The 115,343-nt window shown below is 59.5% G+C and carries 98 protein-coding genes and 1 pseudogene (2 of these 99 cut by a window edge); 79 read left to right on the plus strand and 20 right to left on the minus strand.

Annotated features, from left to right (window positions below):
- On the minus strand, nt 1-285 hold the 5' end (the start) of the coding sequence (locus BR41_RS05740) for an OPT/YSL family transporter (protein WP_035054016.1). The gene continues 1,287 nt to the left of window position 1, outside the view; only the first 285 of its 1,572 coding nucleotides appear in the window; its start codon is at nt 283-285; its stop codon lies off the left edge, out of view.
- 45 nt (nt 286-330) lie between these two features.
- Nucleotides 331-1,083: an IclR family transcriptional regulator gene (locus BR41_RS05745; RefSeq protein WP_035054018.1), complete on the minus strand. Its 753-nt coding sequence runs from the start codon at nt 1,081-1,083 to the stop codon at nt 331-333.
- A gap of 229 nt (nt 1,084-1,312) precedes the next feature.
- Between BR41_RS05745 and BR41_RS05750 the strand changes: the two genes are divergently transcribed.
- On the plus strand, nt 1,313-2,860 hold the full coding sequence (locus BR41_RS05750) for a methyl-accepting chemotaxis protein (RefSeq protein WP_051710270.1): 1,548 nt from the start codon (nt 1,313-1,315) through the stop codon (nt 2,858-2,860).
- 78 nt (nt 2,861-2,938) lie between these two features.
- On the opposite strand, the gene BR41_RS22720 is transcribed toward BR41_RS05750, so the two are convergent.
- The gene (locus BR41_RS22720; RefSeq protein WP_051710275.1) at nt 2,939-3,496 is read right to left on the minus strand and encodes a Spy/CpxP family protein refolding chaperone; all 558 of its coding nucleotides are present in this window, start codon (nt 3,494-3,496) and stop codon (nt 2,939-2,941) included.
- Between the two features lie 186 nt (nt 3,497-3,682).
- Between BR41_RS22720 and BR41_RS05760 the strand changes: the two genes are divergently transcribed.
- The 3 genes from BR41_RS05760 (at nt 3,683) to BR41_RS05770 (ending at nt 6,507) form a co-directional block, all read left to right on the plus strand.
- The gene (locus tag BR41_RS05760) at nt 3,683-4,369 is read left to right on the plus strand and encodes a response regulator transcription factor (protein WP_035054020.1); all 687 of its coding nucleotides are present in this window, start codon (nt 3,683-3,685) and stop codon (nt 4,367-4,369) included.
- Nucleotides 4,370-4,377: 8 nt separating this feature from the next.
- Nucleotides 4,378-5,727 carry an ATP-binding protein gene (locus BR41_RS05765; protein ID WP_156970572.1) on the plus strand — a complete coding sequence of 450 codons (1,350 nt, stop codon included), beginning with the start codon at nt 4,378-4,380 and terminating at the stop codon, nt 5,725-5,727.
- A 141-nt stretch (nt 5,728-5,868) separates the two neighbouring features.
- Nucleotides 5,869-6,507, plus strand: a complete 639-nt coding sequence (locus BR41_RS05770) for an energy transducer TonB (RefSeq protein ID WP_051710285.1) — start codon at nt 5,869-5,871, stop codon at nt 6,505-6,507.
- Between the two features lie 26 nt (nt 6,508-6,533).
- Here BR41_RS05770 and BR41_RS22725 read toward each other — a convergent pair whose 3' ends face one another.
- The gene (locus BR41_RS22725) at nt 6,534-7,208 is read right to left on the minus strand and encodes a glycerophosphodiester phosphodiesterase (RefSeq protein WP_051710288.1); all 675 of its coding nucleotides are present in this window, start codon (nt 7,206-7,208) and stop codon (nt 6,534-6,536) included.
- Between the two features lie 51 nt (nt 7,209-7,259).
- Here BR41_RS22725 and BR41_RS05780 point away from each other — a divergent pair, with 51 nt between their 5' ends.
- The gene (locus BR41_RS05780) at nt 7,260-9,494 is read left to right on the plus strand and encodes a patatin-like phospholipase family protein (RefSeq protein ID WP_169741254.1); all 2,235 of its coding nucleotides are present in this window, start codon (nt 7,260-7,262) and stop codon (nt 9,492-9,494) included.
- An 80-nt stretch (nt 9,495-9,574) separates the two neighbouring features.
- Here BR41_RS05780 and BR41_RS05785 read toward each other — a convergent pair whose 3' ends face one another.
- Entirely contained in the window at nt 9,575-11,539 is a 1,965-nt protein-coding gene (locus BR41_RS05785) for a sensor histidine kinase (RefSeq protein WP_035054027.1), read from the minus strand.
- A gap of 63 nt (nt 11,540-11,602) precedes the next feature.
- The gene (locus BR41_RS05790; protein WP_035054029.1) at nt 11,603-12,289 is read right to left on the minus strand and encodes a response regulator transcription factor; all 687 of its coding nucleotides are present in this window, start codon (nt 12,287-12,289) and stop codon (nt 11,603-11,605) included.
- A gap of 189 nt (nt 12,290-12,478) precedes the next feature.
- On the opposite strand from BR41_RS05790, the gene BR41_RS05795 reads away from it, so the two are divergent.
- The 8 genes from BR41_RS05795 (at nt 12,479) to fusA (ending at nt 22,891) form a co-directional block, all read left to right on the plus strand.
- Nucleotides 12,479-12,751, plus strand: coding sequence for a hypothetical protein (locus BR41_RS05795; protein WP_035054032.1), 273 nt, complete (start codon nt 12,479-12,481; stop codon nt 12,749-12,751).
- Between the two features lie 150 nt (nt 12,752-12,901).
- Complete coding sequence (locus tag BR41_RS05800; protein ID WP_035054034.1) at nt 12,902-14,626, plus strand: RICIN domain-containing protein; 1,725 nt, start codon at nt 12,902-12,904, stop codon at nt 14,624-14,626.
- A 194-nt stretch (nt 14,627-14,820) separates the two neighbouring features.
- Nucleotides 14,821-15,111 carry a PsiF family protein gene (locus BR41_RS05805; RefSeq protein WP_035054036.1) on the plus strand — a complete coding sequence of 97 codons (291 nt, stop codon included), beginning with the start codon at nt 14,821-14,823 and terminating at the stop codon, nt 15,109-15,111.
- A 253-nt stretch (nt 15,112-15,364) separates the two neighbouring features.
- Nucleotides 15,365-17,944 (plus strand): ATP-binding protein, encoded by a 2,580-nt coding sequence (locus tag BR41_RS05810; RefSeq protein WP_051710292.1) that lies wholly within the window; start codon nt 15,365-15,367, stop codon nt 17,942-17,944.
- Nucleotides 17,941-18,390 (plus strand): response regulator, encoded by a 450-nt coding sequence (locus tag BR41_RS05815; protein WP_035054038.1) that lies wholly within the window; start codon nt 17,941-17,943, stop codon nt 18,388-18,390. Before BR41_RS05810 ends, BR41_RS05815 begins: the two co-directional genes overlap by 4 nt.
- A gap of 169 nt (nt 18,391-18,559) precedes the next feature.
- Nucleotides 18,560-19,648, plus strand: a complete 1,089-nt coding sequence (gene apbC, locus BR41_RS05820; RefSeq protein ID WP_035054040.1) for an iron-sulfur cluster carrier protein ApbC — start codon at nt 18,560-18,562, stop codon at nt 19,646-19,648.
- Nucleotides 19,649-19,718: 70 nt separating this feature from the next.
- Nucleotides 19,719-20,078, plus strand: a complete 360-nt coding sequence (locus tag BR41_RS05825; RefSeq protein WP_051710297.1) for an antibiotic biosynthesis monooxygenase family protein — start codon at nt 19,719-19,721, stop codon at nt 20,076-20,078.
- 785 nt (nt 20,079-20,863) lie between these two features.
- A complete protein-coding gene (gene fusA, locus BR41_RS05830; protein ID WP_035054042.1) occupies nt 20,864-22,891 on the plus strand; it encodes an elongation factor G in 2,028 nt (675 codons plus the stop codon).
- 81 nt (nt 22,892-22,972) lie between these two features.
- On the opposite strand, the gene BR41_RS05835 is transcribed toward fusA, so the two are convergent.
- Nucleotides 22,973-24,190, minus strand: coding sequence for a monovalent cation:proton antiporter-2 (CPA2) family protein (locus tag BR41_RS05835; RefSeq protein ID WP_035054325.1), 1,218 nt, complete (start codon nt 24,188-24,190; stop codon nt 22,973-22,975).
- 274 nt (nt 24,191-24,464) lie between these two features.
- Nucleotides 24,465-25,778 carry a glycosyltransferase family 4 protein gene (locus tag BR41_RS05840; protein ID WP_035054046.1) on the minus strand — a complete coding sequence of 438 codons (1,314 nt, stop codon included), beginning with the start codon at nt 25,776-25,778 and terminating at the stop codon, nt 24,465-24,467.
- A gap of 140 nt (nt 25,779-25,918) precedes the next feature.
- On the opposite strand from BR41_RS05840, the gene smc reads away from it, so the two are divergent.
- The 35 genes from smc to uvrC all read left to right on the plus strand — a co-directional run bounded on the left by smc (nt 25,919) and on the right by uvrC (nt 70,481).
- Nucleotides 25,919-29,416: a chromosome segregation protein SMC gene (gene smc, locus BR41_RS05845; RefSeq protein ID WP_035054049.1), complete on the plus strand. Its 3,498-nt coding sequence runs from the start codon at nt 25,919-25,921 to the stop codon at nt 29,414-29,416.
- A gap of 48 nt (nt 29,417-29,464) precedes the next feature.
- A complete protein-coding gene (locus tag BR41_RS05850) occupies nt 29,465-30,685 on the plus strand; it encodes a cell division protein ZipA C-terminal FtsZ-binding domain-containing protein (protein WP_035054051.1) in 1,221 nt (406 codons plus the stop codon).
- Between the two features lie 162 nt (nt 30,686-30,847).
- A complete protein-coding gene (gene ligA / locus BR41_RS05855) occupies nt 30,848-33,241 on the plus strand; it encodes an NAD-dependent DNA ligase LigA (RefSeq protein ID WP_035054326.1) in 2,394 nt (797 codons plus the stop codon).
- Nucleotides 33,242-33,922: 681 nt separating this feature from the next.
- Nucleotides 33,923-34,864 carry a glycosyltransferase gene (locus BR41_RS05860; protein WP_084186861.1) on the plus strand — a complete coding sequence of 314 codons (942 nt, stop codon included), beginning with the start codon at nt 33,923-33,925 and terminating at the stop codon, nt 34,862-34,864.
- A complete protein-coding gene (locus tag BR41_RS25385; RefSeq protein ID WP_035054053.1) occupies nt 34,864-35,517 on the plus strand; it encodes an acyltransferase in 654 nt (217 codons plus the stop codon). Before BR41_RS05860 ends, BR41_RS25385 begins: the two co-directional genes overlap by 1 nt.
- A 185-nt stretch (nt 35,518-35,702) precedes the next feature.
- Nucleotides 35,703-37,082, plus strand: a complete 1,380-nt coding sequence (locus tag BR41_RS05870; protein WP_051710302.1) for an MATE family efflux transporter — start codon at nt 35,703-35,705, stop codon at nt 37,080-37,082.
- A gap of 644 nt (nt 37,083-37,726) precedes the next feature.
- Entirely contained in the window at nt 37,727-38,656 is a 930-nt protein-coding gene (locus tag BR41_RS05875) for a glycosyltransferase (protein WP_084186862.1), read from the plus strand.
- The gene (locus BR41_RS05880; protein WP_035054055.1) at nt 38,656-39,309 is read left to right on the plus strand and encodes an acyltransferase; all 654 of its coding nucleotides are present in this window, start codon (nt 38,656-38,658) and stop codon (nt 39,307-39,309) included. Before BR41_RS05875 ends, BR41_RS05880 begins: the two co-directional genes overlap by 1 nt.
- A gap of 243 nt (nt 39,310-39,552) precedes the next feature.
- On the plus strand, nt 39,553-40,932 hold the full coding sequence (locus BR41_RS05885; RefSeq protein ID WP_035054331.1) for an MATE family efflux transporter: 1,380 nt from the start codon (nt 39,553-39,555) through the stop codon (nt 40,930-40,932).
- A gap of 278 nt (nt 40,933-41,210) precedes the next feature.
- A complete protein-coding gene (gene galU / locus BR41_RS05890) occupies nt 41,211-42,083 on the plus strand; it encodes a UTP--glucose-1-phosphate uridylyltransferase GalU (RefSeq protein ID WP_035054333.1) in 873 nt (290 codons plus the stop codon).
- A 125-nt stretch (nt 42,084-42,208) separates the two neighbouring features.
- Nucleotides 42,209-42,952 (plus strand): S-methyl-5'-thioinosine phosphorylase, encoded by a 744-nt coding sequence (locus BR41_RS05895; RefSeq protein WP_035054057.1) that lies wholly within the window; start codon nt 42,209-42,211, stop codon nt 42,950-42,952.
- A gap of 28 nt (nt 42,953-42,980) precedes the next feature.
- Complete coding sequence (pseB, locus tag BR41_RS05900) at nt 42,981-43,976, plus strand: UDP-N-acetylglucosamine 4,6-dehydratase (inverting) (RefSeq protein WP_035054059.1); 996 nt, start codon at nt 42,981-42,983, stop codon at nt 43,974-43,976.
- A complete protein-coding gene (gene pseC / locus BR41_RS05905) occupies nt 43,976-45,154 on the plus strand; it encodes a UDP-4-amino-4,6-dideoxy-N-acetyl-beta-L-altrosamine transaminase (RefSeq protein ID WP_051710308.1) in 1,179 nt (392 codons plus the stop codon). The genes pseB and pseC overlap by 1 nt, the downstream gene beginning before the upstream one ends.
- A gap of 6 nt (nt 45,155-45,160) precedes the next feature.
- Nucleotides 45,161-46,228 (plus strand): N-acetylneuraminate synthase family protein, encoded by a 1,068-nt coding sequence (locus BR41_RS05910; RefSeq protein ID WP_035054061.1) that lies wholly within the window; start codon nt 45,161-45,163, stop codon nt 46,226-46,228.
- 27 nt (nt 46,229-46,255) lie between these two features.
- The gene (locus tag BR41_RS05915) at nt 46,256-46,948 is read left to right on the plus strand and encodes an acylneuraminate cytidylyltransferase family protein (protein ID WP_035054064.1); all 693 of its coding nucleotides are present in this window, start codon (nt 46,256-46,258) and stop codon (nt 46,946-46,948) included.
- Nucleotides 46,945-48,057 carry a UDP-2,4-diacetamido-2,4,6-trideoxy-beta-L-altropyranose hydrolase gene (gene pseG / locus BR41_RS05920; RefSeq protein ID WP_051710310.1) on the plus strand — a complete coding sequence of 371 codons (1,113 nt, stop codon included), beginning with the start codon at nt 46,945-46,947 and terminating at the stop codon, nt 48,055-48,057. The genes BR41_RS05915 and pseG overlap by 4 nt, the downstream gene beginning before the upstream one ends.
- Nucleotides 48,054-49,115 (plus strand): N-acetylneuraminate synthase family protein, encoded by a 1,062-nt coding sequence (locus BR41_RS05925; protein WP_051710312.1) that lies wholly within the window; start codon nt 48,054-48,056, stop codon nt 49,113-49,115. The genes pseG and BR41_RS05925 overlap by 4 nt, the downstream gene beginning before the upstream one ends.
- Nucleotides 49,112-49,591: an acyltransferase gene (locus tag BR41_RS05930; RefSeq protein WP_051710313.1), complete on the plus strand. Its 480-nt coding sequence runs from the start codon at nt 49,112-49,114 to the stop codon at nt 49,589-49,591. The genes BR41_RS05925 and BR41_RS05930 overlap by 4 nt, the downstream gene beginning before the upstream one ends.
- Entirely contained in the window at nt 49,588-50,607 is a 1,020-nt protein-coding gene (locus tag BR41_RS05935) for a DegT/DnrJ/EryC1/StrS family aminotransferase (RefSeq protein WP_035054066.1), read from the plus strand. Before BR41_RS05930 ends, BR41_RS05935 begins: the two co-directional genes overlap by 4 nt.
- Nucleotides 50,604-51,317: a WbqC family protein gene (locus tag BR41_RS05940; RefSeq protein ID WP_035054069.1), complete on the plus strand. Its 714-nt coding sequence runs from the start codon at nt 50,604-50,606 to the stop codon at nt 51,315-51,317. The genes BR41_RS05935 and BR41_RS05940 overlap by 4 nt, the downstream gene beginning before the upstream one ends.
- A gap of 38 nt (nt 51,318-51,355) precedes the next feature.
- Nucleotides 51,356-52,039, plus strand: coding sequence for a TylF/MycF/NovP-related O-methyltransferase (locus BR41_RS05945; RefSeq protein WP_035054071.1), 684 nt, complete (start codon nt 51,356-51,358; stop codon nt 52,037-52,039).
- 26 nt (nt 52,040-52,065) lie between these two features.
- Nucleotides 52,066-52,743 carry a class I SAM-dependent methyltransferase gene (locus BR41_RS23485; protein ID WP_169741255.1) on the plus strand — a complete coding sequence of 226 codons (678 nt, stop codon included), beginning with the start codon at nt 52,066-52,068 and terminating at the stop codon, nt 52,741-52,743.
- Entirely contained in the window at nt 52,740-53,423 is a 684-nt protein-coding gene (locus BR41_RS05955) for a PIG-L deacetylase family protein (RefSeq protein ID WP_035054073.1), read from the plus strand. The genes BR41_RS23485 and BR41_RS05955 overlap by 4 nt, the downstream gene beginning before the upstream one ends.
- Nucleotides 53,424-53,437: 14 nt before the next feature.
- Nucleotides 53,438-54,706: a class I SAM-dependent methyltransferase gene (locus BR41_RS22730; protein WP_051710315.1), complete on the plus strand. Its 1,269-nt coding sequence runs from the start codon at nt 53,438-53,440 to the stop codon at nt 54,704-54,706.
- Nucleotides 54,703-60,228 carry a glycosyltransferase gene (locus BR41_RS22735; protein WP_051710316.1) on the plus strand — a complete coding sequence of 1,842 codons (5,526 nt, stop codon included), beginning with the start codon at nt 54,703-54,705 and terminating at the stop codon, nt 60,226-60,228. Before BR41_RS22730 ends, BR41_RS22735 begins: the two co-directional genes overlap by 4 nt.
- A 198-nt stretch (nt 60,229-60,426) precedes the next feature.
- On the plus strand, nt 60,427-62,046 hold the full coding sequence (locus tag BR41_RS05970) for a flagellin N-terminal helical domain-containing protein (RefSeq protein ID WP_035054075.1): 1,620 nt from the start codon (nt 60,427-60,429) through the stop codon (nt 62,044-62,046).
- Nucleotides 62,047-62,147: 101 nt separating this feature from the next.
- Nucleotides 62,148-62,537, plus strand: coding sequence for a flagellar protein FlaG (locus tag BR41_RS23490; protein ID WP_084186867.1), 390 nt, complete (start codon nt 62,148-62,150; stop codon nt 62,535-62,537).
- 65 nt (nt 62,538-62,602) lie between these two features.
- Nucleotides 62,603-64,681, plus strand: coding sequence for a flagellar filament capping protein FliD (gene fliD, locus BR41_RS05980; protein ID WP_035054077.1), 2,079 nt, complete (start codon nt 62,603-62,605; stop codon nt 64,679-64,681).
- A 26-nt stretch (nt 64,682-64,707) separates the two neighbouring features.
- Complete coding sequence (gene fliS / locus BR41_RS05985) at nt 64,708-65,175, plus strand: flagellar export chaperone FliS (RefSeq protein WP_035054079.1); 468 nt, start codon at nt 64,708-64,710, stop codon at nt 65,173-65,175.
- Nucleotides 65,176-65,188: 13 nt separating this feature from the next.
- Nucleotides 65,189-65,482, plus strand: a complete 294-nt coding sequence (locus BR41_RS05990) for a hypothetical protein (RefSeq protein ID WP_156970573.1) — start codon at nt 65,189-65,191, stop codon at nt 65,480-65,482.
- 40 nt (nt 65,483-65,522) lie between these two features.
- Entirely contained in the window at nt 65,523-65,942 is a 420-nt protein-coding gene (locus BR41_RS05995; RefSeq protein ID WP_035054082.1) for a DUF2802 domain-containing protein, read from the plus strand.
- Nucleotides 65,943-67,073, plus strand: coding sequence for a flagellar hook-length control protein FliK (gene fliK / locus BR41_RS06000; RefSeq protein ID WP_035054084.1), 1,131 nt, complete (start codon nt 65,943-65,945; stop codon nt 67,071-67,073).
- Nucleotides 67,042-67,377, plus strand: a complete 336-nt coding sequence (locus BR41_RS06005; RefSeq protein WP_035054086.1) for an EscU/YscU/HrcU family type III secretion system export apparatus switch protein — start codon at nt 67,042-67,044, stop codon at nt 67,375-67,377. The genes fliK and BR41_RS06005 overlap by 32 nt, the downstream gene beginning before the upstream one ends.
- Before the next feature lie 54 nt (nt 67,378-67,431).
- On the plus strand, nt 67,432-68,559 hold the full coding sequence (locus BR41_RS06010; protein WP_035054089.1) for an MFS transporter: 1,128 nt from the start codon (nt 67,432-67,434) through the stop codon (nt 68,557-68,559).
- Between the two features lie 65 nt (nt 68,560-68,624).
- Complete coding sequence (uvrC, locus tag BR41_RS06015) at nt 68,625-70,481, plus strand: excinuclease ABC subunit UvrC (RefSeq protein WP_084186868.1); 1,857 nt, start codon at nt 68,625-68,627, stop codon at nt 70,479-70,481.
- A gap of 50 nt (nt 70,482-70,531) precedes the next feature.
- On the opposite strand, the gene BR41_RS06020 is transcribed toward uvrC, so the two are convergent.
- Nucleotides 70,532-71,167 carry an NAD(P)-dependent oxidoreductase gene (locus BR41_RS06020; RefSeq protein WP_035054091.1) on the minus strand — a complete coding sequence of 212 codons (636 nt, stop codon included), beginning with the start codon at nt 71,165-71,167 and terminating at the stop codon, nt 70,532-70,534.
- 81 nt (nt 71,168-71,248) lie between these two features.
- Nucleotides 71,249-71,683 (minus strand): Rrf2 family transcriptional regulator, encoded by a 435-nt coding sequence (locus BR41_RS06025; protein ID WP_035054093.1) that lies wholly within the window; start codon nt 71,681-71,683, stop codon nt 71,249-71,251.
- Nucleotides 71,684-71,974: 291 nt separating this feature from the next.
- Here BR41_RS06025 and BR41_RS06030 point away from each other — a divergent pair.
- From BR41_RS06030 to BR41_RS06040, 3 genes and pseudogenes are all read left to right on the plus strand, one after another.
- Nucleotides 71,975-72,622: pseudogene (locus tag BR41_RS06030) on the plus strand (DUF1223 domain-containing protein); the annotation flags it as partial.
- A gap of 72 nt (nt 72,623-72,694) precedes the next feature.
- On the plus strand, nt 72,695-73,264 hold the full coding sequence (gene pgsA / locus BR41_RS06035; RefSeq protein WP_035054095.1) for a CDP-diacylglycerol--glycerol-3-phosphate 3-phosphatidyltransferase: 570 nt from the start codon (nt 72,695-72,697) through the stop codon (nt 73,262-73,264).
- Between the two features lie 274 nt (nt 73,265-73,538).
- A complete protein-coding gene (locus BR41_RS06040; protein ID WP_035054097.1) occupies nt 73,539-74,702 on the plus strand; it encodes an MFS transporter in 1,164 nt (387 codons plus the stop codon).
- Here the strand turns inward: BR41_RS06040 and BR41_RS06045 are convergent.
- A complete protein-coding gene (locus BR41_RS06045) occupies nt 74,690-75,544 on the minus strand; it encodes an HD-GYP domain-containing protein (protein ID WP_051710322.1) in 855 nt (284 codons plus the stop codon). The genes BR41_RS06040 and BR41_RS06045 overlap by 13 nt on opposite strands.
- Nucleotides 75,545-75,733: 189 nt before the next feature.
- Between BR41_RS06045 and aroF the strand changes: the two genes are divergently transcribed.
- The 11 genes from aroF to rfaE1 all read left to right on the plus strand — a co-directional run bounded on the left by aroF (nt 75,734) and on the right by rfaE1 (nt 85,984).
- Complete coding sequence (gene aroF / locus BR41_RS06050) at nt 75,734-76,750, plus strand: 3-deoxy-7-phosphoheptulonate synthase (protein ID WP_035054099.1); 1,017 nt, start codon at nt 75,734-75,736, stop codon at nt 76,748-76,750.
- Nucleotides 76,751-76,807: 57 nt separating this feature from the next.
- On the plus strand, nt 76,808-77,464 hold the full coding sequence (locus tag BR41_RS06055) for an META and DUF4377 domain-containing protein (protein ID WP_051710323.1): 657 nt from the start codon (nt 76,808-76,810) through the stop codon (nt 77,462-77,464).
- Nucleotides 77,461-78,345, plus strand: a complete 885-nt coding sequence (locus tag BR41_RS06060) for a prephenate dehydrogenase (RefSeq protein ID WP_245615812.1) — start codon at nt 77,461-77,463, stop codon at nt 78,343-78,345. The genes BR41_RS06055 and BR41_RS06060 overlap by 4 nt, the downstream gene beginning before the upstream one ends.
- Before the next feature lie 96 nt (nt 78,346-78,441).
- Nucleotides 78,442-79,131: a (d)CMP kinase gene (gene cmk / locus BR41_RS06065; RefSeq protein WP_051710325.1), complete on the plus strand. Its 690-nt coding sequence runs from the start codon at nt 78,442-78,444 to the stop codon at nt 79,129-79,131.
- Between the two features lie 199 nt (nt 79,132-79,330).
- On the plus strand, nt 79,331-81,004 hold the full coding sequence (rpsA, locus tag BR41_RS06070) for a 30S ribosomal protein S1 (protein ID WP_211251685.1): 1,674 nt from the start codon (nt 79,331-79,333) through the stop codon (nt 81,002-81,004).
- A 17-nt stretch (nt 81,005-81,021) separates the two neighbouring features.
- Nucleotides 81,022-81,306, plus strand: coding sequence for an integration host factor subunit beta (locus BR41_RS06075; protein ID WP_035054101.1), 285 nt, complete (start codon nt 81,022-81,024; stop codon nt 81,304-81,306).
- Between the two features lie 165 nt (nt 81,307-81,471).
- Nucleotides 81,472-81,774 carry a LapA family protein gene (locus BR41_RS06080; RefSeq protein ID WP_035054103.1) on the plus strand — a complete coding sequence of 101 codons (303 nt, stop codon included), beginning with the start codon at nt 81,472-81,474 and terminating at the stop codon, nt 81,772-81,774.
- 50 nt (nt 81,775-81,824) lie between these two features.
- Complete coding sequence (gene lapB / locus BR41_RS06085; protein ID WP_035054105.1) at nt 81,825-83,012, plus strand: lipopolysaccharide assembly protein LapB; 1,188 nt, start codon at nt 81,825-81,827, stop codon at nt 83,010-83,012.
- A complete protein-coding gene (gene pyrF / locus BR41_RS06090; RefSeq protein ID WP_035054107.1) occupies nt 83,013-83,708 on the plus strand; it encodes an orotidine-5'-phosphate decarboxylase in 696 nt (231 codons plus the stop codon). It abuts the gene before it with no gap.
- Nucleotides 83,705-85,021 (plus strand): UDP-glucose dehydrogenase family protein, encoded by a 1,317-nt coding sequence (locus BR41_RS06095; protein WP_035054109.1) that lies wholly within the window; start codon nt 83,705-83,707, stop codon nt 85,019-85,021. The genes pyrF and BR41_RS06095 overlap by 4 nt, the downstream gene beginning before the upstream one ends.
- Nucleotides 85,022-85,042: 21 nt before the next feature.
- A complete protein-coding gene (rfaE1, locus tag BR41_RS06100) occupies nt 85,043-85,984 on the plus strand; it encodes a D-glycero-beta-D-manno-heptose-7-phosphate kinase (RefSeq protein ID WP_051710327.1) in 942 nt (313 codons plus the stop codon).
- Nucleotides 85,985-86,062: 78 nt separating this feature from the next.
- Here the strand turns inward: rfaE1 and BR41_RS06105 are convergent, their stop codons facing one another.
- The 6 genes from BR41_RS06105 to fdxA all read right to left on the minus strand — a co-directional run bounded on the left by BR41_RS06105 (nt 86,063) and on the right by fdxA (nt 89,877).
- Complete coding sequence (locus BR41_RS06105) at nt 86,063-87,874, minus strand: GGDEF domain-containing protein (protein ID WP_035054112.1); 1,812 nt, start codon at nt 87,872-87,874, stop codon at nt 86,063-86,065.
- Nucleotides 87,875-88,039: 165 nt separating this feature from the next.
- Entirely contained in the window at nt 88,040-88,489 is a 450-nt protein-coding gene (rplI, locus tag BR41_RS06110; protein WP_035054114.1) for a 50S ribosomal protein L9, read from the minus strand.
- A gap of 17 nt (nt 88,490-88,506) precedes the next feature.
- Entirely contained in the window at nt 88,507-88,734 is a 228-nt protein-coding gene (gene rpsR, locus BR41_RS06115) for a 30S ribosomal protein S18 (RefSeq protein WP_035054116.1), read from the minus strand.
- 8 nt (nt 88,735-88,742) lie between these two features.
- A complete protein-coding gene (gene priB / locus BR41_RS23495; protein ID WP_084186870.1) occupies nt 88,743-89,048 on the minus strand; it encodes a primosomal replication protein N in 306 nt (101 codons plus the stop codon).
- The gene (gene rpsF / locus BR41_RS06120) at nt 89,049-89,414 is read right to left on the minus strand and encodes a 30S ribosomal protein S6 (RefSeq protein WP_035054118.1); all 366 of its coding nucleotides are present in this window, start codon (nt 89,412-89,414) and stop codon (nt 89,049-89,051) included.
- A 139-nt stretch (nt 89,415-89,553) separates the two neighbouring features.
- Nucleotides 89,554-89,877: a ferredoxin FdxA gene (gene fdxA, locus BR41_RS06125; RefSeq protein WP_035054120.1), complete on the minus strand. Its 324-nt coding sequence runs from the start codon at nt 89,875-89,877 to the stop codon at nt 89,554-89,556.
- A gap of 129 nt (nt 89,878-90,006) precedes the next feature.
- Here fdxA and gluQRS point away from each other — a divergent pair, with 129 nt between their 5' ends.
- From gluQRS to BR41_RS25525, 15 genes are all read left to right on the plus strand, one after another.
- Nucleotides 90,007-90,897 carry a tRNA glutamyl-Q(34) synthetase GluQRS gene (gene gluQRS / locus BR41_RS06130; RefSeq protein WP_211251686.1) on the plus strand — a complete coding sequence of 297 codons (891 nt, stop codon included), beginning with the start codon at nt 90,007-90,009 and terminating at the stop codon, nt 90,895-90,897.
- Nucleotides 90,898-91,121: 224 nt separating this feature from the next.
- Entirely contained in the window at nt 91,122-93,965 is a 2,844-nt protein-coding gene (locus tag BR41_RS06135; RefSeq protein WP_169741256.1) for a motility hub landmark protein FimV, read from the plus strand.
- Nucleotides 93,966-94,146: 181 nt separating this feature from the next.
- Nucleotides 94,147-94,935: a tRNA pseudouridine(38-40) synthase TruA gene (truA, locus tag BR41_RS06140; protein ID WP_035054126.1), complete on the plus strand. Its 789-nt coding sequence runs from the start codon at nt 94,147-94,149 to the stop codon at nt 94,933-94,935.
- Complete coding sequence (locus BR41_RS06145) at nt 94,935-95,555, plus strand: phosphoribosylanthranilate isomerase (protein ID WP_035054129.1); 621 nt, start codon at nt 94,935-94,937, stop codon at nt 95,553-95,555. The genes truA and BR41_RS06145 overlap by 1 nt, the downstream gene beginning before the upstream one ends.
- 22 nt (nt 95,556-95,577) lie before the next feature.
- Nucleotides 95,578-96,789, plus strand: a complete 1,212-nt coding sequence (gene trpB / locus BR41_RS06150; RefSeq protein ID WP_035054131.1) for a tryptophan synthase subunit beta — start codon at nt 95,578-95,580, stop codon at nt 96,787-96,789.
- A 282-nt stretch (nt 96,790-97,071) separates the two neighbouring features.
- Nucleotides 97,072-97,875, plus strand: a complete 804-nt coding sequence (gene trpA, locus BR41_RS06155) for a tryptophan synthase subunit alpha (protein WP_035054134.1) — start codon at nt 97,072-97,074, stop codon at nt 97,873-97,875.
- A 53-nt stretch (nt 97,876-97,928) separates the two neighbouring features.
- Nucleotides 97,929-98,801: an acetyl-CoA carboxylase, carboxyltransferase subunit beta gene (accD, locus tag BR41_RS06160; RefSeq protein WP_035054137.1), complete on the plus strand. Its 873-nt coding sequence runs from the start codon at nt 97,929-97,931 to the stop codon at nt 98,799-98,801.
- On the plus strand, nt 98,801-100,078 hold the full coding sequence (gene folC, locus BR41_RS06165) for a bifunctional tetrahydrofolate synthase/dihydrofolate synthase (RefSeq protein WP_035054139.1): 1,278 nt from the start codon (nt 98,801-98,803) through the stop codon (nt 100,076-100,078). Before accD ends, folC begins: the two co-directional genes overlap by 1 nt.
- 5 nt (nt 100,079-100,083) lie before the next feature.
- On the plus strand, nt 100,084-100,890 hold the full coding sequence (locus tag BR41_RS06170; RefSeq protein WP_035054140.1) for an SPOR domain-containing protein: 807 nt from the start codon (nt 100,084-100,086) through the stop codon (nt 100,888-100,890).
- Between the two features lie 7 nt (nt 100,891-100,897).
- Entirely contained in the window at nt 100,898-101,389 is a 492-nt protein-coding gene (locus tag BR41_RS06175; RefSeq protein WP_035054142.1) for a CvpA family protein, read from the plus strand.
- Nucleotides 101,390-101,447: 58 nt separating this feature from the next.
- Entirely contained in the window at nt 101,448-102,992 is a 1,545-nt protein-coding gene (gene purF / locus BR41_RS06180; RefSeq protein ID WP_035054144.1) for an amidophosphoribosyltransferase, read from the plus strand.
- Nucleotides 102,993-103,145: 153 nt separating this feature from the next.
- Nucleotides 103,146-104,327, plus strand: coding sequence for an O-succinylhomoserine sulfhydrylase (locus BR41_RS06185; protein ID WP_035054146.1), 1,182 nt, complete (start codon nt 103,146-103,148; stop codon nt 104,325-104,327).
- Nucleotides 104,328-104,463: 136 nt separating this feature from the next.
- Complete coding sequence (sugE, locus tag BR41_RS06190) at nt 104,464-104,790, plus strand: quaternary ammonium compound efflux SMR transporter SugE (protein ID WP_245615813.1); 327 nt, start codon at nt 104,464-104,466, stop codon at nt 104,788-104,790.
- 159 nt (nt 104,791-104,949) lie between these two features.
- Nucleotides 104,950-107,022, plus strand: a complete 2,073-nt coding sequence (locus tag BR41_RS06195; protein ID WP_035054148.1) for a carbon starvation CstA family protein — start codon at nt 104,950-104,952, stop codon at nt 107,020-107,022.
- Nucleotides 107,015-107,407, plus strand: coding sequence for a CstA-like transporter-associated (seleno)protein (locus BR41_RS25525; protein ID WP_035054151.1), 393 nt, complete (start codon nt 107,015-107,017; stop codon nt 107,405-107,407). The genes BR41_RS06195 and BR41_RS25525 overlap by 8 nt, the downstream gene beginning before the upstream one ends.
- Before the next feature lie 105 nt (nt 107,408-107,512).
- On the opposite strand, the gene BR41_RS06205 is transcribed toward BR41_RS25525, so the two are convergent.
- The 3 genes from BR41_RS06205 to BR41_RS06215 form a co-directional block, all read right to left on the minus strand.
- Complete coding sequence (locus BR41_RS06205; RefSeq protein ID WP_035054152.1) at nt 107,513-109,387, minus strand: MFS transporter; 1,875 nt, start codon at nt 109,385-109,387, stop codon at nt 107,513-107,515.
- A 61-nt stretch (nt 109,388-109,448) separates the two neighbouring features.
- Nucleotides 109,449-111,500, minus strand: coding sequence for a methyl-accepting chemotaxis protein (locus BR41_RS06210; protein ID WP_051710329.1), 2,052 nt, complete (start codon nt 111,498-111,500; stop codon nt 109,449-109,451).
- A gap of 119 nt (nt 111,501-111,619) precedes the next feature.
- Nucleotides 111,620-112,735, minus strand: coding sequence for an anhydro-N-acetylmuramic acid kinase (locus BR41_RS06215; protein ID WP_035054154.1), 1,116 nt, complete (start codon nt 112,733-112,735; stop codon nt 111,620-111,622).
- A 112-nt stretch (nt 112,736-112,847) separates the two neighbouring features.
- On the opposite strand from BR41_RS06215, the gene tyrS reads away from it, so the two are divergent.
- A complete protein-coding gene (gene tyrS, locus BR41_RS06220; protein ID WP_051710332.1) occupies nt 112,848-114,086 on the plus strand; it encodes a tyrosine--tRNA ligase in 1,239 nt (412 codons plus the stop codon).
- Between the two features lie 310 nt (nt 114,087-114,396).
- Nucleotides 114,397-115,343: the 5' portion of a GAF domain-containing sensor histidine kinase gene (locus tag BR41_RS06225; protein ID WP_211251677.1), read on the plus strand. Its footprint extends 364 nt past the window's final position; the window shows 947 of its 1,311 coding nt (coding positions 1-947); the start codon lies at nt 114,397-114,399; its stop codon lies beyond the right edge, outside the window.

Consider the following 115,343-nt stretch of genomic DNA (forward strand, 5'->3'; position numbering starts at 1 on the left):
GGGCACGCCGATCGGGATCATCAGCGAATTGGCCGCACCAAAGGTGGCGGACGAGATGGCCGTTTGCATCAGGTTCTGCCGTTCCAGCACGCGGAAGCGGCGGGTGATTTCCAACGGAATGCGCGAGAACACGATGGCGATCAGTGCACCAATGATCGAGGTGTTGGCCGAAATGCCGAGCGAGACGATGAGCTGCATACCGATCATTGCGCCGAGCACCGAAAGCGCGGCGCTGGCCAATAGCAGGAAGGGTTCGAAGAAACGAGCTTGGGTACGTGTTTTCATACGTGGTCCCTGGTTGGCTGAAGGTGGGTTGAGGGAGGGGGCAGATCAGCGGAGCAGGCCGATGACCCGTTCCAGTTGATCGCGTGCCAGAAGCAGTGGCGCCAGCAGCTTGGGAATTGCCGTGCGATTGAGTCGTTCATCCGGCCCGGCAATCGCTACGGCACCGATGACCTGGCGATCGCGTGTGCGCAGCGGCACGGCCAGACCGGCGACGTGCGATGCGGTTTCGTTCTCGGTGTAGGCCCAGCCGGCTTCGCGAATCAGTCCGAGCGAGGCTTCGATGGCCGCCCGATCGAGCGGACTCAGCTCGGGGAAGCCGGCCACGCCACGGTCATAGACTACATTGCGGAAACTTTCGGATTGGAAGGCCAGCATGGCCTTGGCGTGCGAGCCGGCATGCAGCGCAAAGCGCTCGCCCGGTTCGATGCTGAAACGGAGCGGGTATTGGCTGTGCACCATGTCCAGGCACAGTCCTTCCAGACCATCGAGCCAGGACAGGAAGACGGTCTCGCCGCTTTCCCTGGCCAGTGCTTCGAGCATCGGTTGCACTACGTCGTTGGGCGAGATGGTCTTGTGAACCAGTTGGCCCAGTTCGTACAGGCGCAGGCCCAGCGAGTACTTGCTGGTAGTCGGGTTCTGCAACAGGACGCCGTGCGCTGCGAACGTAGCCAGAACCCGGTGCACTACCGAGTAATGCACTTCGCTTTCCTTGGCGAGTTCGCGCACGCCCCAAATGGGGCGTTTGGCCGAGAAAAAACCGAGCAGATCCAGCGCCCCGTCCAGTGTCTTCAGCGTCATGCCATTTCTCCGCTTTTGTCTCTCATGCCGAGACTGTGTTTCGCACTCGGAGCATGGTAGGGGGAGGGTGTATGGCTTCGCAGTCAGACAAACCTTATTCGTTGTTAGGGATGTCGCCAGTATTGGATTGCCGCAGGTGTCGGTGCAGAACCGGCCGGCAGCCCGCCCGATGCGTTCGTAGTTTGCTGTTCTATACCGCTTGTATCCGGGTAGGTCGGCGGGTGGGCATATGTTTACCAATTTCAGGGTCGGGGTACGCTTGGGGCTGGGCTTCGGCCTGGTCGTGTTGCTCTTGCTGGTGATCGCTGCCAATGCGCTCTATCAGTTGGCGCGGATCGATAGCGCGCTCGAAGCGGTGATGCATGATCGCTGGCCGAAAACGGCCATGGCGCATGACATCACCCGCCATGTCGATAACATCGCAATTTCCCTGCGAGACATGGTGCTGGCCGCGAATGCCGACGAAGCTGCGCAGCACAAGGAAACGGTGCTGGAGAACCGAAAAAAGATCGGTGGAATCCTGCAGCAGTTTCAAAAGATCATCGTGCTGCCGGAGGGCAAGGCCTTGCTGCAGAAGATCGTTGCGGTGCGGGGGCGTTATATCGCTGGCCAGGACAAAGTCATCACCTTGGTGGAAGGCGGCAACAAGCAGGCGGCACGGGATTTTCTGGCTGGTGAGTTTCGGCCCACATTGGTGGAGTACGTCGCTGCAGTCGACCGGATGGTCAAGTTTCAGACCGACTTGATGGAGGCTTCAGGGCAGGAAGCTGATCAGTCTTACCAGAAAGCGCGGCAAATCATCCTTGCGCTCAGTCTGCTGGCGGTGGTGCTCGCCATGGTTGTGGGCTGGGTCATCACGCGGGGTTTGCTCAAGCAACTGGGCGGCGAGCCGTCCTATACCGCCGAGATCGCCCGGCGGGTGGCGCAAGGCGATATGACGGTGGAAGTCGTTGTGGCCCAGGGGGACAGCGCCAGTATCCTGTTCGCGGTCAAGCATATGGTGGAGCAGCTGTCCGGCATCATCGACGAGGTGCGCAGCTCGGCGGAATCGCTGTCCGCCGCTTCGGAGCAGGTCAGCGCGTCGTCGCAATCGTTATCGCAATCGGCATCCGAGCAGGCGGCCAGCGTGGAGGAAACGAGTGCGTCGATGGAAGAAATGGCGGCCTCCGTTTCTCAGAACGCCGACCACGCACGAGCCAATGACGCCATTGCGAACCAGGCGGCAAAAGATGCCACCGACGGCCGCGAAGCCGTGCTCCAGACCACGAGCGCGATGAAGCAGATTGCCAAGAAAATCAGTGTCATTGATGAGATCGCCTATCAGACCAACCTGTTGGCGCTCAACGCGGCCATCGAGGCGGCCCGGGCCGGTGAACACGGCAAGGGCTTTGCGGTGGTGGCATCCGAAGTGCGCAAGTTGGCCGAGCATAGCCAAGCCGCTGCGCAGGAAATCGGGCAGCTGGCGGGCGGCAGCGTGGAGCTCGCAGAGCGGGCGGGGCAGCTGCTGGAACAGATGCAGCCATCGATCCGCAAAACTGCTGATCTGGTGCAAGAGATCGCGTCGGCCTCATCCGAGCAATCAACCGGTATTGCGCAGATCAATCAGGCCATTGACCAGTTGTCTCAAACGACCCAGAGCAATGCGTCGTCGGCCGAAGAATTGTCTGCAACCGCCGAGGAAATGAGTTCACAAGCGGAGCAATTGCAGCAATTGATGGCGTTTTTCAAACTGGGGAATCAACAGGGGCGGAGGCGGCCGGCGGGTTTCGCGGCGTAATACGCGCTTTCCAATGCCACAGCCCGGCCGGCTATGCCGGCCGGGCTACGCGCAACGATTCTTGTCGTGCATACCCGCTTACATCGGCGGTTCGCGATGTTTGCCTTCCTTGCCATCTTTGAATTTCTCGCGCATCTGCTGGGCTTTTTGTCGTTGCTCCGGCGTGAGAATCGCAAATGCCTTTTGCTCGAACTCCACGCGCAGCACGGTCAGATCGGCCATGGCTTTGCCTTCCGCATCCGCCAGTTTGCGAATCTGACCAGCATCGGCACCCGGCTTGGTGGTCAGGTCGCGCAAGGCTTCGTGTGCTTGGCGTAGCGCCTTGCGCTTTTCATAGAGTGCCGGCTCTTGTGCGTGCTTGAGCTGGAACAACTGGTCTTTCTGCTGCTGGCTCAAATCGAGATGTTCGAAGAAGTCGCCATGGTGACCGCGCGGGCCATGCTCGAAGCCTTCCTTGCCGCCGTGGCCTTCGTCTTCATCAAAGTCGGCGTGACGCAGGCCGAAATGGCCATCATGCTGTTTGACTTGCGGCGGCTGGCCCATTGCATCGGAGGCGGTTGCCGCAAAACTGTAGGCGCCGCCGCCCAACAGCGCCGCGGACAGGGCGGCGATACCAAAACGGTGTTTGATGTTCATGGTCTGGCTCCTTGATAAGGGGACGCGATGGGGAATCGGTCGATCCGTTTCCCATGGCAACCAGTTTGCTTCGGCGCAATGTAAACAGGGGTTAGCGAAGCGTAAACGTTTCGAAAAAACGTCTGGGCGAGGCTTGGCGTGGAGAGGGCGATGGCCGATCATCGTTTTAATTGACGGAGATTGATGATGGAAGGCGTGCGCGTGTTGTTGGTGGATGACGATGCCGACTTGTGTGCGATGCAAGCGGAGTACCTTGCGAGCGAGGGGTTCGGCGTGGATACCGCATTCGATGGCGAGGCGGGCGTCAAAGCCGCGCTGACCGGCCAATACGCCGCCGTGGTGCTGGATGTGATGATGCCCAAGCTCAACGGGATCGATGCACTCAGGCAAATCCGCCAGCAATCGCAGGTGCCGGTGATCATGCTCACTGCCAAGGGCGACGGCGTGGACCGGATCGTGGGGCTGGAGCTGGGGGCGGATGACTATATCCCCAAGCCCTGTATGCCGCGCGAGCTGGTGGCGCGACTGCGGGCGATCCTGCGCCGCACGCGAGGCGACGAGGTGACCAACAAGCTGCAGCAACTCGGCCCGTTGGTGCTGCACCCCGAGTACCGCCGCGCTGAATGGGATGGCGTCGCGCTCGATCTCACCAATTCCGAATTCCAGTTGCTCGAACTCCTGCTGGCGGCATCCGGCCGCGTGCTGACCAAGCACGAGCTGTGCGAGCGTGCGCTGGGCCGGCCACATACCCGCTATGACCGCAGCGTGGACGTACACATGAGCAACTTGCGCCAAAAGCTTGGCACTTACACCGACGGCCGCTCGCCGATCCAGACCGTGCGCGGCGTCGGCTATCAGCTTGTGGGCGAATGATGGGGCGCTTGTTCTGGAAAATCCTGTTCGGGTTCTGGCTGACGCTGGTGCTGGTGATGGGCATCGTCGATGCGCTGGCCTCGCACTACAACGAGGCCCGGCAGCGGGAAGCCAATGAGGTAGCGCAAGGCGGGCGCGTGGCAATGATGACGTCCGCCGTCGGCGCATCGCTGCATCATGGCGGCATCCCCGCCTTGCAAGCCTTGTTCGATGCCTGGCCGCCGTTCGTGCGCGACCGCGTGATGGTGGTCGATGCCGATGGGCAGGATGTGTTCGGCCGGCCGGTCTCGCCAATGGCGCTGGCCGAAGCGCGGCGTGTGCTGGATGATCCGCCGCCCGGCCCGTTATCCGTGCAGCAAGTCCATACGCCGGAGGGCAATGACTATCTGCTCTTTGTGATGGGGGAGCGCCATGAACCGCCACCGGGCCGGCGCGGTTTGCCGCCGTCGCTGCTGATCTGCGTCGGCATTGGCAGTCTGGCATTCAGCGCGGTGCTGGCGTGGTATCTGGCGCGGCCGTTGCATGTGATCTCCAGCGCGTTTGGCCGCGTTGCCGAAGGTGATTTAAGTGTGCGGGTTGGCCCGCGCATCGGCCGTCGGCGCGACGAGATTGCCGATCTTGGGCGCGATTTCGACAGCATGGCGGATCGGCTGGCGCAGCTCGTCGATTCACAAAAGCGGCTGCTGCATGATGTCTCGCACGAACTGCGTTCGCCCTTGGCCCGCTTGCAAGTGGCGGTTGGTTTGGCACGCCAGCAACCGGAGAAAATCGCCGCCACCCTGGATCGGATCGATCTGGAAGCACACCGGCTGGATGCCATGGTCGGCGAGCTGTTGACGCTCTCCCGCCTTGAGGCAGGCGCCAAGCAAGAGTGGGACGACTACTTCAGCCCGGTCGAGCTGGTGGAGGCGATTGCCGACGATGCACGTTTCGAAGCCGAGGCGAGCGGTATCCGCATCGATACGGCGATGACCGACCCTGCCTTGAATGAACGCGTGATCCACGGCCGGGCGGAGCTGCTGCATCGCGCCTTTGATAACCTCGTTCGCAACGCGATCAAGTATTCCATCACCGGGCAGACCGTGTGGATCGCTGTGGAAGCCGCCGATGGCGGCAAGGCAGTGTTGGTGCGCGTGACTGACCAAGGCCCCGGTGTGCCGGAAGACCAACTGGCGCGCATTTTCGAACCGTTTGTTCGCTTGGGCGGCGAGGGGAGTGGCGGTTACGGACTGGGGCTGGCGATTGCTCAGCGGGCCGTGGTTGCGCATGGCGGCACCATTGTCGCGGCCAATGCCGCTGGCGGCGGGCTGGCGATTACGGTGACGCTGCCTTTGGCACAGGCGGTGATGGGGGCGTAAGCCACTTTTCCCGTACCTACCTAATATCGCACGATTGTTCTTGAGAATCTTTCTCATTAAAATGCAGCGATGACTTCCAATGCTGCAGCGATGTCGGTGTCCGCACCGCGAATCTCTCTACCTTCTCCTCGCGTCGGTGTAGTGGCCGCCGTAATACTGCTCCACGCCGCGCTCCTGTTTGCGGTGCTGCGCGCCAGCAGCGACCAGCTGCCCGAGCCGATCGAACCGCCATCGCTGACCTTTATCGAACTGCCGATTGCTGCAACGCCTGCGGTCAAACCCGAGCCACCCAAGCCGCAGCCAGCCCCCCAGCCCCAAGCAGCCCCCAAGACACTGGCAAAGCCACCGGTTCCTCTGCCCAAGAGCGACACTGCACCAGTCGCGCCGCCAGAAACGGCCAAGCCGCATGAAGTAGCCAAGGAAGCTGCGCCAGAGCCAGCGAAGGAATCGGCTCAGAAAGCTGCGGAAGCCAAGCCTGCCGCAGTACCAGCCAAGGAAGAAGAAACCGGTGCCAGCGCGCAAGCCAGTTATCTGTCCCGTCCGGTGCGCTACCCCGAGCAATCGCGGGTGCTGGGTGAAGAGGGCACGGTGGTGGTGCGGATCAAGGTGGGTGAGGACGGCGTGCCGCAAGAACTGGAAGTCGCGAAGAGCAGCGGCTTCGAGCGGCTGGATGCCGATGCGATGCGCACGGTCAAGAAATGGCGTTTCAACCCGGCCAAGCGGGGTGGCAAGCCGATTGCGGGTTGGGCCACGGTGCCGCTCAACTACAGTCTGAAATAAGCCCTGAAATAAGCCCGGCGCGGGATTTATTGCAACGGCGGTTCAGACTTCAGACCGACAAAATCCGGGTAGTCCGTGATCAGCCCATGCACGCCGAATTCACGGCATAGCGCGTGTTCGTACTCGGTCAGCGCACCATAGACAAAATTGCGGAATCCCAGCGCATTGGCTTGATTGAGCAGGTAAGGATCGAGCGCTTCGTAATCCCATACGACGGTGCGCAAGCGTGGCAACGGCATGGCGGGATAAAGCAGTGTGTTGAGTGCCGGCGGGCGATGAGCGATGAGGAAGCCGCATTCGGCATCCAGATGCTCGGCCGCCATCAGCACGACTTCATGCCGGAACGAGGTGATTAGCACCTGCTGTTCGATGCCGCGCGCGGCAATTTCCGCAAACGCGGCCGGGGCGGCGGCGGGGGTCTTGATTTCCAGATTCCAGAACGTATCCGGGAAGGCCTCCAGCGCTTCGGACAAGGTCGGAACCAGATAACCGGCTGCTTGTGACAATTGGCGGCGGGTCAGCGATGCGACCGGCTCGCCCAAGGGCGATAGCCGGTCATGGAACAACACCACTTCACCATCCGCACACAAACGCAAATCTGTTTCTATGCCATGAAATCCGGCGGAAAGCGCCGCTGCAAAGGCAGCGAGCGTATTTTCTGGAGCGCCGCGAGACAGGCCACGATGGGCAATCAAACGCATGGGGTACACTACCGAGCACGATAAATCGAGTGTAGGCATTCCCGGATGCGAATGGCAGTAATTCTTGGCGGATTTTATCGAATTGTGGGCGCGCAATTCGTGCTAGCGATGGTGCTGGCGATGGCAGCGCCGATCTTGGTCAATGCGGCTGATGCGCCCATTGGCACCGCCAATGCGCCACGGGTCGCGCTGGTGCTTGGCGGTGGCGGTGCGCGGGGTCTGGCGCATATCGGCGTACTCAAGGTGCTGGAAGAAGAACACGTGCCGCTCGTCTGCGTGATCGGCACCAGCATGGGCGCACTGGTCGGTGGGGGCTACGCAGCAGGCCGCACGCCAGAAGAACTGGAAGCTCGCGTGCTGAAGGCGGATTGGCAAAGCTTGCTGAGCACCCAGGCGCCGCGCGCTGAAAAAATCTATCGACAAAAAGAAAACGATCGCATTCAGGTGACCCAGCTCGAAATCGGCCTCGGTGATGACGGCAAGCTCGGCTTGCCCGGCTCGGTGGTCAGCTCGCAACCGATCGAACGCTTTCTGCGCGAGATGACCCTGGCCGGCACGGTGCAGCATTTCGATCAGCTGGCGACGCCGTTCCGTGCTATCGCCTCCGATCTCGAAAACGGCAACATGGTGGTCATGAACGATGGCGACATCGTGACCGCCATGCGTGCGAGCATGGCCGTGCCCGGTCTGTTTGCCACAGTCGAGCGCAACGGGCATACCTTGGTCGATGGCGGAATCTCCCGCAACCTGCCGGTCGATATCGCGAAGTCGGAATGCCATGCCGATGTGGTGATTGCCGTCGATGTCGGCACGCCGCCGCTCAAAAGCGAGCAGATTCGCAGCGTGCTGGATGTGGCCGATCAACTGGCCCGCCTGATGGTGGTGCAGAACACCAAGATTCAGGAGCAGGCCATGACATCGCGTGATGTGCTGCTGCAACCTGATTTCGGTGGTTTGGCCTCCACCGATTTCGATAAAGCCAAACCGATGATCGCCGCCGGTGAAAAAGCTGCCCGCGATCAGCTGGCCGCCATCAAACGCTACACCGCCCCGGCCGAGCAATATCGCGGCTGGTTGATCGCCCGCCAGGACAGACGCCTTGCCCCCAAGCCGATCGATAGTGTGGAGTTGGCCGGCCTCAAACGCGTGAACCCGGATGTGGTGCGAGAAGCGCTGGATGTCACGCCGGGCAAGCCACTCGACGTGGAGCATCTGGATCAGCAATTGAGCCGCGTTTACGGCCGTGGCGATTTCAGCCGCCTGACCTACGAGCTGACCGACACCGGCGCAGGCCAGCATCTGAAATTGATTCCGCTCGAAAAAGACTGGGGCCCGAACTACCTGAGTTTTGGCCTCTCGGTCGGCACCGATTTCGCCAGCTCGAACCCCTACAGCCTGACCGCGCGCTATCGCCGGCCGTGGGTCAACAGCCTGGGTGCGGAGTGGCTGGCGGCGGTGCGGGTCGGTGAGGATCGCCTGATCGGCACCGAGTTCTATCAACCGCTGCAACTGGATGGTCTCGCCTTCGTGGCGCCATTCGCCTACACGCGAGAGCGGCCGCTGGATTTCTGGCAGGGCGGTACACGGCAAGCGGAATACCAATATCAGCAGACGAAAGCCGGTCTGGATATCGGCTCCAGCTGGAACAGCTACGGCGAGGTGCGGGCTGGCGTGCAATACCAATCAGGCAGCTTGCGGCTGTCGGTGGGCAGCCCGCAGCTGAACGGCAGCGGTTATGGCTACGACTATGGCCTGCATGCCAGCCTGAATTTCGATCAACTCGATTCGCTCAACTTCCCCACGCACGGGCAGCAAGTCCAGCTCTATGGCTACCGCGCCATCGGCCACGGCGGCGATGTCTCGGAAAACTCGCAGATCGGCGGATTCCGCATTACCCAAGCGGCGGAGTGGGGCAATGTGGCCGGGCACGCCATGCTGCGCGGGCACTTTCAGAAGGGCGATTCGATTTCCGATCTGGATTGGCTCGGCGGCCTGTTCAAGCTATCGAGCTATCGCAGCCAGGAGCTTGCGGGGGAGTCGCTGTTGTACGGGCGCCTGTCGGTCTACCGGCCGTTCGACTTCTTCGGGCAGAAGCTGGGCAATATCGGCCTCGCCCTGGAAAGTGGCCGTGTCTATGGCCCGGTCGGCCCTTCGAACGAGTCATGGCATTACTCGACGACCGCGTTCTGGGGCATGGAAACCTTCCTTGGCCCGATCTATCTCGGCGGCGCCTATGGCGACAATCGCATGGCGCGGTTCTACTTCACGCTCGGCAATCCATTCTGACCGGGGTTTCTGCCACGCTTCGATCTCTTCGACGAGGCGCGGCAGATGACGCGCTCAGGTTGTTTCAGCAGGCGCGATCATCATTGGGCCGGATGAGGCATCTGCACCTCGCGTTCCAGCGGCAGCCACAGCGTGAAACGCGTCCCCCTTGCTTCTGAATGCCATGTCACCGTGCTATCGATGGCCTGGGCGCGGCGACGCTGGTTGTGCAGGCCGCGTCCTGCCGTCGCGCCCAAGGTTTTTTCAACATCGAAGCCCTGACCGTTGTCTTCGATGCTCACCCGTACCCCGGCCCCTGCCAATGCGGTGCTCACCCTGATCTCGCTGGCCTGGGTGTGATGCAGGATGTTGGCGATGCTTTCCTGAACGATGCGCAGGATATGCAGCGCGCTGGAAGGATCAAGCCAAGGCAAGGTCGGCACCTCGCGTACCTCCCACTGCAATGCAATGCCCGTGCCTTCCAGACGGGGCTCCAGCCGGAAACGCAGCGTGGCCAGCAACAGCAGCAGATCGGCTTCGACCGGCTCCATCGAGTCGATGGTCAGCTTCAGGTCGTCCAGGCAGCCCTTGAGGATTTGCGAGACCTTAAGCTCGCTGATCTCGCCATGCTCCACGGAGCGGATCGCACTGATCAGCGATGAGCCCAGGCCATCGTGCATGTCCTGCATCAGCCGCTGGCGCTCATCGCTGATCGTTTGTCGCAGCTCCGCCTTGCGCAATTGTTGGTGGCTCAGCTCAAGTTCGGCTTCGCGCGCTTGCAGGCGTTGCGCCAGGCTGGCGTTGATCTGCTCCACTTCGCCAATGGCGTTGACGTAGCGCCGATACATCAGCATGCCGAAGGTGCCGAACGTGACGGCATTGGTATAGGCCCCCAGAAACCAGCCTTCCGGACCGATGAGGTTGGCGTATTGCAGCCAATCAGACAGGCCCAACAAGGTGCAGATACCGACACCAGCGGCGACCAGCCATCCCTCCCTGGAACGGTTCCAGGCACAGAATCCCCCCACCAAGGCGACGATTGCGCCCATCAATACGGCGATGGCATAGACCACCTGAACGAGTACCGAAGGGGACGGATACACCGGCAAGATCGCCACCGTGGGTAGCGTCAGCACGCTGATCAGGACCGTTATCCCGGTCACGGCACGCGTCAATCCCTTGAGTGCGCGGCCGTGCAGCTGGCACAGGAAAAAATGCACGACCACGATGAGCCAGAACAAGGCATTGGCGGTCAGCCAGGCAAACCAGCCGCCGGTAATCGGCAGGCTCACGTAGTAGTGCAGGTGCCCCCCAAAAGAGACGGCCGCGAGATTGAAAAACAGTAAGTAGTCTGTGTCGTGGCGGCGTTTGAGCCATACGAACAAGGCAAACACGCCCACCGTCAGAAACGCGGCGCTGAGCGTCGCCGGGAATTCCCGCTGCAGTAATTGGCGCAGGTAGTAGTGTCCTCGCAGTGCCTCGGCTGGGCCTAGCCACACGGAGGACAAGGCTACCCGGGTAGGGGGCGCGTGCTCCATCCGGACCAGTATCTCGCTCACTGGCGCGTCGTCGGCGCGCTTGTCCAGCACAAGCCAGAGCGGCGTGAACAGGCTGTTCCACAGCGGGCCTTGCCGCTGAGCCCGGTACACCAGTTGGCCGTTGGCGTACACCGCGATGGTGCCCTCGGTTCTGATGCGCACGCCATAGATCGCCAGTGGCCCGGCGGCGATTAGCGGTCCGGGCGTGGCCAGCTTGATCCAGGTGACACGGACGTTGCTGCCGGTCGCGGGGGAGGCATTCATGCCGCTTTGGCGGGCCGTATCGGGGGGCAAGGCCAAGGGCAGCGCGACGTGCCGCCATGCAGCCGGCAAAGCCTTGCTCTCCATGACGGGCGGTGGCGCGCTCAACCCCGGCGCATCGGTCACCTGCCACTCGGCTTGGGTCAGATGCATGCTTGCCTTGGAAGGCTGGTTGCCACCCGCTTCGACATACCAAATCGCCACGGCAATCAGCAAGGCCACGGAAAAAACGAACACGGCGTTGGCAAGAGCAGGGCGATACGTCATGCCCGGAGCATATCGCACCGCCCAAAGCGGACGCGAGATCGCTGGCGTAACGTTTTTTGACTGCTAATCGTCCAGCAGCCCGAGTGTTCTGGCTTCGTAAATGGCTTCCGCCTTGGAGGTGACCTTGAGCTTGCTGTAAATGCGCCGCACGAAAGAGCGCACGGTGAAATGGGAGACCTGCATCAAGCCGGCAATCTCGTGCGCGGTAAACCCCTTGGTGATGAAGTCCAGCACTTCTTTCTCGCGTGCAGACAACGGCGAAGCAGGCGCTGCGGCGGGCGCCCTGGCATCGGCGCTGTCGTGCCGAAAGCGCGCCAGGATCTGCCGCGCAATGATCGGGCTGATCGGGCTGCCGCCGCTTGCCAGGCTGCGGATCTCCTCAACCATTCTGGCCGGTGAGCTGTCCTTCAGCAGATAACCCGCCGCCCCGGCTTCGATCGAGCGCATCACGTGCGTTTCATCACCGAAATTGGTGCTGACCATGATGCTGCAACTTGGCCACTGCAAGGCCGCCGCCTGAATGATGTCGATGCCGGAACCGTCCGGCAAACCCAGGTCGACCAGCAGCACATCCACCGGCGGCCCCTGCAACATGGCCAGCCCTTCAGCCCGCGTGCCGGCCGTGCCGGCCAGCCGCATATCCGATGCCGCCTCCACGACCTGGCACAACGCCGCGCGAAAGCCGGGGTCATCCTCGACGATCACGACGTGGATGGGCTGCGATTCTGGATCGGTGCGCGTGGATGGCATAAGGGCCGTAGTTTACGACGGATCAGCGCACGCGCCTTGTAGCGCCTTTGTGCTACATACCCGGGCTGCCGGCATCACTAGGATTCGTGAAAATTCTGCAAGACACCAAGTCGGAATTTCCAACCTGTTGCTGTCTAGTCGCAACGGCTTCAGGTTTCTTGTCAGCGGCCATCACGGAGTTTGAAGAGCATGGGACAAATTGTCGGCGGTTGGACGGATTTTGATTATGAAGTGACCAGTGCAGCAAAGACGGTCCTCGAGGAAGCGCTGGGTGGTCTGGTGGGCGTCAAGTACACCCCGACTGCGTTCGCAACCCAGGTCGTATCGGGCACGAACTACTGCTTCCTGACCCGTGGCACCACGGTCACCTTCGGGGATGTGAATTTCCCGGCGCTGGTTTACGTTTACAAGCCTTTGTCGGGCGATCCGCACGTGACTGAGATCCGCCGCATCAACCCCTGATGCCCCGGTAGCGCGTCACGACTGGGCCAGCCATCCGTGCGCTGGCCCAGTTTGTTTTCACCCGCCGCTGCGTACGGATCATTGCCAGCCTACCCACCAGCACCCCCACCGAATCGCAATCGTTCAATCCTCAACGCAAGGACTTGCGCCATGGCCTTTACCCCCAAAGACAACAGCTACTACCGAATCACCTTCAAGCACAGCGGCTTGTGCATGGAGGCACCGACAATCCACCGTGGCGAAGCGGTCTTGCAAGCCAAGCCGAACGTGCAGTCCAAAGGGCAGCTGTGGCGCTTTCAGCGCATCGGCCAGGCGCATTTCATGCTGGTGGCCAAGAACAGCGGCAAAGCCCTGGACGTGCCGCGTTCGACCCATGATGACGGGGCCGGCCTGATCCAATGGGACCCATACGATTCCTCCACGAATCAGCATTTCCGGCTGCTGCCGGCAGGCTCGGGCCATTACTACCTTGTGGCACGGCACAGCGGAAAACGCATTTGCGTGAAAGGGGGCAGCAAAGACGCGAGCACGGGGATCGTGCAGGCGGGGGATGGCGTGAAAGACGAGTACCGCATCCGTCTTGTCCTTGCGGAAGAGTCGGCGACCCACGCGGCCGATCGCGATTTCGTGGTCGATGCCAATGCGGAAATGCGCCAGGTGATCATCGCCATCGCCGGCAAGGCGCCAAAGATCGGTAGTGGCCTGCAGCCCTTGATGGAATTGCTGTGGCCTGCAGCAGACCCGAGCAAGCTCTTGTGGGAGCAGATGAAGCGCTACGTCACCGAGCTGGTGCGTGAAATGATTGCGGCGGAGCGCTTGATCTCCCTCTCCAACAAGCTCGCGGGCATCCAGTCGTCGCTGCAGGATTATGTGGCCGAGGACTATGGTTCGCCGCGCAAGCAAGGTGCCTTCGACGGACTGTTGACGGCCCTGAATAACGCCGAGCCGGATTTCTTCGACGAACGCGATCCGGAAAAGACCCTGCCGTACTTCGTCGCGCTCGGCACGATCCGGCTGGCTGCGTTGCGCGAGTTGTGCGAGAGCTACAAGAAAATCTACGGCAAGGACGACGACAAGCCAGCGGTGCATCTCGCTGCGCTGCAGAAGAAGATTGCGAGTTATGTCCTGGCGGCGAATACGGCATTCAAACGCGCCGAGGCATGGCGCCAGACCAAGATTCGCGTCGAACACACGAAGGAAAGATCCGGCATCAGCACCAATCACACCTGGGCGGTGGTCGACGACTATGACGGCTTCCGCCGCGAGTGGCGTTATAACGACACCACGGGCAGCGGAGACGGGAGGGCGGAAACCAACGCCAAGAGTGCCAAGCAGCTTCGCGAACGCGAAGTGGCTTCGCAGTACGGCACCGAGCTGGACAGCTTCTTCGGCCCGGCCAGATTGTGGCGTTATCTCGATCCAGCGGTGACGCTCGCACCCAAGAAGACAACGATCGAAGTGCTCACCGGGCCATTCGGCGCGTTCCGCTTCGACGAATTCCAGGATGATCCGCGTGATCAACCGATCACCGCGATCGATCTCTACGCCGGCGATCACATCGACGGGATCGAAATGCACTATGGCGGCAAATCCGCCGGGCTGCATGGCAAGCGTGGCGGGCGTCACTACCACTTCGATCTGGAAGCCGGCGAGTCGATCATCGGTGTGTGGGGCAGCACCCGTAATGAGGTCTCGGCGTTGTTCTTCCAGACCAATAAAGGCCGCAATTTCGGCGGTGGTGGCCCCGGCCATGCGGAGTGGGTTGGCGATCCGCCTGACGTCGTCGACGCGACGCTCTATCGCATTGGCGGGCGCAAGGGCACGGGTCATATCGAGGCATTGAGCTTTGTGTGGCGCTATACCCGCGATGAATGAGCGCTGAGTCCTTGGCGCCTGTCATGAACCTGGGTCGTTGATTCGCATAGGCCCAACTCCCCCCTCGCGGCGGCGAGGGCGGGGGCGTGGAATCGAACAAGTAGAGCCAGAACCGGCGGGCCGTACAGTCTCGACCCTCGGCCGGTTTGCCGGGTACACTGGCTAGGCCCGTCAACTTTCGTAAGGAGTCATCGATGCGTATTGCCGCCGTATGTGTATTCAGTCTGTTGTTTGCCGCCGCCATGCCTAGCTTTGCCGGCAGCCAGCAGGACAAGATGAAGTCATGTAATGCCGATGCCAGCGCCAAGAACCTGAAGGGTGACGAGCGCAAAGCGTTCATGAAGGATTGCCTGTCGGCCAAGCCGGCTGCCAGCGCGCCGATGTCTCAGCAAGACAAGATGAAGGTTTGTAACAAGGATGCCGGCGACAAGAAGCTCAAGGGTGATGAGCGCAAGGCATTCATGAGCAACTGCCTGAAGAAGTAACGATCGGAAATAACGGTCAGCGGCGATGATCGCCTTTACCGGAAACGCCCCGCTTGCGGGGCGTTTTGCTGCCTGCGTGTTTGCAAACAGGCTGTACCGCGATGACGAACCCTTGACGGCATTATTTGCCGAGCCTGCTTGCGGGATGTTAGCCGACCGCATAATTTGATATTCAGGTTTGCCAGCCCCTTGGCTGCCAGCGATTTTTTCCATCGTTCCTTCCGTGGTTCCTTTCGCAAAAAGGAGAGACGTGATGTCCGTGCCGGATGGCGTCAGCCTGGATTACCAGGCGATCTTCGAACGTGGCCACGTGCTCTACCTCATCCTCAAGCCTGATGCGCCCCGCTTCACCATCCTCGGGGCCAGCGATATCTACTTGCAAACCACCCGCCGCACGCGTGAAGAACTCGTCGGGCAGGGTGTGTTCGAAGCGTTTCCCGTCAGCCCGGAAGACAACGCATCCGATACGCAAAGCGTGCTGCGGGCCTCGCTGGAGCGCGTTGTCAGCGCCGGCCAGCCAGATGGGCTGCCGGTCTACAAATACGACATCCCGCTGCCTGAAGCCGAAGGCGGCGGCTACACCATCAAATACTGGAGCGTGGTCAGCTTTCCGGTGCTCGATGATGCCGGGCAACTTATCCATATCGCCCTGCGCGTGGAAGACATCACCGAGCTGGTGCAACTGCGCACCCTCAGCACCGAACAAAGCAAAGCCAACGATGCCTTGCAGCAGCGCACCGGCCAGATGGAGCAGGAAGTGCTGATGCGCGCGCAGGAGATCAAGGACGCCAACGTGCGGCTGGCCTCGGCCAACGACGAGCTGGATCGGCGCGGCCAGGAAGTACAAGCGCTGTATGACAAGCTCAAGGCGCTGGATGTGTTGAAGACACAGTTCTTCGCCAACATCAGCCACGAATTCCGCACCCCGCTCACGCTGATTCTCGGCCCGGTCGAAGAGGCGCTGGCCGACCCGCAACAGCTGCTGCACACCGAGAGCCTCGAAGCCGTGCATCGCAATGCCCAGCGCCTGCTGCGGCTGGTCAATAGCCTGCTGGATTTCGCCCGCATCGAAGCGAGCCGCCTGCAGATGTCGTTCGCGCCAACCGATCTCGCCGCGCTGACGACCGATCTGGCCAGCTCGTTCCGCTCGCTGGTCGAGCGCGCTGGCATGCAGCTTGTCGTCGATTGCCCGCCGCTGCCGGAACGGGTGTATGTCGACGTGGCGCTGTGGGAAAAGATCGTCCTCAACCTTGTCTCCAATGCCTTCAAGTTCACGCTGCAAGGTGAGATCACGGTGGCTTTGCGCTGGCGCGACGACCGGGTCGAACTCGTTGTGCGCGATACCGGCTGCGGCATCCCGGAGACCGAACTACCGCACATGTTCGAGCGCTTTCATCGCATCGAAGGCGCGCACGGCCGCAGCTTTGAAGGCTCCGGCATCGGGCTGTCGCTGGTGCATGAATTTGCCAAGCTGCATGGCGGCGACGTGCGCGTATCCAGCCTGGTTGGCCAAGGCAGCGTGTTCACCGTCGTCATTCCGACCGGCTGCGCGCATCTGCCGGCGGAACATATCGCGAATGAAGCAAGCGCAACCCATCTGGCCGCGACCGACAACGCCTATCTACTCGAAGCCATGCCGTGGCTCAGCACGCCGGGCGGGCATGCAGAGGGGGAGACGCCGCCTGCCGCGCAAGTTGCCGCCATGGTCACGCCCGCGCGCATCCTCGTCGCCGACGACAACGCCGATATGCGCGCCTATCTCACGCGCATCCTCTCCGCCCGCTGGCGCGTCGATGTCGCCGAAGATGGCGGCTTGGCGCTGGCCTTGGCGCGTGCCAATCGACCGGATCTGATCCTGAGCGACGTGATGATGCCGAGGATGGATGGCATCGCGCTGCTGCGTGAACTGCGTGCCGATGCGCAAACCCGCGATATCCCCGTCGTGCTGCTCTCTGCCCGGGCCGGCGAGGAATCGCTGCTGGAGGGCATTGGCACCGGTGCGGACGATTACCTCGTCAAACCGTTCTCCGCCCGTGAATTGCTGGCGCGGGTGCAAACCCACCTCGGCATGGCGCTGCAGCGGCGTGAATGGGCCAAGGAGCTGGAACGCGCCAATGTCGAGCTGGAGGCATTCAGTTATTCGGTCTCGCACGATCTGCGAACGCCGTTGCGCGCTGTCGATGGCTTCAGCAAGGTATTGCTCGATAGCTACGGTGACCGGCTGGACGAAGAGGGCCGGCATTTTCTGGTGCGCGTGCGCACCGCCACCCAGCGCATGGGCGCCTTGATTGATGATCTGCTCAACCTGTCACGCATTACCCGCGCGCCGCTCAAGCGGGAACTGATCGATGTGAGTGGCATGGCGCGCCACATTCTGGACGAACTGGCCGAGCGCGAACCGTATCGCCGGGTGGAGATCGAGGTGGCGACGGCATTGGTCAGCGAGGCCGACTGCGCCTTGCTGAAGGTCCTGCTGGAGAACCTCCTGGCCAACGCCTGGAAATACAGCTCGAAACGATCGCAATCACGCATCGAGGTTGGCCTGCTGCCAGCCGGTGAGCCCCAGGCAACGGGCCGGCAGCAAAACGGTGCGCAAGCTGGGGACGGCCCGGTCTTTTTCGTTCGCGACAACGGCGCTGGCTTTGATATGGCGCACGCCCGCAAACTGTTCTCGCCGTTTCATCGACTGCACGCCGCGTCTGAATTCGAAGGCACCGGTATCGGTCTGGCCACGGTTCAGCGCATCGTGGCGCGGCATGGTGGGCGGGTCTGGGCGGAAGCCGCCAAGGATGCCGGGGCCACCTTCTATTTCACCTTGGGAGGCGTGCAGTGAAATCAACCCAGGTCATCCTTCTGGTCGAAGACAACGACGACGATGCCGAACTGACCATGATGGCGTTCAAACAGGCGCGCATCGGCAATCCGATGGTCTGGGCGAAGGATGGCGTCGAAGCGCTCGATTATCTGTTCGCCATGGGCAAATACGCCGACCGGGACAAGAACGACATCCCCTCCGTCGTCCTGCTTGACCTGAACCTGCCGCTGCTGGATGGCATCGACGTGCTCAAGGCCGTGCGCGCCGACACGGAAATCCGCCACCTGCCCGTCGTCATCCTCACCTCATCCAACGAAGACAAAGACCGGCTGGCCGCCTATGACCATCACGCCAACAGCTACGTGCGCAAGCCGATCGATTACGACCGCTTTGTGGCTGCAGCGACGGAATTGGGGTTGTATTGGCTGGTGCTGAATGAACCGTCGCCCAAGCGGGTGGGGTGATGAAGTAGATCGTCCCCTACGTGTTCCCCAACATGTGTTACCTGTGTTTCCCGGCCAGCGGAGCGATCCGGGCTACGGATGCTGCCGTTGAATATCGTATCGCCGCTTGAAACCCCGCCACTCGCCACGATCTGCGACAATTCTCATTTTTCCCCGCAGGACTGCTGTCATGCCTGACCTCTCCGCCATCCAGGCCGCGCTCGATGCGCTTGTCGATGCCAATACCGGCAAGCCCTACGCCGCCGCCAAGGCGTTCAAGAATCTGCAGGCCGACGGTGGCAGCGTGTCGCTGGACGTGCTGCTCGGCTACCCGGCCCAAAGTCGCTTCGGCGCGATCCGCAGCGAAATCGAAACTGCGCTCAAGGCCGTGCCGGGCGTGGAACGTGTGGCGGTGAATGTCGCCAGCCAGGTCGTCTCGCATGCGGTGCAGCGCGGTGTGCCGTTGCTCAATGGTGTGAAGAACGTCATCGCCGTCGCATCCGGCAAGGGTGGGGTCGGCAAATCGACCACCGCCGCCAATCTGGCGCTGGCGCTGGCGGCAGAAGGAGCGCGCGTTGGTCTGCTGGACGCCGATATCTACGGCCCGAGCCAGCCGCTGTTGATGGGCGTGGCCGACCAGCGCCCGGTATCGCCGGATAACAAGCACATCGAGCCCATCGTCAATTACGGCGTGCAGATCATGTCGATCGGTTTCCTGATCGACCCGGAGCAGCCGATGGTGTGGCGCGGCCCGATGGTCACGCAGGCGCTGCAACAACTGCTGAACGATACGCTGTGGGACAACGTCGATTACCTCGTCATCGACCTGCCGCCGGGCACCGGTGATATCCAGCTCACCCTCAGCCAGAAAGTGCCGGTGACGGGCGCAGTGATCGTGACCACGCCGCAAGACATTGCACTGCTCGATGCACGCAAGGGCTTGAAGATGTTCGAGAAAGTCGGTGTGCCGATCCTGGGCATCGTCGAGAACATGAGCATGCACATCTGCAGCAATTGCGGCCATGCCGAGCCGATTTTTGGTGAAGGTGGCGGGGCGAAGATGTGCGCGGAATACGGTGTTGATCTGTTGGGCCAGTTGCCGCTCGATCTGTCGATCCGCCTGCAGGCCGATACCGGCAAGCCGACCGTTGCCGCTGATCCAGATGGCCAGATTGCCGAGCTGTACAAGGCGATTGCTCGCAAGGTGGCAGTGAAGGTGGCCGAGAAGGCGCAGGACTTCAGCACCAAGTTTCCGAAGATCGTCATTCAGAAAGATTGAGCGGTCTTCTCCCCTCGCCCATTTATGGGAGAGGGGATGGATGCTGACTTAGCTACGGAATCTCAACGACATGCAACAAAACCTCTACTCCGCCACCTTCATCTTCGACGCCGGCGAGTTCGACGACGAATTCCACCGCCTCGACGCGCTGATCGCCGAAGCCGCTCGCCGCAGCGACGGCTACGTCGGTGAAGAAGCGTGGGAAGACCCGAAGACCGGTCGCGTTGCCAACGTCTATTACTGGCAGGGCGAGGCCGGTTTGCGCCAGTTGATGCAAGACCCGAACCACCTCGAAGCCAAGCACCAGTATGAAAAATGGCTCAAGGGCTATCGGGTGGTGGTGTCGCAGGTGTTGCGTACGTATGGCGATGGCGGGGTAGCGCTGCCGGCGACCGGTACTGTTCCGACGGAGGCTGTTGCTGCGGACTGATTGATTGCCTCGCTGGCTATCCACGGGGCTATCAATCTGATTGGAAATTACGATCGGGTTTTCCTATTGCAGATACCCGACTAATTTACTAGAGTACTGACTTCATTACGGATGCATAAACTCATGAACCGACTTCACCACACTGCTCGCCAGTCGAACATCGCGTGTATCGCGATGGGCGTGGTCGCGCCGTCTGGTGCGCACGCATTGAAGGCCATGCAGTCATAGTCTCTTGAGTTCAGGCTCGGGAGGCGGATGCTTCTCGGGCGAAACGGAATACCCAAACCCCCGAATGGCAGCTGCCTTCGGGGGTTTTTGTTTTTCAGCACCGTCAAAATTTTAGTTGAGGTTTCGCTAGCCAGTGATGCAAGCGATGCGGGGATTTTACTTCCCCCTTTTTGAAGGGGGATTGAGGGGGATTTCGACGTCGATGAAATTTGAGATGTCGCAGAAATCCCCCCTGGCCCCCCTTCAAAAAGGGGGGGGATGACTCATCAAATATTTGTTTGTTTTCTTCTTCAACCCAACAGGATAGCGCCATGCGTACCTACGACAAGCTGATCGCCACAATTTGCACCGGCCAAGGGAACGGGGGCTTGCGCTCGTCCTTTGGTCTGCATTCGGTGGGCGTCGCATGCGTAGCGCATCGGCCCGCCGCCTCGCAGCAAGATACAGCCTGACTTTCCCGTGACTATGCTTGGGAAAGTCGGATCACCGCTTTCCCGGCCCAAAACTGACTGCCGGGAGGGCCAAGCCCTTAGGGGGCACTTATTGGGTGAAGCACCATGGAAAACAGCAACCTTCGCAATATCGGCATCATCGCGCACGTCGACGCGGGCAAAACCACCACGACCGAACGCATCCTCTATTACACCGGCGAGAACTACCGCGTGGGTGAGGTGCACGATGGTTCGGCCACGATGGATTTCGATCCGCAAGAGCAGGCGCGCGGCATCACCATCAACAGCGCTGCCACGACCGTGTTCTGGCAAGACCACCAGATCAACCTGATCGATACACCGGGCCACATCGACTTCAACATCGAAGTGAACCGCTCACTGCGCGTGCTCGATGGCGCGGTAGTGGTGTTCGATGCCGTGGCCGGGGTCGAACCGCAAACGGAAACCAACTGGCGGCTGGCGGACAAATACCTCGTGCCGCGGCTGGCCTTCGTCAACAAGATGGACCGCACCGGCGCGGACTTTTATCGCGTGGTCGACATGATCACCAAGCGCCTCGGGGTGACGCCGCTGGTGCTGCAGCTGCCGATCGGGGCGGAATCCGGTTTCAGCGGCGTGGTCGATCTGATCGAGATGGTCGCGCTGACATGGCCGGCCGGCGATACGCCGTCGAAAGTGATCGTGGGCGAGATCCCGGCGGAATTGGTCGAGTCCGCCAATGCGTATCGCGCACGGCTGATCGAGACGGTGGTTGAGCAAGACGACGCGCTGATGGGCGCCTGGCTGGATGGCAAGATGCCCAGCGTGGAGCAACTGCGTGCGGGCATCCGGCGCGGCACGATCAGTGCGGCTTTCGTGCCGGTGCTGCTGGGCGCGGCTTTCAAGAACAAGGGTGTGGAACCGTTGCTGGATGCGGTCGTGGCGTATCTGCCATCGCCGCATGAAGTGCCGGTCGCCGGCGAGGCCGATATCGAGGCCGATCCCAAGCAGCCGTTTGCGGCGTTGGCGTTCAAGGTGGTGCACGACGACCACGGCGCGCTGACGTTCGTGCGGGTTTATCGCGGGCGGCTGGAAGTGGGCGATTCGATCCTGAACGCCACCAGCGGCAAGCGCGAACGTGTATCACGGCTGTATGAGATGCATGCCGACCGCAAGCAGGAACGGCAAGAAGCCAGCGCCGGTGCGATTGTCGCGCTCGCCGGCCTGAAGTCGACCGTGACCGGCGACACGCTGACCGCGCAGGATCATCCGCTGCTGCTCGAACGCATCGATGCGCCAGAACCGGTGATCGACGTTTCGGTCGAGCCGAAAACGCAAGCCGATCAACAGAACATGATGAAGGGTCTGCAAACGCTGGTGCAGGAAGACCCGAGCCTGCGGCTGAGCCAGGATCACGACGCTGGTCAGACGATCTTGTCCGGCATGGGCGAGTTGCAACTGGAGGTGACGCTGGAAAAACTGCGTTCGCGCTTCCGGGTGGATGTGCGCATCGGCCAGCCGCAAGTCGCCATGCGGGAGACGGTTTCGCGCGTGGCGGAGGTCAAGTACCTGCACAAGAAGCAGTCCGGCGGCGCAGGCCAGTATGCGGAAGTGGTGCTGAAGGTCGAACCGCAGGAAAGCGGCGCGGGCTTCGAGTTCGTCAGCGCGATCGTGGGCGGCGCGGTGCCGCGTGAATACATTCCGGGTGTTCAGGCCGGTATCGCCAACGCGATCAAGCAGGGCGTGCTGGCCGGCTACCCGGTGGTGGATTTGCGCGTGACCTTGGTCGATGGCAATTACCACGAGAAGGATTCGTCGCCATTGGCTTTCGAACTGGCCGCTGCCGCTGCCATGCGCCAAGCCCTGCGTGAAGCCGGCCCGCAATTGCTGGAGCCGATCATGGCGGTGGAAGTGATCACCCCGGCTGACCACGTTGGCGATTGTGTTGGCGACATCAACCGCCGCCGTGGCTTGGTAAGGCATCAGAGCATGCGCGGTAACGCGGCTGTGATCGATGCGCATGTGCCGCTGAAGACGATGTTCGGCTACATCGGGCATCTCCGCGCCATGACGTCCGGGCGTGCCAGCTTCACGATGCAGTTCGACCATTACGCGGTCGTGCCGGCGCAGGTCTTGGCGGAGGTCACTGGCTGAGTTCAGCGGTGAGTTGTAGATAGGACAAGGGGCGGACACAGTCGTGTTCGCCCCTTTTTTTGATCCGTCCGATAGGCATGACTACGCCTCTTGCGGCTGCTCCGCGGTCTGCCGCGCCTTGAACCGATCCAGCACACTAAACAAAAGCGGATTGATCAAGATGGAAATCAACGCGCCGGCAATCACCAGCGCGTGACCGCGTGCCGGCAGCAGCCCCAGGCTCAGGCCAAGGCTGGCGAGGATGAAAGAGAACTCTCCAATCTGCGCCAAGCTCGCCGAGATCGTCAGCGCGGTGTTTTGCTTGTGGCGGAACGCCAGCACGATGGCGTAGGCCGCCAGCGATTTGCCGATCACGATCACCGCGACGGTGCCGAGCACTGCCCATGGGTCATCCACCAGTACGCGTGGGTTGAACAACATGCCGACCGAGATAAAGAACAGCACCGAAAAGGCATCGCGCAGCGGCAGCGATTCTTCGGCGGCGCGGTGGCTGAACGGCGATTCGGCCAGCACCATGCCGGCGAAGAACGCACCCAGCGCGAACGACACGCCGAACAGGCTCGCCGCGCCATACGCCACACCCAGCGCGATGGCGAGCACCGCCAGCCGGAACAGTTCGCGGTTGCCGGACCAGACGATTTTTTCCAGCAACCACGGAATGAAGCGGCGGCCGACGATCAGCATGAAGGCAATAAACGCGGCCACTTTGCCGAGCGTGAGCAACAAGGTGATGCCCAACGATGTATCTGCCGCGCTGGCCGGTGCCTTGCCACCCAGCAGCCCGGCCACGGCCGGCAGCAATACCAGCGCCAGCACCATCGCCAAGTCTTCGACAATCAACCAGCCGACGGCAATGCGGCCCTCGGGCGATTCAACCAGCTCCCGATCCTGCAACGCCTTCAACAGCACGACAGTACTGGCGACCGACAACGCCAGCCCATAGACGAAGCCCTCGCCCCACGTCCAGCCAAAGCCCCACGCCAAGCCCATACCCATCAAGGTGGCGAGGGCGATTTGCACCACTGCGCCAGGGATGGCGATCCATTTCACCGCGAGCAAATCCGCGAGCGAGAAATGCAGCCCGACACCGAACATCAGCAGGATGACGCCGATTTCCGCCAGCTCTGAGGCAATGTGGCTGTCGCCAACGAAGCCAGGCGTGAACGGCCCGCACAGGATGCCGGCAACCAGATAGCCAATCAGCGGGGGCATGCGCAGGCGATGGGCGATCGCGCCGAAAACGAAGGCGAGGCCAAAGCCGATCACCAGAATGCTCAGCAGCGGGGTGTCGTGGGGCATGCAATGGGCCTTTTATTGGATTGGAAACGCATAGAGGCGAGTAATGCTGATGCGACAAGTTCCCGTCAAGGTGCGATTTACCTTAGGGCCTGTTCACGATCTCTTGTCAGCAGGCTTTCTCCCCTCGCCCACGTGTGGGAGAGGGGCCGGGGGTGAGGGTCGTGCCAAGTGCAGCGTTCTTATTTGGCACCCTCTCCCTAACCCTCTCCCACTTAATAGCTGAACAAGGCTGAAGCCTTGCACACGAGGGTGAGGGGACGATCGTGAACAGCTCTTAGGAAATCGCGGGCTGCAGCGCGGTGCTCGCCCGTGCCGACACATCGCACGCCACCGCAAACGCCGCATCATGCGCCGCCAGCAAATGCACCCAATCAAACTCGCGTGCCGCCCGTGCCAAGCCGCGGGCGACGAGTTGTGCCCGCAACGCGTCATCCGCCGTTAGCCGCTCAAACTGCAGCAGAAAATCCGCAGCGTTGTCTTCAGCGAAGAGCAGGCCGTTGTCTTCATGCCGGATCACGCTCGGAATGCCGCCGGAGTTGCTCGCCAGCACTGGCACGCCAGCGGCATTGGCTTCGCATAGCACGCGGCCCATGGTTTCAGCATCGATCAACCCGCTTACCGGATTGCGCGTGATGCGGCTTGCGAGTACGAAGAGATCGCTCAACCAGTAGCAGTGCTCAATCTCGCCATGTTCCACCCGGCCGACGAAGCGCACTTGCCCGGTGATGCCCAGCTCGGCGGCCAGTTGCTCGCAGCGATTGCGCTCCGGCCCGTCGCCAGCAATCAGCAGCACGGTATTCGCATGTCGTTTCAGCAGTACCGGCAGTTGTTGCAGCAGAAAATCGATGCCTTTCTTGGCGACGAAGCGGCAGGCCGTGAACAGCACGCGCGCATCGGCGGGAAGGCCGTAGCGTTGCCGCAACGCTACACGATCGCAAGCGATGGGCTGAAAGCGTCGGCAATCGACGCCCCCCGGCAACGTGGAGAGGTGCGAGGCTGCAACACCAATCGTTTGCAAGGCATGGATGGTGTAATCGCTGTTGGCGAGGATGTGTGTGTTGGCGCAGGCGGTGCGCTGCATCAGCTTGAGCCGCGTGCGGCGAAACAGCGCTTCGATCCATTCCGGCGAATTGCAGCGACGGAAGCTGCGATACAACAGGCTTTCCAGGCTTGGCCAGGCACAAAACCCGCTGCCCAGGCGGAACGGGTAGACGATCCACGGCCGCAGTACGTCGTTGCCGACTGAACGACAGATCACCGGCACGCCCAGCGCCGGCCCAAGCAAGCCGTAGTACACATTCGAGGCGTAGATCACGTCCGGCTGGAAAGCGCGCAGACGGCGCAGCAGCAGATGCTGGTTGTGCCAGAAGCCAATCCGGCTGAGCACGCGCTGCACGACATAACCGCAGCGCGTATCGAAATCGGCTGCTGCAGCGTGAAGATCGTCGCTGCGGTAGGTGAACACTTCGATGTCGTGACCGGCAGCCTGCAAATGCGCGGCGAGGTGGATTGCATGCGTTTGCATGCCGCCGAAATGCGGTGGGAATTCAGTCAGGATCAGGGCGATCCGGCGAGCTGGGCTGGGCATCGGGTCGGTTTTCGTGTGGGGCCGCTGAGGGCATTGCGCTGATTTGAAAGTAGCACGTCTATCCCACCGTACTGCAGCATGCTGTTGTCAGCTCCATCCAGTCGCTACAATCGGCCTGGTTTCCACCTGTCATCGACTCCGTGCGCCTCACCCACATCAAGCTTGCCGGCTTCAAATCCTTCGTTGACCCGACGAGCATTCACGTGCCCGGTCAGCGGGTGGCGATTTGCGGGCCGAACGGCTGCGGCAAATCGAACGTGATCGATGCCGTGCGCTGGGTGCTGGGCGAATCGTCTGCCAAGCAATTGCGCGGCGAATCGATGCAGGACGTGATCTTCAACGGCTCCACCAGCCGCAAGCCGGTGAGCCGGGCCTCGGTCGAGCTGGTGTTCGACAACAGCGAAGGGCTGGCGGCCGGGCAGTGGAGCCAGTACGCCGAGATTTCGATCAAGCGCCTGCTGACGCGGCAGGGCGAATCCAGCTACTACATCAATAATCTGCAGGTGCGTCGGCGCGATATCACCGATCTGTTCCTTGGCACGGGCGTGGGCAAGGGCGGGTACGCGATCATCGAGCAGGGCATGATCACCCGCATCATCGAATCCAAGCCCGAAGAACTGCGCCACTTTCTGGAAGAAGCCGCCGGCGTTTCCAAATACAAGGAACGCCGCCGCGAGACGGAAGCACGGCTGGCCGATACGCGCGACAACCTCGCCCGCGTGGATGACATTCAGCAAGAACTCACCCGGCAGGTCGACAAGCTGCAAGCGCAGGCCGAAGTCGCCGCGCAATATCAGAACCTGCACGAAACCATTGTCGAAAAGCAGAACCTGCTGGCCCTGCAACGCAAGCTGGATGCCGCTCGCGACGTGGAAAACGCCCGCCGCGATATCGACACCGCGCAAAACACGCTCGAATCCCAAATCGCCGACCTGCGCGCCATCGAAGCGGTACTGGAAACGCTGCGTGAAGAACACTTCACTGCATCCGACGGCCTGCATAACGCGCAAGGCGATCTCTACGATGCCAATGCCGCCGTGGCGCGGCTCGAACAGCAATTGCTGCATCTGCGCCAGACGCGTGAACGCCTTACCCAGCAACTCGCCAGCATAAAGACCGACCTCGCCCGGCTCGCACAAAGCCGTACCGACATCGGCCGTGAGAACGAAGACTGGGCGAACAAGCATGAGGAAGGCCAGTTCGTCGCTGAAGAGGCCACGCTGGCGTTTGAGGAAGAAAACCAGCGGCTGCCGGAGCTGGAAGCCGCATTGCGCGAAGCCGACGCCGCATTCCAGAGCGCTCGCGATGAATTGGCCAGCGCACGCAGTCGTGTGCAATTGGCGCAGCAGCAGATTGGTCATCACGAAAAGAACCTGGCCACGCTCAAGGCTCGCCGCGACAAGCTCGACGGCGATTGGGCAAGGCTTGGCGGCATCGATGCGGATGCGCTTGTGCCGCAGCGCGAGGCACTCGAAACGCTGCAGATTGAAATCGAAGAAGCCGTGCTGGCCTTGAGCGACACCGAGGCGCAGCAGCAGGAAGGCCGCGAGCGACAAGCTGCGTTGCGTACTGAACGCGAGCAGGCGCGTGTCGATGTCGCGCAGCTCTCCGCCCGCATCGCGGCGCTGCAGGATTTGTTGCGCCAGAGCGATGACGCGGCCCTGGTCGGCTGGTTGGAGCGACATGGGCTTGATGCCATGCCGCCGTTGTTCGAATCGCTGCAAGTCGAGCCGGCCTGGGCCGACGCGCTGGAAGCGGTGCTTGGCGCGCGCTTGTTGGCGCGTATGGCCGAGTCCGCTCCGACGGAAGCTGCGCCGGGCAAACAAGTGATTGCCTTGGCCGCGAGCGCAGCTGATGCTGCGCCTTTCAATGCACCGGGCGGCTTCACATCGCTGCTTGATCGTGTGGAATGCCGCGATCCGCGCTGGCAAGCGCATCTGTCAACCTGGCTTGGCAGCGTCTGGTGCGCCGATTCGCTGGATGCCGCGCTCGCTTTGCGTGATCAACTTCCCGCAGGTGCCTTGCTGGTGACGCCGGAAGGGCATCGACTGGAACGGCTGGCGTTGCATTTCCATGCGGCCGGTGAGGGCAGTGGTCTCGTCGCGCGCAAGCAAGCCTTGCAGGAGGCCGAAACGCAGCTGCAAGCGGTCGAGCCGACACTGGCGCAACTGGACGATGATTCGCGAGCACTAGAGGCCGAACTACAGGCGCTCGATGCCCGCTTGCGCGAGTTACGCCCGGCTACCCAACAGCGCCGTGATCGCGCCGCTCAGATCGAACGCGAACTTGCCCGTGCCGAAGAAGCCGCCCGCCAAGCGCAAGCACAACGCAGCCAGTTGCAGGACGAGCGCGAACTGGTCGCGATCCAGATCGAGGAAGAAACACTGGCGCTGGATGAAGCCCAGGCGATGATCGATACCGACACGCTGATTCCGTTGGAAGAAGCGCTCGACAATACGCGGCTGGCCAAGTCCGAAGCTGAAGCCGCCTGCGAGCTGCAACGTAGCCGCTTGCGTCAGGCCGAACGCCGCGCGCAGGAGGCGAGGTTCGCGGTGCAGTCCGCCGATGCCCGTCGTGGGGAACTGGCTCGGCGGCAAGACGAGCTGGAGACGCAGCAAGCGGTGCTGGAGGAGCGTGCCGAGGCACTGACCATTGAACTGGAAGACGTCGATGAAGGCGTATTCGATGTCGACTTCCAGGAAGCAGTGAACGTGCGCAGCGAGAAAGAACAACTGCTCGCCAAAGCGCGTGATGCGGTCAACGGCTTTGCCCAAACCATGCGCGAACGCGAGGCGGAAAAGCAGCGCATCGAAATCGGCTTGGAGCCAGCGCGTGAGTTGGTCAATGCCGCTCGCCTGAAAGAACAAGAAGCACGCATCGCGCTGGAGCGTTTCGTCGAGGAGCTGGCCGAGGCCAAGGCGGATGAAGCGGCGCTACGCGAAAAGCTGGGCGCCGGCATGAAGATATCCAGTCTCGTGGCTGAAATCGGTCGCTTGAGCCAAGCCGTCAACAGTCTCGGCGCAGTCAACCTCGCGGCGCTGGAAGAACTGACCGCCGCTCGCGAGCGGGCCACTTATCTCGCGGCGCAAGCAGCTGATCTGAATGCCGCAATCGAAACGCTGGAAAACGCCATCCGTCGCATCGACCGCGAAACGCGCACGCTGTTGCAGGACACCTACGACACGGTGAATGCCAATCTGCAGGAGCTCTTTCCGACGCTATTCGGCGGCGGCCATGCGGAACTGGTGCTCACCGGGGATGAAATCCTCGATGCCGGCATGCAAATCATGGCCCAGCCGCCCGGTAAAAAGAACAGCACCATTCATTTGCTTTCGGGCGGCGAGAAAGCACTGACAGCGCTGAGTCTGGTATTCTCGCTCTTCCGTCTCAACCCCGCGCCGTTCTGCATTCTGGACGAGGTCGATGCGCCGCTCGACGATGCCAATACGCTGCGTTATTGCGAGCTGGTCAAGAAAATGGCCGACCGCACGCAGTTCCTCTATATCAGCCACAACCGGCTGGCGATGGAGATGGCCGAGCAGCTCGTCGGCGTGACGATGCAGGAACAAGGGGTATCCCGCGTGGTATCGGTGGATATCGAAGCCGCGCTGGAAATGCGGGATGCCGTTCCGGCCTGAGCCGAATCCGACTTTGAATATTTATTTTCCTTACCGACCAAACAGACCATGACCGATTTGCAACTGGGTTTGCTGATTGCCAGTGGCGCCATTGTCGGCGCCGTATATGGATTCAACTGGTGGCAGGAATATCGCTACAAGAAGCAAGCCAATAAGGCTTTCTCTCGCAACCAGCCAGATGTGCTCCTCGAAACGCCAAAAAACATGGTGCGCTCGTCGACCACCGGTGCGCGGCTGGAGCCGGCTGTAGATGCCCCTCGCAGCGAGCCCCTTCGTAATGAGCGACTTGAGCCAGCGCTGAGCGGTGCATCACGCGTTGATTTCGACCTGACCGAAGCCCTGCCGGAAGATGATCTGCCGCCAGTGATTGCCCGCACGCCGGCACCCGCGCCACAACGTGAACCTGTCCAACGAGTCGAGCAGCAACGCGCTGAGCCTGCCCGTGCACAAGCTGCACTGGAAAGCGAAGATGTCGAAGTGCTCGCCACCAGCCAGCTCGATCCCAAGCTCGATTTCGTCGCCGAAATCCATGCCGGCGAACTGATCCCCGCTGCCGAAATCCCGACCTTGCCCGGCCCGAAGCGGGTCGAGATCATCGGCCTGAATATCGATGACCAGTGGGAAATCGTTGCGCCCAACAGCACGTCGTCGTTTGCAGAGTTACGCATTGGCCTGCAATTGGCTGACCGCCAGGGCGCGCTGACACCGGAGCAGCTCAACGCCTTCTGCATGGGCGTGCAGCAGTTCGCTGATGATTTCGATGCCGTCGTCACCTTCCCGCAGCGCAGCAGCAAGTTGCAATCTGCCCAGGAACTGGATGAGTTCTGCGCGGGTGTTGATGTGCTGATCGGCCTGAATCTGCTGGCAGTGACGCAGCCGTTCCCGATGGAAAAAGTCCGTGCGCTGGTGGATCAAGCTGGTTTGGTGCGTGGCCCGGATGGGCTGTTCCATTACAAGAGCGATTCCGGCAAGACGCTGTTCACCCTCGCCAACCTGAACCAGAAACCGTTCGGCCCGACATCCGAAGGGCTGACGTTGCTGTTCGATGTGCCGCGTGTGGCCGGTGGCATTGCCGTGTTCGATTACCTGACCGAATTTGCGCAGAATCTCGCGGCTTCGCTCGCGGGCGATCTCGTTGATGACAATGGCAAACCGCTCACTTCGGCCAGCCTCGCCAATATCCGCAAGCAGTTGGGCGGCATTTACGCGCAGATGGATGATCGCGGCATTGCGCCGGGGTCGATGGCTGCGCTGCGTTTGTTTGCTTGATTGTGAATGACCATGCGGTTTTTGTAGGAGCGAGCTTGCTCGCGATGGCAATGCCTGACCCGGCTGCGCAATCGCGAGCAAGCTCGCTCCTACAGTACTAACCGGATTCCTTTTTGATTGCGCCGCTGCTTCCCAGCGGCGCAATTGTTTGGACTGATCAACATGACTACTTCCCCGGCCGACCGCGCCACTGAACTACGCCAACTTTTGCACCGCTATGCGCATGAGTACTACGTGCTCGATACCCCCACAGTGCCCGATGCCGAATACGACCGGCTCTACCGCGAGCTGGAAGCGATCGAAGTCGCCCATCCCGAACTGAAAACGCCCGATTCGCCCACGCTACGGGTCGGTGGCGCGATCCTGCCGCAGTTCGAGCCCGTGACCCACGCCGTGCCGATGCTGTCGATCCGCACCGAAACCGATACCACTGCCGACGGCGCATTGGCATTTGATGCCAGCGTGCGGCGTGAGTTGGGGTTGGCCGAGTCCGATCCACCCGTCAATTACGCTGCCGAACTCAAGTTCGATGGTCTGGCAATCAACTTGCGCTATGAAAACGGCGTGCTGGTGCAGGCCGCAACCCGTGGCGATGGCGCGACCGGCGAGGATGTCACCCAGAACATCCGCACCATCCGCCAGATTCCGCTCCGCCTGGATTCGGTCGGCGCCGTGCCTGGCATTCTTGAGGTGCGCGGCGAGGTCTACATGCGGCGCGATGATTTCGAGAAACTCAACGCCCGCCAGCGCGAGCGCGGCGACAAGACCTTCGTCAACCCGCGCAACACGGCTGCCGGCGCGGTGCGCCAACTTGATCCGGCCATGGCGGCAGAGCGGCCGCTGTCGTTCTTTGCCTACGGGCTGGGCGAGGTAGTGGGTTGGGACGATATGCCGCTCACTCATTCCGGCTTGCTGGATGCGCTGGCCGGTTTCGGCTTCCCGGTTTGTGTGGAACGCGTCGTTGCGCAGGGCGGGGACGGGCTGGTGGCCTTCCACCACCAGATCGGCGCCAAGCGCGATACGTTGCCGTTCGATATTGATGGTGTGGTTTACAAGGTTGATTCGTTGAACCTGCAACGCGAGCTGGGTTTCCGCACCCGCGAACCGCGTTGGGCGGTAGCGCACAAGTACCCGGCGCAAGAGGCGCTGACCACGGTCGAGGCCATCAATGTGCAAGTCGGTCGCACGGGTGCAATCACGCCGGTTGCGCGATTGGCGCCGGTGTTCGTGGGCGGCGTGACCGTCACCAATGCCACCTTGCATAACGAGGACGAAGTCCGCCGCAAGGACGTGCGGGTGGGCGATACCGTGATCGTGCGCCGCGCTGGCGACGTCATCCCGGAAGTCGTCGGCGTGGTGCTGGAGCGCCGGCCGATGGAGGACGTGCCGGGCGGAGACTTGTTCAATCCGGTACAGCAACCGAAATACACGCCATTCGAGTTACCAAAAACCTGCCCGGTCTGCGGCTCGCACGTTGTTCGTGAAGAGGGCGAGGCGATTGCACGTTGCTCGGGCGGCTTGTTCTGCTCGGCGCAACGCAAGGAGGCGATCCGCCATTTTGCCGGCCGGCGGATGATGGATATCGAAGGCTTGGGCGAGCGCTACATCGACAATCTGGTTGAGCTGGATTACGTGCACGGCATCGCCGACCTCTACAAGCTCACGCTCGAAGATTTTCTGGAAATGAAGCGTCGTGGTGACGAGCGCGATGGCATCACGCCAGAAACGGTGCTGGCCGGCAAAGTCACTACCAAGTGGGCGGAAAACCTGTTGGCTGGCATCGATGCCAGCAAGAAACCACTGCTGGCACGCTTTATGTTCGCGCTCGGCATCCGCCACGTGGGTGAATCGACCGCCAAAACGCTGTCGGACTGGTTGGGTAGCGTGGCGGTTATTCGTCGCACGCCGGAGGCATTGCTGCGGGTGCTGCCGGACATCGGCGGTGCAGTCGCCGAATCGATCGCGGACTTCTTCGACGAACCAAAGAATCAACAAGCCTTGGATGCGTTGCTGGCGGCTGGCGTCGTGCCGCAAGACGAACACGCACCCAGTGCCAAGCTGCGCGACAAGCTCGATATCGCCACGCTTTATGCCGCCTTGGGCGTGCCGAAGCTCACCGAAACACGCAGCCGCCAACTGGCTGAAGCGGTTCCTTCACTGGCGGCGCTGGCCGCGATTGACTCCGCCAGTGCGATCGGTCTGCCGGCCGACGTGGCGGAGTCGCTGCTTGGCTGGCTGGATCAGCCCGGCCATCGCGAGCACCTATTAACCCTCGATGCGCTGCGCACCGAGTTGCTGGCCGCCATGCCGGCTCAGTCTGCGGCGGAAGGGATTCTGGCTGGCAAAACGCTGGTACTGACCGGCACGCTGCCTACGCTTTCTCGCGATGACGCCACCGCCATGATCGAGGCTGCCGGCGGCAAGGTGTCTGGCAGCGTGTCCAAGAAAACCCATTACGTCGTTGCTGGCGAAGCGGCTGGCTCCAAGCTCGCCAAGGCGGAAGAGCTGGGCATCCCGGTGCTGGATGAGGACGGTTTGCGCGCTTTGCTGGGGTGATGTGTCGAGCAATTCCCGGTTGCGTGCCTGAAGTGTTCCGGCATGCAGCGCTAAATCGGGATGAAATCGGTCCATAAATCGCATGGGCCTCCGTCGTCTCCCAATTTATTTTTCAGCGCGCATCACTCAGCAAAACGGCCCGAAGTCGACGAGACTCGGGCCGTTTTTGTTCTGTCTGCAGGCCGCCTGCCGCTGATTTGGGCTGGCAATCGGTTGCCATGTCATGGCTAACGCTTTGATTTCGTTTCATTGAAATATCTGTTCGAAACAAGTGTTCAAAACAGACGATTGAATTCGGCATAAGTAGTAATACCAATCTGTGCGTATTAGTACTAAGTGGTTTTATGTATTTACATTTATAAAAAGTGTGAATATTTACTGGTGTAAATATTAGAATTTTCTTAAATTTTGCCTGTTCGCTGGCTTGTAGGCAGTTTTGTGTCAGAAAATATTCATATAATTTTAAGTTTTCTGCTTATGAAAAAGCGATCATAAAACAAAAATGGGGTTGCACCGGGTCCGATCAGGATTCCGAGGTCGAGTCGATGTTTGCAGTGAAGTAGCCAAAAACTGATTTGAAATGTTTCAACTGGAATGCCGAGCGCGGCAGGAGAAGTGCTGTTTCCGCGTCAGGCAGATTTCAAATCTCTTTTTCCTTAACTGTAAAACTGGAGAACAACAATGAAAGGCGTGACAATCAGTGTGGTCATTCCAACCTATAACCGTGCGGAGCTACTGCGCTATACGCTCGAATCCTTGCGTCAACAAACGCTGGATAAAACGCAATTCGAAGTCATCGTGGTTGATGACGGTGGTAGTGATAACAGCGAAGCGGTCGTCAAGGAATTCGCCGACGACCTGAATGTGAAATACTTCTGGCAGGAAGATGATGGCTTCCGTGCCGGCAAAGCACGCAATATCGGTACTGCCATTGCCGTCGGCAAATATATCGTTTACATCGATACCGGCGTATTGATGGCAACTTATGCACTGGAAGAGCATTTGCGTATTCACCAAAGCGCAGCTTATCCGACAGTGATCATCGGATATGTTTACGGCTTTGAAATCGATAACGAGATGGTCGATAAAATCATCGATGTGATCGATTATCGTGATGCCGATGCCACCATCAATTATTTGCACGAGCACAAAGCGCTGGACATTCGTCAACGGCAATACGATGAATTGGGCGAAAACATCACCAATTGGCCGGCGCCATTCGATATCCTCTGGACATGCCACGTTTCCGCCGAGCGTGAGGAATTGCTCAAGGCCGGCTTGTTCGATGAGGCATTCAATAGCTGGGGCGGTGAAGACGTCGATCTCGGCGTGCGTCTCTATCTGAATAAAAACTTGTTCACCATGGAAAGAACCGCATGCTCTTTCCATTGGCCGCACAAGAAAGAAGTGGCTGATCATAAAGAGTCGTCCGCCAATGCCGCTGAGCGCATCCACAATAAATACAATCTGTGGGTGACCAGTTTCTACGGCAAGGATTTGCGCGACGAGAAGTATTCGCTCAACAAGGTCATCAAGATATTCAGAGAGCTGGAAGCGCAAAGTGCGCCTAAATGGCCGCCCAAAGGCAAGATCAATCACCGTCTGGCAGAGCGGGTGAACTGATGGCTTGCACTTACGAGAATATCTATCCGGTGCGCCCGGATGTTCCCTTGGCGTCTGCCGGCACGGTGGTCGACGCGTTGGCGAATCACGGCCTGCAGATCGGCGAGGGGACTATTTTCGTTGATGTGCCTCGGGTGGCGTTCACGCAGGTGACCGATGAGGACGCCGCCGAGGTCCGCATGGACGTCAACGACTTTAGCGGCGCGATCAGGATTGGTAGCGGTTGCTATATCGAATCGGGCTTCAATCCGGCGTTTCATAGCCAGGTGGTCAAGCTCACGTCGGTCAAGGTGAACGACGGTGCACCGGGTCAGATCACCATCGGCAACAACGTGGTGCTGCAAGGCGTGGCGATCGTGGCCTATGACAAGGTGGAAATCGGCGACGACGTGATCTTCGGCCCGCTGGTGACCATCATGGATAGCAGCGGTCACCCGGTCCGAGGGCGTGGTCAAGCCGGTGAAGCCAGCCGGATCAAGTCGGCCCCGGTCAAGATCGGTAACGGGGCCTGGATTGGCACCGGCGCCATGATCATGAAAGGCGTGGAAATTGGCGAAGGCAGTGTGATTGGTGCAAGGAGCGTGGTCTATGACAGCGTTCCGGCGAATTGCGTTGCCGTCGGCAACCCGGCCCGGGTCGTCAAAGAACTCTAAATCTGCCGCATTGTTGCATTGAATATGCCCGACCATCTCGGCGGTTGTGGGGATGGCTCGGGCTTTTTCAAATCAACGCATTTCTGTCAGAAAAATCCAAAGCAATATCAGACATGAGGAAAGACCATGCACTGCGATCATGGGTGGGTACTGTCGCGCGAGTGTCTTTTTCAAGGCGCTAACAGATGAAATACTATCTGAATCTTATCAGGGGTGATTTCTTATTGCGCCTGTTGCAAATCACGATTCCAATCACGCTGCAAACGGTCGTCTTTTCCAGCAAAAGCATCATCGATACGCTGATGCTGGGATCGCTGGGCGAATATGATATTGCCGCCATCGGCATTGCCGGCAAGGCATTGTTTGTGGTCATCATCTTCCTGATCGGGCTTTCGTCCGGTGGCGCGCAGATTGCGGCGCAATACTGGGGCAGCGAGCAAGCCAATAAAGAACAAAAGCTGCAGCAAACGATCTTTTTGACCTGGCTTGCAACGACAGGGTTTGCATTACTGGCTGCAGGGGCCTTTTATTTCTTGCCGGAGGTGATTGTTGGCAGCGGCACAAATTCGGCCGAAGTCATTGCCAGGGGATCTGCATTCCTAAAAATCACCAGTATCAATTTCCTGTTCTTTGCCTACACTTGCAGTATCGCGGTCGGTTTGCGTGCCATGCATCAACCATCGATTACCACCTTTTACAGCTTGCTGGGCGTCGTACTAAATATCGGGCTGAATTGGGTGTTGATCTTCGGTCGCTTTGGTTTCCCCAAAATGGGTATTGCCGGAGCGGCCTATGGCACCTTGATCAGCGCTGGCGTGGAAACGCTGTTGTTGTACGCACATCTGAAATGGCATTCGCATCCGTTATCGCATTTTCCGAAACAGGTCATGCAGGCCATTCGTCGCAGCGATGTCAGTTTGTTGCTTAAGCTTTCCATTCCGTCTGCCATCAACAGCACGCTATGGGCCTTGGGTGTATTCGTGTTCTACGCCGTGTTGGGGAGCGTGAGCGTTGAAAGCTTGGCTGCGCTTTCCATCCTGTCGCCGATCGAGTCGTTCTCGATGGCGCTGCTGATCGGCTTGTCGAGTGCCGCCTCGATCCTGCTTGGTGGCAGTATCGGCGCAAACAGGATGGACGAGGCCTACGAGCGGGCATGGGGGCTGGTGCTGTTCAGCTTGATGATCGGGATCATCACTTGCGTGACGGTGTGGTTGCTCAAGGCGCAAATTCTCGCCCTGTTCTCCAGCCTGACGCCGGCGGTGATGCGTATGACAGGCCAGTTCTTCGATGTGATGGTGATCGCCTTTATCGTCAAAAGCGTTGCGATGATGATGGTGGTCGGGGTGCTGCGGCCGGGCGGGGAGGCGAAATTCTGCCTTTACCTCGATTTCTTTGCGCAGTGGCTGCTGTTGCTGCCGCTGGCGGCCGGCCTGCGCTACGTGCTGAACATCGATCCACTATATATCTATGGCCTGTTGCTGATCGAGGAGTCCATCAAGGTGGTTATCGCCTTCCGCCGGATCAAATCGAGAAAGTGGTTGAACAACTTTGTCTGCCTGGCGTAGCGAGCAGGTAGCAGCGTGCATGAAACAGCCCGAATTCCTGTCTGGATTTCGGGCTGTTTTGCATTGCGACTGGCGTGTTAGCGGCCTCGCCGATGCCAATGAAAGGTCAATTGGGCGGATTTCGCAACAAATCAAACGTGTGATTCATTCAATATTTCGCCAATCGGCAATATTGCCGTTGTGCCGATTAATGTTAAAAAATTCCATTGTTGTGCTGATTTGATCGAGTGATTTGGTGTTGCGCTACTTATATAGATGGATATCGCCCTATCTGTTTTCATTAGTACTAAATACATATGCGTACTTATGTATACATTCGGTAACTATTTACTGGTAGGAATCTAAGAATTTTCTTAAATTTCGTTCCGGTCGCAGATGTCGGTGCAAAGGCGAATTAGAAAAATGCCGCATCTTCGATCCGATGTGAGCGGAGTTGGGTATGTGATGTCTTACAAGAAAATATATATCGCATTGATCCTGACTCCGCTCTGGCGATGGAGCCGATACTCGCAGTGACGAAACCAAAAACTGATTTGAAAATTGTTCAATAGGGAAGGCTGTGCACGGGTAGGTGTTACAGCTTCCCCTAACCGGGCAGATTTCAAATCGATTTTTCCCTTAACTGTAAAAACATGGTGCTAACAATGAACAACATCAAAATCAGCGTAGTGATCCCGACTTACAATCGCGAGGATCTGCTGCGTTACACGCTTGAATCGCTGCGCCAGCAAACACTGGATAAATCACAATTTGAAGTAGTCATTGTGGATGATGGCGGTAGCGATAATAGCGAGGCCGTTGTGCAGGAATTTGCCGATGATCTGAATGTGAAATACTTCTGGCAGGAAGATCATGGTTTCCGTGCCGGCAAGGCCAGAAATGTCGGCACCGCCATCGCGGTAGGTCAATATATTCTCTATATCGACACCGGTGTTTTGTTGGCAACGTCGACGCTGGAAGAGCATCTGCGTATTCACCAGCGCTCGTCCTATCCGACCGTGATCATCGGTTATGTGTATGGCTTTGAAATCGATAATGATCTGGTCGACAAAATCGCTGACGTGATCGATTACAAGGATGTCGATACCACCATTTATCACCTGAATCAACATCAAGCGCTGGATATTCGCCAGAAGCAATATGACGAATTGGGCGATAACATTACCAATTGGCCAGCACCGTTCGATATCCTCTGGACCTGCCACGTGTCTGCCGAGCGCGAAGAATTGCTCAAGGCCGGTTTGTTCGACGAAGAGTTCAATAGCTGGGGCGGTGAAGATGTCGATCTCGGTGTGCGCCTGTATCTGAACAACAATCTGTTCACCATGGAAAAATCGGCATGCTCTTTCCATTGGCCGCATAAGAAAGAAGTGGATAATCACAAGGAATCGTCGGCCAATGCCGCTGAGCGTATCCACAATAAATACAATCTGTGGGTGACCAGTTTCTATGGCAAGGATCTGCAGGACGAGAAGTATTCGCTGAATAAAGTCATCAAGATCTTCAAGGAACTTGAGGGTCAAAAAGCCCGCAAGAGCAAAATCAATCAACGCCTGCTGGAACGGGTGAGCTGATGACTTGCACCTACGAGAATATCTACCCGGTTCGCCCGGATGTGCCGCTGGAATATGAAGGCGCAGTCAAGGATGCCTTGGTGAATCATGGCCTGAAAATTGGTGACGACACGGTCTTTGTCGACGTGCCGCGCGTGGCATTTACGCAAGTGAAGGACGCGGATGTTGCCGAGCTACCGATGGATGTCGGCGATTTTTGGGGCGCGATCAAGATCGGTAGCGGCTGCTATATCGAATCGGGCTGCAACCCGGCCTTCCATAGCCAGGCGGTGAAATTGACGTCCGTACAGGTCAATGACGGCATTCCCGGCCAGATCAGCATCGGCGACAACGTGGTGCTGCAGGGCGTGGCGATTGTCGCGTATGACAAGGTCGAGATCGGCGATGACGTGGTGTTCGGCCCGCTGGTGACGATCATGGACAGTAGCGGCCATCCGCTGCGTGGCCGTGGCAAACCCGGCGAGGCCCGCAAGATCACCGCTGCACCCGTCAAGATCGGTAAAGGAGCCTGGATTGGCACTGGCGCGATGATTTTGAAAGGCGTGGAAATTGGTGCCGGCAGCGTGATTGGTGCGCGGAGCGTGGTTTACGACAATATCCCGCCCAATTGCGTTGCGGTTGGTAATCCGGCTCAGGTCGTCAAGATGCTCTAAAACGCAAACGCAGCTTATCTGAATATCTATTAGAACACGACAATTTGAAAGTGTTGCGCCCGATCCTTCCTCTGGGTAGAGAGGGAGGGTCGGGCTTTTTTCAAATCCAGCGTTCGCTTGGTATTCAACGGGATAGCGCTGCCCGATTGATTCAAAAAGCATTGCCGGCAAAGGAGGGGATGCGCTGGCTGTGGTCTTGTAGTAATGCATGCAAATCCATCGGCCTTTCTTTTGGAAACCATCATGAAATATTATCTGAATTGCATCAGGGGCGATTTTCTATGGCGCTTGTTGCTGATCACCATTCCCATCACCTTGCAGACGGTGGTCTTTTCCAGCAAAAGTATCGTCGATACCTTGATGCTGGGCTCGCTGAGCGAATACGATATTGCGGCCATTGGTATTGCCGGCAAAGCGTTGTTTGTTGTTACGATTTTTCTGATCGGGCTGTCGTTAGGTGGGGCGCAGATTGCAGCGCAATACTGGGGGAGCGATCAGAGTAATAAAAAACAGAAGTTACAACAAACCATTTTGCTGACCTGGGCAGCAACGACTTGTTTTGCATTGCTTGCTGCCGCGACATTTTATTTCTTTCCACAAGCTATTGTGGCAAGCGGAACAAATTCGACTGAAGTGATTGCCAGAGGCTCGGCGTTCCTCCAGATCACCAGTATTAATTTCCTGTTCTTTGCTTATACCTGCAGTATTGCGGTTGGCTTGCGTGCCATGCATCAGCCGTCGATTACGATGGTGTATAGCTTGCTGGGTGTAGTGCTCAATATCTTCCTGAATTGGGTGCTGATCTTCGGCCGGTTTGGCTTCCAGCCAATGGGGATTGCCGGGGCGGCCTATGGCACCTTGATTAGCGCCTGTGTGGAAACGATCTTGCTATATGTGCATTTGCGGTGGAAATCGCATTTGCTATCGCGTTTTCCCTCACTGGTTGCCAAGGCTATTCGCCATGCCGATATCAAGCTGCTCTTGAAGCTGTCCATTCCATCGGCCATCAACAGCACGCTATGGGCATTGGGTGTGTTCGTGTTTTACGCCATTTTGGGAAGCGTCAGTGTTGAGAGCCTGGCGGCGCTCTCCATTCTTGCACCGATTGAATCATTCTCGCTGGCATTCTTGATTGGTTTGTCGAGCGCGGCTTCGATTCTGGTCGGTGGCAGTATTGGTGCCAATAAAATGGAAGAAGCCTATGACCGGGCCTGGGGATTGGTGCTATTCAGCCTGATGGTGGGCGTGGTCACTTGTATCTCGGTATGGCTGTTCAAGCAGAATATCTTGCAGATGTTTTCCAGTTTGACGCCCGAAGTGAGGCAAATGACCGGGCAATTCTTCGACATCATGGTGGTCGCATTTATCGTCAAGAGCGTGGCGATGATGATGGTGGTCGGCGTATTGCGTCCAGGTGGGGAGGCGAAGTTTTGCCTGTATCTGGATTTCTTCTCGCAATGGGTGTTGTTGTTGCCGCTGGCGGCGTATCTGCGCTACGGGTTGGGTATCGATCCGATCTACATCTACGGGCTGCTGCTGGTTGAGGAAGCCATCAAGGTGGTGATTGCGTACCGCCGGATCAAATCGAGGAAGTGGCTGAATAATTTCGTTTGCCCAGCATAGTGCCGCAAAACTAACGATGTTCATTTTTCTAAACAATATTACGAAGACATTTCTGTTTGACTCTCGTGTTCAAATAAATGAACATGAGGGCTATGCAGAAGCTTGACGCACTCAAACTGTTTGGCAGCCAGACCCGCTTGGCCGAAGCGCTGGGGGTCGGCCGGTCTGCCATTTCGCAGTGGCCGGAAGCGCTGCAGCAACGTCAGTCCGATCAGGTATTGGGCGCGGCGTGGCGGCTTGGGTTGCTGGGTAATTCACAATCAACGAGGAATAGATCAATGCAAAAACTACGCAAAGCGGTTTTTCCGGTTGCCGGCATGGGTACACGCTTTTTGCCCGCCACCAAGGCCAGCCCCAAGGAAATGATGCCGGTGGTCGATAAGCCGCTGATTCAGTACGCCGTCGAAGAAGCGCTGGATGCCGGCATCACTGAGATGGTTTTCATCACCGGTCGTAACAAGCGCAGCATCGAAGATCACTTCGACAAAGCCTATGAGCTGGAAAACGAGCTGGAGGCCAAGGGCAAGCAGAAGCTGCTGGATATCCTGCAGTCAATCATTCCGAAGTCAGTCACTTGCATCTATATCCGCCAACCGGAAGCGCTGGGCTTGGGGCACGCCGTGCTGTGCGCGGAGCCGGTGGTGGGCGATGAGCCGTTCGCCGTGATCCTGGCCGATGATTTGATCGATGGTGGCACCAAGTCCGAAATGGCGCGCATGGTCGAGCTGTTCGGCGATACGCATTGCTCGGTGCTGGGCGTGGAAGAAGTGCCACATGCGGATACCAGTTCCTACGGCATCGTCGAAGTGAGCGACAACAACGGCAAGTTGCGCATCAATAACATCGTCGAGAAGCCGAAGCCGGAAGAAGCGCCGTCGAATCTGGCGGTGGTCGGGCGTTACATTCTTACGCCGCGTATCTTCCACCATCTGCAGCACGTGCAACCGGGCAAGGGCGGCGAGATTCAGCTCACCGATGGCATTTTCGCGCTGATGCAAGAGCAGCACATTCTGGCGCACAAGATCAAAGGTACTCGCTACGACTGCGGCTCCAAGCTGGGTTATCTGAAGGCAACGCTGGCTTACGGCCTCAAGCACGATGAAGTCGGCGAAGAATTCTCGGCCTATCTGAAAGAATTTTGCCGCGTGTAATGAAACACTTGGCGAGATCGCAGAGTGGAAGAGGGCGGGCCGGCTGGCACCGCCCTTTTTTATTCCTTAAGATGCAGTCATAACCGTCATAAAAACACCGTCATCAAGGGCAGGGAGAACAAGAGATGCTTGCCATCATTGGCGGAACCGGCACCAGCCAGTTGGCGAACTTGCGCATTACCCGGCGGCAAGTGGTGCGTACTCCCTACGGCGATCCGTCTGGCCCGCTGACCTTCGGCGAAATCGACAGCAAGCCCGTCGTTTTCATTGCGCGACACGGTTACGGCTATACCATCCCGCCGCATCAGATCAATTACCGCGCCAATCTGTGGGCGCTGGCCGAGCACGGCGTCACGCGCGTCATCGCGATTGCGTCGGTCGGCGGCATTCGCAGCGACCTTGCGCCCGGTGCGCTGGTAGTGCCCGACCAGATCATCGACTATACCTGGGGACGCAAGCAGACCATTTTCGACGGTGGCGATACCGACTTCTCGCATGTCGATTTCACTTTGCCGTATGACCAGGACTTGCGGAGCAAATTGCTTGAGGCGGCAGCCCGCTTGGGCCGGCCTGTCATCGATGGTGGCACCTACGCCTGCATGCAAGGGCCGCGGCTGGAGACAGCAGCGGAGATCCGGCGGATCAGGAACGATGGCGGCGACATGGTGGGCATGACCGCGATGCCGGAGGCTGCATTGGCGCGTGAACTGGGGCTGCAGTACGCCACGCTGGCCGTGGTGGTGAATTGGGCGGCAGGCATTGCAGATAGCGAATCGGCCATTGCGTTTGATGCGGCAACGCAGGTATTTGCTGATGGTGTTCAGAATCTGCAAGCGGTGCTTGCAGCATTGCTAGATGGACCGAACTAAAGACACGAATTGAAAGAGGAATTATCTGGTGTTCGACAATAAAAGCATTCTGATCACTGGTGGCACAGGATCGTTCGGCAAGAAATTCATCAAGACTGTGCTGGAACGTTATCAGCCGCGCCGTGTGATCGTTTTCTCGCGCGATGAACTCAAGCAATTTGAAATGCAGCAGGAATTCAACGCGCCGTGCATGCGTTACTTTCTGGGGGATGTGCGCGATGGCGACCGGTTGCGCCAGGCATTGCGTAACGTCGATTACGTCGTGCATGCGGCGGCGCTCAAGCAAGTACCGGCGGCGGAGTACAACCCGACCGAATGTATCCGCACCAATGTCTGGGGCGCTGAAAACGTGATCAATGCCGCCATCGAGAATGGCGTGGAAAAAGTGATCGCCTTATCGACCGACAAAGCCGCCAGCCCGATCAATCTGTACGGCGCGACCAAGCTGCTGTCCGACAAATTGTTCATCGCCGCCAACAATATCGCTGGCGGCCACAAGACCCGCTTCGCCGTGGTGCGTTACGGCAACGTCGTCGGCTCGCGTGGATCGGTAGTGCCGTTCTTTCGCAAACTGGTAGCCGATGGCTGTGATTCGTTGCCCATTACCGACCCGCGCATGACGCGATTCTGGATCACCCTGCAACGAGGGGTTGATTTCGTCTTGAAGAACTTCGAGCGCATGCAAGGCGGTGAGTTGTTCGTGCCCAAGATTCCATCGGTGCGCATTACTGATCTGGCGACGGCAATGGCGCCGCAATTGAAGCAGCACGTTGTTGGCATTCGTCCAGGCGAAAAAGTGCATGAATTGATGATCTCGCACGACGACAGCAACCACACCTTTGAATTCGCGGATCATTACGTCATTGCGCCGTCGATCAATTTTGTCGTTCAGCATGGTTACGACAGCAACGATGCCGGCGAGCAAGGAAAGCCGGTGGACGAGGGGTTCAATTACGCCTCCGATAACAATCCCTTGTTCCTGGATATCGCCGAATTGAAAGCGCTCGACCAGGCGACGCCCTGATGGCAGAACGGTTCATTCCCTACGGCCGGCAGGATATCGACGAGGATGATATTGCCGCTGTCGATGCGGTATTGCGCTCGGACTGGCTGACGCAAGGCCCGGCAATCGAGCGCTTTGAAGCTGCGGTGGCCGCTGCCGCGAATGCCCGCTATGCCGTGGCCGTTTCCAGTGCCACGGCCGGGCTGCATATTGCCTGCCTCGCGCTGGGCATCGGCCCGGGCGACCGGGTCTGGACTGTGCCCAATACCTTTGTCGCCTCCGCCAATTGCGCGCGCTATTGCGGTGCAATGGTTGATTTTGTTGATATTGATCCGGCCACTTACAACCTCAGTATCAGCGCGCTGGCGGAAAAACTGGCAGTTGCGGAAAAAACCGGTGAATTGCCCAAATTGCTGATCCCGGTGCATTTCGCCGGGCAAAGCTGCGATATGGCCGCCATTGCGCAACTGGCCGAACGGTATGGCTTTACGGTGCTGGAAGACGCTGCCCACGCGGTTGGGGCGAGTTATGGCGGTGAACCAGTGGGCAATTGCCGCTATTCACGCGCCGCAGTGTTCAGTTTTCATCCGGTCAAGATTGTCACCACCGGCGAGGGCGGTGTGGTGGTGACGCAGGATGAGGACGTTTATCGGCGCTTGCTGCTGCTGCGCAGCCACGGCATCACCCGTGATCCCGCACTCATGCACGGCAAGCCCGACGGGGCATGGAGCTATGAGCAGGTCGAGCTGGGGTTTCACTACCGCATGACGGATCTGCAAGCAGCGCTGGGCGCAAGCCAGATGAGCAAGCTGCCGCGTTTTGTCGCCAGGCGGCGAGCGCTGGTGGCGCGCTACAACGAATTGCTGGGCGGTAGCGGGCTGGTGTTGCCGGCCGTTCTGCCGCAGACCGAGCCATCCTGGCATCTTTACGTGGTGCAAACCCCTGATCCGGCACAGCGCCGCCCGTTGTTCGACGCCATGCGTGCCGCCGGCATCGGTGTCAACGTGCATTACATTCCGGTGCATACCCAGCCTGATTTCCAGCATCTGGGGTTTCGGCCGGGCCAGTTTCCGGTGGCGGAGGCGTATTACAGCCGGGCGATTTCCCTGCCCCTGCATACCCGCCTCGAAGATCATGATCTGGCGTTTGTGGCCGATAACCTGCTTAACCACTTATCCAACAATGCCTCGAAGGGATGATTTGTCATGACAGTGCAGTTCGGTAATCGACTGGTTGGCGATGGTCAGCCTTGCTTTATCACTTACGAGGCTGGCCCGACACACGACAGCCTTGCCTCCGCCAAACGGCTGGTCAAACTGGCCGCCGAGGCCGGTGCCGATGCGGTCAAGTTCCAGATTTTCGATCCGGATCGGTTGTGCGCCGACAAGAAACAGACCTTCAGCTACGAGGTGCTGGTGGATCGCACCAACGGCAAAACCGAAGCTGTGGAAGAGTCGCTGTATGAACTGCTGTGCCGCCGCTGCCTGCAAGAGCAGGAGTGGCGCGAGCTGAAGCGCTATTGCGATTCGCTCGGGCTGGCGTTTTTCTCCACCGTGGCGTTTGACGAAGACATCTCGCTGCTGGTTGAGCTGGGGTGTGACTCGATCAAGATCGCCTCGGCGGACGTCAATCATTTCCCCTTGATCCGCAAGGCTGCGCGTACCGGCATGTGCATCCAGCTCGATACCGGCAGCGCCACGCTGGGCGAGGTCGAAGCGGCGGTGGACGTGATCCGGGGCGAAGGCAACGAGAACATCATCATCCATCAATGCCCGTCCGGTTACCCGGCCCGGCTGGAAAGCATCAATCTCAACATCATCACCACGCTCAAGCGATTGTTTCCCTACCCGGTCGCGTTCTCGGACCATACGCCCGGTTGGGAGATGGACGTCGCCGCCTTGGCGCTGGGCGCCAACCTGCTGGAAAAAACCATTACCGAAGACCGGACTACCCGCAGCGTGGAGCACATCTTCTCGCTGGAGCCGCATGAGATGAACGGCTTCATCCGCACCATCCGCGATGTTGAAGTGGCGCTCGGCGGCGCTCGCCGCGTCATGCATGCCGAAGAGCTGGTCAAGCGGCAGCGTGTGCGCCGTAGCGTTTACCTGAAAGCGCCAGCGCAGGCCGGGCAACGTCTAGGCGATGTGGCAGTCGAGTTCCGCCGCCCCGGCCACGGTATCGGCCCGGATGTGTATGAAAAGCTGGTGGATATGAAGCTGCGCAGCAATCTCGATGCCGGCAGCTTGCTGAAGCTCGACGATCTGGCGCAATAAGCGCCCAGCGAAGAGATGAGTGGGCGTATGAAGTGGATCGCGATCATCCCGGCGCGTGGCGGTTCCAAACGCCTGCCACGCAAGAACATCCTTGATTTCCAGGGCCGGCCCATGTTGGCCTATACCGTGGCTGCTGCACTGGAAACCGGGCTTTTCGAGCAAGTGATCGTATCCACCGAGGATGACGAGATCGCCGCAGTCGCCCATGCCGCGGGCGCGCAGGTGGATCGGCGTTCGCCCGATCTCGCCACCGACAAATCGACGGTGGCCGAGGTGTGCGCCGAACTGCTGCAGCGGGAAGCGCACGCCGGACGCCACTACGACGGGCTATGTTGCTGCTACGCCACCGCACCTTTGCGCACCGCCGCCGACATCGCCGCCACCGTGGGGCTGATCCAGCCCGGCCAGTGCGAATTTGCCGTGGCTGTCACCACCTTCAGTCACTACCCGCATCAGGCATTGCGCCAGGACGCGCAAGGTGGTCTGGCCCCCATGTGGCCGGAAGCAGCCGGCTTGCGCTCGGAAGTGATCGGCACCCTGCTGGCCGGCAATGGCAGCACCTATGCCGTAACGGTGGAAGCTTTCCTGCGCGACCGGGATTTCTACGGGCCGGGCATGCGCGGCTATCGCATGCCGTTTCATCGCTCCATCGACATCGACACCCGTGAAGATTTCGAGCTCGCGTTGGCGGTGGCCAATCATGCTGGATTCAGGGCGTGAATATCGTCTTTCGCGCCGATAGCGGGCTCAGCGTCGGCAGCGGGCACCTCGTGCGTTGCCTGACATTGGCGCAACGATTCAAGGCGCGTGGCGCGACGATCCGTTTCATCGGTCGCGATTTGCCCGGTGCGCAGCATGCACTGGTAGAACAAGCCGGCTTTGGGTTTGATCTGCTGTCGCAGGAGCAAGGTGATGCCGAGGCATGCGGCGCCTTGCTGGCGAACGACCGGATCGATGTGTTGATCGTGGACAACTACGCACTGGATGCTGACTGGGAACAGCGATTTCGCGGCCGGGTCGGCTGTCTGGCCGTGATCGACGATATGGCGAATCGCCGCCACGACTGTGATGTGCTGATTGACCAGAATTTCCATGTGGATGCCGCTGCGCGCTATGCCGGCTTGTTGCCGGACGACGCCCAGACCTTGTTCGGCCCGCACTATGCCTTGCTTAGGCCGGAATTCGCCGCAGCAAGAGCGACGACCGCGCCGCGCCAAGGCAAGCTGGAGCGCGTGGTGGTGTTCTATACCGGCGGCGATGATCAGGGCGAGACCATGAAAGCGCTGGCTGGGCTGGCGGCTTGGCGTTCCTCGTTTGCAACCGCCTCGCTAGCGGTCGATACCGTGGTCGGCGCCGCGCATCCACAGCGTAGCGATGTAGAGGAATTCTGCCGCCGCTACGGTTGGCGTTGCCATTGTCAGATCGACTACATGGCCCGGCTGATGGCGCAAGCTGATCTGGTGCTTGGCGCGGGCAGCTCGGCCAGCTGGGAGCGCTGTGCGGTTGGTGCGCCGGCCTTGGTGACCATCCTGAGTGACAACCAGGCGGAGCTGACCGCCGCATTGGCGGAGCAGGGTGCGATCCGATCATTGGGTTGGGCGCATACCTTGCGCAGCGACGACTACGCTGAAGCATTGGCCGCACTGAACGAGCAGGCGCTGACGGCGATGTCCGAACGGGCCTGGTCGCTGGTTGACGGCAACGGCAGCGAACGGGTTTGTCAGGCACTGACGGATCGATTGAATTTATCTTCTCTCTCGCTGGCGGGAGAGGAGGGAGCCTTTGCAGCGCCTACCAAGGCCGCAAAAAATACGGAGACAGGGGTATGAAGCCCGGCAGCTTTTACATTGGGGACCGCGAGATCGGGCCGGATTCGGCCCCGTACTGCATTGCGGAAGTCGGCATCAACCACAACGGCGACTTTGCGCTGGCAAAGCGCATGATCGATGCCGCCAAGGTGGCCGGGGCTGATGCGGTCAAATTCCAGACCTTCAAGGCCACGGAGTTTTGTGGCGACCCGAACCAGACCTTTACGTACCAATCGCAGGGCAAGCCGGTTACCGAGTCGATGCTGACCATGTTTCAGCGCTACGAATTCGCGCCGGAACAATGGGACGAAGTCAAAGCCTATTGCGGCCAGGTTGGCTTGACCTTCTTTTCCACCCCGCAGAACCGGTCCGATCTGGATGTGTTGCTCAAGGTGGGCGTGCCGGCTGTGAAGGTCGGTTCGGACGACTTTACCAATCTGCCCTTGCTGCGCAGCTACGCCGAAACCGGCCTGCCGCTGATCCTCTCTTGCGGCATGAGCGATCTGGCCGATGTGCAGATGGCACTGGAAGCCACCGGCTGGTTCACCGGCTACCCGGTGGCCTTGCTGTTGTGTACCTCGCAATACCCCACGCCGCCGCAAGACGTGAACGCCCGCAAGATCACTACGTTGCAGCAGGCTTTCCCCGGACTGCTGGTCGGCTTTTCCGATCACTCGCAAGGGCCGTTGGCCGCTGCCGTGGCGACCGCACTGGGCGCCAAGATTTTCGAGAAACATTTCACGCTGGATCATGACTTGCCCGGGCCGGATCACTGGTTCTCGGAAGAGCCGGCCGGCTTGGCAGAGTGGATCAACACCATTCATCAGGCCCATGCCTTACGTGGCTCGCCGCATGTACGGCCGACCACGGCCGAACTCGACATGCGCGTGCTGGCCCGCCGCAGCGTGGTGGCGTTACGCGATATCGCTGCGGGGGAGCTGCTTGATGCGAGCAACGTCGGGCTGCGCCGGCCGGGCGGTGGCCTGCCGCCAGTGATGATCGATCAGGTGCTCGGGCTGACCGCCACCCGCGCCATTTCACGCGGCGAAAAACTGGCGTTGGGGGACATGCGCGCATGAACGGCGAACCCGACAAGGACAAGCTGCAGGCTTGGTTCACCCACCTGACCACCTTTCAGCCGAACCGTTTTCATCCCTTGGTCTGGATCGTGGGCGAGCCGCAAATCGGCGAGGGCGTTTACATCGGCGGTTTGTCGGAGGTGAACGCCAAGGGGGCCAACGTGGTGATCGGCGATCACTGCGATATCGCCTCGTTTGTGTCGATCAATTGTGCCGATTCGCACCGCAAATGCATCGGCCTGGCCGATGACGTCGATCGGCACGACATCGTGCTGGAAGACCATGTGTTCGTCGGCTCGCATTCGGTCATCAAGGGCGGGGCATACATTGGCCACCATACGGTGGTGGCGGCTGGCACCATCGTCGGGGCCGGGCGTGTTCCGCCCTATTCGCTGGTGGTGGGCAACCCGATGGTGGTCAAGCCCGGCTATTACCTCGACCGCATCCCGCCGTCATCTCCCGGCCAGGAACCATGATCCCGCACAACTTGCCGATGCTCGGGCCGGATGAGCAATCCGCCACTGCTCGTGTGCTTGCTAGCGGCTGGGTCGCGCAAGGGCCGGAGGTGGACGCCTTCGAGCAGGGTTTGTGTCGCTTCCTTGGCTTGCCGGAAGGGCACGCGGTGGTCGTCTCCAGCGGCTCGGCCGCGCTCTATCTGGCCTTGTGGGCCTTGGGCGGACAGGGGAGGCGAGTGGGGTTGCCGGTCTATGCCTGCGCCGCCCTGCGCAATGCCGTCGGCCTGGTTGGCGGCACGCCGGTGTATCTGGATTGTGCTGACGGCAGCCCGAACCTTGATGTGGCCTTGGCGGATCGCGCCGGGCTCGACATCCTGATTGCCCCTTCCATGTACGGGCTGCCGGTGCCCGTGCGCCAACAGCGCGGCTACGCCGTGGTGGAAGACGTGGCCCAGTCGCTGGGCGCGGCGGTCAGCGGCGAGCGTATCGGCATACGTGGCGAGGTCGGCATTTGTTCGTTCTATGCGACTAAGCTGATGACCACTGGTGGCCAAGGCGGCGCAGTCGTCAGCCGCGACCGGACGCTGATCGATGCCGTGCGCGATTACCGGCAGTTCGACTGCCGGCCAGACCGCGAGCTGCGGTTCAATTTCCAGATGACCGATTTGCAGGCTGCTGTCGGCAGGGTGCAGCTGGAGCGCCTGCCGGATTTCATCCTGCGCCGCGAACAACTGTTCTCGATCTATCAACGAGCAGGTCTCGATCTGCTGGACGACCCACAGACCGAGCCGGTCCGCTATCGCGCTGTCTTGCGCACCGTAGTGGCGGACAAAGTGATCGCCGCGCTGGCGGAGGCCGGCGTGCGCGCCATTGTGCCGGTAGAGCGCTGGGAGCTGCTGGATGATGCGGCGCGCTACCCGGTGGCGGCGGCGTTGACCGGGCAGACCGTATCATTGCCGCTCTATCCATCGCTTGCCGATGCCGATGCCGTGCGCATCGCCGCCATCGTCAAGGCCGCCATCAAGGAAGCCGCATGATCCTGACCGCGCACCAACCGGTTTATCTGCCTTGGCTCGGTCTGTTTCACAAGATCGCCCTGGCCGAGCGATTCTGCGTGTTCGATATCGCGCAATATCAGACCAAGGACTTCAACAATCGCAACAAGATCAAGACCAATGCCGGGCCGCTCTGGTTGTCGGTGCCGGTTGAATCGAAGGATCACTTCGAGAAAAAGCTGAGCGATATCAAGATTATCAACAATGGCTGGAATCGCAAGCACTTCAAATCCATCGATATGGCCTACCGCAAGGCGCCTTTTTATCAGGACTATATTCACCAGCTCGAAGCGTTGTTGCTGGGTAAAACCTATGAACGGCTGGCCGAATTGAATTTTGCCACGCTGGATTTCGGTCTGAAGGCGCTCGGCATCAGCGTACCGATCGATATTGCCAGCGAGCATGACTTCCAGGGCTATAAATCCGATCTGGTGCTCGATATGTGCAAGCAGCTTGGCGCGACAACGTATATCTTTGGCGCACAGGGAAGAAATTACGCGGATGTGGATGGTTTTCTGCAGGCAGGCATCACGCCGCATTTCCAAGATTATCAACACCCGGTTTACCCGCAGTTGCATGGTGAATTCGAGCCGTATATGTCGATTATTGATTTGTTGTTCAACGTCGGGCCCGATAGCTTCAATGTATTGATGCGCGGCAATGTTACCCAAGCGGCGGATGCCGCGCGGTAATCTCTTTATTTCAAGTAAATACAAGCAAAGGAGCGCCCATGGTTTTCGACCAATCGCCTTGCCCCACGGATAAAAAGCTGGCTAATTTTTCCAAATACGTGCGGCGGCAGACCATCGCCCGTTTCCTGGCGCACTACGAAATCTACAAACGCATCGTCAATGTCAAAGGTTCGGTGGTCGAATGCGGCGTTCACCACGGTGGCGGCCTGATGACCTGGGCCAAGCTCTCCAGCACACTGGAACCCTACAACTACCACCGCAAGATCATCGGCTTTGATACGTTTACCGGCTTCCCCGATGTCGATCCGGTCGATCAGCGTCGCCCCGAGGTGCAGGCCGGCATGTTCCGCGAAGACTACGACACGCTGACCGAGCTGAATGAGTGCATCAAGGAATACGACGAAAACCGCTTTATCAGCCAGATCCAGAAAATCGAATTGATCGCGGGTGATGCCAACGAAACCATTCCGCGTTACGTGGAAGAAAACAAACACCTGCTGGTGTCGCTGCTGTATCTGGATTTCGATATTTACCAGCCCACGGCCACCGCATTGCAAACCCTGCTGCCACGGATGCCCAAAGGCGCGATCATTGCCTTTGACGAGGCTGCCAACATGAATTGGCCGGGCGAAACCGTAGCCTTGCTGGAAAACTTCGAGATCAACAAACATCCGCTCGAATGCTTCCCGTTCGAGCCGAATATCTCCTTCATCCAACTGTAAACCAGCGCGGTATCGTCAATCCGAACATGAGTTTTTCCGCCGAATGGGATTCGATCTATAAGGCCAGGCACCAACACACTGCCTGGCCGTGGTCTGAACTAGTGGGATATGTGCGGCGTTACGGGCCGCCATCGCTGGCTGGCGCGCGCGTGCTGGAGCTTGGCTGCGGCAGCGGCGCCAACATCCCGTTCTTTCTGAGCGCCGGGGCGGACTACTACGCCATCGAAGGCAGCCAGGCCGCGCTGGATGTCGTGCTGCAGCGGTATCCCGAGCTGGTCGGCCGGGTGGTGCTCGGCGATTTCACCGTTGATATTCCGTTGCCGGGCCAGTTCGATCTGATCGTGGATCGATCATCGCTCACGCATAACACCACCGAGGCCATCGAGCGCACCTTGCGTATGCTCGCGCAGCGACTGGTGCCGGGCGGACGGTTGATCGGTATCGACTGGTTTTCCGACCGTCACAGCGACCGGCAATTCGGCCGCGCGCAGGATGAACACACGCTGACCGATTTCAGCGCCGGCCAGTTCGTCAATTGCGGCAACGTGCATTTCTCTGATGAGGCGCATCTGCGTGCGCTGCTGGCGGATTTTCGTCTGCTGGCGCTGGAGCACAAGGAAGTGCAGAACCGCCTTTCGCCGGAGCAAAAGGTGTTCGCCAGCTGGCATTTCGCGGTGGAGAAACCCGTGGTGGAGCAAGCATGAGCCAGACCGTTCTTGTCATCGCCGCGCATCCGGACGACGAAGTATTGGGCTGCGGTGGCGCGATCGCTCGCCATGCTGCGCGTAGCGATCGGGTGCACGTGGCGATCCTGGCGCAAGGGCTATACAGCCGTGGCGAGCCGACCGATGCGGAAGTAGCCGCGCTGCGATCGGCGAGCGAAAAAGCGAGCGCCATCTTGAGGGTCGCCAGCCTTGACTTGCTGGATTACCCCGACAACCGCATGGACACGGTGGCCCGGCTCGATGTGACGCAAACAGTGGAGCAACTGATCGCCACACATCGGCCGAGCGTGGTGTACACGCACTGGGCCGGGGATGTGAACGTGGATCACCGGCGTATCCACGAGGCCGTGGTCACGGCATGCCGCCCGCAACCAGGGCATCCGGTGGAGACATTATTGTTTTTCGAGATTGCCTCATCGACCGAATGGCAGCCACCGGGCAGCGCGGCGCCGTTCCTGCCCAACTGGTTTATCGATATTTCAGCCACGCTGGATGCCAAGTTGAGTGCCTTGCAGGCCTATGCGGCGGAAATGCGGCCTTGGCCGCATGCGCGCTCGCTGCAAGCGGTTGAGCACTTGGCGCGCTGGCGTGGTGCCAGCGTCGGTTATGAAGCAGCAGAAGCATTCGTGCTGGGGCGGCAACGCCTCGGCCAGCAATGAGACAGGGAGTTCAAGTGGATAACAAGAAGCTGATCGATTGGAAAACCGATGCCTGGAAAGACCATGGCATGGTGGCGTGGTACGCCCAGCGCATGGTCGGCAATCAAGGCACCAACCGCCTCAAGAACCGTGTCGAAGTCGGCTTGTGCGAGCGCTTCGCGGTCGGGCGCGATCTGCTGGACGTCGGCGTCGGCACGGGCCGGGCATCGTTGCCATTGGCACGCAAGGGCATGCAGCTGACCGGCGTCGATAGCTCGCAAGCCATGCTGGATGAATGCGGTCGGCAGGCCGGCAATATGCCGGTGCGCCTGCTGCCGGGCGATGTGCAGAAGCTGCCCTTGCCCGATCACGCTTTCGATACGCTGATTTCGCTGAACGTGATGACGCACTTCCCGCACGTTGAAAACGTGCTCAAGGAGTGGAAGCGCGTGGTGCGGCCGGACGGGCGCATCATTTTCGACATCTATTCGCTGGACCACCTGTGCTACAACCGCCGCCGCGACGTGACGCTGGACGATCTGATCGCCCAAGGCCCGGAGCGCTTCAGCATGCACCTGAAGGCAGCAGAAATCGTCGAGATCGCCAACCGGCTGGATCTGGCCATTGTGGCAGTCGTGCCCTATGGCAGCGCGTTTTCCGGCGAGTATCAGCGCCCCGGCATGGCGACACCGCTGCAGTTCCAGAACTGGTGGGGACGCCAGCTCGACTGGATCGCCAACGACGACAGCCTGCTGGACCTGGCTTACTTCCTCGATACCGAATGGTTCGGCCGCCTGCCGCTGCTTAGCACCGGCCGTTTCATGGCCGTGCTCGAGTGCCGCCGCGATCCGGAAGGCAACGCGCGCTGGATGCAGCAGCAAGAGCAAAAGACCGTCTTGCTGGGTCAAAAGCTGGATGAAGATTGCCTGCGGCAATTGCTTGAGGCGCCGCAGCCGAACGGATTGGACACCTCCCTGGCGCAATGGCGCGAGCGCTTTGCCAGCCATTTGGGCGGCGCACGCAATCGCGTGTTTGCCTACATGTTGTTAAGCAGTTTTCTGCAGAACGCTGACGCACTGAGCTTTGAGGCATTGGCTGGCGCCGAGCTGGGCGCGGTGTTGCAAGGCTGGCTGAATGCCGAATCCCGCGATCGTGATATTGCTGCCAGCGTCACCGGTTGGCACCGGCAGAACGATTTTTCGGCCGCACTGAACATGCATGACGTCGACCTCGGTACGGCGATCGAATATGAATTGCTGCGCACCTTGAATGTTGCAGGGCAGAGAGAACAAGCCAAGTCATGAAAAAAACAGCGCTGTTATATGCATTGTGGGAAAAGAACCTGCCGGCCTTGCGCGCCTATCTCGCGGGCCGACCACGCATCGTTGTCGTGCCGGATGCGTTTGTCACGCCAGCCCTGACCGATGCCATTCGTGAGAGCGGCTCCGAGCTGCGAACCGTATCGTCAAGCCACGTTCAGGACGCGCCGGCGCTACGGCAGGATGTCGCCAATCGCTTCGGCCAGGTCAAACGGGCCTTCGCATCGGTGAACTGGTACGAATTCCAGTCCGCACACCCGGCGGCTGGATCGCTGGAGCGGCCAGCCCTCGATCAACTCAACCTGCAGTGGCCGGTCATGGCGAGCTGGTTGAGCAGCCTGGATGCGCTGACGGCCGAGCTGGATTTTGAAATCGCCCTGGTCAACGAGGCCGTTTTGCAGCCCGGCAAACTGCTGTCGCTCTGGTCGCGTGCGCATGGGGTGCCGGTGTTGCTGGTATCACACGGTACAGCGCTGGGCCGCGCCTATAGCCAGACTGACGAATCCGAAGCCAGCTTGCCGGACCATATTGCCGTGTTCAGCGAACGCAGCGCGCAGTTCTTTCGTGATTGCGGCGTGGCCGAGGAGCGCATCGCCATCATCGGCAACCCGGCGTGGGATGTCTTCCCGCAGCTGGCGGCCCAGCGCCCGCAATTGCGGGCCGCGCTGAGCCAGAATTACGGGTTGCCGGCGAACGCGAAATGGGTGTTGTACGGCACCACCTGGAATGCACAGTTGAGTGCGCTGGATAACCGCGATTTCCTGCAGCAGTTCGACGCGCTCTGCCACGCGCATGCCGAGGTTTGTCGCCAGCTTGGCGGCGATGTCTGGCTCATTGTCAAAGACCGTTTGACCGATGTGGTACGCCAGTCGCAAGAAGCGCCGTTCCGCGAGATCGCCGCCCGGTACGGCATCGAGCAGCGGGTGGTGTACACGCTCAACAATGGTCAGGAATGGGTGGCATCGGCTGATGTGGTGATCTCGTCCGGCTCCAACCTGTCGATTGAAGCCGTCCTCGCCGGTACGCCGGCCATTGATGTGGTCAGCGACTTCAGTCTGTTGACGGGCACGGTATTCGCCCCGGATGAAGGCATCGTCAGCGTTGAATGGCCGCAACTGGCCGCAGCGGTGACGTTGCTGGTGGGTGATCAGCAAGCCCGTAACACGTGCCTGAATGTTGCCCAGGCAGTGCGCGGCCGCTTCAATCGCGGTACTGACGGTCTGGCATCGCAACGGCTGGCCGAGCTGATCGCAAAAATAGCCGGGTCTGGAGAGGCGGTGGCTGAGGTTCCCGTCAACCAGGGGTATGTCTGGCAGACGCATCTGGATGTGCAGCACACCGATGTCGAGGTGGCTTACCACGATACCGCCCGCAGCCCGTTGATCGATGCCTTCCAGACCGAGCCGACCTTTGTGCTGGATATTGGCTGCGCCGCTGGTGCGAATAGCGGCTTGCTCAAGCAGCGCTTTCCCAAGGCCAAGGTCTGGGGGCTGGAAATCAACGAAGGGGCGGCGGCAGAGGCGGCCAAGAAGATCGACCATGTGCTGGTCGGCAAATTCGAGGACTTTGACCTCGAGAAAGAAGGCATCGCACCCGGTTCGCTCGATGGCGTCATCCTCGCCGATGTGCTGGAGCACATGTACAACCCGTGGTCGGTGCTGGTGGCGCTCAGGCCATTCCTGGCGCCGAACGCGCAGGTCATCATCTCGATTCCCAATGTCCGCAACCTGCGCCTGATGCGGGATCTGACCGATGGCTACTGGGAATACGAGCCGGCCGGTTTGCTGGATATCACCCACATCCGCTTCTTTACGCTGACTGAGTTCCGGCGTGTGCTGTTTGAAACCGGCTACCACTTCAAGTCGGTGTTGTACTCGCTCGATGCCCAGTTGCAGAGCTTGTTCACCACGCTGAAAGACCGTGAAACGATCGATGTCGAAGTCGGCCGGTTGAGCATGAAGGGCTTGAGCCGGGACGACTTCACCGAGTTGTGCTCGCTGCAGTTCATCATGCGGGTGGGCGTGGGTGAGCAGCCAGCCGATTTGCTGGGCAAGTATGCGGGCCGTGCCGCGCTGAGTCGTCCGGCCGCGCCGCGCCGCGTAGAGCGGCTGGCGGTGGTGGTGCATTTGCCAGAGTCGCCGGCCTGGGCGGGTATCGCCACGCGCCTGAAGCAGATACCCATCCCGTTCGACTTGTTTGTCACCACGACGCTTGAGCAGGCCGCGTCGGTGCAGGCAGCCGTCGGGCCTGAGTATCCGCAGGCGCGGCTGGGTGTGTATGAAGATTGTGGCCGTGACATCTGGCCGCTGATTTCCCTGCTGCGCGACGAGCCGGTGGCGGAATACGACTATGTCTGCAAGGTCTACGGCGCTCGTCAGGCCGACGGCGAGCAATACCCGGCTGACCTGTTGCAGGCCGTATTGCCGAGTACCGAGGAGATCGAAAAGACGCTCGCGGTGTTCCGCCAGTACCCCGATGTCGGCATCCAGACCGCCAAGAAATACCTATGGAATTCACGCCACCACGTGGCCTTGCATGGGGCGCAGATCGAGGCGCTGGAAAAGCAGCTGGGCTTCGATCCGATGTCGCTGGACTACGAGTTTGCCGCTGATGGCATGTTCTGGTGCCGGGGCAAGGCGCTACAGGCCCTGCAGACGCTGGGCTTGAATCAAGGCGACTTTGCGGTTGTGCCGGAGCAATACGATTCCTCGCTGGCCTATTCGGTCGAGCGCGTGTTGCCGCTGGTGGCCGCCAAGGCCGGCTTGCGGACGGTGGATTTTGACTACGACGGCCAATATGAAAACCCGCGCATCGGCGCGGAGAGCAAGCGTTATGCCAATTGGCTGGCCCAGCGGCAGTTGTCGAATAGCCAGGGGCGTCTGATCGATGCACGCCTCGCTCAATTGCCGCTTGCGCCGGTGCGTATCTATATCGTCGATCGCACCGGCTCGCTGGACGGCATCATCAAGACCATCAACAGCTTGTCGTCTCAGTTCTTCAAGAGTGTGGTGCCAACCATCGTCTCCTCGCTGGCAGACCCGATGGTTGGCAAAGAAGGGGGATTGACGTGGCTGACCGCTGAGTCCGCCGGATATGCCACCTTGCTCGCCCATGCGACGACGGTGGATGAGGGCTGGATTGCCATCGTCGAAGCCGGAGATCAGTTCAATCACGATGGTTTGCTGTTAAGTCTGCTTGCGGCGACAGAACACCCGGATTGGGCCGCCGTGTATGCCGATGACGATTGGCTGGATACCTTGCGCAATCCGGTTTATCCGCGCTTCAAGCCGGATTTCAACCTCGATATGCTGCGCTCGATTCCCTATGCCGATGGCTTGCTGCTGCTGAAGCGTTCGACCCTGGATTATCTGGCCGATCCGACCCAACCGCTGGAAGAGGGCGCAGAACAGATCGACGCCTTGCTGCGCGTATTTGATCGCGAAGGTTTCGCCGCCATTGGCCACTTTGCCGAGATCGTCTGCCACCTTGCGCCGCATCCATGGCGTATTCCGGGTGACGAGCAATATCGCAATGCCTTTGGCCGTGCCGTGCTGGCGCACTATCGGCGCAATGGCCTTGAGGTCGCAGTCGAACCTGATTCGGCACCGGGCAGCGTGCGGACTCATTTCCTGCACCCTACGCAGCCGCTGGTGTCGATTCTGGTGCCTACCAAGGATCAACTGCCGGTATTGCGCCGTTGCGTCGAGAGCCTGCTGGAAAAAACCACTTACCCGAATTACGAGCTGTTGATCATCGACAACAACAGCGAAACCAAGGATGCACTGGCCTATCTGGAAGGCATCGCCGCCTTCGGGAACCCGCGCGTTCGGGTCTTGCGCTACCCGAAGCCGTTCAACTTTTCCGCCATCAACAACTTCGCCGCCCGTGAAGCGCAAGGGGAATACCTGCTCCTGCTCAACAACGATACGGCGATTGTGCAGGCCAACTGGATCGAGGAAATGTTGCACCACGCCCAACGCCCGGAAGTCGGCGCGGTGGGCGCGAAGCTGTACTTCCCGGATGGACGCATTCAGCATGCCGGCGTGGTGCTGGGCCTGCGCGGCCCGGCGGATCACCCGTTCATCGGCCTGCCGCTGGACGCGCCCGGCTACATGAACCGCTTGCTGGTGGACCAGAACTACAGCGTGGTGACCGCTGCCTGCATGATGGTCCGCAAATCGGTGTATGAAGCGATGCACGGCATGGACGAGGGGGTCTTCAAGGTCTCCTACAACGATGTCGATCTGTGCCTCAAGATCCGAGAGGCCGGTTACCTCGTGGTCTGGACGCCGCATGCCACCGTGCTGCACGAGGGCAGTGTCAGCCAGACCCGCATCGACCCGGTGGCGCAGGAAGCCAAGCGCAAGCGCTTCCAGGGCGAGCAGGATGCGATGTATCGGAAGTGGCTGCCACAACTGGCGCAGGATCCGGCCTACAACAAGAACCTGTTCCTGCATGGCAACGGTTTCGAGCCGGAAGTACGCCCCCTGGTCACCTGGCAGCCCTTGAGCTGGCGGCCAGCGCCGCGCGTGCTGGCGCATCCGGCTGACAGCATGGGCTGCGGCCAGTACCGCATCATTCAGCCCTTCATGGCGCTGGAGAACGATCTGCAGATCACCGGCGGCATGTCATGGGAGCTGCTGAATCCGGTGGATTTGCAGCGCGTCGACCCCGATGTGCTGGTGCTGCAACGGCAGATTTCCGACGAACAGCTACGGTTCCTCGGCAATTTCAAGAATTTCTCCCAGGCATTCAAGGTGTATGAGCTCGATGACTATTTGCCGAACCTGCCTCTGAAAAGCGCACACCGCAGCCATATGCCCAAGGACATCGTCAAATCCTTGCGCCGCGCGTTGACGATGGTGGATCGCTTCGTGGTATCGAGCGAACCGCTGGCCGATGCATTCGCTGGTTTCCATCCCGATATCCGCGTGGTTCACAACCGTCTGCCGGTTGAGTGGTGGGGCAGTGTGGCCAGCCAGCGCCGTGTCGGGCGCAAGCCGCGGGTTGGTTGGGCGGGCGGTGCCAGCCACACTGGTGATCTGGAACTGATCGCCGATGTGGTGAAGGAGTTGGCGGGTGAGGTTGAGTGGGTGTTTTTCGGCATGTGCCCAGATAAGCTGCGACCGCATGTCCATGAGTTCCATGGCGGAGTGCCGATCAGCGAATATCCGGCCAAACTGGCTAGCCTTAATCTCGATCTCGCCTTGGCGCCGCTGGAATACAACCAGTTCAATGACTGCAAGAGCAATCTGCGCCTGCTGGAATATGGCATCTGCGGCTTTCCGGTCATCGCGACCGATAGCATTTGCTACCGGGGCGATCTACCGGTGACGCTGGTCAAGAAGAACAAGCACAAGGATTGGGTTGATGCGATTCGTGCCCATCTGGCCGATCTGGACGAGACGGCACGCCGGGGTGACGCCCTGCGTGAAGTAGTGCGCAAGGACTGGATGCTCAGCGGTGACAATCTCGATAAGTGGCGTCGGGCCTGGTTGCCGGACTGATTTTGCAGCCGAAATCGGTAAGTTAATTTTAAGTAAATAGCCAAGCGGGCCTCTCTTTAGAGGCCCGCATCATTTTTTTCTTATTTTCCTAAGGTTTCCCCTAAAGTTTCCCAAGCGAGGGCCGATAGAGCACACAAGGGCGCGTTTTATGCTCCCGAGGTCGTAATCAAGCACACGTTCTCGTGAGGAGAAACAACCATGCCTTCAGTCATTAACACAAACGTCGCGTCGCTCAACGCGCAGCTCAATCTGAGCAAGTCACAAGACAGCCTCAACACGTCGTTGCAGCGCTTGTCTTCCGGCTTGCGTATCAACAGCGCCAAGGATGATGCGGCCGGTCTGGCGATCTCCCAACGGTTTACCTCGCAAATCAACGGGATGAATCAAGCGCAACGGAACGCCAATGACGGCGTGTCGCTCGCGCAAACCGGTGAAGGCGCTCTTGGCCAAATGGGCGATCTGCTGCAACGTGTTCGCCAACTGGCGGTTCAGTCCGGCAACGCCACCAACTCCGATTCCGACCGTCAGGCCATCAACTCCGAAGTGTCGCAGCTGACCTCGGAGCTGGATCGTTTCGCGCAAACCACGCAGTTCAACGGCCAGAAGATTTTCGACGGCAGCTTCACCGCCGCCACCTACCAGGTTGGCGCCAACGCCGGCGAAACCATTACCGCGACGACGGCAAACTTGCGCACTAGCCAGTATGGTACTTACCAGATGGGTGATGGCGTCGGTACCGGCACCTTGACGACCAGCAACTTCGTGACCGGTTCGACCAGCTACGCAGTGGGCGCCACCGGTACGGTAAACGTGGCCAGCGGCGCTGTGAGCAATACCGGTACGTTCGCCATCAACGGCGTCAGCGTTTCGGTCACCACCACCGATATGGCAAACGATATTGCCGCCAAGATCAATCAGGCCAATACCGGTGTCAAGGCGACAGCAAGCACCGAAACGACGCTCTCGCTCGGTTCCGGCAGTTTCACCCTGGCGGTTGCTTCCAGCAGCTCCACCTTCCAGTCGGTTGCCTTCAACGTCACGCAAACCGGTGCGGGTAATACGGTTGGCGCGAATGACTACCAACAAGCGATTTCGGCGTTCAATGCCAAATCGTCGCAAACGGGTGTTACTGCCCAGTTGGCTACGTTCAAGGACACGACCGGTACGACTTCGTACGGTATCAAGCTGACCAACGGCGCTGGCCAGAACATCGATTTGAGCGCGGCCAGCGGTTCGGCAAGCGGCTTCGGTGGCGCAGTGAGCGGTTGGAACTTTGACCCGGCGACCTCGCAAGGTGCGGATCAACGCCTGAAGGCGAGCTCGGTGTTTGCCGCAGGTGCTTCCGGTAACGTCGCATTTGCTGGCCAAGTGGTGTTGAATTCGTCCAACTCCTTCGCAGTTTCGACCAGCGGTGCGTCCTTCTCCTCCGGCGTGCTGTTTACCGCTGCAGGTGCTGCGACAGGTGCAGTGTTTGCATCCGGCTCGAACTTCCAGGCTGACCAGAAGACGGTCGACAAGCTCGATGTATCAACAGTGGAAGGTGCAACCCAAGCGCTGCGTCTGGTTGACGATGCACTGACCAAGATCAACGATCAACGCGCCAAGTTCGGTGCCCTGCAAAGCCGCTTCTCGGCCACGATCGCGAATCTGGGAACCACGGCCGAGAACATGAGCGCTGCGCGAAGCCGAATCCAGGATACGGACTTTGCCTCGGAAACGGCCAACCTGACCCGAGCGCAGATCTTGCAACAGGCTGGTACGGCAATGCTCTCGCAAGCGAACTCGCTGCCGCAACAGGTACTGAGCTTGCTCAAGTAATCGAGTGATGACTCAGGTAAGTCAGGCAATCACAGTACGATTGCCTGGCTGATGCCCCGGCCCGGTTCTCCGGGTCGGGGCATTCCCATAGGAGGTTGATCATGCAAATAACATCGATTGCCAATGCCGGAGTGAATCCGGTGCCCTATGCAGGTGATCCGCAGCGCCAGGCTGCGACTGCCGGACAGGCTCAAGGCCATGGTGATGCACAAGCCGTCCCGGTCCCCTCGACCGCAGTTCAGTCCAGTGGCGCGACGTCCGATCAGCAAGTGCTGCAAGATGCGCTGAAAAAACTGAACGACACGGTCAAGCTGTTTTCCAACAGCAATACTTTGCAGTTTTCAATCGATACCGATACCAGGATTCCGCTGGTCAAGGTGGTTGATACGAAGACCAAGGAAGTCATCCAGCAGATTCCGACGGAGCAGGCGGTCGCGATTGCCAAAGCCATTGATCAGTTTCAGGGTATGCTGATCAAAGAGCGGGCATGATCGTTTGATCGTGATTGCTTGATGGGTTAAGTGAATGCAGTTCCAGCTGTTCTAAAGGATTTGATATGGCTACCACGTCTTCAGCCACGTCTGGCTCCATTACGTCGATGGGGATCGGGTCGGGGATCGATATATCCGGCATCATTGACCAATTGATGACGGTGGAGCGGCTGCCACTGAAAAAACTGGATGCCAACATCCAGACCGACCAAGCCAAGATCTCTGCGCTGGGCAGCGTGCAAAGCGCGCTAAGCGCCTTCCAGGGCCGCGTGCTGACCTTGTCGAGCGCCAGCAGCTACACCTCGGTGAAAGGCAGCTTGGCTGATTCGACCATCGGCACCGTGAGCACCACGGTAACGGCGCAATCGGGTAGCTACAACCTGTCGGTGAGCCAGCTGGCCCAAAGCCAGAAATTGAAAAGCCAAAGCTTTGCCACCGTGAATGATCCGGTTGGCACCGGCAAGCTGACCGTTCAATTCGGTACCTTTACCGACAACAGCGCCGTTGTTCCGGCGACGCCTAATACCTTTGTAGCCAACGGCAACAAAGGCTCGTTCGATATCACCATCGACAGTACCAACAACACCTTGTCCGGTCTGCGCGACGCAATCAACGGCAAGAATGCTGGCGTGAGCGCTACCATCGTCAATGACGGCACCGGTTTTCGCCTGCTGCTGACCTCGACGGACAGCGGCAGCGCCAACAGCCTCAAGCTCAGCGTGGCGGACGATGATGGCAACAACACCGATACGAACGGCTTGTCGCGTTTCGCCTACGACCCGCTGGGCACGAAAAACCTGAGCCAGACGCAAGCGGCGCAAGATGCCAAATTCACGCTGGACGGCATCGACATCACCAAGTCCAGCAATACCGTCTCTGACGTCTTGAACGGCGTGACGCTGACGCTGCAAAAAATCTCTGCGCTGGATGGCAGCAGCAAACCCATCCCTACCACCCTGACGGTTGCCGGTGATACCTCGAAGATCGCCAGTTCGGTGCAGGACTTCGTGAAGTCCTACAACGATTTCAACAAAGCGCTGAATGCGGTGAGCTTCTTTAACGACAAGGCAACCGACAGCACGCAAAAGGCCGGCATTCTCAACGGTGACTCCACGATACGGTCGCTGCAGCGGACTTTGCGGCAAACATTGAATTCCACGCTGGGCGGCGGCGGGTTTTATCAAAGCCTGGGCGCGGTCGGCATCGGTTTCGACAAGACCGGCAACATGACGCTCGATTCGGGCAAGTTGCAAAATGCGCTCAGTACCAAACCGGGCGACGTTGCCAGTTTGTTTGCCGTGAATGGCATGGCGACGGATTCACGGATCAGTTACCTGAACTCGTCCCAGGATACCCAGGCCGGCCAGTATGCTGTTTCCATCACGAGCCCGGCATCGCAAGCGAAGCTGATGGGGGCAAGCGTGCCCAACGCGCCGATCACGATCACGGCCGGCAGCAATGATTCGCTCATGGTTGCTGTGGATGGCGTGTCATCCAGCATGATCACTTTGAGCGCGGGTTCATATGCGCCGGCCTCGCTGGCGGCAGAGATGCAGTCCAAGATCAACGGCGATAGCGCCTTGAAGGCCGCCGGCGTTTCGGTGATCGTTGGATATAACACCACGAGCGGCAAGTTTGAAATGACGTCGAACCGCTATGGCAGCAAATCCAACGTGCAAGTGACCAGCGTGGGTTCGACTGCCACGGCCACTTACGGGCTGAGTGTCGGCCTCATTGGTTCCGGCAGTGACGTGCAGGGTACAATCGGTGGTGCTTCGGCAAGCGGTAACGGCCAGGTGCTGACGGCCTCTGGCGCGGCAACCGGTTTGCAAGTCAATGTGACGGCAACGACTGCCGGTGATTTCGGCACCGTCTCGTTCAGCCGCGGTTTTGCCAGCAGGCTTGACCAGTCGATTACCACGTTGCTGTCGTCTTCCGGCCCGATTCAATCCAGAGTCGCCGGCTTGAACAAGGACATTACCAATATCCAGAATCGGGAAAAGGATCTGAATCTCCGCTTTGACCAGATCGAAGTGAGATACCGGGCGCAATTTTCGGCTATGGATAGCATTGTCGGACATCTGAAAGCGACCAGTACCTTTCTGTCCCAGCAATTGACGTCGCTGACCGGTAGCAATAAGTAATTGACGAGTTGTAATAAGGAATCGCCATGACTGCCGCAGTCAAAAAAGCATTATCTGCCTATGGAAAGCAAAGCCTGGAGGCGGCAGTAGAGTCTGCCAGTCCGGGCAGACTGATCGTGCTGCTGTATGAAGGGGCCATCAAGGCGACCCAGCTGGGCAAACTGCATATGCAGAACGGAGACATTCCGGCCAAAGGCAAGGCGATCACCAATGCCATCGCGATCATTGATGAAGGTCTGCGCATTGCGCTCGACAAGCAACAAGGCGGCGATCTGGCGGAAAATCTGGATGCGCTGTATTTCTACATGACCCGGCGCTTGTTTGAAGCCAATCTGCACAACCAGCCTGAGCTTCTCGATGAGGTGACTGGCTTGCTTGGGCAGCTTAAAGAAGCCTGGGAGGAAATTGCAGCCGTTCCGGTGCCGGTTGCAGCGCCGGCAGCAGAGACCGCACCGACTGATCGCAACAACGCATTGAGTTATGGCCGCGCCTAGTCTGATTCAAATTTTGAGCGCCTTTCAGGTGCTGATCGCTCGTTTGCAGGCACATGCTGACGCGGGGCAGTGGGAAGAAATTACACCCAACCTCGAAATCTGGGCGTCACTGCAAATCGGGCTGACGCAGGCCGATTGGAGTGCTATTCCGAATGCAGAGCGCCCGAAAGTGATCGCGCAATTGCAGCAACTGCTGCAAGCGATCGATGCGCTCGTCACGCTGACTGAAGAGAAACGTCCGGAACTTGCAGCGTTGCTGCAAAGCACGCAGAACGCCGTGAAATTGCGTCAGGCGTATCGCGCCTGAGTCGTCCATCCGTTCGCTTGCGGGAGAGGGTGGGGAAAACATGAACGGCATCTTGGTGACCTGGCAACAGCTGCTCTATCTGGGCCTGGTCCTGATCCTTTTTTATATCGCTGAACTGCTGCTATTCCTGCGCAAGGCCGGCCAGGCCAAGCTCGGCCGCGATGCCAGGCACCAGATCGAAGTGCAGCAGGGCGAAATCGCGGCATTGCGCCAGGATATCGAAGGCCTCAAGGTCAGGCTGGCCGCGTTGCAGCTGCAGCAGCCGGCGCTCATGCAGGATGGCATCCTGACCGAAGACAGCGTGCTGCCGGACGAAGTGGACGAGGAAACGCCCTACGCCCAGGCGATCCGCATGGCGCAATTGGGGGCCGATGCCAACCATGTGGCCACCGCTTGCGGCCTGACGCGCGGCGAAGCCGATCTGATCGTGGCGCTGTACCGAAAACAGGGACAAAGCTGAATGTTGCCGGGTAACACAGCGGTCAGCGTGCTGCAGCAATACCTGAAAATGCAGGCAGGGCTGTTCGACGTTATCCGCTCAGCGCCGGATGACCTGCGCTTCAGCGTTGGCGAGCGTGTGCAAGCCACTGTGACTGGCCAATTGCCGCAAGGACGCTTTGCCGTTCTGGTGAAAGACCAGTTGCTCGATCTCAATCTGCCGCGCAATACCCAGCCCGGCGAGCAACTCGAACTCGACGTGGTCTCGCAAGAGCCACTGACTTTTTCTCTCGTTCCCCGCCAGGCACCTTCAACGACCACTGCTGGTTCGCCGCAGCAAGCCGCGCTAAGCCAGGCTGGCCGCTTCCTGGCCGACGTGTTGGCGCAGGAAAAGGATGGCCATTCTGCCGCCGCGGTCTTGTCGAACGCCGCGCCGCTGTTCGATGGCGAACCGGATACCGCCAAGCTGGCGGCCCGACTGCAACAGGCGCTTGGCGAAAGCGGCTTGTTCTATGAGTCGCATCAAGCCGAATGGGCCAATGGCCAACGCTCGCTCCAGGCCTTGATGCGCGAACCACAAAATCAGCCGCAAGTTGCCAACGTGCGTTTGCCGGAGTCGGCCGTTGCCGGCAAGGACGCCGCCGTCACCTCGAGGGCCGAAGACGCCCTGAAGGCGAGTAACGGCCAGGTGGCGGCCGGCCTTCAGCATGCTGACGACGCCCAGCCGGCGCGCAGCATGGTGCAGCAGCAATTGAATGCGCTCGAACAACGACCGATGGTCTGGCAAGGGCAGGCTTGGTCGGGACAGCCGATGCGTTTGCAGTTGCAGCAAGACCAACCGGCGGAGCGGGATTCCGCCCAAGGCGAGTCTGCGCCCGAAACCATGCGCTGGCAGAGCCGGCTCGATCTTGAACTTCCTAATCTCGGGAAACTGGCGATCCAGACCGATTTGTATCAAGGCCGTTTCTCCTTGCGTTTCGAGGCGAGCAACCCGGACGCATTGGCGCAACTGCAAGCTGGACAAGACAAGCTCGGTAGCCAGTTTGCTGCGGCTGGCCTTGCCCTCGCAGCCGCGCCGATCTTCGCGGTGACCAGTAACGATGCCGCGGTGGAGGGGGGCAATGGCGCGTCGCACGTTTCGTCCCCAGCCTGACCGTCAGCAGGCGGTTGCCCTCGCTTATCAGGAAGGTACATCCTCGCCGAAAGTCGTCGCCAAAGGGCAGGGCATCACGGCCGAGAAGATCATCGAGAAAGCGCATGAAGCTGGCGTGTTCGTGCACGAATCGCCGGAGCTGGTGTCGCTGCTGATGCAGGTCGACCTCGACCAGCGCATCCCCCCTCAGCTTTATCGCGCCATTGCCGAGCTGCTCGCTTTCGTTTATTTGATCGAGCGCGGCGGTGAAGCGCCATCGCCGGTGTTTTCGCTGCCCGAGCTCGACGACAAATTGGCGCTGTAAATTTTCGCATTCATGCCGTCGCCAACGGCTTGGCTTTGATCACTCTTATCACCCATGACCACCACTTCGCTGCGCACCACTCGTTACGCCATTGCTTCGCTGTTTTTCCTGCTTGGCGTCAATTACGGTAGCTGGGCCGCGCGCCTGCCCGCGCTCAAACTCAAGCTGGGACTATCGGAAGCGGAGATTGGCTTCTTCCTGCTCGGCAGCGGCCTTGGCGCGGTGTTTTCGTTTCCGGTAACGACCACGCTACTGCACCGACTGGGCGCGAAGCGCTTGTGCTGGCTGGCCGGTGCCACCTTGCCGACGCTGTTGGTTGCCTTGGGTTTTGCGCCGACCTATCCGGTCGTGCTGCTCATCATGGTGTTGGAAGGTGTCGCCGCGGCTTGCCTGAACGTGGCGATGAATGCCCAAGGCGTGGCGGTCGAGCTGGCTGGCGGCCGGGCAATCATGTCGCGCCTGCATGCGACTTTTAGCCTGGGTGGATTGGCGGGGGCACTGATCGCGGCCGGATTTGTGCACCTCACCCCGAACATGCCGCTGCATTTTCTGGCTGCAGCCGGATTGATGTGGGGTCTGGCGCTTTGGGCGGGCCGCCATCTATTGCCTGACCCGGATATCGAAGCGGGTAGCAAACCGCAGCGGTTTTCGTTGCCGGGCGGTGGTGCAGCCTGGTTGGCGCTGGGTGTGTTTGCCGCGACGATCGTTGAAGGCTCGATGTCCGATTGGTCCGCGCTGTACTTGAAGGAGCGCACCGGCGCGAGCGAGGCAATGGCGACCTGGGGCCTTGCTAGTTTTTCCGTTGCCATGCTGTGCGCGCGTTGGCTCGGTGATGGTTGGCGTTCACGCTGGGGTAGTCGCCGGTTGTTAATGGGTGGGGCCTTGCTGGCGGCAGCTGGGCTGGGCAGCGCATTGCTGATTGGCGGTTTCTGGCCGGCGCTGGCGGGGTTCGTACTGGTCGGCTTGGGCGTTGCGGCTGCGTCGCCATGTTTGTACATCGCTGCCGCCAAGCATGGGCCGGTATCGCTGGCGACAGTGACGACTACCGGCTCGGTTGGCCAATTGCTCGGCCCGCCGCTGATCGGCTTCATCGCCCACGCCAGCCACCTCGGCTGGGGGCTGGCGCTGGTGGTGATCATGGCGTTCATGCTGGCGTTTATCGCGACCCGTGTCGATTGGTAGCTCGCAAACGCAGAACAGTGTCATTCCCAAATCGTCCAGCGGACTGTTCGCAGTAAAATGGCCCGATGAAGACTGAAACCGCCGTTGCAGATACCCCTGCTCCCGATGAACGTTGGGCCGGGCTGATTGCTCACGTTAAAACCCTGCCGAACCTGCCGGGCGTCTATCGCTATATCGCGGCCGACGGCATGGTGCTGTATGTCGGCAAAGCGCTGGATTTGAAAAAGCGCGTCAGTTCCTATTTCCAGAAAAGCGACCTTAGCCCGCGTATCCGGCTGATGCTCACCCAGGTGGTGAAGATCGAAACCACAGTGGTGCGCTCCGAAGCCGAAGCGTTGGTGCTGGAAAACAACCTGATCAAGGCGCTCGCGCCGCGCTACAACATCTTGTTTCGCGACGACAAGAGCTATCCCTATCTGGTCGTCTCCGGCCACAAATTCCCGCGTCTGGCCTACTACCGTGGCTCGCTGGACAAGCGCAACCAGTACTTCGGCCCGTTTCCGAATGGCTACGTGGTCAAGGAATCGATCCAGCTGTTGCAGAAGGTCTTCAAGCTGCGCACCTGCGAAGACACCGTGTTCGCCAATCGCTCCCGACCGTGTCTGCTGCACCAGATCAAACGCTGCTCTGCGCCGTGCGTGAACTACATCAGCCCGGATGATTACCAGAAGGATGTCGCCAACGCGGTGCTGTTCCTCAACGGCAAATCGACCGAGTTGCTGGCCGATCTGGAAACGCGCATGGAAGCGTATGCGACGGAATGGAAATTCGAGGAAGCCGCCGCGATCCGTGATCAGATTCAGGCGTTGGCGCGGATTCAGGAGCGACAATTCGTCTCGTCGAATACCAGCGAACTCGATGCCGATATTGTCGCCTGCGTGGCCAGCCAGGGCGTGCTGTGCGTGAATCTGGCGATGGTGCGTGGCGGCCGGCACGTGGGGGACAAGAACCTCTTTCCCAGTCACGCCGAGGATTACGACGCCGCCGAAGCGCTGTCTGCCTTCCTCGCACAGCATTACCTCGACCGCAATGTGCCGCCTGTACTGATCTGTCATCCACTGCCGGATGGCGCTGAGCTGATTGCCAATCTGCTGTCCGAACAGGCCGGCCGCAAAGTCGTGCTCAATGCCAATCCGAACGGCGAACGCCGCGTGTGGCTGGAGATGGCGACGAAGAATGCCGAACTCGCGATCCTGCAACGGCAAGCCCAAGCAGCCAGTCAGGCTGGTCGGCTTGCGGCCTTGGTCGAAGCGCTCGATCTGCCGGAGGAAACGCAACGCATCGAGTGCTTCGATATCTCGCACACCATGGGCGAGGCGACCGTGGCGTCCTGCGTGGTATTCGATCGGGGCGATATGCAGCCTAAGGAATACCGGCGCTACAACATTGAAGGCATTACTGGCGGTGACGATTACGCGGCAATGAAACAGGTACTGACGCGCCGCTATGAAAAAATCGCCAATGGCGAGGGCAAGGTGCCCGACCTGATCCTGATCGATGGCGGCAAGGGCCAATTAACCCAAGCCGAAGAAGTCCTGGCGGAAGTTGGCCTCACGCAACCCATATTGCTGGGTGTGGCGAAAGGCGAAACACGCAAGGCCGGTCTGGAGCAGTTGATCTTCGCCATGACGCACAAGGTCATGCAGCTACCGCCGGATCACCCTGGCCTGCATCTGATCCAGCAAGTGCGCGATGAATCGCACCGTTTTGCCATCACCGGCCACCGCGCCCGCCGTGCCAAGGCGCGCGTTGCATCCAGCCTGGAAGAGATCGATGGCGTGGGGCCGAAGCGGCGGAAGAATCTGCTGGCTCGCTTTGGCGGCTTGCAGGGCGTGAAGACGGCGAGTGTGGATGATTTGATGCAGGTGGATGGCATCAATGCCGAGTTGGCCGAGCGGATTTATGCAGCGTTGCGCGGATGACATTTGTAGGGCGGGTTAGCGGCATAGCCGCGTAACCCGCCAAGCAATGCTTAATACGCCACGGTCGCAATCTGCTTCACGAATTTCGGCTGTTCGATCTCGGCGACGAAGGCATCTGCGTAATCGCCATACGAAATCTGGCTGTGACCATCGGCCGATGAGATGAGCGAATTCGCGCCGGTACGGAAAGTGCCGCGTTGCTCGCCCGGGCCGATTTCTGCGGCCGGGGCAAAGAAAGTCCAATCCAGATCATCCGCCGCCTTGAGCACCGCCAACGCATCGCGATGGGCTAGCGCATAGGCCTTGTATTGCGGCGGGAAGTTTGGCGCATCGACGAGTTGCAGGCCCGGCGCGACTTCCAGACTGCCGGCACCGCCGACGACGACCAGACGACGTACGCCAGCAGCGCGTGCGGCGGCGACCAAGGCTTTGGCGGCATCGACGACGGCGCTGGCATCGGCGCTACCGGGGCCGAAGGCGCTGGCGAGGACGTCATGACCGCGGATGGCCTCAACCAGTGCGGCTTGGTCATCCAGGCTGGCAAGGACCGGGCGAACGCCGTGCAGATTATCCGGCAGCGGCTTGTTGCTGCGAACGATGGCGGTGACTTCATGACCGCGCTTGAGGGCTTGCTGGGCGATGTGGCTGCCGATATTGCCGGTGGCGGCGACGAGTGCAATTTTCATGGGGCTTCCTTTGTGGTTAAAGGTAATTGATGAAGTTACATTTGCAGGCAAAAAAATAGTCAGGCGGCCTGTTACGCCCGGTTATTTCTCCGGTTTTTTCTCTATGGAGCCTAGTTGATCCAGCATGTCCTGCAGCGTCAACGCCGCCAATACGCCTTCCATCGCTGCCTGCGCCTGATCGAAAACACCGCTAAGCACGCCGGTGATGTTGCGGCCGATCTCACAGGCCGGGTTGGGCATATTGCGGTGCAGGCCGAGCACGCCCGGTTCTTCCACGCAGTGATAGATATCGATGAGCTTGATCTCAGCCGGCGGCTTGGCGAGCTGAGTACCGCCTTTGACGCCGCGTTCCGCCCAGGTCAGCCCGGCTTGGCCGAGCAGGCCGAGAATGCGCCGGATCAGCACCGGATTGGTGTTCACGCTGCCGGCGATATACGCCGATGGAACAGGCCCCGTGCTGGTGGCCAACAAGGCCAGAATGTGGACGCCGACGGCAAAGCGACTGCTGGTGTTCATTGGGAAGTCTCGTTGAGATGCCATCGACAAAATGCGGCATCCAAAAATATGTAGCAATTGTAGTTACATATTTGGTACGTCGTAAAGTCATCGTTTGCTGTCATGTTCGATCATGCCAGCCGACCAAGGTGGGTGAAGAGATGGAGCGAACGCGATGAAACAAGGATCGATGTTGGTTTGCAGCGCGCTGCTAAGCACCTCGGTGCTGGCGGCAGAACTGCCGGTATGTAGTGCTCAGGTGGCCCGCAGCGGCGCTCATTCGCCGGTGCTGGTTGAGCTTACACCTCGGAAGGCTGCAGTAGCTGCCCGCCGGCGGATCGCTGGTTGTCGGGTTTGGCCGGCGCTGGTTTCAGCCGACGCAACGTCATTCCCTTGGCGTTTCATGTGGATTACTGGGACTACATCGGCTGGCAGGATCGTTTCGCCAAGCCGGCGTGGTCGCAACGCCAGCGGGATCGGGCGGGGCAAGTGGGCGCAGGCTTCGTTTACACGCCGCAATTGCTGTTGAGCGGGCGGGATTGGCAAGCGTGGCGCGGTGGTTATGCGCAGTTGCGGGCGGCACTGACGGCTCAGCCCGCTACGGCGGCGAAGATCGAGCTGCGCTGGCAACCATCCGCCCAAGGCGTGACCGCCGTGGTGAACGTCGAGCAGGGTGGGGCGGGCGTGTTGCATCTGGCGCTGTATGAGGATGGCTTGAGCAGCCAAGTCGCCGCCGGCGAAAACCGAGGCGTGCATTTGCGGCACGATGCCGTCGTCCGCCAACTGGCCGGGCCGTTCAATCCTGGCTCGGATGGCCGCTTGCAACGCACCGTTGTGTTGGCTTTGGCGCCCGGGCAGGATGTGCAGCGCAGCGGTGTGGCAGCCTGGCTGGAAGACGGCGGTAATGGTCGGGTCGTGCAGGCTGTCGCGGCCGATTGTGTCGCTGGAAAGGTGCAATAACATTTGCGCGCTTCGCGCTAGCAAGGCGAGCGGCTAAAATGCCCTATTTGCCGCCAACCGGACCATTGCGCCGTGCCATTCAATTTGCCGATCTTACTTACCTGGCTGCGCGTGGCGCTGATACCGGTTTTCGTCGGTCTCTATTATCTGCCGGCCGATATGCCGCCGATTTTGATCAAGAACCTCATCGGCACGGTGATTTTTGCGGTGGCGGCGCTGACCGATTGGTTCGACGGCTATCTGGCCCGGAAGTGGAATCAGGTGTCGAGCTTCGGCGCTTTTCTCGATCCGGTTGCCGACAAGCTGATGGTGGCGGCAGCGCTGATCCTGCTGGTCGAAATCGACCGTGCGCCAGCCTGGCTGGCGGTGATCATCATCGGGCGCGAAATCACCATTTCTGCATTGCGTGAATGGATGGCGCAACTGGGCAAGATCAAGAGCGTGGCCGTTGCCACCATCGGCAAGTTCAAGACCGCCGCGCAGATGGTCGCCATCCTGTTCTTGCTATGGGACGAGCCGCTGATTCCCGGCTTGTCGACCCGCCTGATCGGTACCATCGCGCTTTACGTTGCGGGCGTGCTGACGATTGTTTCGATGTTCTATTACCTGCGCGTCGCTGCTCAGCAATTCCGCGAAAACTAGGCTCTGTTGACGCAGGTTTTGCGGTCGCGCGGCGCCGAATTTTGCGGTCAATCAAGGCATAAGGCGCGCCGCATAACCAGTTATGTCAGCGACTTATAACGCGGAGTGACCGCAAAAGTCGGCTTCGCCCGAAGGGTTTGCCCGGATTTGGGCCTCTTGCGGTGTTGAAAGCCACTTGCGTAATCCATTACGCGGCGTGTCTTTCGCCTGGCAATAGGCCCAAATCCGGGCAAACGCGATCCGCAAAACCTACGTCAACAGAGCCTGCCCAGCAATGAACCCGTCCCCAGCCGCCGGATTGTTCGCAATCGGCGGCTTCTACTTTTGTTATTTCGCCTTTACCGGACTGTTCCAGCCGTATTGGGGCGTCTACTTGGCCGCGTTGTCGTTTCCGGCGTGGCAGATCGGCATCCTGACTTCACTTACCCAGATCAACCGGATTTATGCGCCTGCCATCTGGGGCTGGCTAGCGGATCGCACCGGCAAGCGCTCGTTGATCTTGCGTGTGGCGGGACTGGGTGCCGTGAGCGGTTTTATCGGCTTGCTGTTCGCACATGGTTTTTGGGGCATGTTCAGCGTCGTGCTGTTGGCGACGTTCTTCTGGAGTGCCGCGCTGCCGCTGGTTGAAGCGCTGACGATGACCAGGCTGCGCGGCGATAGCGGCCGTTATGCGCGCCTGCGGGTGTGGGGCTCGATTGGTTTCATCGTCTCGTCGATCATTGCTGGTTACTGGATTCAGGCCAAGGGCGTGGCAGTGTTGCCGATGACGGTGGTGGCAGTCATGTCTGGTCTGGCAATTTACGCTTGGCTGCTGCCGGAAGCGCCAGCGCTGCCAGCCAACCAGCCGCAGGCTGCCGGCTTGGGGCAAATCCTGCGTCGGCGGGAAATTCAGGTAGTGTTCCTTGGCTGCTTCCTGATGCTGCTTGCCCACGGGCCGTATTACAGCTTCTATTCGATCTACATCACCCAGCATGGCCTCAGCAAAAGCCATATCGGCTGGTTGTGGACGGTGGGCGTCTTGGCCGAGGTGGTGATCTTCCTGGTCATGCCGTGGCTGACCCGGCGCTGGTCGATGCGCAGCTTGTTTCTCTCGACTTTCCTCGTGGCGGCGTTGCGTTTCCTGCTGATTGGCTGGGGTGTGCAGAGCTTGGCCATTCTGCTGTTCGCGCAGCTTGGGCATGCGTTTTCGTTCGCCATCAGCCATGCCAGCGCGATGAGCTACGTGCACAAGCATTTCGCCGGCTCGCACCAAGCGAAAGGGCAGGCGCTGTATATCGGGGCCTCGTTCGGCCTGGGCGGCAGCCTGGGTGGGCTGCTCGCCGGCTGGGGTTGGGATGTCCTCGGCGGCCGACTGGAATTTACGCTGGCCGCGCTGGTGGCGCTGACGGGGTGGATCGTGTGCGCTGCGGTGTTGCGCCGCGAAGATCAAGCCGCCTGAAGCACCTTGTCGCCCAGGCTGGTGCGTACCAGCTGGGTGAGACCTTCGATCAATTCATGGTCGATCACCAAAGGTTGAGCGGGTGCCCTGCGACCGGTCGGCACAAAGCGCCAATCGCCATCGCCGCCGATGGCACGCAACTCGTTGCGACAGGCCGGGCAAGCAGTCAGGTCGCCGGTGCGGGTCTTTTTCGGCACGGCGATGATCGGGCCACACATCGGGCAGCTTTGCAGCGGAATGCCCGGTTCCGAATGGCCGACGATGTGATCCAGCACGCCGGCTTGGCCCATGCGGATGAAGCGGTCGGCGATTTCGGCATCGAATTGGCGGCCAAGGTTGTCACGAATGATCTCCAGCGCACGGGCAATTGGCATGCCCTTGCGATAGGGGCGGGTCGAGGTCATGGCGTCGAAGGCATCGGTGATACCGACAATCTTGGCAACCAACGGAATCGCATCGCCGGTCAGACCACGTGGGTAGCCGCGCCCATCCGGAGTTTCGTGATGCAGCACGACCGCATCGTGCACCAGATGGGCGAGCGGATGGTTGGCCAGCAGATGCTCACCCATCGCCGGGTGGGTCTTGATGACGTCGTATTCCTCATCGGTGAGTTTGTCCGGCTTGTTGAGGATGGCATCCGGCACGCCGATCTTGCCCAGATCGTGCAAAAAGCCGCCCAGCGCAATGCGGGCAACTTCGGTATCCGGCAAGCCCATGTCCTGCGCGATCAGCTTGGAAAATTGCGAGACCCGCCACAGGTGGCCGCCGGTATAGGCATCGCGCGCTTCGACCATTGCGGCCATCGTGTACAGACTGTTGAGCAGGTGGGTGAGCAAATCCATGGTTTTTCCTTGATGGGGCGTCTTAACTATTGAATTTAGAAGGTGCTGTGCCCTTTTGTCGCGGCAGACGGGGAATTCTGACAAGAAACTTTAGTATTTATCCCAATAGAATTAGGCGTTCGCCTCACCTAGCTTCCAGCTGACGCGTTTCAGCGTCGTTTCAATCCATTCCAACTACCAGAGCCCATCATGATTATCGTCATGCAACTCAATGCGACCGATGCCCAAATCAACGGCGTCGTGTCTGAAATCCGCAAGGCCGGGCTGAAAGAGCACATCTCGCGCGGATCGGAACTCGTCATCATTGGCGCCATTGGCGACGAGAACAAGCTGGAACCCGCCCATCTGGAAATCCTGCCTGGCGTCGAGCGCGCCACGCGGGTCACCAAGCAATACAAGATCGTGGCGCGTGATTCGCATCCGGCCGGATCGATTGTGAAAGTGCGAGGCATCCCCATCGGTGGCAATCAGATCCAGATCATCGCTGGGCCATGCTCGGTGGAAACCCAAGAGCAGATGAACCTGTCTGCCGATGCGGTCGCTGCTGCCGGTTGCCGCATGATGCGCGGCGGTGCATTCAAGCCGCGCACTAGTCCCTACGCATTCCAGGGCTTGGGCGTGGAAGGGCTGGAGTACTTCCAGCAGGCGGCCAAGCGCCACAATCTGCCCATCGTGACCGAATTGATGGACGTGCGCATGCTAGACACCTTCATGGAATACGACGTGGATGTGATCCAGATCGGCGCACGCAATATGCAGAATTTCGATCTGTTGAAAGAGGTCGGCCGAGTGAACAAGCCGGTCATCCTCAAGCGTGGTTTATCCGCCACGATTGCCGAATGGCTGATGGCGGCTGAATACATCGCTGCTGGCGGCAACCACAACATCATCTTCTGTGAGCGTGGCATCCGCACTTTCGAGACCACATACCGCAACGTGCTGGACGTGACCGCAATCCCGGTGCTCAAGCGCGAAACGCACTTGCCAGTCATCGTCGACCCGAGCCATTCCGGCGGCAAAGCCTGGATGGTGCCGGCGCTGTCGCAAGCGGCTATCGCTGCGGGCGCGGATGGCCTGCTGGTAGAAATGCACCCGAATCCCTGTGACGCCTGGTGCGATGCCGATCAGGCGTTGACGCCGGAAGAACTGAAAAAACTGACCGTGACGCTTGGCGCCATCGCTGGTGCGATCGGCCGCAGTATTTGAAGGCGTGCACGGCGCAAGTCCGCTAGTCCTGACCTATTTACCCAGCAAGGAGCAACCATGCGCAAATTCATCCTTCCCCTCGCCTTGGCCCTACTCGCCGCCGCGCCGCTGGCGCAAGCCAGATCGCTGCTTGATGGCGATTACCGGATTGATCGTGTCGTGGTGGGCGATACGGTGCTTCGCCCGACCGACCCTGTACCGACCGTCAATATCCAGGGTGACCGGATCAGTGGTTTTTCCGGCTGTAACCGTTTCATGGGCCAGATTCGCTACATGAACAGCAATGTGCAGATCGGTCCGTTGGCGGGCACCAGAATGGCTTGCCTGGAACCGAGCGTGCAGACGCTGGAAACGACCGTGCTGGATGCTTTGCAAGCGGCCAAAAGCTTTGGTCTGAATCAGGCTCAGCATGCCGTTGTGTTGCGCGGATCAAACGGCGAGGCCGTCACGCTGGTGCGTGAATCAGAGAATGTGAAGGTGCTCGAAATCGCCCCGCAAAAGGTGGCCTGCAGTGGCGTGGGCAAGATGGAGTGCCTGCAAGTGCGCGAGACCGCCGATGCACCGTGGACGTTGCTGTATCAGCAAATCGAAGGCTTCGAGCCGCAAGCCGGTGTAAGCTACCGCCTTCGCGTCCGCGAGGATCGCGTGGCGAATCCACCGGCCGATGCGCCAGCCACGCGGCTGGTTTTGATCGAAACGCTTGAGAGTCAATGACTTCCATTAACCCGATGACTTCCATCAACCGCTTGGTTCTGCTCGGCACTGGCCTGATCGGTGGCTCGTTCGCCCTCGCACTCAAGCGGGCAGGGCGGGTGCGCCACGTGGTCGGAGTCGGGCGCAATGCGCAGAACCTGCAGCGTGCGCTTGATCTGAACGTGATCGATTCGGCCAGTCATGATGCGGCTGAAGCCGTGCAGGGCGCTGATTTCGTGCTGATCGCCACGCCGGTTGGTCAGATGGGACGCTTGATGGGCGAGATCGCACCGCATCTCGCGTCCGATTGCATCGTGACGGATGGCGGCAGTACCAAGCGCGATGTCGTAGCGCTTTACCGCGAACATCTATCGCAGCACCTCGGCCAGTGCGTGCCGGGCCATCCGATCGCCGGCTCGGAGCTATCTGGTGCGGCTGCTGCGCAGTACGGGCTATATGAAGGCCGGCGCGTGGTATTGACGCCATTGCCGGAAACACGGTCGGATGCGGTCGCCCGAGTGCGTGCTTTGTGGGAAGTCTGCGGTGCCAGCGTGTATGAGATGAGCGCCGAAGAGCACGACGGCATCTTCGCTTGCGTGAGTCATGTGCCGCATTTGCTGGCATTCGCTTATATGAACTCGGTGCTGGATCGCTCTAACGCCAGTGCCTGTCTGGATTTTGCCGCTACCGGCTTCCGCGATTTCACGCGCATCGCCGGTAGCCATCCGGATATGTGGCGCGATATCGCACTCGCCAATCGCGATGCCATCCTGGCCGACCTCAAGGCCAATGCCGAACAGCTGAAGCATGTCATCGGTTTGGTTGAGTCGGGCGAGATGGATGCGCTGACCGATTACATTGGCCGCGCCAGCCGCGCTCGCAACGGCTGGGGCAAGCGCTAGCCGGTAGCTGCGAGGGTATACGGGCGTAACGAAAGCCGCGTTAGAATCCGCCTCGCTGGCAGGGAGATCCCCTGCCTTGTTTGGAGAGATTTTAAAATGTCCGGTATTCCTGTCATCGCGGTAGATGGCCCATCCGCATCCGGCAAAGGCACGGTCGCACAGCGTGTGGCCGAGGTGCTCGGCTTTCATTACCTCGATTCCGGTGCCTTGTACCGCCTGACGGCACTGGCCGCCGAGCGGCAAGGCGCGACGTGGCACGACGAGCAGGCCGTTGCCGATATCGCAGCGAAGCTCGACGTGGTGTTCGATGGCGCAGCGATCCTGCTCGCCAAGAGCGACGTGACCGAAGCGATCCGTACTGAAAACATCGGGATCGGCGCATCCATCGTTGCTGCATTGCCGCTGGTGCGTGCGGCGCTGCTGGAGCGGCAGCGGGCATTTGCGCTGGTACCGGGCTTGGTCGCCGACGGCCGTGACATGGGCTCGACGGTCTTCCCGCATGCGCCCCTCAAAGTCTTCCTGACCGCTTCCGCCGAAGCACGCGCCGAGCGTCGCTACAAGCAATTGACCGAACGTGGCGAAGCCGCCGATCTGGCTGCGATTACGGCCGATTTGCACGCACGTGACGAGCGGGACCGCCAGCGTTCGGTCGCGCCGTTGCAACAGCTGCCGGATGCACTGCTGCTTGATACCACCGAGATGGGCATTGCCGAAGCGGTGCAGCAGGTGTTGGCGTGGTGGCACACCGCAACGGAAGTCCAGCGGAAAAGCGTGCCAAGTGCTTGAAGAAACAAAGAGAATTCCTTAAAATGCCGTGATTGACTTGCGCCCCCCATTTATCCAGATGGCGGGGCGTGGTCATTTGGGGCTGTATCGGCGCAATGCCGGTCGGCCAATGTGCAACTAACCCCCCGCTTCCTGCCTTCCGGCGTGGAAGTATTTGGAAAACTCCTCAATGACTACTGCTACTCTGTCGGGCTCCTCCATGGACAGCTTTGCCGCTCTGTTCGAAGAAAGCCTGAAGAACCAGGAAATGCGCTCCGGTGAAGTCATCACCGCTGAAGTCGTCGCAATCGACAACAACTTCGTGACCGTGAATGCCGGTCTGAAGTCCGAATCCCTGATCCCGGTCGAAGAATTCAAGAACGACGCTGGCCAGCTCGACGTCAAAGTCGGCGATTTCGTGCCGGTGGCGATCGACAGCCTGGAAAACGGCTATGGCGAAACCAAGCTCTCCCGCGAAAAGGCCAAGCGCCTGGCCGCCTGGATCGAGCTGGAAGATTGCCTGGAAAAGGGTCAAGTGATGTCCGGCGTGATCTCGGGCAAGGTCAAGGGCGGTCTGACTGTCATGGTCAATGGCCTGCGCGCCTTCCTGCCGGGTTCGCTGGTCGACATCCGTCCGATCAAGGACACCACGCCGTTCGAAGGCAAGCAAGTCGAATTCAAGGTCATCAAGCTGGATCGCAAGCGCAACAACGTGGTTGTGTCCCGTCGCGCCGTACTGGAAGACAGCCTGGGCGAAGAGCGTCAGAAGCTGCTGGAAACCCTGCGCGAAGGCGCGATCATCAAGGGTATCGTCAAGAACATCACCGACTACGGTGCGTTTGTTGACCTCGGCGGTATCGATGGCCTGCTGCACATCACCGATCTGGCATGGCGCCGCGTCAAGCACCCGAGCGAAGTCCTCGCGGTGGGCGACGAAGTCGAAGCCAAGGTCCTCAAGTTCGATCAAGAGAAGAACCGCGTGTCCCTCGGCCTCAAGCAGCTGGGCGAAGATCCGTGGGTCGGCCTCTCCCGTCGTTACCCGCAAGGCACCCGCCTGTTCGGCAAGGTCACCAACCTGACCGACTACGGCGCGTTCGTGGAAATCGAACAAGGCATCGAAGGTCTGGTGCACGTGTCCGAAATGGATTGGACCAACAAGAACGTTCACCCGTCCAAGGTTGTGTCGCTGGGCGACGAAGTCGAAGTCATGATCCTCGACATCGACGAAGACAAGCGCCGTATCAGCCTGGGCATGAAGCAGTGCGCGGCCAACCCGTGGAACGAGTTCTCCGACAACTTCAAGAAGGGCGACAAGCTGAAGGGCGCGATCAAGTCGATCACCGACTTCGGCGTGTTCGTCGGTCTGCCGGGCGGCATCGATGGCCTGGTTCACCTGTCCGACCTGTCGTGGCACGTGACTGGCGAAGAAGCCGTTCGCAACTTCAAGAAGGGCGACGAAGTTGAAGCCGTGGTTCTGTCGATCGACGTCGACAAGGAACGCATCAGCCTCGGCATCAAGCAACTCGAAGGTGATCCGTTCAACAACTACGTGTCTGGCAGCGACAAGGGCGCAATCGTCAAGGGTACCGTCAAGTCCCTCGATGCCAAGGGTGCCGTGGTTCTGCTGGCTGACGACGTTGAAGGCTACCTGCGTTCGACCGAAGTCTCCCGTGACCGCGTGGAAGACATCCGTACCGTGCTGAAGGAAGGCGACGAAGTCGAAGCCATGATCATCAACGTTGATCGCAAGAACCGCTCGATCAACCTGTCGATCAAGGCCAAGGATCTGGGCGACGAGAAGGCTGCCATCAGCCAACTGTCGTCTGACGCTACCGCCGGCACGACCAACCTCGGTGCGCTGCTCAAAGCCAAACTGTCTGGCTCGAACGAGTAAGCGTCTTGAGGGGTGGTATGACCAAGTCGGAACTCATTGCAAAACTCGCTGAGCGCTATCCGCAGCTCGTAGCGAAAGATGCTGAGTTGGCCGTCAAGACTATTCTCGATGCGATGGCGAAAAGCCTCGCGCAAGGTCGTCGCATCGAGATTCGTGGTTTTGGCAGCTTTGACCTCAACTACCGTCCGCCAAGATTGGGGCGCAATCCGAAATCCGGCACCAAAGTAGAGGTACCGGAAAAGTTTGTGCCGCATTTCAAGGCTGGCAAAGAATTGCGCGAGCGAGTCGACGAATTGCTGTAAATCGTCGCTTGCCTGCGTCGAACGGCGTCCCTTCGGGGGCGCCGTTTTTCATTGGTGGCCGTGAAAGCTTGCGTGTTGCCCGCATGCTGAGTCACCGTGGAATCGGCTACAATGCAGGCCACGCAGCAAGCACCTTCCCATCTAGCGAGTCTCAAGCGAGTTCCCATGCGCTACCTCCTCTGGCTGATCCAGTTTGTCGTCTTTTGTGTCCTGCTCGGTTTTGCGTTGAACAACGCGGAGCCCGTGACCTTGAACTTCTTCTTTGGCAAGGCCTGGACGGCATCACTCTCGATCCAGCTGTTCGTCTGCTTTGCCGTTGGGGTGTTGTGCGGCATGTTGGCGCTGGTGACCAAGGTGATCCGCTATCGCCGTGAAATGATCAAGCTGCGCCGCGAGTTGCGCAGCCGCAATACCATCACCCCACCCGCGCCGGACGTGGTGTTTGAACAGCCGCGCGATGCGGTCTGATCCGGCCTTGCCATACAACCTGTCATTCCCTAAGCCCACTGGTTCATTCAATGCCTGATTCCCAATTCTGGTGGCTGATCGCATTCCCCGTCTTTTTCGGTTTGGGCTGGCTGGCGGCGCGTGTGGATATCAAGCACGTATTGTCTGAAACACGCTCCTTGCCCGCGTCCTATTTCAAGGGCCTCAATTTCCTGCTGAATGGCGAGACCAATCGCGCCGTCGACGTGTATGTCGATATCGCTCGCCACCATGCCGAAACAGTCGAGCTGCAGTTCACGCTGGGTCACCTGTTCCGCCGCCGTGGCGAGCTGGAACGGGCCATCCGCATGCACCAGAAGTTGCTGACGCGGCGCGATCTGAACGCAGTGCAACGACAGCAGGCCCAGTTCGAGCTGGCGCAGGATTTCATGAAGGCCGGCCTGTTCGATCGTGCCGAGACTATCCTCACCGAGCTGGCCAATACCGATTACGCGCGCCAGGCTCGCACCGAGTTGCTGGCGGTGTATCAGCAGGAAAAGGACTGGCCCAAGGCGATTGAAACGGCGCGCCAGCTGCGCGATGACAGCCATAACTATCAGCACGAAATTGCTCAGTTCTATTGCGAACTTGCTGCCCAGGCGCACACGCGCTCGCATACCGAAGAAGCTTTGGGCTTTCTCGAGCAAGCGCTGGAAGCCAACCGCCAATGCGCGCGCGCGCGTTTGATACTGGGTGAGATTGCTTATGCGGCAGGCGACCATCAGGCCGCGATCGATCATTGGCTGCAGCTGGAAATGCAGGATCCGCTTTATCTAGCCTTGGCCGCGCGCCAGCTCCTGGCTGCGTACGAAGCCTTGGGTCAGAGCGAGGAGGGCACAACCTTGCTGCTACGTCTGCTGCAGCAATATCCAGAACTCGACGTGCTCGATCTCGCCTACGAGCGCATGCTGGCCCAACGTGGCCTCGATGCTGCCTATGCTTTTGTGCGTGAACGGCTGCAGACCCATCCAACCATGCCTAGCCTGCGAAAAGTGCTCGAAGCCCACATGTTGGTGGCGCCGGATGAGCAGAAGGCCGAGCTGGATATCATCGTGAAATTGCTCAATGACGCCACCCGTGAGCAAACGATGTATTTCTGCAATCATTGCGGTTTCAAGGCCAAGCAGTATTTCTGGCATTGCCCGGCCTGCACCGCCTGGGAAGCCTTTGCGCCGGTGCGCGGCCGCAAGAATCGTCTGCATCAAACGGAAAGCTATTAAATGTCCGACCCCCGTATCATCGTTGCGCTCGATTATCCCGACGCAACTTCCGCCTTGGCGTTCGCCGACCGTGTCAGCCCGGATCAATGCCGGCTCAAGGTGGGCAAGGAGCTCTTTACCGCCGCTGGTCCGCAGCTTGTCGAAGCCCTTGTGGCGCGCGGTTTCGATGTCTTCCTCGATCTGAAATTCCACGATATCCCGAACACCGTCGCGCAAGCCTGCAAAATGGCCGCCGGCCTTGGTGTGTGGATGGTCAATGTGCACGCTTCGGGCGGGCGCAAGATGATGGAAACCACGCGTGAAGCGCTGGAAGCGCTGCCGCAGCGCCCCTTGTTGATCGCTGTGACCGTGCTGACCAGCATGGATGCCGCCCAACTTGCCGAAATCGGCCTGCCAGACCCGGTGGTACAAGTGGAGCGGCTCGCTCGCCTGACGAAGGATTGCGGGCTTGATGGCGTGGTCTGTTCGGCGCAGGAAGCCAGCTTGTTGAAACAGGCATGTGGTCGAGAATTCAAGCTGATTACCCCCGGCATCCGCCCAGCTGATGCCGCGCTCGATGACCAGAGCCGTGTCATGACGCCGCAAGCCGCCGTGGCTGCCGGCAGCGATTATCTGGTCATCGGTCGCCCGATCACCCAGAGTGCTGATCCCCTCGCCACGCTGCAAACCATCAACCGAACCTTGGAAATCGCATGAAAATCACCGTGATTGGCACTGGCTATGTCGGCCTCGTGACTGGCGCTTGCTTGGCCGAATATGGCAATGACGTGGTTTGCCTTGACCTGGATGCCAAGAAAATTGATCTCCTGAATGCAGGAGGCATCCCGATTTATGAGCCAGGTCTGGACGATATCGTTGCGCGCAACGTAGAAGCCGGGCGACTCAAGTTCACGACGGATATCGCCGAATCGGTTCAGCACGGTACGGTGCAGTTCATCGCAGTTGGCACGCCTCCGGATGAAGATGGTTCGGCGGATCTGCAATACGTATTGGCCGCGGCACGCAACATCGGCCGTTTGATGACCGACTACAAAGTGATTGTCGACAAATCGACGGTGCCGGTCGGTACGGCGGAAAAAGTGAAGGCGGTCGTGGCGGAAGAGCTTGCCACACGAGGCATTACGCTGGAATTCAGCGTGGCCTCGAACCCTGAATTCTTGAAGGAAGGGGCGGCGGTCGACGACTTCATGCGACCGGATCGTATCGTCGTCGGTGCGGAAGATGAGCGCGCCATTCATGTGATGAAGGCGATCTACCACCCGTTCCAGCGTAATCACGATCGCACGCTGATCATGGATATCCGCTCCGCCGAGCTGACCAAATACGCCGCCAACGCCATGCTGGCGACGCGAATTTCGTTCATGAACGAAATTGCCAATCTGGCGGAAAAGCTGGGTGCCGACGTCGAGCACGTGCGGCGCGGTATCGGCTCCGACCCGCGTATCGGTTACCACTTCCTCTATCCGGGTTGCGGTTATGGCGGTTCGTGTTTCCCGAAGGACGTACAGGCTCTCCAACAGACGGCACTGGAAAACGGCATGCCCATGCAAGTGCTGGGTGCAGTCGAAGCAGTGAACGATGCGCAGAAACACCTGTTATTGAAAAAGCTGATTGCCCGTTTTGGCGAAAATCTGGCCGGTTTCACCTTTGCCGTATGGGGCTTGGCGTTCAAGCCCAAGACCGACGATATGCGCGAAGCGCCGAGCCTGGTGCTGATCGAAGGCTTGTTGGCACGTGGCGCTAAAGTGATTGCCTATGATCCGGTCGCAATGAAAGAGGCACACCGCCATCTGGGCGATCGGGTTGCTTACGCGACTGATCCGATGGGCGCGCTCGACGGGGCCGACGCCTTGCTGATCGTGACCGAATGGAAGCAGTTCCAGGTGCCTAATTTCGAAGCGGTCAAACAAAAACTCAAACGGCCGTTGATTCTCGACGGGCGCAATTTGTATGAGCCGTCTTTCGTGCGCGAGTACGGTATTGAATATGACGCGATCGGGCGTCTGTAAGCGGTAAGGACATAGGCGGATATGAAGCTCTCTGATCTGCAGGCCGCGATCGCTGGTGCACGTGTTCTGGTCGCCGGTGATGTCATGCTCGACCGCTACTGGTTTGGCGACGTCGAACGTATTTCGCCGGAAGCACCGGTGCCGGTGGCGCGTATTCGCAAGAGTGAGGAGCGGGCCGGTGGTGCGGCCAATGTGGCGCGCAATATTGCTGCGCTGGGCGGCAAGGTTGAATTGCTGGCCGTGGTGGGTGATGACGAAGCAGGCGGTAGCCTGGAAAAACTGTTGCAGGCCGAGGGTGTGGCAACACGGTTGTATCGCGACCCAGGGATCGCCACGACGGTGAAGCTGCGCGTCTTGGCGAAGCAGCAACAATTGCTGCGTATCGACTTCGAGGAAACGCCCAGTCACGACATTCTTGCTGACAAGCTTGATGAGTTCCGCCGGGTGTTGGCTGGGGTCGATGTGGTGATCTTGTCCGATTACGGCAAGGGTGGGCTGTTGCACGTGCGGGAAATGATCGCGGCGGCAAAGGCTGTCGGCAAGCCGGTGCTGGTCGATCCAAAGGGTGATGATTACACGCCATATCGTGGCGCAACGCTGCTCACGCCGAACCGTAGTGAATTCAAGCAGGTAGCTGGAAGTTGGCGGGACGAGGCTGATTTCATGATGCGGGCGCAAGCCTTGCGTGAGCAGCTTGATCTGGATGCGCTGCTGATTACCCGTAGCGAGGAGGGGATGACGCTATTCCGCTCGCAGGGCGTGGCGCATCAGCCGACGGTGGCGCAAGAAGTGTTTGATGTATCGGGTGCTGGGGATACCGTGATCGGCACGCTTGGTCTGATGTTGGCTGCTGGACTGGCATTGCCGGACGCTATGGCTTGGTCCAATCGGGCTGCTGGCGTGGTGGTGGGCAAGTTGGGGACGGCCGTCGTTCATCCTGAGGAATTGTTTATCGAAGGTTGATTTGCCTGACCTGTCGATGACACATAAAAAAGCCAGCACACATTGTGCTGGCTTTTTCTTAACGACGATCCCATCAATTCATTCCTCTGACGTAGATCCCGGCGTCGTACTGACCACGCGGTTCTTGCCGGCTTTCTTGGCCCGATACATGGCAGTGTCCGCACGCTCAATCACTCCCGCCCGGTGCTCGCCGGGTGCGACTTCAGTCACGCCAGCGCTGAAGGTGATGAGCACCTTGTCATTGTTGTGCATGAAGAAACGCTTGGTCAGTTCACGCTGCAGGCGTTGCAGGACGGGAATCGCTTCAGGCAGGCGTGTTTCCGGGAACAGCAGTACAAATTCCTCGCCGCCATAACGCGCCACGATATCGGTTGGCCGTAACAAATCCTTGATCACTCGAACAAGGTGCACAAGTGCGGCATCCCCGGCGGCATGGCCGCGCTGGTCGTTGAGTTGCTTGAAGTTGTCGATATCGAGGAGGGCGAGCGATAGCGGTTTGCCGCTGCGTTGCGCGCGCGCGGCCTCGGTATCGAATGATTCTTCCAGCCCGCGCCGATTCAACGCCCCGGTCATCTGGTCTTCGCGGACTTTTTCGCTGACCTCGCGCAATTCGCTTTCCAGCTGGCGGATTTTTTCTTCCGCTTCATTGACGCGGCTACGTGCTTCCATCATTTCGTCACGATTGCGCCGAACATCGAGCTGCATGGAGCGCGTGTCTTGCAGAAGGTCGGCCATCACGTGCTGAATGTCTTCGAGGTCGTGTGCCTGCTGGATTTGCTCGGCATAGGTGGCAATACGACCGTGATAATGATCGGTGCTGTCGGAAAGCGTACCCAGCCGATCGATGAAGGTGGCGATCATCGATTTAAGGGCGTCTTGCGCTTCCAGCAGACTTTTCTTCAGGATGCTTTGCTTGTAGATGACTTCTTTGAGGCCGACTTCGGCATCGTAGATCAGTCGCATGTCGAGCGGTTGCTGCATGATCTGCTGGACAACAGCGATCTGACCATGCAGATGCTCATCCTCGACGACGATTTCGCTCATGTTGTCGGTGAGTAATCGCAGCAGGTTAAGCAGACCGTCACAGAGCCGCTGTTCTTGCTCGTTGACCAGCTCGAGGCGGCGCCAGAACTTCTTCATCTGGGCGATCAACAAGCCCAGATCACCTTCCTGCATGACGCCGCCGACGCGCGTGCCGAAAGTACGCGCCTCGTCGGCCAGATCCGGGTAGTGGGTCAGCCTCGGCACCAGGCCAAGGATGAGTGTCTGCGATAGGGCGTCTTGCCATGGCACCAGGTTGCCGGAGATATCTGGTGTGCCTGATGCGGGTTGAGAGAGCTGGGTGTCGGCGGGGAGGGGAGCGTTGTCGGCTGTGCCGTTACTGCTATTCTCGGATTCAGTGCCGGTTTCGCCCCAGCTGCGTATCAAGCCGGACAACTTGTCGTTCAATTGTTCGGGATCATTGCCGAAGTGAATCAATACCCGTTCTAGCGATTCACTTTTCCGACTGGGTGGATAGGCTGGATTGCGCAAATCCCATTGTCGGATCAGATCGCGAATCAGATCGACCCAAGCGCGCGTGAGTTGGGATTGGCCGCCTTGTAGCTCGATATACTTGATGACGAGGGCGGGAACCGCACTCCATTCGCTGCTGCGATTGGCCTTTTTTAGTTGTTCGAGCGTGCGTCCCAATTCCGGGGACTGACGCGGTAGCTCGGTAAGCGCTTGCTCGATTTGTTTGGCCAACTCAGGAAGTCGTTCCTCATCCGGAGTGTTGGCAATCGTGTGATAGATATCGGTGTAATGGTCTGGTGTTGGGTCCAGCCGTTGCGTCGCCATTTCTTTCAGCGTTTCTCTGGCAATTTCGGTAGGGCTGCTGAGTTTGCGCATGGCTGATTGGTCTGCGGAGCGTAGGGGGGTAATGGACGACTAGTGTAGATTCTACCCGCTTGCCGGCTGTATTTTGTGTCGGCTGTCATCTGGGGTAGATGAGTGCCAAAGAAAAACGGGGCATCCCGAAGGATGCCCCGTTTTACGGTGAAGCAAGTGGGTGGCTTATTGCTCGCCGACCACTACAACCTTCACTTCGACGGTCACGTCGTGATGCAACGCCAGGGTCACATCGTATTCGCCGATAGCCTTGAACGGGCCTTCGGGCAGACGGACTTCCGACTTGACTACTTCAGTACCGGCAGCGGTAAACGCAGCAGCGATATCGGCGTTGGTTACGGAGCCGAACAGACGGCCATCAACACCAGCCTTCTGAGCAACGGTAACGGACGCGCCAACCAGCTTTTCGGCACGGGTTTGCGCGCCAGCAAGGATTTCAGCCTGACGGGCTTCGAGTTCCGCACGGCGGGCTTCGAATTCCTTCAGGTTGGCTTCGGAAGCACGCTTGGCCTTGCCTTGCGGGATCAGGAAGTTACGGGCAAAGCCGTCTTTGACCTTGACCACATCGCCCAGTTGACCCAGGTTGCCGACTTTCTCGAGCAGAATGATTTGCATGGTTCTTTCTCCTCGGCTTAGTGCAGATCGGTGTACGGCAGCAGTGCCAGGAAGCGCGCGCGCTTGATAGCGGCCGACAGTTGACGCTGATAACGCGCCTTGGTGCCGGTGATGCGAGCCGGGATGATCTTGCCGTTTTCAGCGATGAAATCTTTCAGGATCGCGGTGTCCTTGTAGTCGATCTCTTTGATGCCTTCGGCGGTAAAGCGGCAGAACTTTCTGCGCTTGAACAGGTTGCGGGACATGGTTGACCTCAATTCAGTAATTCAAATTCATCGATATGCAGTACGAGTCGCCGGGCTTGCTTTTGATTGGCACTGACGATAAATCCACTCACGCGGACTAACTTGCCAATACCTATCCTGCCCAACTTGATGCCGATCTCGCCGATCGCCATCGCTTCAACTTCTGCTACAACACGTCGTGTTGCACCATTTTCATGTTGTTGCGATTGGTGGCTGATCACACAGGCCTGGATGGGTACACCTGCCGGGCTGTGGCGTAAAACCGGTAATTCAACGAGCGTTCCGCTCAGTTCGACTCGATTGCGATCCAGCACTTAAGCCGCAGCAACTTGGCCTTCTGGGCCGGTCAGCGACTTGGACTTTTCTTCCTTCATCATCGGCGACGCTTCGGTCACGGCGTGTTCCATCTTGATAGTCAGATGGCGCAGGACAGCGTCGTTGAACTTGAAGGCGTGCTCGAGTTCGTCCAGGGTTTCCTGGCTGATCTCAACGTTCATCAGCACGTAGTGAGCCTTGTGGATCTTCTGGATCGGGTAAGCCAGTTGACGGCGGCCCCAGTCTTCCAGGCGATGGATCTGGCCGTTGCCGGTTGCGATCAGGGATTTGTAGCGCTCGATCATCGCGGGCACTTGCTCGCTTTGATCCGGGTGCACGATGAAAACAATCTCGTAATGTCGCATGAATGCTCCTTTTGGGTAAAAGCCTGCCGCGTGCGACGACGGTCAGGCAAGGCGAAGAATCGAGCATTCTAAACAAATACCGCCACTTTCTCAAGCGGCGGTATTTGATGTGAATGCGGTGTTGCTGGCAGCGTTACGCTTAGTGCTCGATCTGGTCGATTTTTCCGACAACGCTTGCCCATTGTTCGTGATCCGGTAGCGGGTCTTTCTTTTCGACAATGACGGGCCATGTCTTCGAGAGATCGGCGTTCAGCGGAATGTATTGCAACATGTTTTCCGGCACATCGTCTTCGGCGTAGATCGCCTCGACCGGGCATTCGGCCACGCACAATGTGCAATCGATGCATTCGTCCGGATCAATCACCAGAAAATTCGGACCTTCGTGAAAGCAGTCGACCGGGCATACATCGACACAGTCGGTGTACTTGCATTTCACACAGGCGTCGGTGACGACGTAAGTCATGGCGTATCCTCTAGTTTGGCTGTTCTTGCGACAATCCATCATTCTAACAAAGCTCGCCCCAGTAAGCCCACCGGTTACAGCCATCCAGATAACCCGAGTTTGTGTCGATTCGTAATGCCTGATTCCCCAATCTATCGTGGGCGCTTTGCGCCAAGCCCAACCGGTGAGCTGCACATGGGGTCGCTCCTGGCTGCCGTCGCCAGTTATCTGGAGGCGCGTTCGCGTGGTGGGGAATGGTTGGTTCGCATGGAGGATCTTGATCCGCCGAGGATGATGGCAGGGGCTGCCGGGCGGATATTACGGGTGCTGGAGGCATATGGTTTTGCCTGGGATGGCGAAGTGAAATATCAAAGCCTGCGTGGTCCTGCTTATGAATTGGCTTTGGAAAGATTGCGTGATCGCGATCTGCTTTATCCCTGTTCGTGTACCCGCAAGGAGGTGGCATCGATCGCCCGTGCCGGTATTGATGGCCCAGTCTATCCAGGTACTTGTCGGAATGGCTTGCGGCCAGGGCAGGCGCCGCGGGCGTGGCGGTTGCGAGTAAGTGCGGAGCCGATACGATATAGCGATGTGATTCAAGGGGAGCAACAGCAGCGTCTGGATGAACAGGTTGGTGATTTCGTGTTGCGCCGGGCTGACGGTTTGTTTGCCTATCAACTCGCCGTGGTAGTGGATGACGCGGATCAAGGCGTGACCCATGTGGTGCGTGGTGCAGACCTGCTTGATTCGACGCCAAGGCAAATTTATTTACAGAAATGCCTTGGATTACCAATCCTCGAATATGGGCATATTCCCGTGCTGGTCAATGCGGCGGGGGAAAAGCTCAGCAAACAGACTCTCGCTTTACCGCTGCAGGCTGGCGAGGCTGCGCCTGATTTATGGCGTGCGCTCAAATATCTAGGACAAAATCCGCCGGCTGAATTGGGTAATGCGGATTTGGATTTGCTGTGGAAATGGGCGCTGCTGAACTGGCGTCTTGATTGTGTGCCACGGCAGCGATCAGTTTGGATCGAGGATTGACAGTGCGCTGTTTTTAGTTGTGTGGATGTGCTAATGGAATTTGAGTGGTGGTTGTTTCCGGTAGTAAAAAATATTTCCAGTTCGATTAGTTAATTTGCTATATCTGCAACTGATTGATGCAGCTTTTTGCTGCGCCTTGCGCCTTGATGTAAGGTGGTGCTATGTTCCGAGCCGATATCTTATAGAAGCGTCGTGCTGGTACAAATATGCCTTGGGGGAGAATCGTGCCGATCCAGTTGAAATACAAAGCTTGCGCGCTTGCCATGTTGTTGGCGACGTCGTGGTCTGCCCAAGCGGCAGGCTTGGGTCGCCTAAATGTGTTGTCCGGTATCGGTCAGCCTTTCCGCGCCGAAATCGATCTGGTGGCCGTGCAGCCCAGTGAAGCCGATTCGCTTGCCGTGAGTCTTGCCTCGCCAGAGGCGTTTACCAATGCGCAGATTGCTTATCCGCCGACGTCTCTCGGTCTTCGTTTCAATATCGAGAAGCGGGCCAGCGGTCAGTACTATGTGGTCGTTACGTCTTCTCAAACGGTTGGCGAGCCGTTCCTTGATTTGCTGGTTGATTTGAATTGGGCATCCGGGCGTATCCAGCGTGAATATACCGCGCTGATCGATCCGGTTGGCTATGGCGGTTCCAGCACTGCCGGTGGTGCGCAGGAATCATCGGATCGCTTTGCCAACAAGACATTGCCGGGCTCGATTTCCAGTGCCGTGAAGGCACCCAGGGTCTCTGGCAAGGGGCGGCACGCGAAAAAAGCGCCCGCTGCAGCGACGGAAGAATCGGCAAAGGCGCCGCCCGCGACCACGAATACCAGCGAGGGGCAAGGGGCTGACTCGTATACCGTTAAGCCGGGCGATACGCTGTCGTCAATTGCCAAGCAGGTCAAGCCGGACGGTGTGAACCTTGAGCAGGTTCTGGTCAGCCTATATAAGACCAATCCAGACGCTTTTGCCGGCAATATGAATCGGCTCAAGCGTGGCAAGATTCTGCAGATTCCGGAAAAGGAAAAAATCGAGTCGGTCAGCAAGAGCGAAGCGGCCAAAGAGATCAAGGTCCAGGCCGAAGATTGGAAGGGCTATCGCAGCAAATTGGCTGAAGCTGCTGGCAAACAGCCGGCTGCAGCCGTTGAAGACAAGGCTGCTTCCGGCAAGATTACCGCGAAGGTTGAAGACAAGGGCGCAAGCCAGACCGAGTCTGGCAAGGATGTGCTGAAGCTGTCCAAGGGCACCGATGCCAAGGGCAAGCAAGGCACTTCGTCCCAGCAGGCGCGCGTGAATGCGCTGGAGGAAGAGGCCGCAGCGCGCCAAAAGGCGCTGGATGAAGCAAATCAACGTGTCGGCGAACTGCAAAAGAACGTTCGCGACATGGAAAAAACGCTCGCAGTGAAGAGCAAGATGGGCGCCTCGGCGGCAACCGGTATGGCTAAGGCATCGGCCGCCGTTGCAGCTGGCGCATCGGCTCCAGCTGCGCAGAGCACGACCGCGGCAGCCAAGGTCGAGGCTGCATCTGCTGCCGCTGTGGCGTCGACGGTGGCAGCTGCATCTGCCGTTGCATCTGAAGTAGTGGCTGCGCCTGCGAGTGCAGTTGCTTCGGCGCCTGCAGTGGTTGCCAGTGCACCGGCCAAGAAACGTGTAGCCCCTGTCGCACCGCCGGTCCAAGAAGAGGAATCCTTCCTGGATACCTTGCTTGGCAACCCGCTATTGCTGGGTGGTGGCTTGTTGGCCATTGTGGCCGGTATTGGCGGCTTGGTTTGGGCGCGTCGTCGTCGTCCGGCCAACTTTGCCGATAGCATCATCACCGGTGGTGATCTGAAGCCAAATACGGTGCTCGGCAATACCGGCGGTGCAGTGATCAGCACCCAACCGACCGAAAACTCCTTCCTGACCGACTTCAGCCGCCAAGGCTTGGGCACGATCGATACCGATGAAGTCGATCCGATCGCCGAAGCCGAGGTCTACATGGCCTATGGGCGCGATGCCCAAGCGGAGGAAATTCTCCGTGATGCGCTCGTCAAGGATCCGGGCCGGCATGAAGTTCGTCTGAAGCTGCTAGAGATCTATTCAGCACGCAAAGACAAGACGGCATTCGAGGAAATTGCTGCCGATCTGTACGCCCAGCTGAGTGGTCAGGGTCCGATCTGGGAACAGGCCGCGTTCATGGGCCGCAACATCGATCCGGAAAATCCGCTGTATCAGCGCAAAGAGCCTGCTGGCGATGGCGGTGATTTTGTTTCGACTGCTGCCATGGCCGCTACGGTTGCTACGACTGTTGCCGTTGCGGCTCCGGTCGCAGCAATGGCTGGTGCGCAAGAGCTGGACTTCGATCTGGGCGCGCCAGAGTCGGTAGAGATGCTCGAAACACCGGTCGAACCACTGCTTGAGGCCGAGCCGCTCGATCTTGGCTTCACCGCCCCGACCGCGCCAGTTGCAGAAGCGGCACCTGCAGAGGTCGTGGATGACCTGGGCTTCGACCTCGATGACTTTGTCGTGCCGGGTGAAGAGGCCGCTGCTGCGCCTGCAGCCGCTCCAGTCGTCGCAGCGCCTGCAGCGCTTGAATCACACGGTTTTGTCGATACGGTGCCGGGCGAATTGCCGGTGGCTGAAGCACATGCCGACGATCTCGACGCGACGGATCTGGATTTCTCTCTGGATTCATTGCTGGAAGAGGTTTCTTCGGCTCCCGCGCCAGTACCTGCTCCGACCGTCGTCGAGGCGACTGCTCCTGCTGCAAGTGGCGATATTGGCCTGGATTTTGATTTCTCGCTGGATGAGCCGGCTGCGGCTGCGCCGGTGCCTGCTCCGGCAGCCGAAGTTGCGCATGATCTGAATCTCGACGATATCAATCTCGACCTAGGTGGTTTGGAAGAGGTGCATGCTGCACCGGTGCCTGTTGCCGATGGCGAGGCTGATTTCGCCGCAGATGATCCGGTCCAAACCAAGATTGATCTGGCCAAGGCTTATATCGATATGGGCGATGTCGAAGGTGCTCGCGAAATCCTGCAAGAAGCGATCAGCGAGGGGAATGCAACGCAGCAGCACGAGGCGAAGGGCTTGCTCGATACGCTGTAATCTCGGGTGCAGGGCCGGGCGCATGCCCGGTGCCTGATGTGGTACAAGTGGCGTGAAGTTGCCGGCAGGCAACGCACGCCACTTGTCTTTTTGCGTGCGTTGGTGAGTGGCCGGGCATGAATCGAATAACCGTTGGATTGATTGAGTTGAGTAAAGCGTTGAATCGACATTGGATCGGGGCATGACGACCCGATATGTGCTGGCCCTGGAATACGACGGCCGCGCTTTTAGCGGCTGGCAAATCCAGCCGCAAGTCACGACCGTGCAGGCGGAGCTGGAGCGTGCGTTGATGCAAATGGCCGGTCACCCGGTTCGGGCGCATGCCGCCGGGCGTACCGATGCGGGTGTGCACGCTAGTCGACAGATTGTCCATTTCGATACTGATGCCAAGCGGCCGATCACCGCCTGGGTGCGCGGTGTGAATAGCTTTTTGCCGCAGGGTGTTGCAGTGCTGTGGGCGAAGGAAGTGCCGGATCATTTCCACTCACGCTTTGTCGCAACTGCGCGCCATTACCGCTATCTGTTGCTCAACCACCCCGTGCGGCCTGCCTTGTGGGCGGGTAGGGTGGGGTGGATGCATCAGCCGCTCGATCTCGATGCATTGCGTGCCGCGGCATCGCTATTGCTCGGTGAGCACGACTTTTCCAGCTTCCGTGCTGCGGAATGCCAAGCCAAGACGCCCGTTAAAACGTTGACCCGGCTGGAGATGCACGCCGAGGGCACTTTGCTGTACTTCGATTTCTCCGCCAACGCCTTTTTGCATCACATGGTCCGCAATATCATGGGTGCGCTGCTGCATGTGGCGAAGGGCAACCGTCCGCCGGAATGGATCGCTGAATTACTGGCTGCACAGGACCGAAGCATCGCCCCACCAACGTTCATGCCAGACGGACTCTACCTGGCTGGTGTAAGCTATCCGCCCGAATACGGCTTACCGACCGAGCCGGAACCCCGTCACGGATTGATCTGATGATTCCCCGTATCAAGATTTGCGGCCTGCGCGATGTAGCAATGGCTGTCGAGGCTGCTCAGGCCGGTGCCAATGCGATTGGTCTGGTCTTCTATGGGCCAAGTCCGCGCAACGTCGAAATCGAAACCGCTCGAGCCATCGTTGCAGCGCTGCCGGCCTTTGTGAGCACCGTCGGGCTGTTCGTCGATGCCGATCCAGCCTTGGTTCGTCAGGTGATTGAACGCACGCAAATCGACCTGCTCCAGTTCCATGGCGACGAGTCTCCGGCGTACTGCCGTCAGTTTGGTCGTCCCTATATCAAGGCTGTGCGGGTAAAACCGGATACAAATTTGGTAGAATACTGCGCGCTGTACCCGGATGCGAAAGGCGTACTGGTCGATGCCTATGTCGCCGGAACGCCGGGCGGCACCGGTGAGGCATTCGATTGGTCGTTGTTGCCAAAGGCGTTGCCGCTACCGCTGATTCTGTCCGGCGGCCTCAATCCAGATAATGTGACCGACGCGATCCTGCAAGTGCAGCCGTGGGCGGTCGATGTGTCCAGTGGCGTAGAAGCCGCGCGTGGCGTGAAAGATCCTGCGAAAATCACGGCCTTTATCCGGGCTGTCCATGCAGCCGGTTAACGGTCTGCCAAGCGAGAAAGCAATGAACGAACCGCTCCATTACCACCAACCCGACGAACGCGGCCACTTCGGTCAGCATGGCGGCATCTATGTCGCCGAAACGCTGATGTCTGCGCTCGATGAATTGCGCATCGAATACGAAAAGGCAATCAATGATTCGGAATTCATGGCGGAATACCGCTATGAACTCAAGCATTACGTTGGCCGGCCGAGCCCGGTCTATCACGCCAAGCGTTGGTCCGAACAACTCGGCGGCGCACAGATTTTCCTCAAGCGTGAAGACCTGAACCACACCGGCGCACACAAAGTGAACAACACCATCGGCCAAGCCTTGTTGGCACGCCGCATGGGCAAGAAGCGCGTGATTGCCGAAACTGGCGCTGGTCAGCACGGGGTCGCTTCGGCAACGGTCGCGGCACGTTATGGTCTGGAATGCGTGGTTTACATGGGGGCTGAAGACGTCGCTCGCCAGTCGCCGAACGTATTCCGCATGAAGCTGCTGGGCGCGACCGTCGTGCCAGTGTCCTCAGGCAGCAAGACGCTCAAGGATGCGATGAACGAAGCGATGCGCGACTGGGTGACCAATGTCGACTCCACCTATTACATCATCGGCACCTGTGCCGGCCCGCATCCGTACCCGATGCTGGTGCGTGATTTCCAGTGCGTAATTGGCGATGAAGCCAAGGTGCAGATGCAAGACATGATCGGCCGCCAGCCGGATGCGGTCATTGCCTGTGTTGGTGGTGGCTCCAACGCTATTGGTATTTTCCATCCTTACATTGAAGTGCCGGGCGTGCGCCTGATCGGCGTCGAAGCTGGTGGCGATGGCGTCGAAACCGGCCGTCATGCGGCACCGCTGACCGCCAACGCCAAGACCGGCGTGCTGCACGGCAATCGCACCTATCTGATGCAGGACGAAAACGGCCAGATCGTCGAAACACATTCGATCTCCGCCGGCCTCGACTACCCTGGCGTCGGACCGGAACACAGTTATCTGAAGGACATCGGCCGTGCTGAATACGTCGCCGTGACGGATGACGAAGCGCTCAAGGCGTTCCACGATCTGTGCCGCTATGAAGGTATCATTCCGGCGCTCGAATCCAGCCATGCTTTGGCCTATGCGAGCAAGCTCGCGCCGACGCTTTCCAAGGATCAAGTCCTGCTCGTCAACCTGTCCGGTCGCGGCGACAAGGATATTCCGACCATCGCCAAGCTCGACGGCATCCAGCTTTAGGCTCTGTTGACATTTGTTTCGCGGCTGCGCTGGGCCAGAAAAAGGTCCAGCACTAGGCGCGCGACGACGGCAATAACCGGTTATTACCTAGGAGCGGAACAACGTGGTTGACCTTTTTCTGGCCCAGCCCTTCGGGTTTGGGGCATTTCGGGCGCATCGCCGTGCCGCGAATCGCTGGTGGTATCCATACCACGGCGCGCTTCGCGGCCCAACGCTGCATCCCGAACTGCCCCAAACGCAGTCGTGAAACAAATGTCAACAGAGCCTAGCAGATCACACACAATGTCCCGAATCGAATCCACGATGCAGGCGCTGGCGGCTCAGGGCCGTCAGGCGCTGATCCCGTTCATTACCGCTGGCGACCCGAATCCGGGCGTTACCGTCAAACTGATGCATGCACTCGTTGCCGGTGGTGCCGACATCATCGAGCTCGGGGTGCCGTTTTCCGATCCGATGGCCGATGGCCCTGTGATCCAGCGTGCTTCCGAACGCGCCTTGGCACATGGTGTTTCGTTACGCCAGGTGCTGGCGATGACCGCCGAATTCCGCCAGACCGATACCAAAACGCCAGTCGTGCTGATGGGCTATGCCAACCCGGTTGAAGCCATGGGCTACGAGGTATTTGCCAAAGCTGCTGCCGAGGCGGGCGTTGATGGCGTACTGACCGTCGATCTGCCGCCGGAAGAAGCCGACGAATGCGCGGGTATCCTGAAAGCCCACGGTCTTGATCTGATTTTCCTGCTGGCCCCAACCACGCCGGTTTCGCGCCAGCTCGCCGTACAGCGCCTGGCGCGCGGCTACGTGTATTACGTATCGCTCAAGGGTGTGACCGGCGCGGCTCACCTCGATGTGGATAGCGTTGCCGCCAAACTGGCTGAGCTGCGTAAGAACATTTCGCTGCCGATTGGTGTCGGCTTCGGCATTCGTGATGCAGATACCGCCCGCCGCGTGGCCGGTGTGGCCGATGCGGTCGTGATTGGTTCGCGGCTGGTGCAGGAAGTAGAGGCCGGTGAAGCCGGCCTTGCCGAACGATTGACTGCTTTTCTCGCGGGCGTCCGTTCCGCCATGGATACCGCTCGCACCTGATCTGGTTCCTTTTTTCAAAGAGACCGATCACGCAAAGTACACAGGAGTAAACAATGAGCTGGTTGCAAAAACTGCTGCCCCCGAAGATCAAAAGCCGCGAGCCGGGTTCCAAGTCCGCGGTGCCGGAAGGCTTGTGGTACAAGTGCTCGGCCTGCAGCGCGGTGCTCTATCGCACCGACCTCGAGAACAATCTCGATGTTTGCCCAAAGTGCAGCTACCACAATGCGGTCTCGGCGCGTCGTCGCCTGGATCTGTTGTTGGATGCCGAAGGTCGCTTTGAAATCGGCGCGGAAGTGCAGCCGGTCGACATCCTCAAGTTCAAAGCCACCAAGCGTTACGCGGATCAGATCGAAGCCTACAAGCAAAGCACTGGCGAAGATGATGCGCTCGTCGTGATGCAGGGCGCGATCCTCACCGTACCGGTTGTGATTGCGGCGTTCGAGTACAAATTCATCGGCGGCTCGATGGGTTCGGTGGTTGGCGAGCGCTTCGTGCGCGGCGTGCAAGTGGCGCTCGAGAACAACCTGCCGTTTATTTGCGTGGCGGCCTCGGGTGGCGCGCGGATGCAGGAAGGCCTGAATTCGCTGATGCAAATGGCCAAGACCTCCGCGGTGCTGACGCGGCTGGCCGACAAGAAACTCCCCTTCATCTCGGTGTTGACCGATCCGACCATGGGCGGTGTGTCCGCCTCGTTTGCCTTCCTGGGCGACGTGGTGATCGGTGAGCCGGGCGCGCTGATCGGCTTTGCCGGCCCACGTGTGATCGAGCAGACCGTGCGCGAAACCCTGCCGGAAGGCTTCCAGCGTTCCGAGTTCCTGCTGGAGAAGGGCGCAATCGACATGATCATCGACCGCCGCGAAATGCGTCTGCAAATTGCCCAGTTGCTGACGTTGTTCCAGAAACAACCCGCCCCGGTTGTATCCTGATGGCGGCATTTGACGCGGGTCGGCTCGATGAGTGGCTCGCGCATCTGGAACAAGCCCATCCCAAGGCCATCGATATGGGCCTTGCCCGCATTTCGCACGTGCGGGACGTGATGGGCCTCAAGCCCGGTTTTCCGGTGCTGGTCGTGGCCGGCACCAATGGCAAGGGCTCGGTTTGCGCCTTTCTCTCGACGATCCTGCGCTGTGCCGGCTACAAGGTCGGCACGCATACCTCGCCGCATTTGCTGCGCTACAACGAGCGCGTCACGGTCGATCTGCAGGAAGCCAGCGATGAGGCCTTGGTCGATAGCTTCCGAGCTATCGAAACTGAGCGTGGCGATACCTCGCTGACCTATTTCGAATTTGGCGTGTTGTCGGCGATGAAGATTTTCATCGATGCCAAGGTTGATGTCGCGGTGATGGAAATCGGCTTGGGCGGCCGGCTCGATGCCGTCAATATCTTCGATGGCGATGCAGCCTGCGTGGTCAGCATCGACCTCGATCATCAAGCCTACCTTGGCGACAACCGCGAAGACATCGGCCGCGAGAAAGCCGGCATCTTCCGTACTGGCAAGCCCGCGTTCTGCGGCGATGCCGAGCCGCCGCAAAGTTTGGCCGCTGTGGCCGCCGAGCAGGGCACGCCGCTGGAATTCATCGGTCGTGACTTCGGCTGGCAGAAAGAGGCGGAAGGGCAACAGTGGATGTTCTGGCGTGGTGATACCCGTCGCCATGCATTGCCATTGCCAGCGCTGCGTGGGCAGTACCAGCTGGGCAATGCCTCGGTGGCCTTGGCCATGCTCGATGCGCTGCGTGAACAGCTGCCGATCAGCCTCAACGACATCAAGCGGGGCTTGCTGGAAGTCGAATGGCCGGCACGTTGCCAAGTCTTGCCCGGCCGCCCGCAAACCGTGCTCGATGTAGCGCACAACCCGCATGCGGCGCGGGCGCTCAAATCCGCGCTCGATCAAATGGGCTATGCCGAAACCACCCATGCCGTGTTCGGCATGATGGCGGACAAGGATATTGAAGCGGTCGTACGCATTCTGGGCGACCGGATTGATCGCTGGTACGCAGCAGCTCCCAATTTGCCGCGGGCGGAGCCGGCCGACCAACTAGCGCAACGCATTGCCGCGTTGCAGCCCAAGGCGCGGGTGACCGCATTCGAATCGGTTGCCGGGGCATGGAAAGCCGCCACGCAGGCGGCCGGCGACAATGATAGAATCCTCGCCTTTGGTTCCTTCTACACCGTCGCTGAAGTCATGGCGGCACGCGGTCGATAGCGGATATGGCACGAGACAACGTTAGCGAAGAACTCCAGCAACTCCGTAAACGTGCGCGCCGCCGCTTGATCGGCGCGGTGACCTTGGTCATCTTTGCACTGGTCGTCCTCTGGACCGTGCTGGATGGCGAGCCGCCCGTTGCCTTGACCCATCCAGTCGAAATCATCGCCAGTGCGCCCAGCACATCGGCCAGTGGCGCCAACGCCGCTGCCCAGCCGGCGCCAGCCGCAACGACTTCTACTTCCTCTTCCTCACAAGCTGTTGCTCCAGCAGTACCGGCTGCTCCGGTCGTCGCCGCAACCGATAAAACAACGCCCGCACCTGTTGCGCCGCAAGTGCTGCCGGGCAAGCTGGTTAACTCCCAAGTCGAGCATCTGCAGATCGAACCAGCACCAAAGCCGAAAGTCACGCCGAAGCCGGCTGAAGCAAAGTTGATCGAACCGAAGCCGGCCGAGTCCAAGCCTGTCGAAAAACCTGCTGTCGAAAAGCCAGTAAAGCCGACTCCAAAGCCTGTCAAAGATCCACAGCGGATTCTGGATGGCATGGATGAAGCCGAAGCACCCAAGCCCGCTGCTGAAAAGCATGTCAGCGCCCATGCCTACGTGCAGATCGGTGCATATAGCGACAAGGCCAAAGTGACGGAGATTCTTGGCAAACTCAAGGCCAATGGCTTGCCAGCCTATGGTGAGGCAGTCAATGGCAAGGGCGTTGCGCTGACGCGTATTCGTATCGCCGCCAATGACGATGCCCATGCCAAGGCGCTGCTGCAGAAGGCTGCAGCGCTCGGCTATAGCCCGCAATTGGTGCATTGAGTTCGCTGTGACCGGTTTCGATTACGCAATCCTCGCCATCGTTGGTTTGTCCATTTCGCTCGCCGTCATGCGTGGCTTGGTGCAAGAGGTCATGGCGCTGGTCGGGTGGATCGCTGCGAGCTGGTTGGCAATTCACTATGCCGACTCCATATCGGTGTATATGCCCAAAGGAATTCCGGACGAGCGCTTGCGCTATTTGGCCGCGATGGTGGCGATTTTCTGTGGCGTCTGGCTGTTTGCGGCCTTGCTGCGGATCACGATCAGCCAGTTCCTGAAGGCGACCGGTTTGAATCCGCTGGATCGTTTGCTGGGCGCATTGTTTGGACTCGCGCGTGGCGTCTTGTTTGTCTTGTTGCTGGTGTTGTTGTCTGGCCTGACTGCTTTCCCGCAGTCGAGCATGTGGCGCGATGCCATGTTCAGCCCGCCGTTCGAAGCTGCCGCGAAAATGGCTGTGCCTTGGCTGCCCAAGGGGCTGGCGGAGCGCATCAAGTTTGAATGAAGCTGCCCGGAAGGCGTTTCCGGGTGGCCGTTTTTATGTGTTTTGAGGATCGTTGAATATGTGTGGCATCGTCGGCCTTGTCGCCAAAACCCCCGTCAACCAGATGCTGTATGACGGGCTGCTGGTCCTGCAACATCGGGGCCAGGATGCTGCCGGCATCGTGACCGCCGAAGGACCGATGTTCCACATGCATAAAGGCCAGGGCTTGGTGCGCGATGTGTTCCGCACCCGCAACATGCGCTCGTTGCTCGGCAATGCCGGCATTGGCCATGTGCGCTACCCGACGGCAGGTTCGGCTTCCAGCCTGGCCGAATCACAGCCGTTCTACGTCAACAGCCCGTTCGGCATCGTGCTGGCGCACAACGGCAACCTCACCAACGACAAGCAACTGAAAGACGAGATGTACCGCACCGATTTGCGGCACATCAACACCAATTCCGATTCCGAAGCGCTGCTCAACGTGTTGGCGCACGAGCTGTCCAAGCGCACCAACGGCTTGGCGCTGACGCCGGAAATCGTTTTCGATGCCGTGACCGCCGTGCATCAGCGCGTGCGTGGCGCTTATGCGGTCGTGGCATTGGTGGCAGGCTTTGGCCTGATCGCCTTCCGTGATCCGTATGGTATCCGCCCGCTGTCGCTGGGCGTACACGAAACAGCCGAAGGCCCGGAATACATCGTGGCCAGCGAATCGGTCGTGCTCGACACGCTCGGTTTCAAATTCATGCGCGATGTTGCACCGGGCGAGGCGGTCTATGTCTCGTTCGACGGCAAGCTCTCCAGCCGCCAGTGCCACCCGCATGCAAAGCTGGTGCCGTGTATCTTCGAACACGTCTACTTTGCCCGGCCGGATAGCGTCATCGACGGGATCTCGGTGCATGAAGCCCGCCTGAACATGGGCATGCGTCTGGCGGATAAAGTGCGCGGCATGGTGCCGGCGCTTGATATCGATGTAGTGATCCCGATCCCGGACACCAGCCGCGATGCAGCGCTGGAAATGGCCAACGAACTCAAGCTGCCGTACCGCGAGGGCTTCATCAAGAACCGCTATATCGGCCGCACCTTCATCATGCCGGGGCAGGCCAGCCGCAAGAAGTCGGTGCGCCAGAAGCTCAACCCGATTGCAGTCGAATTCCGTGGCAAGAACGTGCTGCTGGTCGACGATTCGATCGTGCGTGGCACGACCTCGAAGGAAATCGTGCAGATGGTGCGGGACTGTGGCGCGAAGAAGGTCTACCTCGCTTCCGCCGCCCCGCCAGTCAAGTTCCCGCACGTTTATGGCATCGACATGCCGACCCGTGCCGAGCTGATCGCGACCGGCCGTACGGACGAGCAGATCGCCGAAGAGATCGGTGCCGATGCAATCATCTATCAGGAGCTCAGCGCCTTGATCGAAGCCTGTAGCGATGCCAGCGGCGGCAAGATCACCGAGTTTGAAACCTCGTGTTTCGATGGCAACTACATTACTGGTGATATCACCGATGCCTACCTGGATGAGCTGGAAGCCAAGCGTCTGTCGCCGCTGTCTGCCAAATCCAAGGAAGGCGATCCGGATAGCCGGCTGCTGGATTTGAACATTGGCGTAGCGGAACAGAATTTGATTTAGCGCCCACGAACAAAGTCCCGCTGGCTGCGTTCTGCTCGCTTGCCGTACGACTTGTACTGTCTGCGCTTCGCACGCCTTGCCAGCGGGGCTTTGTTCGCGGGCAGTTACTCAGCGGGGGCAATGGCTCCCGTTGGCGTTTCAAGGATTTCTCCCATGCAAGATTTCGATTTCGACGACCTTCACCCCGATACCCTCGCCATCCGCGCCGGTACCACGCGCAGCGAGTTTGGCGAGCATTCGGATGCGATGTATCTGACCTCGAGCTTCTGTGTCGGCAGCGCCGAAGAAGCCTCGCTCAAGTTCACCAATCAGATTCCCGGTTTCATCTATTCGCGCTTCACCAACCCGACGGTGACAGCGTTCGAAGAGCGGCTCGCGGCGCTGGAAGGCGGCGAGAAAGCGATTGCGACGGCGTCCGGCATGGCGGCGATCCTGGCGCTTGGCATGGCGCATCTGAAAGCGGGCGATCACGTCGTTGCATCGAACGGCCTGTTTGGCGCGACGATCCAGCTCTTCAATACCTACTTCGTGAAGTTCGGCGTCGAAGTCAGCTACGTGAGCGCGACTGATCCGGCAGCGTGGCAAGCGGCGGTCAAGCCGAACACCAAGCTGTTCTTCCTCGAAACCCCATCCAATCCGCTGACTGAAGTGGCCGATATTCCCGCGATTGCGGCGGTTGCCCACGCCAACGGCGCATTGCTGGCGGTCGATAACTGCTTCTGCACGCCGATCCTGCAGCAACCGCTGAAACTCGGCGCTGATCTGGTGGTGCATTCCGCCACCAAGTATCTGGATGGGCAGGGCCGGGTGCTCGGCGGCGCGGTAGTTGGCAAGAAAGAGCTGATCGATCCGGTTTACCTGTTCCTGCGCACTGCCGGCCCAAGTCTCTCGCCCTTCAACGCCTGGGTGATCCTCAAAGGCATGGAAACGCTGCCGATCCGCATGCGTGCGCATTGCGAGAATGCGCTGAAGCTGGCGCAGTGGCTGGAAAGCCGGCCAGAGATTGATCGCGTTTTCTACCCTGGGCTGGAGTCGCACCCGCAATATGCGTTGGCGCAACGGCAGCAGAAAGGCGGTGGCGGCATTGTGTCGTTCGAGGTCAAGGGCGGCCGCGAGGCAGCCTGGAAGCTGATCGACCGCGTGCAATTGCTCTCCCGCACCGCCAACCTCGGTGATGTACGCAGCACGATTACGCACCCGGCTAGTACCACGCACGGCCGTGTCACGCCGGAAGCGCGTGCTACGGCCGGCATCCGTGAAGGGCTGATCCGCATTTCGGTCGGCTTGGAGAATATCGACGACCTGATCGCTGATCTGGAACGTGGCTTGGCCTGATTGCCACACTCGGCCGGTGATTGTTCGCTGCCATGTGGATTGATCGCCGGTAAGCTTGGTTCGTTTACGACGGTGTGGGGACGACCCCACACCGTTTTCCATTGATGGGGACGACCCCGCCCACCGGGAGTTGATCATGTCCCCCACCTTCCTGCCTTGGCTTGCCCTGATATTCGCCGGTCTCTTCGAGGTCGCCTGGGCCCTGGCGCTGAAAGCCTCTGACGGCTTCAGCAAACCGATCCCATCTATTACCTTCGGTATTACCGCCACCATCAGCATGGTGCTGCTGGCCTATGCCATGAAGCATCTGCCAGCCGGTACGGCCTACGCCATCTGGACCGGTATCGGCGCGGTCGGTACGGTCGTGCTCGGTATCGTCTGGTTTGGCGATCCGGCCAACTTGCTGCGGGTTGCATCGATTTGCCTGATCCTGGCCGGCATTGTTGGTCTCAAGCTGGCGTGATCTTCTGATCGCATTCGGGAAAACACTGATACCGGCATTCGTTCTCTACGGCGGACTATCGCGCGGTGGAAAAAAGTAGTTATATCAAATCGACTACATGCCATCTGCATGCTGGGTTAGCATGGCGAGCGCATCCGAATGATCCGATCAGGAGTCAGCATGAAAGCAGTCAAGCAGTGGGGGATATGGTTGGTGGTGGGTTTGGTGGGCGCATTTGCGTTCGCCACACTCGCACTTAGCCGTGGTGAGCACGTCAATGCGGTCTGGTTGGTGACGGCGGCGGTAGCTTGTTACGCAATCGCATACCGGTTCTACAGCCGTTTTATCGCTGAAAAAGTCTTTGAGCTGGATGACCGGCGCATGACGCCGGCCGAGCGCCGCAACGACGGCCTGGACTACGTGCCGACCAACAAGTGGGTGCTGTTCGGCCACCACTTCGCTGCCATTGCGGGTGCCGGCCCGCTGGTCGGCCCGATCCTGGCGGCGCAAATGGGCTACTTGCCCGGCACGCTGTGGATTCTGATCGGCGTGATGCTGGCAGGTGCCGTGCAGGATTTCCTGATTCTGTTCATCTCTACCCGCCGCGATGGCCGCTCACTGGGCGAAATGGCCAAGCAAGAGCTGGGCGCATTCGCTGGCGTGGTTGTGATGCTCGGTGCGCTGGGCGTGATGATCATCATCCTGTCCGCCTTGGCGCTCGTGGTCGTGAAAGCCTTGACCGACAGTCCGTGGGGCACGTTCACCATTGCTGCAACGATCCCGATTGCCATCTTCATGGGCATCTACATGCGCTTTATCCGCCCGGGCCGCATTGCCGAGATTTCGGTGATCGGTTTCGTGCTGATGATGCTGGCGATCATCTATGGCGGCGATATCGCCAAAGACCCGACCTTCGGTCCGCTGTTTACGCTGCATGGCACCGAGCTGACCTGGGCGCTGGTGATCTACGGTTTCGTGGCATCGGTGCTGCCGGTGTGGCTGCTGCTGGCCCCGCGTGATTACCTCTCTACCTTCCTCAAGATCGGCGTGATCGTCGGCTTGGCGATCGGCATCGTGTTTGCTGCGCCAGATCTGAAGATGCCGGCGGTGTCGCGCTTTATCGATGGCTCTGGCCCGGTGTTCGCCGGCAGCCTGTTCCCGTTCCTGTTCATCACCATTGCCTGCGGTTCGATCTCGGGCTTCCACGCGCTGGTAGCATCCGGCACCACGCCCAAGCTGGTCGAGCGCGAAAGCCACATGCGCGTGATCGGTTACGGCGCGATGCTGATGGAGTCGTTCGTCGCCATCATGGCCTTGATCTGCGCCTCGGTGATCGATCCGGGTGTCTACTTCGCTTTGAATTCGCCGGCGGCATTGATCGGCAAGACGGTTGAATCCGCCTCGCTGGCGATCAATCAGTGGGGCTTCATGATTACGCCGGAGATGCTCAGCCAGATCGCGGCGGATGTCGGCGAGAAGAGCATTCTGTCCCGCGCTGGCGGCGCACCGACGTTCGCGGTGGGCATGGCGCACATCATCACGGAAATCTTCCATAGCAAGGCGATGATGGCGTTCTGGTATCACTTCGCCATCCTGTTCGAAGCGTTGTTCATCCTCACCGCTGTGGATGCCGGCACGCGCGCTTGCCGCTTCATGGTGCAGGATCTGGCCGGTGTCGTGGTGCCGGGCCTGGGCCGCAGCCGTTCGTGGGCGGGCAACCTGATCGGCACGGCCGTGGCGGTATCGGGCTGGGGCTACTTCGTTTACCAAGGCGTGGTCGACCCACTCGGCGGCATCAATACGCTGTGGCCGCTGTTCGGCATCGGTAACCAGATGCTGGCCTCGATGGCGCTGATCCTTGGCACCGTGGTGTTGTTCAAGATGAAGAAAGAACGTTACGCGTGGGTCACTGTGTTGCCGACCGCATGGCTCTTCATCACCTCGATGAGCGCCGGCTGGGAGAAGATTTTCAGCAGTAATCCGAAGATCGGCTTCCTCGCCGTGGCCGACAAGTTCAACGCCGCTGCTGCGCATGGCACCTTGCTTGCGCCAGCCAAGACGGTCGAGGATATGCAGCGTATCGCCTTCAACAACGAAATCAACGCGGCGCTGTGCGGCTTCTTCATGCTGGTGGCGGTGGTGATGCTGGTGGCGGCGTTCTTCAACATCCGTCGCGCTCTGGCTGCACGCAACCCGACGATGCGTGAAGCTGAAATCCAGCTGCGTGGCGAACCGGTGCCGAATCGTGCTTGATCTATCCAGTCTGGCTTCAACACTGCGTGGCGGCCGGCGCGAGCCGGCTCCGCCGACGACGATGGGAGAGGAGGGCGATGCCTACGAGCGTTACCTCGCCAGCCATACCGCCAGCCACGCAGACGGCATGCCGATGAGCCGTGCCGAGTTCGAGCGTTACAGCTTGGGTTCGGACTGGCTGACCGGCATCAGGGAGGCGGCAAAGAAGGTCGTGCAGACCTGCCGCTTGATGGTGGGCATTCACGACTATGAGTACTACCTGCAACACATGCACGAGCGTCATCCGGATGCCACGCCGATGAGCCGCAATGACTTCTACCGTTATTGCCTTGAGGCGCGCTTCCCCAGTGCGGATCGAGCGGCTGGTGGGAAATGTCCATGCTGATGGCTTGATAGGCGATAAAAAAACAGGCACCTTTCGAGGTGCCTGTTTTTTGTCTTGGCGCGATGCCATCCCGGCCGATAGCACCGTCCGGGCTGCACGTGGCGCTTACTGCCAAGCTCCCCGCAGTGCCTTCACCTCATCTTCAAGATATTCCCGCCCGGCTGCTTCTGCCGGAACCGGCTTGCCCACGCGAAAGCCGATCTTCGACCACACGCGGCGCGGCATCTTCATCATTGCCGCGCCATCCTTGCGGCTGAAGAAGCTGCCCCACAGACCCTGCAGCGCCATCGGCACCACCGGCACTGGTGTACGGCGGATGATGTCCTCAATGCCGGGGCGGAAGCGCTGGATTTCGCCATCGCGGGTGATGCCGCCTTCAGGGAAGATGCAGACCACTTCGCCAGCTTCCAGATACGCGGCGACGCGATCAAATGCTTGTGTCTTGAGTTCCGGGTTTTCCTTGGCCGGGGCGATCGGGATGGCCTTGGCGGTACGGAAGATAAAGCTCAGCACCGGAATCTTGAAAATACGGTGATCCATCACGAAGCGGATCGGCCGCCGCACCGCGCCAGCCAGGATCAGCGCATCCATGAAGCTGACGTGGTTGCAGATCAGCACGCACGGGCCTTCTTCCGGAATGTTTTCCAGCCCTTCGGTCTTGATGCGGTACAACGTGTGCGTGGCGATCCATACCAAGAAGCGCATGAGGAATTCAGGCAGCAGGGTGTAGATGTAGCCCGCCACCACAATATTGAGCAGGGCAGCGACCAGCAGCACGTGCGGGATGCTCACGTGGAATGCCGCCAGTGCACCGGCAAAGATCGCGGAAACTACCATGAACAGCGAGTTCATGATGTTGTTGGCGGCAATGGCGCGGGAGCGGAAACCCGGTGCGGCGCGTGATTGCATCAGCGCATAGAGCGGCACGATGTAAAAGCCGCCGAAGGTGCCAATTAGCGCGAAATCCGCCATCAAGCGCCAATTGGCCGGGCTGTGCAAAAAGGTGAGCCAGGTGAGTTCGACAGCTGACGGTGCTGGCGTGGCAAAGAAAAGGTCGATGCCGAACAGGCACAAACCGATCGAGCCAAATGGCACTAGGCCCAACTCCACTTTACGGCCGGACAATCGTTCACACAGCATCGAGCCGAGGCCAACGCCAAGCGAGAACAGCGTCATCAGCAGCGTGTAGACCGTCGCGTCGCCATGCAGCACCTCAGAGGCATAGGTGGGCAGCTTGGAGAGATACACCGCGCCTAGAAACCAGAACCACGAGATGCCGAGCAGAGACAGCCACACCGGACGGCTTTGCTTGGCTTGGCCGACGATGGCCCAGGTCTGGCTAAAGCTCCAGTCGATTTTCAGCTCCGGCACCGTGCTAGGTGCGGGCGGCATCTTGCGTGACGACAAGTAGCCAATCACTGCGCACAACAGCAGGGCGGCCATGATGGCGGTGCGGGTGCTATCGGCGTCGATCAGTAGTGTGCCGGCGACTTGGCCGAGGATGATCGAAACGAAGGTACCCATTTCGATCAGGCCGTTGCCGCCCACCAGCTCACGCGGTTGCAGGTATTGCGGCAAGACGCTGAACTTGAGTGGCCCGAACAGCGTCGAGTGTATGCCCATCAGGAAGATCGTCGACATCAGGATCAGGCCGTTGTTCAGCCAGAAGCCGATCCCGGCGATCAGCATGATGGCGATTTCCAGCACCTTCACAAAACGCGCCACGCGCGCCTTGTCGTATTTCTCGCAAATCTGGCCGCTGGTGGCCGAGAACAGGAAGAACGGCAGGATGAACAGGCCCGCGGCAAGCTGGATCATCAGCTCCGGCTTGAGCCCCAGCAATTGCATGCCATGAAAGTTGATCAACACCACGATGGCGTTTTTCAGCAGGTTATCGTTGAACGCGCCGAAAAACTGCGTGATGAACAACGGCAAGAAGCGCCGTGTCTTGAATAGATCGAACTGGTTGGACTGGTGCATGGCAGGTTCCGGTTAAGCCTCGCGGCAGTTTAACCGAAACCTGTTCCATATCGCGGATCGGTCAGCCGGTAAAGTGTGCCAGCTTTTCGTGCAAGGCCCGCGCCTGGTCGCGCAGCTCACGTGCCGCGCCGCTGTTGGCTTGGGCAATGGCCGAGTTTTGCTCGGCACTTTGCGCTACCGCCTCTACGCCTTGCGCCAGCTGGGTGCTGGCCGCCGATTGCTCGCGCGTGGCTTCGGCAATGTCATGCAGTACGGCAGATACCTGATCTGTCTGGGAGTGGATGCGATCCAGTGCTTCGCCGGTCTCTTCGACCGACTTCACGCCGATGCGCATATGATCCGCCACCTGATTGATCTCGCCGGCCACCTGTTGCGTATCGTTGACGATGCCGCCCACCAGCTGACTGATTTGCAGCGTGGATGCCCCGGTGCGCTCGGCCAGCTTGCGCACTTCGTCGGCTACCACTGCAAAGCCGCGGCCTTGCTCGCCAGCACGGGCGGCCTCGATGGCGGCGTTCAGCGCCAGCAGATTGGTCTGATCGGCGATTTCCTTGATCACGCCGACAATGCTGGAAATCTCGTTGGAACGCTCGCCCAGCCGTGTGATCTGGTCCGATGCGTCTTGCGAGGCCACCGCGATGCGCTGCATTTCGCTCACCGTGCGGGCCATCATCTGCTTGCCTTCCTCGGCCGAATGCAATGCGGCTTGGCCTGTGCTGGCGGCCTGATTGGCGTTCTCGGCAATGTGGCCGATGCTGACGGTAATTTGCTCGATGGTCGCCGCCATGCCTGCCGCGGATTCGCTTTGGCGCATGCTGGCGCTCGCGACTTGCTCCACGGCGCTGCCCAGCCCGCTCGCCGTGCCATCGACCGCGTTGGCGGTATGGCGGATTTCGCCAATCAGCGATTGCAGCGATTTGGCCGCATGGTTGAAGTGCAGCGTGAGCCGATCGATTTCGTTACGGCTCGTTTCCTTGGCATCGATATTGATCCGTGCCGCCAGATCACCGCCGCCGAAACGGTCCAGCGCATGAACGACCTGCTGCAGCGGCTTGAGCCGCAGGCGCAGGGCGGCGAACAACAGAATCAGGATCAACGCCGCGAAGATCACGCTGGCAATGATCAACTTGGTGCGCAATGCCACGCTCGCTTCGGTGAATTCTGACAGGAAGCTGCCGGATGCGACGACCCAGCCCCAGTCCGGCACGCTGGCATACGCCACGATCTTGGGTGCTAGCGCGCCGCCATTGGCCGGGTCTTCCAGCTCGTATTCGATCGTGCCTTCCTTGGTCTCGATCATGTGTTTGATGGCATCCAGCGCCGAGCCCTTTACCGCATCCGCTGCAAATTTGCCTTCGTTTTTCGGGTGCACGACGAATTTGCCGACCTTGTCGTTATCCGGCGCTACGACATATACATAGCCAGTCTTGCCGACCTTGATGCCCTTTACCATGGTCCGCAATGCATCCAGTTCCTTGGATAGATCGACGCGCACCGAGTACGCCCCGGCGATATTGCCCTTGGTGTCCTTGATCAAGCTCAGTCGTGTCAGGTAGTAGCGATCATTGCGGTACACCAGACCGGTATACGGCTTCCCCTGGCTCAGGGCGATCTGCACCGGGTCATCCTCCTTGAAACCCAGGCCCAGCATCGATTTGCCGTCCTTGTCCTTCAACAGCGTGTTGGTCCGCACGAACTTGCCGGATGCCGTCTTGGAAATCACGGCAGCCTCGCCACCGGTTTGCTTCTTGAATTTCTCCAGTACCTCGATGTTGCCGTTGAGCACCAAGTCGCCCGCCTTCACCACATAAGCATCCGGCGCATCTCCGGTTGCGACGGTGTCCGTCTGGACCACGATTTCACCGGGCAAGGTGGATTTGAATAGATCGTTCAGTCCTTCAGAGCGAATGAGTACGTTCTGGTAAGCCAGCTCCAGGCTGTTGTTGACGAGTTGTACTTGTTGCTTGAGTGTCTGTTCGGCGTCGTCTCGAGCGACCTTGTTGACGCTGACGCTGGTCAGAACGATCAGCGCCGCGAAGACGGCCATACAGACCAGGGCAGACATGAGCACGATCTGTTCGACGATCGGGCGGTGGCGGAGTGACACAGGCATAGAAGTACTCCGGAAATCGGTAGCAGTGATTTGGGTATAACGGGGGGGTAGTGGAGCGTCAGTAAGATATTGCTTACATGATGGAGGAACGGTAGGTGTGGCGGTATTGGATATTCAATTCAGCGTGGCCAGATTGCTCCCAGAATGCGCGGCCCACGGGCGCCGGTAACCGCCGGCAGGTTGCCCGGCTTGGCAGTCAGGCAACGCTCGGCCAGCCAGGCAAAGGCATACGCCTCGACCCAATCCGGATCGACGCCCAATTCCTCTGTGTTGGCGACGCGAATACCGGGCAAGCCGTAGGTAATACGCGTGACCAGCACCGGGTTATAAGCGCCGCCGCCGCAGATGAAGACCTCGTTCACGCCGGGCGAATGGCGACGGATCGCCGCGACGATGCTGTCCGCCGTCAGCGCGGTCAGCGTGGCTTGCACGTCTTCCGGCGCATCGTTGCGGCCGGCGAGTTGCGCATCAAGCCAGCGCGCGTCGAAGAGGTCGCGGCCGGTGCTCTTGGGGGCAGGCAGACTGAAGTAGGGCTCCGCCAGCAACCATTCCAGCAGATCATCGATGACGGTGCCGCTGGCCGCCCAACTGCCAGCAGCATCGAAGCGCTCGCCCCGATGTTGCTGAATCCACGCATCGATCAACACGTTGCCGGGGCCGGTATCGAAGCCGGTCACCTGACCTGCAGGCTCGGCTGTTTGCGGCGGCAGATCGGTCAGATTGGCAATGCCGCCAATGTTGACGATAACTCGATGCTTGGTGGGGTCGCCAAAAATCGCTTGATGAAACGCCGGTACCAACGGCGCGCCTTGCCCGCCCGCCGAGATATCCCGGCTGCGGAAGTCACCCACCACGGTAATGCCGGTCAGTTCGGCGAGGCGAGCGTGATTGCCCAGCTGCACAGTAAAGCCCAGCTCCGGCCGGTGCCGCACCGTCTGCCCGTGGTTGCCGATGGCGATGATGTCCGCCGGTCGCACACTGGCTTTGCCCAGCAGCGCCGCAACGGCATCGGCGTAGACGTCGGAGAGCTTGTTGGCTGCCAGCTGCGCCAGATGCAACTCGTTGTCGCTCGGCGCTTGCAGCCGCATCAGCGCGGCACGCAGCTCGTCCGGCAGCGGATGTCCGTGCGCGGCAACCAGGCGCGGGCGAGGGGATGAGAAATCCAGCAGCGTCGCGTCAACGCCGTCAAGGCTGGTGCCGGTCATCAGACCGATAAAATAACGTGGTGTGCTCATGGCGTGTAAGTTAAGCCGTTTCTAATGGTCGCCGTCAATCCTTGCCGGGCGTGAGTGCAGCCTTTCCGGTAAAATCGCGCCTTTATTGCCGCAGCCCAAGACGACTCAAATCATGGCCGACCAGGAAAAACAACCTTTGCATCCGGATACCGCCGCCGCCCTCGCCATCATCAAGCGTGGCGTGGAAGAGCTGATTCCGGAAGACGAACTGATCAAAAAGCTGGAAAAGAGCCGCACCAGCGGCGTACCGCTGAAGATCAAGGCCGGCTTTGATCCGACCGCGCCAGACCTGCACCTGGGTCACACCGTCTTGATCAACAAGATGCGCCAGCTGCAAGACCTTGGCCATACCGCGCAATTCCTGATCGGCGACTTCACCGGCCGCATCGGCGACCCCACCGGCAAGAACACCACCCGCCCACCGCTGACCGAAGAAGACGTCAAGCGCAACGCCGAAACCTACGAACGCCAAGTGTTCAAGATTCTGGATCGTGACAAGACCCAGGTGCTGTTCAACAGCAAATGGCTCAACGATCTGGGCGCAGCCGGCATGCTGAAGCTCGCATCGTCGATCACCGTGGCCCGCATGCTGGAACGCGATGATTTCTCCAAGCGCTTCGCCAGCCAGCAACCCATCGCCGTGCACGAATTCATGTACCCGCTGCTGCAAGGCTATGACTCGGTGGCAATGCAATGCGATATGGAGCTCGGCGGCACCGATCAAAAGTTCAACCTGCTGATGGGCCGCATGCTGCAGCAACAACACGGCCAGGCCCCGCAAGTGGTATTGATGATGCCGCTGCTGGAAGGCCTGGACGGCGTCAACAAGATGAGCAAGTCGCTTGGCAACTACATCGGCATCGATGAACCGGCCAACGAGATTTTTGGCAAGATCATGAGCGTGAGCGACACGTTGATGTGGCGCTATTTCGAACTGCTGTCGTTCCGGCCGATCGCCGAAATCGAACAGTTCAAAGCCGATATCGACGGCGGCCGTAATCCCCGCGATATCAAGGTGCTGCTGGCGCAGGAAATCGTCGCCCGCTTCCACAGCCAAGCCGCTGCCGAAGCGGCACTGCTCGATTTCGAAACCCGCTTCCAGAAAAACGCGATCCCGGATGAAATGCCGGAGTTCACGCTAGCGGCAGAAGGCGATGGCATCGTGATCACGCAAGTGCTGAAGGAAACCCAGCTTTCGCCTTCCACCTCGCAAGCCATGCGGGATATTCAAGCCGGCGCCGTCAAGCTCAATGGTGAGAAGGTTGCGGATAAAGGCCTCGTGGTTGCCAAGGCGGAAACCGTGGTACTGCAAGTGGGTAAGCGCAAGTTCGCACGCGTGACCATCGCCTGATCGGCCCGTGTAATCCCCTCAAAAAAGCCTTGCGATTGCAAGGCTTTTTGCTTTTTGGCCGTTCGCGCTTGACCACCGCCGCGTAGCCCGGACAGCTTGCCGGCCGGGGTCGGTTCACATCTTGATGCCCGATTTCTGTCTGCTCCGGTGCGATTATCGGCTGGGCCTAATCTGAGCCAGGCATCCCATCCATCAACTGGTCGCAAACATGTTGACTCGACCCCGCACAGACCTATACCCGTAATTGAGCCAATGACTGAGGACGGGCGGTGCCATGACCTACCAGGCGCATGTTGTTCCCGAGAGTTTTTTGAATAAGTGGCAAAACACCACCAACGTGATGGCCGACATTTTCGAGGTGCCGGCCGGTTTGATCATGCGTGTCATGCCGGAAGAGATCGAGGTGCTGGTCTCGGCGCACAAGGAAGGCAACCCCTACGAAGCCACCGAGAAAGCCAGGCTCAACACGGGTTTGTATTGTGAAACGGTGATGGCCAGCCGCGCCATGTTGCACGTGCCAAATGCCTTGCAGGATGAACATTGGAAAACCAATCCCGATGTTGCCCTGAACATGATCTCCTACCTTGGGGTGCCGCTGTTGTGGCCGGATGAGGAGGTGTTCGGCACCATCTGCGTGCTGGATAACAAGACCCGCCAATTTCACACGAAATACGTCGAGCTCCTGTGGGAAATCAAGAAGTCGATCGAGAACGATTTCAAGGTCATCGAACAGCAAGCGCGTCTGCTTGCCAGCAACGAGGAACTGATCGAGGCGATTGCCCGGCAGAAACGCGATGCCGACCAGCTGCAGAGAGCCAATGAGCAACTGAACCTGGCTTTGGCATCCGTCACCCAAATGCAGGCCGAATTGCTGCGCGCCGAAAAAAATGCCGCGCTGGGTGCGCTGGTCGCGGGGGTAGCCCACGAGCTCAGCACCCCGATCGGCAACTGCCTGATGACAGCCAGTACGCTGCAGCATCTGTCACAGAAAATCTCCGGCGATGTGGATCAAGGCATCACCCGCAGCCACATGCACACCTTCGTCCAGACTGTGCAGGATGGCATGGAGCTGCTGATGCGCAACCTCGGCCGCGCCGGGAAGCTGGTGGGCAGCTTCAAACAAATCGCGGTGGACCCGTCCAGCATGCCGCGGAGCCGCTTCAATCTGCGCGTTACCGTCGACACGGTATGCGCGATCGCGGAGATCCGCAGCAGCGGTTACCAAGTCCTGAATCTCATTCCGAGCGATATCGAGAT

It is taken from the genome of Andreprevotia chitinilytica DSM 18519, assembly GCF_000711875.1.
Lineage (GTDB): Bacteria > Pseudomonadota > Gammaproteobacteria > Burkholderiales > Chitinibacteraceae > Andreprevotia > Andreprevotia chitinilytica.

Coding starts and splice junctions, on each gene's coding strand:
- BR41_RS05745 (WP_035054018.1), bottom strand. CDS start 1,083: ATGACGCTGAAGACACTGGACGGGGCGCTGGATCTGCTCGGTTTTTTC.
- BR41_RS05750 (WP_051710270.1), top strand. CDS start 1,313: ATGTTTACCAATTTCAGGGTCGGGGTACGCTTGGGGCTGGGCTTCGGC.
- BR41_RS22720 (WP_051710275.1), bottom strand. CDS start 3,496: ATGAACATCAAACACCGTTTTGGTATCGCCGCCCTGTCCGCGGCGCTG.
- BR41_RS05760 (WP_035054020.1), top strand. CDS start 3,683: ATGGAAGGCGTGCGCGTGTTGTTGGTGGATGACGATGCCGACTTGTGT.
- BR41_RS22725 (WP_051710288.1), bottom strand. CDS start 7,208: ATGCGTTTGATTGCCCATCGTGGCCTGTCTCGCGGCGCTCCAGAAAAT.
- BR41_RS05780 (WP_169741254.1), top strand. CDS start 7,260: ATGGCAGTAATTCTTGGCGGATTTTATCGAATTGTGGGCGCGCAATTC.
- BR41_RS05785 (WP_035054027.1), bottom strand. CDS start 11,539: ATGACGTATCGCCCTGCTCTTGCCAACGCCGTGTTCGTTTTTTCCGTG.
- BR41_RS05790 (WP_035054029.1), bottom strand. CDS start 12,289: ATGCCATCCACGCGCACCGATCCAGAATCGCAGCCCATCCACGTCGTG.
- BR41_RS05795 (WP_035054032.1), top strand. CDS start 12,479: ATGGGACAAATTGTCGGCGGTTGGACGGATTTTGATTATGAAGTGACC.
- BR41_RS05800 (WP_035054034.1), top strand. CDS start 12,902: ATGGCCTTTACCCCCAAAGACAACAGCTACTACCGAATCACCTTCAAG.
- BR41_RS05805 (WP_035054036.1), top strand. CDS start 14,821: ATGCGTATTGCCGCCGTATGTGTATTCAGTCTGTTGTTTGCCGCCGCC.
- BR41_RS05810 (WP_051710292.1), top strand. CDS start 15,365: ATGTCCGTGCCGGATGGCGTCAGCCTGGATTACCAGGCGATCTTCGAA.
- apbC (WP_035054040.1), top strand. CDS start 18,560: ATGCCTGACCTCTCCGCCATCCAGGCCGCGCTCGATGCGCTTGTCGAT.
- BR41_RS05825 (WP_051710297.1), top strand. CDS start 19,719: ATGCAACAAAACCTCTACTCCGCCACCTTCATCTTCGACGCCGGCGAG.
- fusA (WP_035054042.1), top strand. CDS start 20,864: ATGGAAAACAGCAACCTTCGCAATATCGGCATCATCGCGCACGTCGAC.
- BR41_RS05835 (WP_035054325.1), bottom strand. CDS start 24,190: ATGCCCCACGACACCCCGCTGCTGAGCATTCTGGTGATCGGCTTTGGC.
- BR41_RS05840 (WP_035054046.1), bottom strand. CDS start 25,778: ATGCCCAGCCCAGCTCGCCGGATCGCCCTGATCCTGACTGAATTCCCA.
- BR41_RS05850 (WP_035054051.1), top strand. CDS start 29,465: ATGACCGATTTGCAACTGGGTTTGCTGATTGCCAGTGGCGCCATTGTC.
- ligA (WP_035054326.1), top strand. CDS start 30,848: ATGACTACTTCCCCGGCCGACCGCGCCACTGAACTACGCCAACTTTTG.
- BR41_RS05860 (WP_084186861.1), top strand. CDS start 33,923: ATGAAAGGCGTGACAATCAGTGTGGTCATTCCAACCTATAACCGTGCG.
- BR41_RS25385 (WP_035054053.1), top strand. CDS start 34,864: ATGGCTTGCACTTACGAGAATATCTATCCGGTGCGCCCGGATGTTCCC.
- BR41_RS05870 (WP_051710302.1), top strand. CDS start 35,703: ATGAAATACTATCTGAATCTTATCAGGGGTGATTTCTTATTGCGCCTG.
- BR41_RS05875 (WP_084186862.1), top strand. CDS start 37,727: ATGAACAACATCAAAATCAGCGTAGTGATCCCGACTTACAATCGCGAG.
- BR41_RS05880 (WP_035054055.1), top strand. CDS start 38,656: ATGACTTGCACCTACGAGAATATCTACCCGGTTCGCCCGGATGTGCCG.
- BR41_RS05885 (WP_035054331.1), top strand. CDS start 39,553: ATGAAATATTATCTGAATTGCATCAGGGGCGATTTTCTATGGCGCTTG.
- galU (WP_035054333.1), top strand. CDS start 41,211: ATGCAAAAACTACGCAAAGCGGTTTTTCCGGTTGCCGGCATGGGTACA.
- BR41_RS05895 (WP_035054057.1), top strand. CDS start 42,209: ATGCTTGCCATCATTGGCGGAACCGGCACCAGCCAGTTGGCGAACTTG.
- pseC (WP_051710308.1), top strand. CDS start 43,976: ATGGCAGAACGGTTCATTCCCTACGGCCGGCAGGATATCGACGAGGAT.
- BR41_RS05910 (WP_035054061.1), top strand. CDS start 45,161: ATGACAGTGCAGTTCGGTAATCGACTGGTTGGCGATGGTCAGCCTTGC.
- BR41_RS05915 (WP_035054064.1), top strand. CDS start 46,256: ATGAAGTGGATCGCGATCATCCCGGCGCGTGGCGGTTCCAAACGCCTG.
- BR41_RS05925 (WP_051710312.1), top strand. CDS start 48,054: ATGAAGCCCGGCAGCTTTTACATTGGGGACCGCGAGATCGGGCCGGAT.
- BR41_RS05930 (WP_051710313.1), top strand. CDS start 49,112: ATGAACGGCGAACCCGACAAGGACAAGCTGCAGGCTTGGTTCACCCAC.
- BR41_RS05935 (WP_035054066.1), top strand. CDS start 49,588: ATGATCCCGCACAACTTGCCGATGCTCGGGCCGGATGAGCAATCCGCC.
- BR41_RS05940 (WP_035054069.1), top strand. CDS start 50,604: ATGATCCTGACCGCGCACCAACCGGTTTATCTGCCTTGGCTCGGTCTG.
- BR41_RS05945 (WP_035054071.1), top strand. CDS start 51,356: ATGGTTTTCGACCAATCGCCTTGCCCCACGGATAAAAAGCTGGCTAAT.
- BR41_RS23485 (WP_169741255.1), top strand. CDS start 52,066: ATGAGTTTTTCCGCCGAATGGGATTCGATCTATAAGGCCAGGCACCAA.
- BR41_RS05955 (WP_035054073.1), top strand. CDS start 52,740: ATGAGCCAGACCGTTCTTGTCATCGCCGCGCATCCGGACGACGAAGTA.
- BR41_RS22735 (WP_051710316.1), top strand. CDS start 54,703: ATGAAAAAAACAGCGCTGTTATATGCATTGTGGGAAAAGAACCTGCCG.
- BR41_RS05970 (WP_035054075.1), top strand. CDS start 60,427: ATGCCTTCAGTCATTAACACAAACGTCGCGTCGCTCAACGCGCAGCTC.
- BR41_RS23490 (WP_084186867.1), top strand. CDS start 62,148: ATGCAAATAACATCGATTGCCAATGCCGGAGTGAATCCGGTGCCCTAT.
- fliD (WP_035054077.1), top strand. CDS start 62,603: ATGGCTACCACGTCTTCAGCCACGTCTGGCTCCATTACGTCGATGGGG.
- fliS (WP_035054079.1), top strand. CDS start 64,708: ATGACTGCCGCAGTCAAAAAAGCATTATCTGCCTATGGAAAGCAAAGC.
- BR41_RS05995 (WP_035054082.1), top strand. CDS start 65,523: ATGAACGGCATCTTGGTGACCTGGCAACAGCTGCTCTATCTGGGCCTG.
- fliK (WP_035054084.1), top strand. CDS start 65,943: ATGTTGCCGGGTAACACAGCGGTCAGCGTGCTGCAGCAATACCTGAAA.
- BR41_RS06005 (WP_035054086.1), top strand. CDS start 67,042: ATGGCGCGTCGCACGTTTCGTCCCCAGCCTGACCGTCAGCAGGCGGTT.
- BR41_RS06010 (WP_035054089.1), top strand. CDS start 67,432: ATGACCACCACTTCGCTGCGCACCACTCGTTACGCCATTGCTTCGCTG.
- uvrC (WP_084186868.1), top strand. CDS start 68,625: ATGAAGACTGAAACCGCCGTTGCAGATACCCCTGCTCCCGATGAACGT.
- BR41_RS06020 (WP_035054091.1), bottom strand. CDS start 71,167: ATGAAAATTGCACTCGTCGCCGCCACCGGCAATATCGGCAGCCACATC.
- BR41_RS06025 (WP_035054093.1), bottom strand. CDS start 71,683: ATGAACACCAGCAGTCGCTTTGCCGTCGGCGTCCACATTCTGGCCTTG.
- BR41_RS06040 (WP_035054097.1), top strand. CDS start 73,539: ATGAACCCGTCCCCAGCCGCCGGATTGTTCGCAATCGGCGGCTTCTAC.
- BR41_RS06045 (WP_051710322.1), bottom strand. CDS start 75,544: ATGGATTTGCTCACCCACCTGCTCAACAGTCTGTACACGATGGCCGCA.
- aroF (WP_035054099.1), top strand. CDS start 75,734: ATGATTATCGTCATGCAACTCAATGCGACCGATGCCCAAATCAACGGC.
- BR41_RS06055 (WP_051710323.1), top strand. CDS start 76,808: ATGCGCAAATTCATCCTTCCCCTCGCCTTGGCCCTACTCGCCGCCGCG.
- BR41_RS06060 (WP_245615812.1), top strand. CDS start 77,461: ATGACTTCCATTAACCCGATGACTTCCATCAACCGCTTGGTTCTGCTC.
- cmk (WP_051710325.1), top strand. CDS start 78,442: ATGTCCGGTATTCCTGTCATCGCGGTAGATGGCCCATCCGCATCCGGC.
- rpsA (WP_211251685.1), top strand. CDS start 79,331: ATGGACAGCTTTGCCGCTCTGTTCGAAGAAAGCCTGAAGAACCAGGAA.
- BR41_RS06075 (WP_035054101.1), top strand. CDS start 81,022: ATGACCAAGTCGGAACTCATTGCAAAACTCGCTGAGCGCTATCCGCAG.
- BR41_RS06080 (WP_035054103.1), top strand. CDS start 81,472: ATGCGCTACCTCCTCTGGCTGATCCAGTTTGTCGTCTTTTGTGTCCTG.
- lapB (WP_035054105.1), top strand. CDS start 81,825: ATGCCTGATTCCCAATTCTGGTGGCTGATCGCATTCCCCGTCTTTTTC.
- pyrF (WP_035054107.1), top strand. CDS start 83,013: ATGTCCGACCCCCGTATCATCGTTGCGCTCGATTATCCCGACGCAACT.
- BR41_RS06095 (WP_035054109.1), top strand. CDS start 83,705: ATGAAAATCACCGTGATTGGCACTGGCTATGTCGGCCTCGTGACTGGC.
- rfaE1 (WP_051710327.1), top strand. CDS start 85,043: ATGAAGCTCTCTGATCTGCAGGCCGCGATCGCTGGTGCACGTGTTCTG.
- BR41_RS06105 (WP_035054112.1), bottom strand. CDS start 87,874: ATGCGCAAACTCAGCAGCCCTACCGAAATTGCCAGAGAAACGCTGAAA.
- rplI (WP_035054114.1), bottom strand. CDS start 88,489: ATGCAAATCATTCTGCTCGAGAAAGTCGGCAACCTGGGTCAACTGGGC.
- rpsR (WP_035054116.1), bottom strand. CDS start 88,734: ATGTCCCGCAACCTGTTCAAGCGCAGAAAGTTCTGCCGCTTTACCGCC.
- rpsF (WP_035054118.1), bottom strand. CDS start 89,414: ATGCGACATTACGAGATTGTTTTCATCGTGCACCCGGATCAAAGCGAG.
- fdxA (WP_035054120.1), bottom strand. CDS start 89,877: ATGACTTACGTCGTCACCGACGCCTGTGTGAAATGCAAGTACACCGAC.
- truA (WP_035054126.1), top strand. CDS start 94,147: ATGACGACCCGATATGTGCTGGCCCTGGAATACGACGGCCGCGCTTTT.
- BR41_RS06145 (WP_035054129.1), top strand. CDS start 94,935: ATGATTCCCCGTATCAAGATTTGCGGCCTGCGCGATGTAGCAATGGCT.
- trpB (WP_035054131.1), top strand. CDS start 95,578: ATGAACGAACCGCTCCATTACCACCAACCCGACGAACGCGGCCACTTC.
- trpA (WP_035054134.1), top strand. CDS start 97,072: ATGTCCCGAATCGAATCCACGATGCAGGCGCTGGCGGCTCAGGGCCGT.
- accD (WP_035054137.1), top strand. CDS start 97,929: ATGAGCTGGTTGCAAAAACTGCTGCCCCCGAAGATCAAAAGCCGCGAG.
- folC (WP_035054139.1), top strand. CDS start 98,801: ATGGCGGCATTTGACGCGGGTCGGCTCGATGAGTGGCTCGCGCATCTG.
- BR41_RS06170 (WP_035054140.1), top strand. CDS start 100,084: ATGGCACGAGACAACGTTAGCGAAGAACTCCAGCAACTCCGTAAACGT.
- purF (WP_035054144.1), top strand. CDS start 101,448: ATGTGTGGCATCGTCGGCCTTGTCGCCAAAACCCCCGTCAACCAGATG.
- BR41_RS06185 (WP_035054146.1), top strand. CDS start 103,146: ATGCAAGATTTCGATTTCGACGACCTTCACCCCGATACCCTCGCCATC.
- sugE (WP_245615813.1), top strand. CDS start 104,464: ATGTCCCCCACCTTCCTGCCTTGGCTTGCCCTGATATTCGCCGGTCTC.
- BR41_RS06195 (WP_035054148.1), top strand. CDS start 104,950: ATGAAAGCAGTCAAGCAGTGGGGGATATGGTTGGTGGTGGGTTTGGTG.
- BR41_RS06205 (WP_035054152.1), bottom strand. CDS start 109,387: ATGCACCAGTCCAACCAGTTCGATCTATTCAAGACACGGCGCTTCTTG.
- BR41_RS06210 (WP_051710329.1), bottom strand. CDS start 111,500: ATGCCTGTGTCACTCCGCCACCGCCCGATCGTCGAACAGATCGTGCTC.
- BR41_RS06215 (WP_035054154.1), bottom strand. CDS start 112,735: ATGAGCACACCACGTTATTTTATCGGTCTGATGACCGGCACCAGCCTT.
- tyrS (WP_051710332.1), top strand. CDS start 112,848: ATGGCCGACCAGGAAAAACAACCTTTGCATCCGGATACCGCCGCCGCC.